97 protein-coding genes, 5 tRNA genes and 2 pseudogenes (2 of these 104 only partly in view) are annotated in these 114,546 nt (G+C 61.4%); 68 read left to right on the top strand and 36 right to left on the bottom strand.

Going from position 1 to position 114,546, the window contains the following annotated elements:
• The 3 genes from ACL0K2_RS20380 to ACL0K2_RS20390 form a co-directional block, all read right to left on the bottom strand.
• Nucleotides 1-53: the 5' end (the start) of a hypothetical protein gene (locus tag ACL0K2_RS20380; protein WP_045162842.1), read on the bottom strand. 895 nt of this gene lie to the left of the window's left edge; only the first 53 of its 948 coding nucleotides appear in the window; it begins with the start codon at nt 51-53; the stop codon falls past the left edge of the window.
• 8 nt (nt 54-61) lie between these two features.
• Nucleotides 62-1,777, bottom strand: a complete 1,716-nt coding sequence (locus ACL0K2_RS20385; RefSeq protein WP_239609812.1) for a proline--tRNA ligase — start codon at nt 1,775-1,777, stop codon at nt 62-64.
• Nucleotides 1,778-1,942: 165 nt separating this feature from the next.
• Nucleotides 1,943-3,223, bottom strand: coding sequence for an OprD family porin (locus ACL0K2_RS20390; RefSeq protein WP_239609869.1), 1,281 nt, complete (start codon nt 3,221-3,223; stop codon nt 1,943-1,945).
• 463 nt (nt 3,224-3,686) lie between these two features.
• On the opposite strand from ACL0K2_RS20390, the gene ACL0K2_RS20395 reads away from it, so the two are divergent.
• Together ACL0K2_RS20395 and ACL0K2_RS20400 are read left to right on the top strand one after the other, a co-directional pair.
• The gene (locus tag ACL0K2_RS20395) at nt 3,687-4,109 is read left to right on the top strand and encodes an HIT family protein (RefSeq protein WP_045162839.1); all 423 of its coding nucleotides are present in this window, start codon (nt 3,687-3,689) and stop codon (nt 4,107-4,109) included.
• A gap of 4 nt (nt 4,110-4,113) precedes the next feature.
• The gene (locus ACL0K2_RS20400; protein WP_045162838.1) at nt 4,114-4,320 is read left to right on the top strand and encodes a SlyX family protein; all 207 of its coding nucleotides are present in this window, start codon (nt 4,114-4,116) and stop codon (nt 4,318-4,320) included.
• A gap of 54 nt (nt 4,321-4,374) precedes the next feature.
• On the opposite strand, the pseudogene ACL0K2_RS20405 reads toward ACL0K2_RS20400, so the two are convergent.
• From ACL0K2_RS20405 to ACL0K2_RS20415, 3 genes and pseudogenes are all read right to left on the bottom strand, one after another.
• A pseudogene (locus tag ACL0K2_RS20405) lies at nt 4,375-4,587 on the bottom strand (cold-shock protein); the annotation flags it as partial.
• A gap of 156 nt (nt 4,588-4,743) precedes the next feature.
• Nucleotides 4,744-5,013 (bottom strand): annotated as a pseudogene (locus tag ACL0K2_RS20410) (cold shock domain-containing protein membrane protein); the annotation flags it as partial.
• Between the two features lie 269 nt (nt 5,014-5,282).
• Nucleotides 5,283-5,753 (bottom strand): Dps family protein, encoded by a 471-nt coding sequence (locus ACL0K2_RS20415; protein WP_045162836.1) that lies wholly within the window; start codon nt 5,751-5,753, stop codon nt 5,283-5,285.
• 375 nt (nt 5,754-6,128) lie between these two features.
• Here ACL0K2_RS20415 and aspS point away from each other — a divergent pair, with 375 nt between their 5' ends.
• The 17 genes from aspS (at nt 6,129) to nadA (ending at nt 21,152) form a co-directional block, all read left to right on the top strand.
• Nucleotides 6,129-7,904 (top strand): aspartate--tRNA ligase, encoded by a 1,776-nt coding sequence (aspS, locus tag ACL0K2_RS20420; protein ID WP_045162932.1) that lies wholly within the window; start codon nt 6,129-6,131, stop codon nt 7,902-7,904.
• Nucleotides 7,905-7,982: 78 nt separating this feature from the next.
• Complete coding sequence (locus tag ACL0K2_RS20425) at nt 7,983-8,729, top strand: YebC/PmpR family DNA-binding transcriptional regulator (protein ID WP_045162835.1); 747 nt, start codon at nt 7,983-7,985, stop codon at nt 8,727-8,729.
• Nucleotides 8,730-8,886: 157 nt separating this feature from the next.
• Nucleotides 8,887-9,411: a crossover junction endodeoxyribonuclease RuvC gene (ruvC, locus tag ACL0K2_RS20430; protein ID WP_045162834.1), complete on the top strand. Its 525-nt coding sequence runs from the start codon at nt 8,887-8,889 to the stop codon at nt 9,409-9,411.
• 84 nt (nt 9,412-9,495) lie between these two features.
• On the top strand, nt 9,496-10,101 hold the full coding sequence (ruvA, locus tag ACL0K2_RS20435; protein WP_025241065.1) for a Holliday junction branch migration protein RuvA: 606 nt from the start codon (nt 9,496-9,498) through the stop codon (nt 10,099-10,101).
• A complete protein-coding gene (gene ruvB / locus ACL0K2_RS20440) occupies nt 10,101-11,153 on the top strand; it encodes a Holliday junction branch migration DNA helicase RuvB (RefSeq protein WP_045162833.1) in 1,053 nt (350 codons plus the stop codon). Before ruvA ends, ruvB begins: the two co-directional genes overlap by 1 nt.
• Before the next feature lie 51 nt (nt 11,154-11,204).
• Nucleotides 11,205-11,648 carry a tol-pal system-associated acyl-CoA thioesterase gene (ybgC, locus tag ACL0K2_RS20445; RefSeq protein WP_239609804.1) on the top strand — a complete coding sequence of 148 codons (444 nt, stop codon included), beginning with the start codon at nt 11,205-11,207 and terminating at the stop codon, nt 11,646-11,648.
• A gap of 2 nt (nt 11,649-11,650) precedes the next feature.
• A complete protein-coding gene (gene tolQ / locus ACL0K2_RS20450; RefSeq protein WP_025241068.1) occupies nt 11,651-12,343 on the top strand; it encodes a protein TolQ in 693 nt (230 codons plus the stop codon).
• Between the two features lie 12 nt (nt 12,344-12,355).
• A complete protein-coding gene (gene tolR, locus ACL0K2_RS20455; protein WP_413043304.1) occupies nt 12,356-12,808 on the top strand; it encodes a protein TolR in 453 nt (150 codons plus the stop codon).
• Nucleotides 12,808-13,833, top strand: a complete 1,026-nt coding sequence (gene tolA / locus ACL0K2_RS20460; protein WP_045162830.1) for a cell envelope integrity protein TolA — start codon at nt 12,808-12,810, stop codon at nt 13,831-13,833. Before tolR (ACL0K2_RS20455) ends, tolA begins: the two co-directional genes overlap by 1 nt.
• Before the next feature lie 38 nt (nt 13,834-13,871).
• On the top strand, nt 13,872-15,131 hold the full coding sequence (gene tolB / locus ACL0K2_RS20465) for a Tol-Pal system beta propeller repeat protein TolB (RefSeq protein ID WP_413044498.1): 1,260 nt from the start codon (nt 13,872-13,874) through the stop codon (nt 15,129-15,131).
• Nucleotides 15,132-15,183: 52 nt separating this feature from the next.
• On the top strand, nt 15,184-15,690 hold the full coding sequence (gene pal / locus ACL0K2_RS20470) for a peptidoglycan-associated lipoprotein Pal (RefSeq protein WP_045162828.1): 507 nt from the start codon (nt 15,184-15,186) through the stop codon (nt 15,688-15,690).
• Between the two features lie 6 nt (nt 15,691-15,696).
• Entirely contained in the window at nt 15,697-16,524 is an 828-nt protein-coding gene (gene ybgF / locus ACL0K2_RS20475; RefSeq protein WP_045162827.1) for a tol-pal system protein YbgF, read from the top strand.
• A 124-nt stretch (nt 16,525-16,648) separates the two neighbouring features.
• The gene (gene queE / locus ACL0K2_RS20480; RefSeq protein ID WP_045162826.1) at nt 16,649-17,296 is read left to right on the top strand and encodes a 7-carboxy-7-deazaguanine synthase QueE; all 648 of its coding nucleotides are present in this window, start codon (nt 16,649-16,651) and stop codon (nt 17,294-17,296) included.
• A gap of 60 nt (nt 17,297-17,356) precedes the next feature.
• Nucleotides 17,357-18,031 carry a 7-cyano-7-deazaguanine synthase QueC gene (gene queC, locus ACL0K2_RS20485; protein WP_413043305.1) on the top strand — a complete coding sequence of 225 codons (675 nt, stop codon included), beginning with the start codon at nt 17,357-17,359 and terminating at the stop codon, nt 18,029-18,031.
• Between the two features lie 58 nt (nt 18,032-18,089).
• Nucleotides 18,090-18,165 (top strand) — tRNA-Lys (locus ACL0K2_RS20490).
• Between the two features lie 188 nt (nt 18,166-18,353).
• A complete protein-coding gene (locus tag ACL0K2_RS20495; RefSeq protein WP_413043306.1) occupies nt 18,354-19,853 on the top strand; it encodes an acetyl-CoA hydrolase/transferase family protein in 1,500 nt (499 codons plus the stop codon).
• Between the two features lie 240 nt (nt 19,854-20,093).
• Nucleotides 20,094-21,152 carry a quinolinate synthase NadA gene (gene nadA / locus ACL0K2_RS20500; protein WP_413043307.1) on the top strand — a complete coding sequence of 353 codons (1,059 nt, stop codon included), beginning with the start codon at nt 20,094-20,096 and terminating at the stop codon, nt 21,150-21,152.
• Nucleotides 21,153-21,202: 50 nt separating this feature from the next.
• Here the strand turns inward: nadA and ACL0K2_RS20505 are convergent, their stop codons facing one another.
• Complete coding sequence (locus tag ACL0K2_RS20505; protein WP_045162820.1) at nt 21,203-22,633, bottom strand: M48 family metalloprotease; 1,431 nt, start codon at nt 22,631-22,633, stop codon at nt 21,203-21,205.
• A 106-nt stretch (nt 22,634-22,739) separates the two neighbouring features.
• On the opposite strand from ACL0K2_RS20505, the gene ACL0K2_RS20510 reads away from it, so the two are divergent.
• A complete protein-coding gene (locus ACL0K2_RS20510) occupies nt 22,740-22,991 on the top strand; it encodes a sulfurtransferase TusA family protein (protein ID WP_413043309.1) in 252 nt (83 codons plus the stop codon).
• Between the two features lie 17 nt (nt 22,992-23,008).
• Complete coding sequence (locus ACL0K2_RS20515; RefSeq protein WP_045162818.1) at nt 23,009-24,088, top strand: AI-2E family transporter; 1,080 nt, start codon at nt 23,009-23,011, stop codon at nt 24,086-24,088.
• 31 nt (nt 24,089-24,119) lie between these two features.
• Here ACL0K2_RS20515 and ACL0K2_RS20520 read toward each other — a convergent pair whose 3' ends face one another.
• Together ACL0K2_RS20520 and ACL0K2_RS20525 are read right to left on the bottom strand one after the other, a co-directional pair.
• Nucleotides 24,120-24,593, bottom strand: a complete 474-nt coding sequence (locus ACL0K2_RS20520) for a peroxiredoxin (RefSeq protein WP_239609787.1) — start codon at nt 24,591-24,593, stop codon at nt 24,120-24,122.
• Between the two features lie 15 nt (nt 24,594-24,608).
• Nucleotides 24,609-25,169 (bottom strand): glycine cleavage system protein R, encoded by a 561-nt coding sequence (locus tag ACL0K2_RS20525; RefSeq protein ID WP_025241081.1) that lies wholly within the window; start codon nt 25,167-25,169, stop codon nt 24,609-24,611.
• A 219-nt stretch (nt 25,170-25,388) separates the two neighbouring features.
• On the opposite strand from ACL0K2_RS20525, the gene dapA reads away from it, so the two are divergent.
• From dapA to ACL0K2_RS20545, 4 genes are all read left to right on the top strand, one after another.
• On the top strand, nt 25,389-26,267 hold the full coding sequence (gene dapA, locus ACL0K2_RS20530) for a 4-hydroxy-tetrahydrodipicolinate synthase (RefSeq protein ID WP_045162816.1): 879 nt from the start codon (nt 25,389-25,391) through the stop codon (nt 26,265-26,267).
• 40 nt (nt 26,268-26,307) lie between these two features.
• A complete protein-coding gene (bamC, locus tag ACL0K2_RS20535) occupies nt 26,308-27,408 on the top strand; it encodes an outer membrane protein assembly factor BamC (protein WP_413043310.1) in 1,101 nt (366 codons plus the stop codon).
• Between the two features lie 134 nt (nt 27,409-27,542).
• Entirely contained in the window at nt 27,543-28,412 is an 870-nt protein-coding gene (locus ACL0K2_RS20540) for a phosphoribosylaminoimidazolesuccinocarboxamide synthase (RefSeq protein WP_045162814.1), read from the top strand.
• A gap of 122 nt (nt 28,413-28,534) precedes the next feature.
• Nucleotides 28,535-28,624: transfer RNA gene (locus ACL0K2_RS20545), tRNA-Ser, on the top strand.
• A gap of 266 nt (nt 28,625-28,890) precedes the next feature.
• Here ACL0K2_RS20545 and ACL0K2_RS20550 read toward each other — a convergent pair.
• A complete protein-coding gene (locus tag ACL0K2_RS20550; RefSeq protein WP_413043311.1) occupies nt 28,891-29,730 on the bottom strand; it encodes a helix-turn-helix domain-containing protein in 840 nt (279 codons plus the stop codon).
• 597 nt (nt 29,731-30,327) lie between these two features.
• Here ACL0K2_RS20550 and ACL0K2_RS20555 point away from each other — a divergent pair.
• The 6 genes from ACL0K2_RS20555 to ACL0K2_RS20580 all read left to right on the top strand — a co-directional run bounded on the left by ACL0K2_RS20555 (nt 30,328) and on the right by ACL0K2_RS20580 (nt 37,148).
• The gene (locus tag ACL0K2_RS20555) at nt 30,328-31,224 is read left to right on the top strand and encodes an alpha/beta hydrolase family protein (protein WP_413043312.1); all 897 of its coding nucleotides are present in this window, start codon (nt 30,328-30,330) and stop codon (nt 31,222-31,224) included.
• Between the two features lie 241 nt (nt 31,225-31,465).
• Nucleotides 31,466-33,133 (top strand): gamma-glutamyltransferase, encoded by a 1,668-nt coding sequence (gene ggt / locus ACL0K2_RS20560; protein ID WP_413043313.1) that lies wholly within the window; start codon nt 31,466-31,468, stop codon nt 33,131-33,133.
• A 195-nt stretch (nt 33,134-33,328) separates the two neighbouring features.
• Nucleotides 33,329-33,976, top strand: a complete 648-nt coding sequence (locus tag ACL0K2_RS20565; protein ID WP_045162801.1) for a hypothetical protein — start codon at nt 33,329-33,331, stop codon at nt 33,974-33,976.
• A 223-nt stretch (nt 33,977-34,199) separates the two neighbouring features.
• Nucleotides 34,200-35,651 (top strand): GMC oxidoreductase, encoded by a 1,452-nt coding sequence (locus ACL0K2_RS20570; protein WP_413043314.1) that lies wholly within the window; start codon nt 34,200-34,202, stop codon nt 35,649-35,651.
• Nucleotides 35,652-35,659: 8 nt separating this feature from the next.
• A complete protein-coding gene (locus ACL0K2_RS20575; RefSeq protein WP_045162799.1) occupies nt 35,660-36,079 on the top strand; it encodes a hypothetical protein in 420 nt (139 codons plus the stop codon).
• Nucleotides 36,080-36,146: 67 nt separating this feature from the next.
• Nucleotides 36,147-37,148 carry a 2-hydroxyacid dehydrogenase gene (locus ACL0K2_RS20580; protein WP_413043315.1) on the top strand — a complete coding sequence of 334 codons (1,002 nt, stop codon included), beginning with the start codon at nt 36,147-36,149 and terminating at the stop codon, nt 37,146-37,148.
• 15 nt (nt 37,149-37,163) lie between these two features.
• On the opposite strand, the gene ACL0K2_RS20585 is transcribed toward ACL0K2_RS20580, so the two are convergent.
• Nucleotides 37,164-38,186: an AraC family transcriptional regulator gene (locus tag ACL0K2_RS20585; RefSeq protein WP_045162797.1), complete on the bottom strand. Its 1,023-nt coding sequence runs from the start codon at nt 38,184-38,186 to the stop codon at nt 37,164-37,166.
• A 10-nt stretch (nt 38,187-38,196) separates the two neighbouring features.
• Entirely contained in the window at nt 38,197-39,111 is a 915-nt protein-coding gene (locus tag ACL0K2_RS20590; RefSeq protein WP_413043316.1) for a GGDEF domain-containing protein, read from the bottom strand.
• A 965-nt stretch (nt 39,112-40,076) separates the two neighbouring features.
• Between ACL0K2_RS20590 and ACL0K2_RS20595 the strand changes: the two genes are divergently transcribed.
• The 7 genes from ACL0K2_RS20595 to ACL0K2_RS20625 all read left to right on the top strand — a co-directional run bounded on the left by ACL0K2_RS20595 (nt 40,077) and on the right by ACL0K2_RS20625 (nt 49,812).
• Nucleotides 40,077-42,557, top strand: a complete 2,481-nt coding sequence (locus ACL0K2_RS20595) for a TonB-dependent receptor (RefSeq protein ID WP_413043317.1) — start codon at nt 40,077-40,079, stop codon at nt 42,555-42,557.
• Between the two features lie 84 nt (nt 42,558-42,641).
• Nucleotides 42,642-44,573, top strand: a complete 1,932-nt coding sequence (locus ACL0K2_RS20600; protein WP_413043318.1) for a phytase — start codon at nt 42,642-42,644, stop codon at nt 44,571-44,573.
• A 93-nt stretch (nt 44,574-44,666) separates the two neighbouring features.
• Nucleotides 44,667-45,374: a protein TolQ gene (gene tolQ, locus ACL0K2_RS20605; protein WP_413043319.1), complete on the top strand. Its 708-nt coding sequence runs from the start codon at nt 44,667-44,669 to the stop codon at nt 45,372-45,374.
• Between the two features lie 12 nt (nt 45,375-45,386).
• Nucleotides 45,387-45,848: a protein TolR gene (tolR, locus tag ACL0K2_RS20610; RefSeq protein ID WP_413043320.1), complete on the top strand. Its 462-nt coding sequence runs from the start codon at nt 45,387-45,389 to the stop codon at nt 45,846-45,848.
• Nucleotides 45,845-46,681 carry a TonB family protein gene (locus ACL0K2_RS20615; protein WP_413043321.1) on the top strand — a complete coding sequence of 279 codons (837 nt, stop codon included), beginning with the start codon at nt 45,845-45,847 and terminating at the stop codon, nt 46,679-46,681. Before tolR (ACL0K2_RS20610) ends, ACL0K2_RS20615 begins: the two co-directional genes overlap by 4 nt.
• A 34-nt stretch (nt 46,682-46,715) precedes the next feature.
• Entirely contained in the window at nt 46,716-48,677 is a 1,962-nt protein-coding gene (locus ACL0K2_RS20620; protein WP_413043322.1) for a PhoX family protein, read from the top strand.
• 148 nt (nt 48,678-48,825) lie between these two features.
• The gene (locus ACL0K2_RS20625; protein ID WP_413043323.1) at nt 48,826-49,812 is read left to right on the top strand and encodes a lipid A deacylase LpxR family protein; all 987 of its coding nucleotides are present in this window, start codon (nt 48,826-48,828) and stop codon (nt 49,810-49,812) included.
• A gap of 118 nt (nt 49,813-49,930) precedes the next feature.
• Here ACL0K2_RS20625 and ACL0K2_RS20630 read toward each other — a convergent pair whose 3' ends face one another.
• The 3 genes from ACL0K2_RS20630 to ACL0K2_RS20640 are packed head-to-tail and all read right to left on the bottom strand — an operon-like array spanning nt 49,931 to nt 53,074.
• Nucleotides 49,931-50,275 (bottom strand): YdbL family protein, encoded by a 345-nt coding sequence (locus ACL0K2_RS20630; protein WP_239609751.1) that lies wholly within the window; start codon nt 50,273-50,275, stop codon nt 49,931-49,933.
• A gap of 8 nt (nt 50,276-50,283) precedes the next feature.
• On the bottom strand, nt 50,284-50,475 hold the full coding sequence (locus ACL0K2_RS20635; RefSeq protein WP_045163692.1) for a YnbE family lipoprotein: 192 nt from the start codon (nt 50,473-50,475) through the stop codon (nt 50,284-50,286).
• Nucleotides 50,476-50,512: 37 nt separating this feature from the next.
• Nucleotides 50,513-53,074, bottom strand: coding sequence for a YdbH domain-containing protein (locus tag ACL0K2_RS20640; protein ID WP_413043324.1), 2,562 nt, complete (start codon nt 53,072-53,074; stop codon nt 50,513-50,515).
• 547 nt (nt 53,075-53,621) lie between these two features.
• Here ACL0K2_RS20640 and ACL0K2_RS20645 point away from each other — a divergent pair.
• Both ACL0K2_RS20645 and rmuC read left to right on the top strand, forming a co-directional pair.
• On the top strand, nt 53,622-53,975 hold the full coding sequence (locus ACL0K2_RS20645; RefSeq protein ID WP_045163690.1) for a tetratricopeptide repeat protein: 354 nt from the start codon (nt 53,622-53,624) through the stop codon (nt 53,973-53,975).
• Between the two features lie 79 nt (nt 53,976-54,054).
• Entirely contained in the window at nt 54,055-55,527 is a 1,473-nt protein-coding gene (gene rmuC / locus ACL0K2_RS20650) for a DNA recombination protein RmuC (protein ID WP_413043325.1), read from the top strand.
• A 15-nt stretch (nt 55,528-55,542) separates the two neighbouring features.
• On the opposite strand, the gene ACL0K2_RS20655 is transcribed toward rmuC, so the two are convergent.
• Together ACL0K2_RS20655 and ACL0K2_RS20660 are read right to left on the bottom strand one after the other, a co-directional pair.
• On the bottom strand, nt 55,543-56,793 hold the full coding sequence (locus ACL0K2_RS20655) for an MgtC/SapB family protein (RefSeq protein ID WP_413043326.1): 1,251 nt from the start codon (nt 56,791-56,793) through the stop codon (nt 55,543-55,545).
• 82 nt (nt 56,794-56,875) lie between these two features.
• On the bottom strand, nt 56,876-60,352 hold the full coding sequence (locus tag ACL0K2_RS20660; protein ID WP_413043327.1) for a NahK/ErcS family hybrid sensor histidine kinase/response regulator: 3,477 nt from the start codon (nt 60,350-60,352) through the stop codon (nt 56,876-56,878).
• A gap of 515 nt (nt 60,353-60,867) precedes the next feature.
• On the opposite strand from ACL0K2_RS20660, the gene ACL0K2_RS20665 reads away from it, so the two are divergent.
• The 4 genes from ACL0K2_RS20665 (at nt 60,868) to ACL0K2_RS20680 (ending at nt 64,709) form a co-directional block, all read left to right on the top strand.
• Nucleotides 60,868-61,437: a GNAT family N-acetyltransferase gene (locus ACL0K2_RS20665; protein ID WP_413043328.1), complete on the top strand. Its 570-nt coding sequence runs from the start codon at nt 60,868-60,870 to the stop codon at nt 61,435-61,437.
• Between the two features lie 260 nt (nt 61,438-61,697).
• Nucleotides 61,698-62,426: an AzlC family ABC transporter permease gene (locus ACL0K2_RS20670; RefSeq protein WP_413043329.1), complete on the top strand. Its 729-nt coding sequence runs from the start codon at nt 61,698-61,700 to the stop codon at nt 62,424-62,426.
• A complete protein-coding gene (locus ACL0K2_RS20675; RefSeq protein WP_413043330.1) occupies nt 62,408-62,734 on the top strand; it encodes an AzlD domain-containing protein in 327 nt (108 codons plus the stop codon). Before ACL0K2_RS20670 ends, ACL0K2_RS20675 begins: the two co-directional genes overlap by 19 nt.
• A gap of 97 nt (nt 62,735-62,831) precedes the next feature.
• A complete protein-coding gene (locus tag ACL0K2_RS20680) occupies nt 62,832-64,709 on the top strand; it encodes an MFS transporter (protein WP_413043331.1) in 1,878 nt (625 codons plus the stop codon).
• A gap of 21 nt (nt 64,710-64,730) precedes the next feature.
• On the opposite strand, the gene ACL0K2_RS20685 is transcribed toward ACL0K2_RS20680, so the two are convergent.
• Nucleotides 64,731-65,654, bottom strand: coding sequence for a MalM family protein (locus ACL0K2_RS20685; protein ID WP_413043332.1), 924 nt, complete (start codon nt 65,652-65,654; stop codon nt 64,731-64,733).
• A 151-nt stretch (nt 65,655-65,805) separates the two neighbouring features.
• Nucleotides 65,806-67,095 (bottom strand): maltoporin, encoded by a 1,290-nt coding sequence (locus tag ACL0K2_RS20690; RefSeq protein WP_413043333.1) that lies wholly within the window; start codon nt 67,093-67,095, stop codon nt 65,806-65,808.
• 462 nt (nt 67,096-67,557) lie between these two features.
• Between ACL0K2_RS20690 and ACL0K2_RS20695 the strand changes: the two genes are divergently transcribed.
• The 8 genes from ACL0K2_RS20695 (at nt 67,558) to pcaC (ending at nt 75,749) form a co-directional block, all read left to right on the top strand.
• Nucleotides 67,558-69,201 carry a glucan 1,4-alpha-maltotetraohydrolase domain-containing protein gene (locus ACL0K2_RS20695; protein ID WP_413044499.1) on the top strand — a complete coding sequence of 548 codons (1,644 nt, stop codon included), beginning with the start codon at nt 67,558-67,560 and terminating at the stop codon, nt 69,199-69,201.
• Nucleotides 69,202-69,398: 197 nt separating this feature from the next.
• Complete coding sequence (gene pcaQ / locus ACL0K2_RS20700) at nt 69,399-70,316, top strand: pca operon transcription factor PcaQ (protein ID WP_413043334.1); 918 nt, start codon at nt 69,399-69,401, stop codon at nt 70,314-70,316.
• A gap of 112 nt (nt 70,317-70,428) precedes the next feature.
• Nucleotides 70,429-71,148: a protocatechuate 3,4-dioxygenase subunit beta gene (gene pcaH, locus ACL0K2_RS20705; RefSeq protein ID WP_045163678.1), complete on the top strand. Its 720-nt coding sequence runs from the start codon at nt 70,429-70,431 to the stop codon at nt 71,146-71,148.
• Between the two features lie 13 nt (nt 71,149-71,161).
• Nucleotides 71,162-71,767, top strand: a complete 606-nt coding sequence (gene pcaG / locus ACL0K2_RS20710) for a protocatechuate 3,4-dioxygenase subunit alpha (protein ID WP_413043335.1) — start codon at nt 71,162-71,164, stop codon at nt 71,765-71,767.
• Nucleotides 71,757-72,863: a cell division protein ZapE gene (zapE, locus tag ACL0K2_RS20715; protein WP_413043336.1), complete on the top strand. Its 1,107-nt coding sequence runs from the start codon at nt 71,757-71,759 to the stop codon at nt 72,861-72,863. Before pcaG ends, zapE begins: the two co-directional genes overlap by 11 nt.
• A complete protein-coding gene (locus ACL0K2_RS20720; protein ID WP_045163675.1) occupies nt 72,864-73,793 on the top strand; it encodes an AEC family transporter in 930 nt (309 codons plus the stop codon).
• A 144-nt stretch (nt 73,794-73,937) separates the two neighbouring features.
• Nucleotides 73,938-75,293: a 3-carboxy-cis,cis-muconate cycloisomerase gene (locus ACL0K2_RS20725; RefSeq protein WP_413043337.1), complete on the top strand. Its 1,356-nt coding sequence runs from the start codon at nt 73,938-73,940 to the stop codon at nt 75,291-75,293.
• A 57-nt stretch (nt 75,294-75,350) separates the two neighbouring features.
• Nucleotides 75,351-75,749, top strand: a complete 399-nt coding sequence (pcaC, locus tag ACL0K2_RS20730; RefSeq protein ID WP_239609734.1) for a 4-carboxymuconolactone decarboxylase — start codon at nt 75,351-75,353, stop codon at nt 75,747-75,749.
• 54 nt (nt 75,750-75,803) lie between these two features.
• Here the strand turns inward: pcaC and ACL0K2_RS20735 are convergent, their stop codons facing one another.
• The 4 genes from ACL0K2_RS20735 to ACL0K2_RS20750 form a co-directional block, all read right to left on the bottom strand.
• A complete protein-coding gene (locus ACL0K2_RS20735) occupies nt 75,804-77,516 on the bottom strand; it encodes an FAD-dependent oxidoreductase (protein WP_413043338.1) in 1,713 nt (570 codons plus the stop codon).
• 169 nt (nt 77,517-77,685) lie between these two features.
• Nucleotides 77,686-78,687, bottom strand: a complete 1,002-nt coding sequence (locus ACL0K2_RS20740) for a tripartite tricarboxylate transporter substrate binding protein (RefSeq protein ID WP_413043339.1) — start codon at nt 78,685-78,687, stop codon at nt 77,686-77,688.
• 37 nt (nt 78,688-78,724) lie between these two features.
• Entirely contained in the window at nt 78,725-80,233 is a 1,509-nt protein-coding gene (locus tag ACL0K2_RS20745; protein ID WP_413043340.1) for a tripartite tricarboxylate transporter permease, read from the bottom strand.
• Nucleotides 80,234-80,243: 10 nt separating this feature from the next.
• A complete protein-coding gene (locus ACL0K2_RS20750) occupies nt 80,244-80,711 on the bottom strand; it encodes a tripartite tricarboxylate transporter TctB family protein (RefSeq protein ID WP_413043341.1) in 468 nt (155 codons plus the stop codon).
• A gap of 716 nt (nt 80,712-81,427) precedes the next feature.
• On the opposite strand from ACL0K2_RS20750, the gene ACL0K2_RS20755 reads away from it, so the two are divergent.
• The 4 genes from ACL0K2_RS20755 (at nt 81,428) to ACL0K2_RS20770 (ending at nt 86,160) form a co-directional block, all read left to right on the top strand.
• Nucleotides 81,428-82,468: a Gfo/Idh/MocA family protein gene (locus ACL0K2_RS20755; RefSeq protein ID WP_413043342.1), complete on the top strand. Its 1,041-nt coding sequence runs from the start codon at nt 81,428-81,430 to the stop codon at nt 82,466-82,468.
• A 10-nt stretch (nt 82,469-82,478) separates the two neighbouring features.
• Nucleotides 82,479-83,297, top strand: a complete 819-nt coding sequence (locus tag ACL0K2_RS20760; protein ID WP_413043343.1) for a sugar phosphate isomerase/epimerase family protein — start codon at nt 82,479-82,481, stop codon at nt 83,295-83,297.
• Nucleotides 83,298-83,507: 210 nt separating this feature from the next.
• Nucleotides 83,508-85,418, top strand: a complete 1,911-nt coding sequence (gene quiC, locus ACL0K2_RS20765) for a 3-dehydroshikimate dehydratase QuiC (RefSeq protein ID WP_413043344.1) — start codon at nt 83,508-83,510, stop codon at nt 85,416-85,418.
• A 76-nt stretch (nt 85,419-85,494) separates the two neighbouring features.
• The gene (locus ACL0K2_RS20770; protein WP_413043345.1) at nt 85,495-86,160 is read left to right on the top strand and encodes a TetR/AcrR family transcriptional regulator; all 666 of its coding nucleotides are present in this window, start codon (nt 85,495-85,497) and stop codon (nt 86,158-86,160) included.
• Nucleotides 86,161-86,195: 35 nt separating this feature from the next.
• Here the strand turns inward: ACL0K2_RS20770 and ACL0K2_RS20775 are convergent, their stop codons facing one another.
• The 4 genes from ACL0K2_RS20775 to ACL0K2_RS20790 all read right to left on the bottom strand — a co-directional run bounded on the left by ACL0K2_RS20775 (nt 86,196) and on the right by ACL0K2_RS20790 (nt 90,764).
• Complete coding sequence (locus ACL0K2_RS20775; RefSeq protein WP_413043346.1) at nt 86,196-87,050, bottom strand: shikimate dehydrogenase; 855 nt, start codon at nt 87,048-87,050, stop codon at nt 86,196-86,198.
• Complete coding sequence (aroQ, locus tag ACL0K2_RS20780) at nt 87,047-87,493, bottom strand: type II 3-dehydroquinate dehydratase (RefSeq protein WP_413043347.1); 447 nt, start codon at nt 87,491-87,493, stop codon at nt 87,047-87,049. The genes ACL0K2_RS20775 and aroQ overlap by 4 nt, the downstream gene beginning before the upstream one ends.
• Nucleotides 87,494-87,604: 111 nt before the next feature.
• Complete coding sequence (locus tag ACL0K2_RS20785; protein ID WP_413043348.1) at nt 87,605-88,672, bottom strand: hypothetical protein; 1,068 nt, start codon at nt 88,670-88,672, stop codon at nt 87,605-87,607.
• 25 nt (nt 88,673-88,697) lie between these two features.
• Entirely contained in the window at nt 88,698-90,764 is a 2,067-nt protein-coding gene (locus tag ACL0K2_RS20790) for an alpha-amylase (protein ID WP_413043349.1), read from the bottom strand.
• A gap of 258 nt (nt 90,765-91,022) precedes the next feature.
• On the opposite strand from ACL0K2_RS20790, the gene malE reads away from it, so the two are divergent.
• The 5 genes from malE (at nt 91,023) to ACL0K2_RS20815 (ending at nt 98,153) form a co-directional block, all read left to right on the top strand.
• Nucleotides 91,023-92,210: a maltose/maltodextrin ABC transporter substrate-binding protein MalE gene (gene malE, locus ACL0K2_RS20795; protein ID WP_413043350.1), complete on the top strand. Its 1,188-nt coding sequence runs from the start codon at nt 91,023-91,025 to the stop codon at nt 92,208-92,210.
• A 67-nt stretch (nt 92,211-92,277) separates the two neighbouring features.
• Nucleotides 92,278-93,843 carry a maltose ABC transporter permease MalF gene (gene malF / locus ACL0K2_RS20800; protein WP_413043351.1) on the top strand — a complete coding sequence of 522 codons (1,566 nt, stop codon included), beginning with the start codon at nt 92,278-92,280 and terminating at the stop codon, nt 93,841-93,843.
• 11 nt (nt 93,844-93,854) lie between these two features.
• Complete coding sequence (gene malG, locus ACL0K2_RS20805) at nt 93,855-94,745, top strand: maltose ABC transporter permease MalG (protein WP_413043352.1); 891 nt, start codon at nt 93,855-93,857, stop codon at nt 94,743-94,745.
• Between the two features lie 36 nt (nt 94,746-94,781).
• Nucleotides 94,782-97,526, top strand: a complete 2,745-nt coding sequence (gene malT / locus ACL0K2_RS20810; RefSeq protein ID WP_413043353.1) for an HTH-type transcriptional regulator MalT — start codon at nt 94,782-94,784, stop codon at nt 97,524-97,526.
• A 78-nt stretch (nt 97,527-97,604) separates the two neighbouring features.
• Nucleotides 97,605-98,153: a sugar O-acetyltransferase gene (locus ACL0K2_RS20815; protein ID WP_413043354.1), complete on the top strand. Its 549-nt coding sequence runs from the start codon at nt 97,605-97,607 to the stop codon at nt 98,151-98,153.
• 46 nt (nt 98,154-98,199) lie between these two features.
• Here ACL0K2_RS20815 and ACL0K2_RS20820 read toward each other — a convergent pair whose 3' ends face one another.
• Nucleotides 98,200-99,480, bottom strand: a complete 1,281-nt coding sequence (locus ACL0K2_RS20820) for a hypothetical protein (RefSeq protein ID WP_413043355.1) — start codon at nt 99,478-99,480, stop codon at nt 98,200-98,202.
• A 362-nt stretch (nt 99,481-99,842) separates the two neighbouring features.
• Between ACL0K2_RS20820 and ACL0K2_RS20825 the strand changes: the two genes are divergently transcribed.
• Both ACL0K2_RS20825 and malK read left to right on the top strand, forming a co-directional pair.
• Nucleotides 99,843-101,462, top strand: coding sequence for an alpha-glucosidase (locus ACL0K2_RS20825; protein ID WP_413043356.1), 1,620 nt, complete (start codon nt 99,843-99,845; stop codon nt 101,460-101,462).
• Nucleotides 101,463-101,570: 108 nt separating this feature from the next.
• Nucleotides 101,571-102,686 (top strand): maltose/maltodextrin ABC transporter ATP-binding protein MalK, encoded by a 1,116-nt coding sequence (gene malK, locus ACL0K2_RS20830; RefSeq protein WP_413043357.1) that lies wholly within the window; start codon nt 101,571-101,573, stop codon nt 102,684-102,686.
• A 43-nt stretch (nt 102,687-102,729) separates the two neighbouring features.
• On the opposite strand, the gene sugE is transcribed toward malK, so the two are convergent.
• The 3 genes from sugE to rdgC all read right to left on the bottom strand — a co-directional run bounded on the left by sugE (nt 102,730) and on the right by rdgC (nt 105,103).
• Entirely contained in the window at nt 102,730-103,044 is a 315-nt protein-coding gene (gene sugE / locus ACL0K2_RS20835) for a quaternary ammonium compound efflux SMR transporter SugE (protein ID WP_045163653.1), read from the bottom strand.
• Between the two features lie 133 nt (nt 103,045-103,177).
• Nucleotides 103,178-104,122, bottom strand: a complete 945-nt coding sequence (locus ACL0K2_RS20840; RefSeq protein WP_045163652.1) for a bile acid:sodium symporter family protein — start codon at nt 104,120-104,122, stop codon at nt 103,178-103,180.
• A gap of 60 nt (nt 104,123-104,182) precedes the next feature.
• Nucleotides 104,183-105,103, bottom strand: a complete 921-nt coding sequence (gene rdgC, locus ACL0K2_RS20845) for a recombination-associated protein RdgC (protein ID WP_045163651.1) — start codon at nt 105,101-105,103, stop codon at nt 104,183-104,185.
• Nucleotides 105,104-105,318: 215 nt separating this feature from the next.
• Here rdgC and ACL0K2_RS20850 point away from each other — a divergent pair.
• From ACL0K2_RS20850 to ACL0K2_RS20860, 3 genes are all read left to right on the top strand, one after another.
• A tRNA-Val gene (locus ACL0K2_RS20850) sits at nt 105,319-105,394 on the top strand.
• Nucleotides 105,395-105,407: 13 nt separating this feature from the next.
• Nucleotides 105,408-105,484 (top strand) — tRNA-Asp (locus ACL0K2_RS20855).
• A gap of 238 nt (nt 105,485-105,722) precedes the next feature.
• Nucleotides 105,723-106,490 carry an FKBP-type peptidyl-prolyl cis-trans isomerase gene (locus ACL0K2_RS20860; protein ID WP_080890657.1) on the top strand — a complete coding sequence of 256 codons (768 nt, stop codon included), beginning with the start codon at nt 105,723-105,725 and terminating at the stop codon, nt 106,488-106,490.
• A 101-nt stretch (nt 106,491-106,591) separates the two neighbouring features.
• Here ACL0K2_RS20860 and ACL0K2_RS20865 read toward each other — a convergent pair whose 3' ends face one another.
• Entirely contained in the window at nt 106,592-107,209 is a 618-nt protein-coding gene (locus tag ACL0K2_RS20865) for a LysE family translocator (RefSeq protein WP_413043358.1), read from the bottom strand.
• Nucleotides 107,210-107,271: 62 nt separating this feature from the next.
• Between ACL0K2_RS20865 and ACL0K2_RS20870 the strand changes: the two genes are divergently transcribed.
• Nucleotides 107,272-108,195, top strand: coding sequence for a LysR substrate-binding domain-containing protein (locus ACL0K2_RS20870; RefSeq protein ID WP_239609709.1), 924 nt, complete (start codon nt 107,272-107,274; stop codon nt 108,193-108,195).
• 415 nt (nt 108,196-108,610) lie between these two features.
• Here the strand turns inward: ACL0K2_RS20870 and ACL0K2_RS20875 are convergent.
• Nucleotides 108,611-108,686, bottom strand: a tRNA-Asn gene (locus tag ACL0K2_RS20875).
• A 52-nt stretch (nt 108,687-108,738) separates the two neighbouring features.
• On the bottom strand, nt 108,739-109,935 hold the full coding sequence (locus tag ACL0K2_RS20880; RefSeq protein ID WP_045162961.1) for an amino acid aminotransferase: 1,197 nt from the start codon (nt 109,933-109,935) through the stop codon (nt 108,739-108,741).
• A 336-nt stretch (nt 109,936-110,271) separates the two neighbouring features.
• Between ACL0K2_RS20880 and uvrB the strand changes: the two genes are divergently transcribed.
• Nucleotides 110,272-112,287, top strand: a complete 2,016-nt coding sequence (gene uvrB / locus ACL0K2_RS20885; protein WP_045162960.1) for an excinuclease ABC subunit UvrB — start codon at nt 110,272-110,274, stop codon at nt 112,285-112,287.
• Nucleotides 112,288-112,308: 21 nt separating this feature from the next.
• Here the strand turns inward: uvrB and ACL0K2_RS20890 are convergent, their stop codons facing one another.
• Nucleotides 112,309-113,799 carry an MDR family MFS transporter gene (locus tag ACL0K2_RS20890; RefSeq protein ID WP_413044500.1) on the bottom strand — a complete coding sequence of 497 codons (1,491 nt, stop codon included), beginning with the start codon at nt 113,797-113,799 and terminating at the stop codon, nt 112,309-112,311.
• A gap of 49 nt (nt 113,800-113,848) precedes the next feature.
• Nucleotides 113,849-114,546 carry the 3' portion of an HlyD family secretion protein gene (locus ACL0K2_RS20895; RefSeq protein WP_413043359.1) on the bottom strand. It continues 337 nt past the right edge of the window, so 698 of the gene's 1,035 nt are visible here — the last part of the coding sequence; its start codon lies beyond the right edge, outside the window; it ends in the stop codon at nt 113,849-113,851.

Here is a 114,546-nt window from a genome sequence, read left to right on the forward strand (position 1 = left end):
ACAAAAAGCGCCATGCAAAGCATGGCGCAGGTTGAAGCACTTCGGTTGAGCATGATTTCCGTCAGCGACTGGCGCGCGAATTGATGAACTCGAGGATGTCAGCGGCCGGCACGGCCTGGCTTTCAGTATCACGACGATGCTTGTATTCCAGCGTGCCGTCAGCAAGTCCGCGATCGCCCACGACGATGCGATGCGGGATGCCCACCAACTCCATATCGGCGAATTTGACGCCGGGACTGGTCTTTTTGTCACGATCATCGAGCAGCACATCGTAGCCGGCAGCGGTGAGTTCCGCGTAGAGCTTATCGGTCGCTTCGCGAACGGCCTGGTTCTCGTACTTCATCGGTACCAGTGCGATCTGGAACGGTGCTAGCGCATCCGGCCAGAGAATGCCGCGGTCGTCGTAGTTCTGCTCGATTGCGGCGGCAACGACGCGCGAAACACCGATGCCGTAGCAGCCCATGGTCAGAACCACCGGCTTGCCGTTTTCGCCCATGACGCTGCAGTTCATCGCCTCGCTGTACTTGGTGCCGAGCTGGAAGATGTGGCCAACCTCGATGCCGCGCTTGATGACCAGCGTACCCTTGCCGTCGGGGCTCGGGTCTCCAGCGACCACGTTGCGCAGATCGGCCACTTCAGGCAATGGCAGGTCGCGCTCCCAGTTGACGCCGAAATAGTGCTTATCTTCCTGGTTCGCGCCAGCTGCGAAGTCGCTCATAAGCGCGACCGAACGATCGACGATGCAGGTGATAGGCAGATTCAACGGGCCCAGCGAGCCAGGGCCGGCGCCCATGGTGGCACGGATCTCCGCTTCCGTTGCGAACACCAGGGGGCTTTCTACCTCAGCCAGGTTCGCCGCCTTGATCTCGTTCAGCTCGTGGTCGCCGCGAACGATCAACGCGACCAGTTGGCCTTTCTCGGCACCCCGCACGACCAGTGTCTTGATGGTCTTTTCGATGGGCAGCTGGAACTGCTCGACCAGTGCGGCAATTGTCTTGCAGTTAGGCGTATCCACCAAGCGCAGCTCTTCGGTGGCGGCGCCGCGCCCGGCTTCGCGCGGGATGGCCTCGGCCTTTTCAATGTTGGCGGCATAATCTGAGCTGTCGCTGAACGCGATATCGTCTTCGCCGGACTCGGCCAGCACATGGAATTCATGCGAACCGGTGCCGCCGATCGAGCCGGTATCGGCCTGTACGGCGCGGAAATTCAGCCCCAGGCGGGTGAAAACGTTGCAGTACGCCTGGTGCATACGGTCATAGGTTTCCTGCAGCGACTGCTGATCCGCATGAAAGGAGTAGGCGTCCTTCATGAGGAATTCACGCCCGCGCATCAGGCCGAAGCGCGGACGGATCTCGTCGCGGAACTTGGTCTGAATCTGATAGAAATTCATTGGCAGCTGCTTGTAGCTGTTCAGCTCGTTGCGTGCCAGATCGGTGATCACCTCTTCATGCGTCGGACCGACGCAGAACTCACGATCATGGCGATCCTTCACGCGCAGCAGTTCAGGGCCGTACTGCACCCAGCGGCCCGACTCCTGCCAGAGCTCGGCAGGTTGGATCGCCGGCATCAGCACTTCCAGCGCGCCGGCCTTGTTCATTTCGTCCCGGACGATTGCCTCGGCCTTGCGCAGTGCACGCAGCCCCATCGGCATCCAGGTATAGAGACCGGAAGCCAGCTTGCGAATCATTCCGGCACGCAGCATCAGCTGGTGGCTGATGACCACAGCGTCGGAAGGGGTTTCTTTGAGGGTCGAGAGCAGGAACTGACTGGTGCGCATGTGGGCCGTTGTGTCCTTGCAGAGCGATGAATATGGCTCGGCATTGTACGGCGGCGCCACGGTGGCGTACAGAATCGATCGGCTGGCTGGGCTGCTATGACGAAGAAGCCCGGCGAGTGCCGGGCTTCCTGTGTTGCACGAGCTACAGCTGGTGGGCCTCCTGTATTACAGGATGCTCAGCGGGTACTCGACGATCAGACGGGTATCGCTCAGGTCGTTATCCAGGCCATTGGTGGCCTGATAGAACGCCTGGCGTACGCGCAGGGAAAGATCCTTGGCAGGGCCTTCTTGGAAGACATACTTGGCTTCCATATCCCATTCGCGTTCTTCAGCGTCGGAGTTGCCAGCACCCATGTTGATGTTGCTACCGCTCACGTAGCGGGTCATGAAGCTAAGACCAGAAACACCGTAGGCAGCCATGTCTAGGTCATAACGGACCTGCCAGGACTGCTCGTCTTCATAGTAGAAGTCGGAGTATTGGACTGAGTTGCCTAGCCAAACGGTGCCGCCACCGTCTACGCCATAGACATAGCCATTGGTATTGTAGCCGCCATGCGACTTTTGATACGCGACTGTGAACTTATGAGCGCCAATGCCGTAAGTAGAAGCAAGGCTCCAGATGGTGTTGTCTTCGTCGCTACCAGTACCGGTGAACTCCGAATCGTATTCGGTCTGGTAGATGTTGAAGTCAAAAGCCAGCGATTGGTCTGCGCCAAGGCCCATGTTGTAATTGGCGTTGCCGTAGAACTTCTCGAAAGCGTCCTTTACGTCCGAGTAGTACAGCGAGGTGCTGAGGCTGTCGCTGAACGCGTAGGTGCCGCCGACGAGGTTGATCTCTTTTAGTCCTACGGAGTCATGGTCTGCTTCAGATTTGGCGCTCAGTGCAGTAAAGCGACCGACGTTCAACTCGAGCCCATCGATCTCGCTGCTGGTGATGAGGCCACCGCGCGCGGTTTCCGGCAGCAGGCGGGCGTCATCGGTTGAAAAGACCGGCAGGGCCACGAACTGAGTGCCGTACTTCAGTACGGTGTCTGAAACGCGGAATTTGACTGCTGCGCCGGCTGAGGAATAGTCGTCCTGCGGCTTGCCTTCGCTGTCCCGTGGGAATATGTCCGGCCAAGCACGACCTTCGCCACTGTCAAGCTTGACGCCCAGCAGGCCAATTGCATCGACGCCGACGCCGACGGTGCCTTGAGTGAAGCCGGATTCGAAGGTGCCGATGAAGCCGTGGCCCCACGCTTCGCGATAGCTCTGGCCATTGGCGGCAGGGGTACCACCGAAGCCGTTGTCGCGAGCATCACGGTTCATATACAGGTTACGATTCAGGATTGTCAGACTGCTGCCTTCCACAAAGCCTTCCGACTCGGACTGGCTGGACGCCAATGCCATTTGCGACGTACCGGCCGCAACGGCCATTGCGATTACGCTCCACTTCATCACTTTCATCGTGATTGCTCCTTTGGTTTCAAATTGGTGCTTGCTTTCCTGCGTGCGCCGGAAAGAGGCATCTTTATTTTCGGTATACAAGCTCAATTTCAGTCCTTGTTTCCTAGCTGGTCGAAACCTGCAGCAAGCCCTGGAATTTTGTTTCCGAGAATTACTGTGTAGCTGGGGAAACTAGCGCCAGCAAGCTTAACCCAGCTATTTGTGTTTTTCTCCCCCCTCGTTTAGTGCTTTTTTTACTTCAAAGCAATAACCGTGCACAAAAATGCAAAGCTGATGTTCACCGCGATTCTTGCTGCCCATAGCGGCTGGCTCGCTCTAAATCTGGGCTTCGGTGTGTTGGCCGTGCTCAGGCTTGGTGCGCCTCGGCTTGCTGTTGCTAGCGGGGCGTTGGGGTATTCTTTAAACCGGTGTTATGCGCAGCATCGTGGTTGCGCTGATTTTCGATATGAGCAGGAGTGCCGTTATGTTCGTTCTCGATTCACGGCTGGAGCAGGACACGTTAAATCTAGGCGATTTTCCGTTATGCCGCTTGCTGTTGATGAATGACGCAAATTACCCCTGGTTCATTCTCGTACCGCGTCGCGAAGAGGTCAGTGAGCTGTTTCAGCTGGATCCGGCGGATCAGCAGGCGCTGTGGCGAGAGGTAACGGCCTTGGCCGAGACACTGAAAGACACCTTTGGCGCGGACAAGATGAACGTCGCGACGCTGGGTAATATGGTTAATCAGCTGCACATGCACGTGATCGCCAGGCGTCGGGGTGACGTTGCCTGGCCAGCGCCTGTCTGGGGACATCATCCGGCGAGCCCGTATAGTGACGCGCAGGTTGACGCTATCAGGCAGAAGCTGAAATTAGTGCTCACTGACAATTTCCGTTTTGCGGAGTGACTTTATGGAGCTGGAGCAACGCATCACCGATCTCGAGGCGCGCCTTGCGTTTCAGGACGATACGATTCAGACCTTGAACGATGTGCTGATTGCGCAGCAGCGTACGGTCGAGCGACTGCAGGCGCAGTTGGGCATGCTGGCCAGGCGGCAGGAAGAGATACAGAGCAGAATGGGTGGCGACGAGGATGAGGCGCCTCCGCCGCACTATTAGCAAGGTTGCGGCGGAAGCTAAAGCGCCAGATTGATAAGGATCTGACGCGGCGGGTCATTCGCCTGACTGGGTGGCGACCACGTCTTCGGCCTGGAGACCTTTGTCGCGCATCATGATGGCGAATTCGACGCGCTGGCCCTCAACCAGTACGCGATGGCCTTCGCCTCGAATCGCCCGGAAGTGGACGAAGACATCGTCGCCACTGTCTCTTGAAATAAAGCCAAAACCTTTCGAGGTGTTGAACCATTTGACCGTGCCTGTCTCGCGACCGGGGGCGGGCGACGCGGCGCGCTTGGGCTGACCTTTAGTGGCCTTTGGGGCTGGGATGTGGCCGGTTGCGCGCACGTCTGTAGCTTGCGCGGTGGCCAGTTGTAGCAGTACGGCAACAAAGGTCAGCATGAGGCTGACAAGCATGGCTGGCTGGCCTGCAATGGCAGCGACGGGAACCAGCAATATTGCAGCCTGAATCACGACCGCGGCGATCAGCAGTACCGCTGCGGCCAGAAGAACGGGGCGGCGACGCCCGCTTATGTTCAGCTGTGCAGATGAGGCGAACTGTACGTTCAGCAGACCCAGGAACAGCAGACACAATGCGTCGGGCTGCAGCAGGGGCGATATTGCGCCGGTGAGGCTGGGTATGAATGACAGCGCCAGAGCCGCAACGCCCACTAACACATGGATAATTTTAAGCATTCGAATAACTCACAGTTAAATGGCACGACAGAAAGCAGCAGGCGTTGGGCAAATAGAAACTGAGCGTGGGGCAGTGATCGCTCGTATTTGATGGTGCCCGCCTGCGGCGCGCGTATTTAACAGTAAAGGAGGGCGCCACTCAAATGGCTTGCGGTGAGGGGAATATGACGGGGGGCGCGGGTTGGGTTGCTGGAAGGGGCGCTTGGTTGGTTTGCCTCGGATAGCCGCCTTCGCGACTATCCGAGGTGCAGGTAGTTCGCCGTCTCGTATCAAGCAGCCAGTAAGCTGCGCAGCATCCAGGCGGTTTTCTCGTGGATCTGCATGCGTTGAGTCAGAAGATCTGCGGTGGGTTCATCGCTGACCTTTTCCAGCAGCGGAAAAATGCCGCGCGCAGTACGCACGACCGCCTCCTGTCCTTCAACCAGTAGTTTGATCATCTCTTCAGCAGTTGGAATACCGTCCTGCTCTTTGATCGACGACAGCTTTGCATAAGCCGCATAGGTGCCTGGAGCCGGGAAGCCCAAGGCGCGGATGCGTTCGGCAATGTCATCCACGGCGACGGCCAGTTCGGTGTATTGAGTCTCGAACATGGTATGCAGGGTGTTGAACATCGGTCCCGTCACATTCCAATGGAAGTTGTGCGTCTTCAGATAAAGCGTGTAGGTGTCGGCCAGCAGCCGGGACAAACCGTCCGCGATAGCTGCGCGGTCCTGCTCGGCAATACCAATATTGATTTCCATGGTTTTTCTCCCGTTTGATGAGTGGGTTGCAGTTATGCCAGAAAATGAATGCCTGCGGCGAGTGGCGCTACGTCGCGAGTAGCAGGCTGTTGGTTTGAAGCTATCGGGTGCGGTTGGTTTCAACTTCCGTCGATGATCGCTTCCATTGGGCAAGACTATCGCCGGCGGCTGCGTCGAAACGATTATGTAGATATAATCCCGCGCTTGTGTCGGGCGGCTTGTTTACCGCGGGGGTAGAGCCGCGCTCTGTGCCGGTTGCTCTGCCTTTCAATGCCGACGAGCAACATCCAGGCGCAGCGCCACGATGACGCCGTCTGTCCAGTCGCGAATCGAGCGATCCAACGAATTTCCAAGATACGAGAAGCGAACCTCACCATGATGCGCAGCCACTATTGCGGCCAGTTGAACGAAAGCCTGGACGGCCAGGAAATCACTCTTTGCGGCTGGGTTCACCGCCGTCGCGACCACGGCGGGGTCATCTTCCTCGATGTGCGAGATCGTGAGGGGCTGGCACAGGTGGTGTTCGATCCCGATCGTGCCGAGACCTTCGCTACAGCAGACAAGGTGCGCAGCGAGTACGTCATCAAGATCACCGGCAAGGTGCGCCTGCGTCCGGCCGGTGCGGTCAACCCGAACATGGCATCGGGAGCGATCGAAGTGTTGGGGTATGAGTTGGAAGTGCTCAACGAAGCGGAAACCCCACCGTTCCCCCTCAACGAATACAGCGACGTCGGCGAGGAAACCCGCCTGCGCTACCGTTTCATCGACCTGCGCCGCCCGGAAATGGCTGAAAAGCTCAAGCTGCGCTCGAGCATCACCACCAGTATCCGCCGCTACCTGGACGAGAACGGCTTTCTAGATGTCGAGACGCCTATCCTCGGCCGCCCGACGCCTGAGGGCGCGCGTGACTATCTTGTGCCCAGCCGCACTCATCCTGGGACCTTCTTCTCGTTGCCTCAATCGCCGCAGCTGTTCAAGCAGTTGCTGATGGTCGCCGGCTTCGATCGTTACTACCAGATCGCCAAGTGTTTCCGCGATGAAGACCTGCGTGCCGACCGCCAGCCGGAATTCACTCAGATCGATATCGAGACCAGCTTCCTCGAAGAGTCCGACATCATCGGCATCACCGAAGGCATGGTTCGCAAGCTGTTCAAGGAGGTGCTGGGCGTTGAGTTCGGCGAGTTCCCGCACATGCCGTTCGAAGAAGCCATGCGCCGTTACGGCTCCGACAAACCGGATCTGCGCATTCCGCTGGAGCTGGTCGACGTCGCCGATCAGTTGCAGCAGGTCGAGTTCAAGGTATTCAGCGGTCCGGCCAATGATCCCAAGTGCCGTGTTGCTGCGCTACGCGTACCGGGCGGTGCGAGCATGCCGCGCAAGCAGATCGACGACTATACCAAGTTCGTTGGCATCTACGGCGCCAAGGGTCTGGCCTATATCAAGGTCAACGAGCGCGCCAAAGGCGTCGAGGGACTGCAGTCTCCGATCGTCAAGAACATTCCGGAGGACAAGCTCAACGTCATCCTCGATCGCGTCGGTGCGGTCGATGGGGATATCGTCTTCTTTGGCGCTGATAAGGCCAAGATCGTCTCCGAAGCGTTGGGCGCATTGCGAATCAAGCTGGGTCACGACCTGAAGCTGTTGACCTGTGAGTGGGCGCCTATGTGGGTGGTCGATTTCCCGATGTTCGAGGAGAACGATGACGGGTCGCTTTCCGCGCTGCACCATCCGTTCACCGCGCCTAAGTGCACGCCGCAAGAGCTCGAGGCCAATCCCGCCGGCGCGCTGTCGAGGGCTTATGACATGGTGCTCAACGGTACTGAGCTGGGCGGCGGTTCGATTCGTATCCATCGCAAGGAAATGCAGCAGACCGTATTCCGCATCTTGGGGATCGACGAGGCCGAGCAGGACGAGAAATTCGGCTTCCTGCTCGACGCTCTCAAGTATGGAGCGCCGCCGCACGGCGGCCTGGCGTTCGGTCTCGATCGCCTGGTGATGTTGATGACCGGCGCGCAGTCGATTCGCGAAGTCATCGCTTTCCCGAAAACCCAGAGTGCTGCGGACGTGATGACCCAGGCCCCTGGGGCGGTTGATGCCAAGGCGTTGCGCGAGTTGCACATTCGCCTGCGTGAGCAGCCGAAAGCCGAGTGACGGCGGCGCCGAAGCCCAGGGAAACCTGGGCTCTTGGTTTCAGCAAGATGAAAAAGTTGATCAGAAAGGGAGGCAGTTATGGCTGGTCATTCCAAATGGGCCAACATCAAGCACCGCAAGGGGCGCCAGGACGCCAAGCGCGGCAAGATTTTCACCAAGCTCATTCGTGAGCTGACCGTTGCGGCGAAGAGTGGAGGGATTCCTGCGGACAACCCGCGCCTGCGCCTTGCGGTGGACAAGGCGTTGGTCGCCAATATGACCCGCGACACCATCGATCGCGCGATTGCCCGTGGTGCCGGTACCAACGAAGCCGACAACATGGCGGAGCTGACCTATGAAGGCTATGCGCCCAGCGGTGTCGCGATCATCGTCGAGGCCATGACCGACAATCGTAACCGTACCGCGGCGGAAGTCCGTCATGCATTCAGCAAGCACGGCGGCAATCTAGGTACCGACGGCTCGGTCGCCTACATGTTCGATCGAAAAGGTCAGATCAGCTTTGCCGCGGGCGTAGACGAAGATGCGCTGATGGAAGCCGCGCTGGAAGCCGGTGCCGACGATGTGGAAATGGGTGAGGACGGCTCCGCCCTAGTGTCGACCGGTTTCGCCGATTTCCATGCAGTCAACGAAGCGCTGAGCGCCGCAGGCTTCAAGGCTGAGGAGGCGGATATCGCCATGATTCCTTCGATCGCCGCACCGCTGAGCGACCTGGACACGGCCCAGAAGGTCTTGCGTCTGATCGATGCGTTGGAAGATCTGGACGACGTGCAGAACGTCTACCACAACGCTGAAATTCCAGATGAGATCATGGAACAGCTGGACTGATCCGCTGGCAGCAACGCAGCCGGAAGCGACTTCGGAGCTTCCGGCTTTTTGTTGGGCTTTTTGCCGGTTCGGCCATGGCTGTTCGTTATGTCGCTGGTCGCGGCACATGGAGCTCCTTATACTGGTGGCTGGATAAATAGACAGTAATGGCGATCGCATGACGCTTATCCTGGGGATCGACCCTGGCTCACGAATCACCGGCTACGGCGTCGTACGCGATACCGGTCGCAACTGCGAATATGTGGCATCAGGCTGTATCCGCACCGGTAGCGGTGAGTTATCGGCCCGGCTGCAGGCGGTATTTACCGGCGTCAGCGAGGTGATCCGCTTGCACGGCCCGGTCACCATGGGTATCGAACAGGTGTTCATGGCCCGCAACGCGGATTCCGCGCTCAAGCTGGGGCAGGCACGTGGCGCCGCAATCGTGGCTGCCGCGGAACAGGGACTGGAGATCGCCGAATACACTGCCACTCAGGTCAAACAGGCCATTGCCGGGACGGGTGGGGCCGACAAGCAGCAGGTACAGATGATGGTCATGCATCTACTGAAACTGGTGCAGAAGCCGCAGATCGATGCGTCCGACGCGCTGGCGATCGCCTTGTGTCACGCCCATCATCGGCAGAGCCTGATTCCACATGGCCTGAGCGGCGCCAAGCGTCGAAGCGGGCGCCTGCGGCTGTAATGCCCATGCCTGGCGCGCTAGGGGCTGACAAAAAAGAACAACCGGTCTGCTTGCGTACTATCGGCCGAAAGAGGATGTATCACAGTGATTGGACGTTTGCGCGGGACCCTGGCTGAAAAACAGCCGCCTCACTTGATATTGGACGTGAACGGCGTTGGCTACGAGGTCGAGGTGCCGATGACCACGCTTTATCGTCTGCCTGCAATAGGCGAGACGGTGACGTTGCACATCCATCTGGTAGTGCGTGAGGACGCGCACCTGTTATACGGATTCGCCGAGAAGCGCGATCGCGAGCTGTTCCGAGAATTGATTCGCCTCAACGGCGTGGGTCCCAAGTTGGCGTTGGCGCTGATGTCCGGGCTTGAGGTGGACGAGCTTGTGCGCTGTGTCCAGGCACAGGATACCTCCGTGCTGGTGAAGATTCCCGGCGTTGGCAAGAAGACAGCCGAACGTTTACTGGTTGAACTCAAGGATCGCTTCAAGGCGTGGGAAACCATGCCGTCCATCGCTACCTTGGTGGTGGAACCTCGTGGAGTTGTGGCAGTCTCAAGCGCCGAGAATGATGCTGTGAGTGCCTTGATTTCCCTGGGCTTCAAACCTCAGGAGGCCAGTCGTGCAGTATCCGCCGTACAGGAAGACGATTTGAGCAGTGAAGACCTGATCCGCCGTGCACTCAAGGGAATGGTCTAGTGATCGAAGCTGATCGTCTGATTACCGCTACCGGCCGTGACCGCGAAGAGCAGTTCGATCGCGCCATCCGCCCGCTGAGTCTGGCTGACTACATCGGGCAGCCGGTCGTGCGCGAACAGATGGATCTGTTCATCCGTGCCGCCAGGGCGCGCAAGGAGGCCTTGGATCACACGCTCATTTTCGGCCCGCCAGGGCTCGGCAAAACCACCCTGGCCAATATCATTGCCCAAGAGATGGGTGTATCGATAAAGAGCACATCAGGGCCGGTTCTCGAGCGTCCGGGCGATCTCGCTGCGTTGCTGACCAACCTGGAGGAAGGCGACGTCCTCTTCGTCGACGAGATTCATCGCCTGTCACCCATCGTGGAGGAAGTGCTCTATCCTGCGATGGAGGATTTTCAACTCGACATCATGATCGGAGAGGGGCCGGCGGCGCGTTCGATCAAGCTCGACCTGCCGCCGTTCACCTTGGTTGGTGCGACCACGCGTGCCGGTATGCTTACCAATCCGCTGCGCGACCGCTTCGGAATCGTACAGCGTCTCGAGTTCTACTCCACCGCCGATCTGGCAACGATCGTTACACGTTCCGCGGGCATCCTCGGCTTGCCTATCGAAGCCGCCGGCGCGCTAGAGATAGCCCGTCGCGCCCGCGGTACGCCGCGTATCGGCAACCGGCTTCTGCGCAGAGTTCGCGACTTCGCTGAAGTTCGCGGCAATGGCGAAATTACCCAGGGGACTGCAGATCTTGCCTTGAACATGCTCGATGTCGACGAGCGTGGCCTGGATCATCAGGATCGGCGACTGCTGCTGACCCTGATCGAGAAGTTCGATGGTGGCCCCGTCGGCATCGACAGCCTTGCGGCGGCGATTAGCGAAGAGCGTCATACCATCGAAGATGTTCTCGAGCCCTACCTGATTCAGCAGGGCTACATCATGCGCACACCGCGAGGGCGAGTGGTCACTCGTCACGCCTATCTGCATTTCGGTCTGAACCTGCCGAAACGCCTGGGCGATTCGCCAGTAGGCGACCTTTTCGACAATGACACAGCGTGACAAAAATATTGTTGTTTCACCCAATTGGCATTTGCAGGGCCTGGCACTAGTATGCGCGCGGAATCACATGCTCAACCGTTCTCTCACCGGTGTCGCGTCTACTACGAAGACACCGATGCGGGCGGCATCGTTTACTACGTCAATTACCTCAAGTTCATGGAGCGGGCCCGTACCGAGCGGTTGCGCAGCCTGGGTTTCGCCCAGTCGCAGCTGGTGGGTGAAGACCTGCTGTTCGTCGTGCATTCCAGCGAAGCGCGTTACCACGCGCCAGCGAGGCTTGACGATGAATTGCTGGTGTCCGCCGAAGTGGTAGAGACCAAGCGTGCAAGCCTGCGTTTCAAACAGCAGGTGCGGCGAGCGAAGGATGATCTGCTGCTCTGCGAAGGGCAGTTCGTGGTGGCCTGTGTGCGCACCGAGAGTTTGAAACCCCGCCCCATTCCCGAAGCGCTGCGTGCAGCTTTCGCCGGGTCGGGTCTACCCCCAGCAGGAGAGTAAGCGTGGAAGCCAACGTCGATCATATGTCCATGTGGAGCCTGATCAGCAACGCCAGCTTTGTGGTTCAGCTGGTCATGCTGATCCTGGTGGGCGCCTCGGTGACTTCATGGATCATCATCTTTCAGCGCGGCAACATGCTGCGGGCCGCCAAGCGTTCGCTGGATACCTTCGAGGAACGTTTCTGGTCGGGAATCGATCTTTCCAAGCTGTATCGCCAGGCGGGCAGCAACCCGGACCCGGATTCCGGCGTCGAGCAGATCTTTCGGGCCGGCTTCAAGGAATTTTCCCGTCTGCGCCAGCAGCAGGGCGTGGATCCAGATGCAGTGATGGATGGTGTGAACCGCGCGATGCGCGTCGCCATTTCCCGTGAGGAAGAGAAGCTGGATCAGAGTTTGCCGTTCCTCGCCACTGTCGGCTCCACCAGTCCCTATATCGGCCTGTTTGGTACCGTTTGGGGCATCATGAACTCTTTCCGCGGCCTGGCGCAGGTTCAGCAGGCGACCTTGGCCACCGTGGCGCCAGGTATCGCCGAGGCGCTGATCGCCACTGCCATCGGTCTGTTCGCAGCGATTCCAGCGGTCATCGCCTACAACCGCTTCTCGGCGCGTGGCGAAATGCTCATCGGCCGCTATTACACCTTCGCCGATGAGTTCCAGGCGATCCTTCATCGCAAAGTCCACACCACAGAAGATTGAGGCCCACAGGCCATGGCAAGAATTCGCAACAGACGCAAACCTGTCGCTGAGATGAACGTGGTGCCCTACATCGATGTGATGCTGGTGCTGCTGGTGATCTTCATGGTGACCGCGCCGATGCTCAATCAGGGCGTGAAGGTGGACCTGCCCAAGGTCAGCAGCGAAGTCCTGCCTCAGGATAACGATGCGCGCGTGTTGACCATTTCGATCAAGGCGGATAAGACCTACTACTGGAATATCGGTAGCGAGGTGGACACCGAAACCGCGCAGGACAAGGCCTTGACGCTCGACGAGATGACCAAGGCGGTCACTGCGATCATGAACCAGAACCGCAGCCAGGGTAAGCAGGTGCAAGTCTTCGTGCGCGGCGATAAGGCAGTGGATTACGGGTCGGTTATGTCGGCCATGGGTGGACTGCAGGAAGCCGGTGTGGGTAACGTCGGCCTGATCACCGAGGCGCCTTGATGCAACAGTCGGAACGTTCGCGCTCTGAGAGCCTCTACTGGCCCACCATTCTGGCGGTGGGCTTGCACGTCATCATCTTTGGCATGCTGTTCGTCAGCTTCGCCATGACGCCCGAGTTACCACCGTCCAAGCCGATCGTTCAGGCCACCCTGTATCAACTCAAATCCCAAAGCCAGGCGAAAACCCAGACCAACCAGAAGATTGCCGGCGAGGCGCAGAAAACCGCTGCCAAGCAGTACGAAACCGAGCAGATGGAGCAGCGCAAGGTCGAGCAGCAAAAGCAGGCTGCGGCTAAAGCTGCGGAACAAAAAAAGGCCGAGGAGGCTCGAAAGGCCGAGGTAGCGAAGGCCGATGCCGCCAAGAAGGCTGCTGAAGCTCAGAAGGCCGAAGAGGCTAAAAAGGCCGAGCAGAAGAAACAGGCGGATATTGCCAAGAAAAAGGCAGCCGACGAGGCGGAGAAGAAAAAAGCCGCTGAAGAATCGAAGAAGGCTGCGGAAGACGCGAAGAAGAAGGCAGCTGCCGAGGCCGCGAAAAAGAAAGCGGCGGAAGACGCGAAGAAAAAAGCGGCAGCCGAAGCTGCAAAGAAAAAAGCGGCGGAAGAGGCGAAGAAAAAAGCTGCCGCCGAGGCCGCCCGCAAGGCGGCTGAAGATAAGAAAGCGCAAGCGCTGGCCGAGCTGCTGTCCGAAGATACGGAGCGGCAACAGGCCATGGCGGATACGCAGGGCGATCAGGTGGCCGGCAACTTCGATGATCTGATTCGTATGCGTGCTGCAGAGGGTTGGACTCGGCCGCCATCGGCACGAAACAACATGTCGGTTACGCTACGGGTCAACATGCTGCCGGATGGCACCATTACCGGGGTGACGGTTTCGCGTTCGAGCGGTGATTCGCCCTTCGATAATTCCGCGGTCGCAGCAGTAAAGAATATTGGTCGGCTGACCGAGATGCAGGGGCTTTCTGCTCAGGAGTTTCAGCCGTATCGCTCGTTCATGATGACATTTACGCCTGAGGATCTAGCGTTGTGATCAATTACCTTCGAGGTTTTGTCGTTCTTCTTTTATTTGTGCTGGGCAGTGCCGTGGCGCAGGAAAAGAATATTGTGGTTACCAGTGGTACCGATCGCGCGATTCCGATCGCGGTCGTACCGTTTGGCTGGCAAGGCGGTACTGTACTGCCTGAAGACATGGCCGAAATCATCGGCAACGACATGCGCAATACCGGCGTCTTCCAGCCGATCCCGAAGCAGAACATGATCAGCTTGCCAACTCGCGGCAGTGAGATCATTTTTCGTGACTGGAAGGCGCTGGGTGCTCAGTACGTCGTGGTTGGCAATATCGAGCCCTCCGCCGGCAAGCTGCAGATACGCTACGAGGTGTTCAACGTCACCACTGAGCAGCAGGTCATGACGGGCACCGTGGGTGGCGCGCAGGACCAACTGCGCGACATGGCGCACTACGCTGCTGATCAGGCCTTTGAAAAGCTCACAGGCATCAAGGGTGCATTTTCGACACGGCTTCTTTACGTCACCGTTGAACGCCTTGGGGGGGCAAACACGCGCTACACGTTGCAGCGTTCCGACTACGATGGCGCGCGCGCGGTGACCTTGCTGCAATCTCGAGAGCCGATTCTGTCACCACGCTATTCGCCGGATGGCCGCCGTATTGCCTACGTTTCGTTCGAGCAGAAACGCCCCCGCATCTTCATGCAGCACATCGATACCGGTCGTCGTGAGCAGGTCACCAATTTCGAAGGGCTCAACGGTGCGCCGGCATTCTCACCGGATGGCAATCGTCTGGCATTCGTGCTATCGAAAGATGGCAACCCGGAGATTTATGTGATGGACCTCGGGTCGCGCCAGCTGCAGCGGCTCACCAATCACTATGCGATCGATACGGAGCCTTTCTGGGGCGCTGACGGTCGGACTATTTACTTCACCTCGGATCGTGCCGGCAAACCTCAGATCTACAAGCAAAGTCTGGGTAGCAACAATGCCGAACGGGTTACCTTCGTGGGCAACTACAATGCCAATCCGAAACTCTCCGCAGACGAGAAGACCTTGGTCATGATTCATCGTCAGGAGGGCTATACCAACTTCAAGGTAGCGGCGCAGGACCTGCAGCGCGGCAATTTGCGGCTGCTCTCTGACACGAGTTTAGATGAGTCGCCTACTGTTGCGCCTAATGGCACCATGCTAATCTACGCGACCCGCCAGCAGGGCCGGGGAGTCTTGATGCTCGCATCCATTAATGGTCGAGTTAGGCTCCCGCTTCCTACTGCTCAAGGCGAAGTCCGTGAGCCATCGTGGTCCCCTTACCTGAACTGATGCGGTATCAACGCTTTACCTAACCAAAAACACACACCTGGGGTTGTTACACATGGAAATGCTGAAATTCGGTAAGTTCGCTGCGCTGGCTCTGGCTATGGCCGTAGCTGTTGGTTGTTCGTCCAAGGGTGGCGATGACTCTGGCGAAGGTTCATCCGCCATTGATCCGAACGCTGGCTATGGCGCTGACAGCGGTGCCGTCGACGGCAGCATGAGTGGCGAAGAAGCCGCTCTGCGCGCCATCACTACCTTCTACTTCGAATACGACAGTTCTGACCTGAAGCCGGAGGCCATGCGCGCTCTGGACGTTCATGCCAAGGATCTGAAGTCCGCGGGCAACCGTGTAGTGCTGGAAGGCCACACCGACGAGCGTGGTACTCGCGAGTACAACATGGCTCTGGGTGAGCGTCGTTCCAAGGCTGTTCAGCGCTACCTGGTTCTGCAGGGCGTGTCTCCTGCTCAGCTGGAACTGGTCTCCTACGGCGAAGAGCGTCCGGTTGCCATGGGCAACGACGAGCAGTCCTGGGCCCAGAACCGTCGCGTTGAACTGCGTAAGTAATAAGCCATGCTCAAGCACCGTTACGCGCTGACGCTTATTGCACTTGGTCTGCCGCTGTTCGCGGCAGCCCAGGTCCCGGTGGTGGAATACGACTCGCAAACCCAAGGTGGTGCGCCTGAGTCGGGTTACTCCTCCGGGGCGGATACGGGCGGTGCCTATGTCGGGGGCGGAGCGTCTGCTCCGTCCTCGGCGCAGGGTATGCTCTTCGTTCAGCTGCAGCAGATGCAGGAAGAGATCGCGCAGCTGCGCGGTATGCTGGAAGTGCAGCAGAACGAGATCCAGCGCTTGAAGCAAGAAGGGCTGGAGCGTTATCAGGATTTGGACAGTCGCTTGTCGAGCGCCTCATCAGGTGGATCGGCTAGCCAGAATTCTTCAACCGCCGATGCAACGAATGTCGGCGAGTCTGTACGGGTGCCAGCAGGCGCTCCAATGCAAGGCGCGGCGAGTAGTCAGTCGGCTGATCCTGAAAAGGAGAAGCTGTACTACGACGCCGCATTTGATCTGATCAAGGCAAAGGATTTCGAGAAGGCCAGCCAGGCTTTTTCCGCCTTCCTGCGCAAGTATCCCAGCAGTCCATACGCCGGTAATGCGCAGTATTGGCTGGGCGAGGTGAACCTCGCCAAGGGCGATCTGCAGGCAGCCGGCCAGGCTTTTGCCAAGGTCAGTCAGGCGTATCCGCAGCACAATAAGGTGCCGGATTCGCTGTACAAGCTGGCTGACGTCGAGATACGTCTGGGCAACCGGGACAAGGCCAACGGCATTCTGCGTCAGGTCATTGCTGATTATCCGAATAGCTCGGCAGCGCAGTTGGCTCAGCGTCAGCTGAATCGATAAGCCCGATGCCGGTCGCGGCTGTTGAACAAAACCCGCCCCTTGGCGGGTTTTTTCGTTAGAATCGCCGCCCCTTTCCCGCAACGGAGGCGGATGGCCTGTTTAGCCGTCACGCCCGTGGCTGATAATGCAAGATACCCTGCGAATTACCGAGATCTTTTACTCGTTGCAGGGGGAAACGCGTACCAGTGGATTGCCCACTGTATTCGTCCGCCTGACCGGCTGCCCCCTGCGCTGTCAATACTGCGACACAGCCTACGCGTTCAGCGGCGGTCAGGTCATGCCGCTCGAGGCGATTCTTAAGCGGGTCGCTTCCTTTAAACCTCGCTACGTCTGCGTCACTGGCGGTGAGCCCCTGGCTCAACCCAATTGCCTTCCTCTGTTGCGCAGCCTCTGTGATGCCGGCTACGAGGTGTCCCTGGAGACCAGCGGCGCGCTGGATATTTCCGGTACAGACGAACGGGTGAGCCGAGTCGTTGACCTTAAAACGCCGGGCTCCGCCGAAATGGGGCGAAACCTGTACGAGAATATCGGTCAGCTAACAGGCAATGACCAAGTGAAGTTCGTGATCTGCTCGCGCGAGGATTACGACTGGGCTGTGTCCAAACTCATCGAATACAGGCTGGACGCCCGTGTGGGCGAAGTGCTGTTTTCGCCCAGTCACGGTCAAGTCGATGCTCGCTCGCTGGCCGACTGGATCGTCAGTGACAACCTCCCGGTGCGACTGCAGCTTCAGCTGCATAAGATCCTTTGGGCCGACGCACCCGGTCATTGATTCGTTGGGAGCGCCCTTCGTTTTTTCATGGTGCGCCGTTGTTTTCGATAGGTAGGTGTAATGACTGACAAGAAAGCCGTGATTCTTCTCTCTGGCGGGCTCGATTCTGCAACCGTAGTTGCGATGGCCAAGGCACAAGGACACACCTGCTACACCATGAGCTTCGATTATGGTCAACGCCATCGCGCCGAGTTGCAGGCTGCAGAGCGCGTCGCTCGACAGTTGGGCGTGATCGAGCATAAGGTCATCGGCATGAATCTCGATGGTATTGGCGGCTCGGCGCTTACCGATGCCAGCATCGCGGTGCCGGAAGAGACGGGCGAGGGAATCCCTGTCACCTATGTGCCTGCCCGCAATACCGTATTTCTTTCGCTGGCGCTGGGGTGGGCAGAGGTGCTGGGTGCTCGGGACATTTTTATTGGGGTCAATGCAGTCGACTACTCTGGTTACCCCGACTGCCGGCCTGAATTCGTGGAAGCGTTCGAACGCATGGCCAACCTCGCCACGAAGGCTGGGGTAGAAGGGCAAGGCTTTGCCATTCGCGCGCCTTTGCAGAACCTGAGCAAGGCGGAGATCGTTCGTGCCGGTGTCCGGCTGGGGGTCGATTACGCCATGACCGTTTCCTGCTATCAGGCCGACGACGAGGGGCGCGCCTGCGGCAAGTGTGACAGTTGCCGCTTGCGCGCGGCGGGCTTCGAAGAAGCTGGCGTCACGGATCCGACTCGCTATTTCTAAATTCTTTTCCTAAAAAAGTTGATTTAATCAATCAAATCAGTATCATGCGCCCCGCATTGGGTCGTTAGCTCAGTTGGTAGAGCAGTTGGCTTTTAACCAATTGGTCGTAGGTTCGAATCCTACACGACCCACCATATTCCCCAAGCGGGCAAAAGCCGGATACCGATTGGTCATCCGGCTTTTTTATGCCCGTCATCCGCGATGCGAAACGGTTTTATCCCTCGATTTTTATCGTTTTTCACTACGACCTTGGTCTGTGAATGGGTTTAGAACAAACGTAATAGACTGCGACCTCCCGATTGTCCGTTGGTTTGAGGCTCACATGTATTCCGATCGCATTCGCTTGTCCTCTCTGCAGAGCAAGGTCATGAGCGCCCATGAGGCCGCTACTCTTATCCAGGACGGGATGACCGTCGGCATGAGCGGCTTTACCCGCGCAGGTGAGGCCAAGGCAGTGCCTCTGGCACTAATCGATCGGGCAAAGGATGAGAAGCTGAAGATCAGCTTGATTACCGGTGCCAGTCTCGGCAACGACTTGGACGGCAAGATGGCGGCGGCAGGTCTGCTAGCTCGCCGTGGGCCATTCCAGGCGGATGCGACCCTGCGCAAGGCGATCAATCAGGGCGAGGTCATGTTCATCGACCAGCACCTTTCTCACACCGTCGAGCAAATGCGCAACAACCAGATCAAGCGCCCGGACGTCACCATTGTCGAGGCGGTGAGCATCACCGAACAGGGTCATATCGTTCCGACTACCTCTGTGGGCAACTCAGCTAACCTGGCGGTCTTCGCCGATAAGGTTATTGTCGAGCTGAACTACGCGCACAATCCGAACCTGGAAGGGCTGCACGACATCTACTTCCCAGGCGAGCGTCCAAACCGCGGTCCGATCCCGCTGACAAAGGTAGACGACCGCATCGGCACGACCGCTATTCCGATCGATCCGGCCAGGATCGCCGCTATCGTTATTACCGAACATCCAGATTCCTATTCCACCGTCACACCGCCGGATGAAGAAACCCAGGCCATCGCCAATCACCTGGTTGAGTTCTTCAAGAAGGAGGTGGCGGCTGGCCGTTTGCCGTACAACCTCGGTCCGATGCAGGTCGGTATTGGCAATATCGCCAACGCTGTGGTGTGTGGCCTGATCGATTCGCCGTTCGAAGATCTGGTGATGTATTCCGAAGTGCTGCAGGATTGCACTTTCGAGTTGATCGATGCCGGCAAGATGAAGTTTGCTTCGGGCTGCTCGATCACGCTGTCCGAGCGCTGCAACGATCGCGTGTTCGGTAATCTGGAGAAGTACAAGGACAAGTTGGTGCTGCGTCCGCAGGAGATCTCCAACCATCCGGAGCTGGTGCGTCGTCTCGGCATCGTCGGAATCAACACCGCGCTGGAGTTCGACATCTACGGCAACGTCAACTCGACGCATGTTGGCGGTACCAAGATGATGAACGGCATCGGTGGTTCGGGCGACTTCGCTCGTAACGCCAACATGGCCATCTTCGTGACCAAGTCGATTGCCAAGGGCGGCAACATTTCCAGCGTCGTGCCCATGGTTGCGCATGTCGATCACACCGAACACGACGTGGAAATCCTGGTCACCGAGCAGGGGCTGGCCGACCTGCGTGGGCTGGCACCGCGCGAGCGTGCACGCGTGATTATCGACAACTGCGTGCATCCGTCCTACCGCGAGGCGCTGAATCAGTATTTCGACGGCGCATGCGATCGGGGTGGCCAGACGCCCCACATGCTGCGTGAGGCCATGCAATGGCACATCAACCTGGAAGAACGTGGCCACATGCTCAAATACGAGCGGTGACATGAACAAAACCGCCGGCTGATGCCGGCGGTTTTCATTTGGGCAACCCAGAATGCATGGCCTGGCACCCCCTCGCTTTCCCTTTTGCAAAGGCTTCGGCTAGTATTCTTGCCCCTTGAGCGGGCACGAAGGTGAAGTCTGCATATCGCGCTACCTCTCCCTTTTGCCTCGTCCGAGCCATCCGGTTGACCGGGTATGCTCGGCGCTTCGTGCAATAACGAGCTTTGCAGGACCGCGAACATGACGCAGATACCCGAACGTATTCTTGTGCAGGCTCATCTGGCGGCCAAGCAGCCAAAGCCGCTGACGCCCGAACAGGAAGCGCAATTGCGCAATGATATTGCCGTCGAGTTGAAACGGCAGAACGCGGTACTCGTGGCGCATTACTACACCGATCCGGTAATCCAGTCGCTAGCCGAGGAGACCGGTGGCTGTGTTTCCGACTCGCTGGAAATGGCCAGGTTCGGCAATGAGCATTCTGCGCAGACGGTTGTGGTTGCTGGCGTCAAGTTCATGGGTGAGACGGCAAAAATTCTCAACCCTGAAAAGCGCGTGCTGATGCCCACCCTGGATGCCACCTGTTCGTTGGATCTCGGCTGCCCGGTCGAGGAGTTCTCCGCGTTCTGCGATCAGCATCCCGAGCGCACCGTGGTCGTCTATGCCAACACCTCCGCGGCGGTGAAGGCGCGGGCTGACTGGGTGGTGACCTCAAGCTGTGCGCTGGAAATCGTCGAGAGTCTGATGGACAACGGCGAAAAGGTCATCTGGGCACCCGACAAGCATCTTGGGAGCTATGTGCAGCGGGAGACCGGCGCCGATATGCTGTTGTGGGATGGCGCCTGCATCGTCCACGAAGAGTTCAAGGCGAAACAGCTGGAGGATATGAAAGCGCTGTATCCGGATGCTGCCGTTCTGGTTCATCCCGAGTCGCCTGAATCGGTCATTGCGCTGGCGGATGCCGTCGGCTCCACCAGTCAGTTGATCAAGGCGGCGCAGACGCTGGCCAATCCAACCTTCATCGTCGCCACCGACCGCGGCATTTTCTACAAGATGCAGCAGCTCTGCCCAGACAAGGAATTCATCGAGGCGCCAACGGCGGGCAGCGGCGCCGCTTGTCGCAGCTGCGCCCATTGCCCGTGGATGGCGATGAATACGCTTGAACGCACCCTGGCTTGTCTGCGCACCGGCAGCAACGAGATCTTTGTCGATCCAGCGCTGATTCCACGCGCGATCAAACCGCTCAAGCGCATGCTGGATTTCACCCAGGCCGCGCGTATCAAGCAGGCTGGCAACGCCTGAGGTAACGGCATCCGTAGCTTTGCAAACGGCGCCTTTCGGCGCCGCATGATTCAGCGCAGCATGTCCTCGACCATTCGCTTCTCTTCGATCAGCTGCTTCTGCCGAGCGTCGATACGTGCGGCTGTCTGGAAGTTGCTCGAGCGACGTTTGGCGAAGTCCAGCTGTTCGATGGCCTGGTCGTAGTCGCCGACCAGTGCGAAATATTCCGCACGCCCCTGATGCAAGCCGATGATGTTTCCGGTGAGCCCACGGATCTCCGAAACCTGATACCAGATGTCCGGATCCTTGGGGCGAGCTTCAACCAAGGCATCCAGTTCCCGCTCGGCCTCCTGCAGCTTGTTTTCCTTGATCAGCAGATCGATGTTTGTCTGGCGCACGGGGTAGCTGCCGGGATACAGGCGGAGCAGCGTTTGGGTGCGCGCGCGCGCGGCGGCAAGGCGGTTGGCGGTGATGTCCAATTCAACCTGAGCCAGGTTGTAGGTGGCGTCATCTGGCTCCTTCGCCAGCAATGGCTGGAGATTGTCGGCAGCTTCCTTGAGCTGGCCGCTCTTGATCTGGGCCAATGCCAGGCCGTAGCGGGCCGCGTCGAGGTTTTCATCTTCGCTGAGCATGGCCCGGAAGCGCTTGGCGCTGACGCCCGGCGTGGTCTCGAACTTCAGATCCACTCGCGCGCGCATCAGTTGGTAGCGCAGGCTGTCCTCAACGCCGCCCGTGGGGTACTGCTCGGCGCGGTTTTTGGTATCAGCGATACGTGACTCGGTAACCGGGTGGGTCAACAGGAATTCCGGCGGTTTCTGGTCATAACGATACTGGCGCATCAAGCGGCCGAACATCTGCGGCATGGCGCGCGGATCATAGCCGGCTCGTTCGAGATTGAGGATACCGATGCGGTCGGCTTCCTGTTCGTTCTGCCGGGAAAAGCGTCGTTGTGCCTGGATCGCAGCGGCCTGGGTGGAAACGATCGCGGCGATGCCGGCGTCACCCGCGCCAGCGGCAGCCGCTACCACCCCAGCGAGCATTGCCGCCATCAATGGGAGCTGCATGCGTTTTTGCTCTTCCAGGCCGCGGGCGAAATGGCGCTGGGACAAGTGCGCCAATTCGTGTGCCAGGACCGAGGCGTATTCTGCTTCAGTCTGGGCATGCAGAAACAAGCCGCCGTTGACGCCGATAATGCCGCCCGGTGCGGCGAAGGCGTTCAGTTGCGGGCTGTCGAGCAGCACGAATTCCAGCCGGCGATCCTGTAGCTGACTGCTCTCGGCCAGCCGGTAGACGCTGCGTTCCAGGTAGTCCTTCAGCAGCGGATCCGACAGCTGCGGGACCTGCCCGCGCAACAGGCTGAGCCAGGCACGGCCGAGTTGGTGTTCTTGTTCCGGCGAGACGATGCCCGAGCTGGAGTCGCCGAGGGAGGGTAGATCATTGGCCACGGCTGGCTGCCCGATCAGGCATGCCAGCGTCAGCAGAGTAGGGCGCAGCAATTTCATCCAGACTGGCTCTTGAAAGCAGGAACGTTACTGTAGCCTTGTGCCAGGGTAACTGGCCAGGGGCGGGGGCAGGTCGGTATCCTGCGCTTCTTTCAAGGAGACCAATATGATCCAACAGAGTGTGCCCGACACCGTCTGCGATGCCGAGCTGGACGCCGTCGGGTTGCAATGTCCGATGCCTCTGCTGAAGGCGAAGCTTGAACTCAATCGACTGGCCAGCGGCCAGATATTGAAGGTCACCGCAACCGATCCGGGCTCGCAGCGGGATTTTCGCAGTTTCGCCAAGTTGTCCGGTCACGCGCTGTTGCGTGAAGAAGCCGGCGATGGCCTCTATCGTTACTGGCTGCGCAAGGCCTGAAGTTTCTAAGGAAAGATATGCTCAACGTACTACGCAGCTGGATCCATCGCTATTTCTCGGACGAGGAGGCCGTGGTTCTGGCTGTATTGTTGGTGGTCGCCTTTGCTGTGGTGCTGACGCTGGGCGACATGCTCGCGCCAGTCCTCGCAGGGCTGGTGCTGGCGTTTCTGATGCAAGGGCTGGTCGGTGCGCTGGAGCGCGTCAGGATCCCGCATCTGGTGGCTGTCTGGTTGGTGTTCCTGATGTTCGTCGGGGCGCTCACGGTCTGCATGCTGTTCCTGGTGCCCTTGGTCTGGCAGCAGGTGCTGACCCTGTTCAACGAATTGCCCCGGATGCTAGTGGAGTGGCAGTCCCTGTTGCTGCTCCTGCCCGAGCGTTATCCGCAGCTGTTGACCGAAGAGCAGGTGCTGCGTGGCATCGATTTCATGCGGGGTGAGGTAGGCCGCTACGGTCAGACAGTGCTGACGTCGTCGCTGTCCAGTCTGCCGTTGCTGCTGACCCTGATGATCTATCTGATCCTGGTACCGATTCTGGTGTTCTTTTTCCTCAAGGATCGCCAGCAGATCGGTGACTGGCTGAGTGGCTACCTGCCACGTGAGCGGGCGCTGATCACGCAGGTATCCCAGGAAATGAACGTGCAGATCGCCAACTACATTCGGGGCAAGGCGATCGAGATTCTGATATGCGGTGCAGTGTCGTACGCAGTCTTCGCAGTGCTGGGGCTCAACTACGCTGCATTGTTGGCGCTGCTGGTGGGTGTGTCCGTGGTGGTGCCTTATATCGGTGCCACGGTGGTGACCATCCCCATCGCCTTGATCGGATTGTTTCAGTGGGGGCTGGGTGATCAGTTCATCTATCTGATGGTGGCCTACGCGATCATCCAGGCGCTGGACGGCAACGTTCTGGTGCCTCTGCTGTTCTCCGAAGCTGTCAATCTGCACCCGGTGGCCATCATTTGCTCGGTTCTGCTGTTCGGCGGGCTTTGGGGCTTCTGGGGGGTCTTCTTTGCGATACCCCTGGCGACCTTGTTCAAGGCGGTGCTATACGCCTGGCCGCGTAGACCGCCCACGGTCCCGGTCGTGGAAAGCGTGAGCTAGAACGAAAAAGGCCGGCTTGCCGGCCTTTCTCTTATTTTAGATGCAGCGTCTGAGCAGCCTGCAAAACGGCTTCGACATGCCCGGGTACTTTCACGCCTCGCCATGCCTGACGTAGCACGCCGTCGCGGTCGATCAGAAAGGTGCTGCGATCTACGCCCAAGTATTCCTTGCCGTAGAGCTTCTTAAGCTTGATCACGTCGAACAGTTGGCAGAGCTGTTCATCCTTGTCGGAGATGAGCTCGAAGGGAAATCCCTGCTTGGCCTTGAAGTTCTCATGCGTTCTCAGGCTGTCCCGTGAGACGCCGAAGACCTGCGTGTTGGCTTCGCCGAAGGCGCCGTGCAGATCGCGGAACCCCTGGCCTTCGGTGGTGCAACCTGGCGTGTTGTCCTTCGGGTAGAAGTAGAGCACGACCTGCTTGCCCTTCAGCATTTCGGAGCTGACCTGGATGCCACCAGTGGCCTGAGCCTGGAAGGGAGGAACGGGTTGATCGACTTCAACGGGCATTTGCGGGTTTCCTTATCAAGGGTTCTGCGGGCGCCAGGGCTCTATCAGGGCGTCCAGATTCAGCGCGTCGGCAAAGTCCAGAAACTGATCACGCAGCCAGCTGATCTGCGTGCCCGCCGGCAGCGTGACGGTCAATGTCGCGTTGAGCATCGTGCCGCCGGTCTGGGGCGCCTGATAGGTGTCGCAAGTCAGGCTCTCGAGCTCGACACGGTGGTCGATAAAGAACTGGCACAGCTCATTGAGGATGTCCGGGCGGTATACCGAGCTGACATAGGCCACATAGGGTAGCGCTTGCGGGCGAACTTCCAATGCTTCGCTGCGTACCACATTGGTGGTGAATTCGTGCTTCTTGGCCAGGGCAGGCAGCGCGGTCTCCATGCGGGCGAGGGCGTCCCAGGTTCCGGTGATTTCCAGAACCAGCGCGCAGCACTCACCATGGCGGGTCAAGCGCGTACTGACCACGGCACAGCGATTCTCGTTGCTGGCTCGGCAAAGCACATTGGTGAGCGCCATCGGGCTGCGGCCCATGGCGCTGATGACGAGAAACTGTTCTCGGGGTACTGGGGGGGTGGACATGCAAGTTCCTGGCGGTGATGAATCGGTCGGCCAGCCAAGCCGAAAACGGCTAAGGGTAGCGAAAAGCATCGCCAGAGGGAATGCGTGCGCAGGCAAGCATCGCTAAAGGGCCCGGTTAGCGTCTGATCGCTCCGACGGCAGGATGCATCTAGCGTACTCGCAAAGCGCTCAGGAGCCTTGTACCATTACGCCTCTCTTTTTCCGGCAGGAGTGGGTTGCATGATTGCGGGCAGTATGGTGGCGCTGGTCACTCCCATGGACGCGCAAGGCGCTATTGATTGGGATAGCCTGAGCAAGCTGGTGGACTTCCATCTGCAGGAAGGCACCAATGCAATCGTTGCGGTCGGTACCACTGGCGAATCGGCAACGCTCGAAGTTCCTGAGCACATCGAGGTGATCCGCCGCGTGGTGGATCAGGTCAACGGCCGTATTCCGGTTATTGCCGGCACCGGTGCCAACTCCACTCGCGAAGCCGTCGAACTGACTGAAAATGCCAAAGCGGCAGGTGCCGATGCGTGTCTGCTGGTCACGCCGTATTACAACAAGCCGACCCAGGAAGGCATGTATCTGCACTTCCGACATATCGCCGAAGCTGTGGCGATTCCGCAAATTCTCTACAACGTGCCTGGTCGCACCGCCTGCGACATGCTGCCGGAAACCGTCGAGCGCCTGTCCAAGGTGGCGAACATCGTCGGCATCAAGGAAGCGACCGGTGACCTCAAGCGCGGCCAGGAGGTGCTCGATCGCGTCAGCACGGATTTCCTCGTCTATTCCGGCGACGACGCCACGGCAGTCGAGCTGATGTTGATGGGCGGCAAGGGCAATATTTCCGTTACCGCCAACGTCGCACCTCGTGCGATGAGTGAGCTGTGCGCCGCCGCCATTGCCGGCGATGTGGAAAAGGCTCGCGCCATCAACGCGTTGCTGATGCCGCTGCATCAGAGCTTGTTCCTCGAGGCCAATCCGATCCCGGTGAAGTGGGCGTTGCACGAGATGGGCCTGATGCAGGACGGTATTCGCTTGCCCCTGACCTGGCTCAGCCAGCGTTGCCAGGAGCCGCTTCGCGATGCAATGCGTCAATCCGGTGTGCTGGCCTGAACAGTATCCGGTGTACTGGTTTAATAATGAAGGAACACGCATGAAGCGACTGGCCGGCCTCTCGACCCTAGCCCTGATCATCTCTGGAACCAGCGGCTGTGGCTGGTTGTGGGGCGAAGACGGATATTTCCGCGACCGTGGCAGCGATTATCTGCAGGCGCGTCAGATGCCACCGATGCAGGCCCCGGCGGGTGCTGCGCTGCGCCCGATCGAGCCGCTGCTGCCGATTCCCCAGCAGGTAGCCGATACCCGCGCAACAGGCGAGTACGAAGTTCCGCGTCCTCAACGTCTGCTGATCGCCGAAGAGACCAGCGAGTTCAGCCTGCAGACATCGGAAGATGCGCGCTGGCTTGTCGCAATGCGTGCACCCTCTCAGGTCTGGGCGGCGGCCAGGCAATTCTTCACCGATAACGGCTTCCAGATCGCTGAAGAGCGGCCTCAGACCGGCGAGTTCACCACCGCCTGGCAGACGCGCGATCAGTTGGCTCCAGCCCTGGTGCGCAACCTTGGCCTTGGTGAAGGTGAGACGCGTGTTCGAGTTCGCATCGAGCCGGGCGTGCAGCGTGATACCAGCGAAATTTTCCTGCTCAGCGTTCAACGCCCTGCAGGCAGCAGTGCCGACGTCGCATGGCCTGACGCACCGGCCAATGCCGAGCTCGATCGGGTGCTACTCGATGAGTTGCAGGCAGGCTTGAACAGTAGCGCCGCGCAAGGCGGTTCTGCCTCGCTACTTGCCGAGCGGGAATTCGATGCGCCTAGCCGCGTGACGCTCAGTGAAGCAGGCAGCGGCACCCCGGTGCTGCAGCTCGATACCGACTTCAATCGTGCCTGGTCGAGCGTCGGGCGAGCGCTAGCCGCCAGCGACATCCTCGTCGAAGACCTGGATCGGAGCTTGGGCGTTTACTACATCAACCTATCGGAAGGCGCCGCGAATCCAGACGAAAAGCCCGGATTCTTCTCCCGCTTGTTCGGCGGGGCGCCAGACCGCGAAGAGATTGAAGCTCGCGCCGAGCGTTACCAGGTTCGCGTGACCGATGTGGGTGGCAACATCCACGTAACGCTCGACAAGGACCTCGACACCGTCGCACCCGCGGATGTTTCGCGTCGCGTGCTGACTATGCTCAAGGACAACCTGGACTGATTCGACGAATCAGCCCGCCCCAACCAATCCAGGCGAAACCCATCGGTTTCGCCTGTTTCGTTTGATGACAGACCTTTCGTTACGGTTGCCCGATTCCGCAGCGTACCGAAGGGTTGGTAACCGCGAGAATCGCCATGGCCATTTCCAATGCTCTCAGCTTGAAGAAAATCTATTCCGGCAAGGTTCGTGATCTGTACGAAATCGACGACAAGCGCATGCTCATGGTCGCCACCGATCGGCTCTCGGCGTTCGACGTGATTCTCGCCGAGCCGATCCCTGAAAAGGGCAAAATTCTCACGGCGATTTCCAATTTCTGGTTCGACAAACTCGCCCATCTCGTCCCCAACCACTTCACCGGTGACAGTGTTGAAGATGTGGTCCCTGCAGAGGAGTTGCCTCTGGTGGAAGGGCGCGCAGTGGTTGCCAAGCGCCTGAAACCTGTTGCGGTAGAAGCCATCGTGCGGGGTTACATCGTCGGCTCCGGCTGGAAGGAGTACCAGAAGAACGGCACCGTTTGCGGCATCCAGCTGCCGGCCGGGTTGAAGGAAGCTGCCAAGTTACCGCAGCCGATTTTTACTCCATCGACAAAAGCTGCCGTGGGCGACCACGACGAGAACATCTCCTTCGAGCAGTGCGAGGCCGTCATCGGCAAGGAGTTGGCAGCTCAGGTACGTGACACCTCCATTGCGCTCTACACCGCAGCCGTCGAATACGCGGCGACTCGCGGCATCATCATTGCCGACACCAAGTTCGAATTCGGTCTGGATGAACAAGGCCGTCTGACGCTCATGGATGAAGTGTTGACGCCTGATTCCAGCCGCTTCTGGCCCGCCGATAGCTATCAGGAAGGCAGCAACCCACCGAGCTTCGACAAGCAGTTCGTTCGTGATTGGTTGGAGTCTACCGGCTGGAACAAGGAGCCGCCTGCGCCGCCAGTTCCGGCCGACGTCGCGCAAAAAACCGCTGACAAGTATCGCGAAGCCCTGACGCGCCTTACTGCCTGAATCAGGCACCTGGTTGGACGCTCGGCCAGCTAGGCGAAGCTGGCGCAAGATGCTGAATAACGAGAAAAAAGATCCCGGCGGGGTTCGACAATCGTTCGCGAACTGCTATGATGCGCGCCGCTGGAGAGATGCCGGAGTGGCCGAACGGGACGGATTCGAAATCCGTTGTACCCTCGCGGGTACCTAGGGTTCAAATCCCTATCTCTCCGCCATTACATATAGCCTAAGTCCCTGAAATTCCTAGAGTTTCGGTGGCTTTTGCGTTTTGGTCAACGTAGCGTCGGCAGAAGTGTCATGGCTCGATTTACGTGTCGCTCGTCAGGCAGCTGAACGATTCGCTACGGTTGATAGAAGTCTTTGCCATGACTATCGGGCGTTGCTTGCCCACCCTTACGGTCGGCTTCGTTAACGCTCATGCTGCCGCCTTTAGCCATAACCATCTCTTGCTCAATTCGGTTTTTTCGGAAGGGCAAGAAGGTTACTTCCATGTGGATAGATGACGCAGCCTCGCAAGGGGCTCTTCGACGATATACCTCGCATTGACAGCCTTCGAAAAGGCATAGGAGAGGTTGACCCCGAAGAAGCCGCTATAGCACCGTGACAAGTGCGACGCATCGCTGAAGCCCGCCAGCTTTATCGCCGAAGCAGTGGGCACGCCAGACAATGTCAACGTGACGAATTCGACCAATCTGTACCACAAGCGATGCCTGCGCAGCGGCGTCCCGACATGGACGCTGAACAGCCGTATCAGTCCGGATTCTGAGAGGCCGACTTCGCTTGCCAGCGCGCGGACCGAGATATTCAGTGAAGCGGTATGCCTGAGGCGCTCGATCACATAGATGATGCGTGGATCGGGGCTTGCGATATCGCTGGTTGTACAGCCATGAATAAGGGCCTCCACGCGCCTCTGTGCCTCTTGGAAATCCGGCGCTTCATCGCGCAGCTGAATCAGGCTGGCCGCCAACTGCCTCTCTTCTGCCAGGTTGTGGTAGACGCCAGCGGTGATCGACCTCATTCGGCGCTTCAATACCTGGAAATCCAGCTTCGCCGCGTCCAGATAACAGGCCGACATCACGCCTCCCTGGTTTTCGATGCTTATCCTGGTGCCGGCCGGAATGAGAATGCTCCTGGCGTCGATCCAGCCTCCGTCCCCGCGGACCTGAAATCTCACAGATCCTTCAAGACAGACCAGCAATGCCGAGGCAGCCGAGTGCAAATCTCGGATGCGCAATTGGGTGCGGCCCAGATAGATATAACGCCTGCTTGAGACGTAGATCAGTGCTGGCCTGGATTGTTGGCTGCAACCAGAATGGGTCATGGCCTATTTTTTTGTTGTTGTTTTTATACCGGATAGTTGCTTCTAGCCATCATTTGACGGCTTTTATTCCAACCACCTGGGCTGCAAAGCTGCGGCTAGTGTAGTTCCCGCTACAGACCTGTCAAAAAGCGCAAGGCACGAAGTGTCAGGCGGAAAATTTAGATCCTCGGCGGAGCGAAAGGAGCTCTGGTCGGAGTGCGACTTATTATTGTGTCGATGCGTTGGTTAATGCCTTCTCGTCTTATTTCAATACATTCACGTTAATTATTCGGTGTATGCATGGGCACTGGCCACAGCGCAGCCGGACGGCCTGACGCTTGGGATTTGGCATCATTGCCCGCGCTAGGCGGTTCGACACGAGACAGTGCGTGGCAATGCTGCCGAAATATCCAATGGAACTTTTCGCTTAATTAGTTACAAGTTACATGAGGTGGTCGAACGAGTGAGTCGCTTCCGTGAACGCCCGGTGACTTGTATGAATTGAGCGTGATCGGTGATTGTTTACGGCTTATCGCCCTTGTTAGTTTTTTGTTCAGGCGCCTTGCTGTATGCGGTGCCATCAGCAACTAGCGAGAACAATAACAAGAGGCGAACTGTATGAAGATCAAGATATCAATGGTGAGAAGTGCGCTGCTGATCACTTCACTACTGGCAAGTGCCTATGCGTTCTCCGCACCTGGTCCGTCCGCTCCTTGCACGGACTGTACGCGGGGGCCTAATCCAACGGTTGCCTCGCTCAAGAGCAGGTCCGGGCCGTTCAACGTCGACAGGTTTTCAGTATCCGGGTACTTGAAAGGTTTCGGGGACAGCACGGTGTATTACCCCACCAACGCCACCGGGAAGATGGGGGCGATCGCAGTCATCCCCGGCTATCTGTCCTATGAAAACAGCATTGATTGGTGGGGGCCGCGTCTGGCTTCGCATGGTTTCGTGGTCATGACGATGAATACCAACACCATCTACGACCAGCCCGATAGCCGCGCTACGCAGCTCAGCCGAGCGCTGGACTACCTCATCGAACAGAGCAACAGCCGCTACAGCCCGATCGCTGGCAAGGTCGACAGTACACGTCTGGGCGCCATCGGATGGTCGATGGGCGGGGGTGGCTCGCTCAAGCTTGCGACCGAACGGTCGCTCAATGCGATTATCCCGCAGGCGCCTTATTACGCCGGCCTCAACAGTTTCAGTACGATCAAGACGCCTGCGATGATCTTGGCGTGCGGTGCCGATGTGGTGGCGCCGGTGGCTGCGCATGCATCGCCGTTCTACAACAGAATCCCAAATACCACCTCGAAGGCCTTTCTGGAGATCTACGGCGGCTCGCACTTTTGCGCCAATTCCGGCTATCCCAACGAAGACCTGCTCGGGATGTATGGCATCTCGTGGATGAAACGCTTCATCGATTTTGATCGCCGCTATGATCAGTTCCTCTGTGGACCCAACCATGAGGCGGATCTCAGCATTTCCGAGTACCGCGAGAACTGCGATTACTGAGACCGGCGCGCTTGGGCAGAGGGATGGTCCAGCTCGCCTCTGAGTCATAGGGGCGAGCGCTTTGCGGCTCGATGCCGAGCGGCCCAACGATGCAACGCGATGGTTCATGGGGCGTTCTCGCCATCGGTCGACGGATATGGCCGGGCCTGGTTCGCGTCAATACTCGTCTATCTTGTTGATTGTTCACCGTGCGTCCGTCTCCCGTCGCCCGGCCAGAAACCAACAAAAAGGATAGAGCCACATGCGTCCACTACTCTGTGTCGCTTTGACCGTTTCGCTTTTCGCCAGTAGCCATGCCGCCCTTGGCGCCAAACTCGAAGGCGCGGCAGTTGCGGCGCCGGACGCCTACAGCGCGAAGGTCGCAGCAGGGGTGCTCAGTGCCGGTGGCAACGCGGTGGATGCGGCCGTGGCGACCGCTTTCACACTGGCCGTCACCTACCCGGAGGCCGGCAATATCGGCGGCGGCGGGTTCATGACTCTCTACATGGATGGCAAGCCCTACTTTCTCGATTACCGCGAAGTCGCACCCAAAGCGGCCAGCAAGCGCATGTATCTTGATGACAAGGGTGAAGTCATCGAAAACATCAGCCTGGTCGGCGCCAAGGCGGTCGGCGTTCCGGGAACGGTGTTGGGGCTGTGGGAGGCGCACCGGCGCTTTGGCACACTGCCCTGGAGCGAGCTGATCACGCCCGCCGTAGGCTACGCGCGCGAAGGCTTCAAAGTGGCTGATCAGCAATTCCAATACCGCGAGGATGCCGTCGGGCTGTTCAACGGTACGACCAACTTCGAAGCGTATTTCGGCGCCATGAGCCCAGGGATCAATTTCCGCCAGCCGGAGTTGGCCGAAACCCTCGAGCGCATCGCCGATCAGGGCGCTGATGATTTCTACAAGGGCAAGACGGCCGATCTGCTGGTCGCACAGATGCAACGTGACGGCGGGCTGATCACCAAGGAAGACTTGGCCGACTACCGCACCCTATGGCGCGAGCCGATGCGTATCGACTGGCGCGGCAAGAGCCTTTACACCGCTCCGTTACCCAGCTCAGGTGGCATCGCCCTGGCTCAGCTGATCGGTATCAAGGAGCAGCGTGCCGCCGATTTCAAGGACGTCACGTTGAATTCGGCGCGCTACATTCATCTGCTCGCTGAAATCGAGAAACGCGTATTCGCTGACCGTGCCGACTATCTCGGCGATCCGGATTTCTCCGATGTGCCGGTCGCGCAACTGATTGCCACGGATTATCTGGTGCGACGCGCCGCCGAGGTCAATCCAACGGCGATCTCGGCCACCGAACAGGTGCGGCCAGGGTTGGAACCCCGACAAACCACACACTTTTCCATCGTCGACGCCGACGGCAATGCGGTGAGTAATACCTATACGCTCAACTGGGATTTCGGCAGTGGGGTGGTAGTCCAGGGCGCGGGTTTCCTGCTCAACGACGAGATGGACGATTTCAGTGCCAAGCCGGGCGTTGCCAATGCATTCGGCGTGGTGGGCAGCGATGCCAACGCCATCGAGCCGGGCAAGCGCATGCTGTCTTCGATGAGCCCGAGCATCGTCGTCCAGGATGGGCAGGTCAGCCTGGTGCTCGGCACACCCGGTGGCTCACGCATTTTCACCTCCATTTTTCAGGTGCTGAACAACGTGTACGACTTCAACCTGCCGCTGGAAAAGGCTGTTTCGGCGCAACGCGTTCATCACCAACTGCTGCCCAAGGACACCATTTACTACGATGCCTACGCGCCACTCACCGGCGAAGTCGCGGATGAGTTGAAGGCGATGGGGTATGTCCTCGAGGATCAGGGCTGGTCGATGGGCGACATCCAGGCCATACGTGTGGAGGGCAAGACACTGCAAACCGCATCAGATCCGCGCGGCCGAGGCGTGGGTATGGTCATCAAGCCATGATGGTCTGCTGAATAACCCGTTGCGCGCGGCCGAAGAATTCCGCTAACACGATCGGTCGCGTCCTGCGGAACGGTTCGGCCCCGGCGCCCCTGTGATTGCTTACGCCTAACGTTTGCCTGCCGGCGCCTTTCGAGTGCGCCGGCACTGCGTGGTGATCGTGCTGTCTGAGCAGTTCACACCGCACCGAGGCTTCCGATGATCGAGTGGCTAAAAAATAACCATCAACTGATCTCGCTGATCATTTCCGCCAGTACGCTGCTGGTGTGGGTGTTCTACGCGCAGCTGTTACTGCTCAACTTCCGTCGGCAGCGCAAGCCGAGCCTAATCATCAATCGTGGTGCCGGCAGGGGGTTGAGTTCGCTCTGCCTGATTTCCAACATGAGCGCCGAGCCCATGTTCATTAACCAACTAGTGGTCTGCATCGAGACGTCCAAGGGCCCGCTGGAGCTCGATGTGACCGATATCCGGCAGAGCATCGATGACGAAGACGGCGCCTCGCCTGATCTGCCGATCCACCAGACTACCCATCAGGGGCCGTTGCGCAGCGGTGACTTCATCCACATCGGTACGTTTCAGGGCATGTTGCGTCGCGTCGCCGAGCGGCACGGCATTGAACTACAAGGTCACAAACCGGCCGGCGACTGGACGTTCCATACGCTGGAGATCCGTGCGGTGGCGTACTACGGCCCTGAACGTCATCCGATCGGTGTTCTACGGCGGTTTCGTCTGGGCGACGGTGAGCCGGAATGCATCCTGGTGCCGGAAAGCCCGTTTACCCATCAACTGCTGTCGCGTCGTGATCGCCGCAGGGTGCGCCAGTGGCTAAGGGAATCGCTTGGGTAAGAACGGCTGTTGATCGGGGTGGATGCGTCTGGCTCGACGCTTCACTACGAAAGGGTTCGGAACTTGAGCGGCTGATGGCGGTCTCGTTTAGCTGGCAATGCTGCCGGCGGGCGAGCCCCGTAACGGTAACGGATGCTTGCGATGTGCAGCGTGTAGCGTGGTTGCGCAATTGATTACGGCAGCTCGTCCGCGGACAAGCTTGCGATATGGAAGGGTAGTTCGCGTGGAAATCAACCGCATAAGCGCAAGGGATGTCGACAAATCACATTATGAGTTGGTGGTAATCGGGTCGGGTTTCGGGTCCAGTTTCTTTCTGACCGAAGCGTTGAAGCACCTTACCGGACGCGCCTTGATCATCGAGTGGGGCGATTTTCATCCCTGGGATTGGCAGATCCAGACCCAGAGCAGTTCGGCGATCACACCGGAATCCACCTACGACAACCGTGGCGAGAAGCCCTGGAACACCACTATTGCACTCGGCGGTGGCATGAATTGCTGGTACTCGCAGACGCCGCGATTGCACCCCAGCGATTTCGCCATCCGAAGTCGCTACGGCGTTGGCAACGATTGGCCGCTGAGCTACGACGACCTCGAGCCGTACTACTGTCAGGCCGAGCAGATCATGTCGATTGCCGGTGACCCGGACATGGGCAAGGTGCTGCCACGCAGCCAGCCATTTCCGCAGCCACCGCACAAGGGCTCCTCGATCGACATACTGATGAAGGAGGCGATGCCCGATCATCACTTCATCATGCCGACCGGGCGCGCTCGGGTCGCGACCGGCACCCGCGGCGTCTGCTGCGCCAATGCCACCTGCAATCTCTGCCCAATGAACGCCAAGTTCACTGCGCAGAATGGCCTGGCCGAGCTGTACAGCCATCCGAAAGTGGACGTCTGTCTGAAGACCGAGGTCCGCACGCTCGAATACGAAGGCAGCACCATCAAAGGCGTGACGCTGCGGGCCGAGGACGGTGAGTTCAAAGTGTTCGGTGATCTGTTCGTGCTCGGCGCCAATGCCATCCAGAGCCCGGCTATTTTGCTGCGCTCGGATATCGATTTCGGCGAAACCGGTATGGGCCTGCATGAACAGGTGGGGGCTAACGTCGAGGTCTATCTCAACGGCCTGGGCAATTTCGACGGCAGCACCATCACCACTGGCCTGAACTATTCGCTTTACGACGGTGACTTCCGCAAGGAGCACTCGGCGTGCCTGGTTTATTTCGAGAACCGCTGGCCCTACGGCCTGCGCCCCGAACGTGGACGCTGGAACGAGACATTACCCTTGATGCTGGTCAGCGAGGATTTGCCCAACGTGAAGAACCGGGTTGTGATCGATCCGCAAAGCGGGCAGCCGATCATCGACTATCAAGGCGAGTCCGAGTACGGCATGAAGGGTGTTCAGTACGGTCTGGACAGCCTGGAAAAACTGCTCGCACCGCTGCCGGTCGAATCGATCAATTTCCGTGAATGGCGCCTGACCGAGTCGCACGTGCAGGGCACGCTGCGCATGGGGCAGGTCGATGACGGGTCAGTGGTGGATGGTCAGATGCTGCATCACCGCATGAGGAATCTGGTGGTGGTGGGGACGGCAACCTACCCGAGCTGTTCGCCGGCCAATCCCAGCCTGACGGCTGCGGCCCTGTCCATTCGCGCCGCCGATCTGCTGTATAGCTAAGGATGCCCATGAAGCGTCGTACGTTGTTACTTTCATCCGCCGCCACGCTTGGCCTGGCGGCGGTCGGTTCGGCCGCCTGGGTATACGAAGACCGTCAGGTATTCATTCCTGAACTGCTGCGCCAGCTCGTCGGTGATTTCCAGATGGCCGCCGAGGATCAGCGAAAATTCGTCGATGCATTGGCCGGACACTATGGGTCGCAGAAGCTTGCGGCGCTGATGGGGCTGTACAAGATTCGTCAGGAAACCGGTGCCGGCAGTGCTTATACCGATCTTCGGGTGGATAACTTTGAACGCCGTTTGCTGACCGACTTCATGGTCTCGACCGATTATCTGCGCCATCAGCACGAGTCCCGTCCGACGGTGTCTTTCCTGGGGTACCGGTTGCCTTGTAGCAACCCCTACGCGCGGTTCGACGGGCTGGCCTGATCTGATCCCAAGGGGGCATTTCGCGGCGAGCCCGCGCCCCGGTGATCCGCTCTCAGGAGGCAAACCCATGCGTATCGCGGTATTCAGCACCAAACCCTACGACCGCCGGTTTCTCGATCAGGCCAATCAGGCGCACGGACATGAGCTGGTCTACTTCGACCCGCAACTGACGGTGGAAACAGCACCGCTGGCGGCGGGTTTCCGTGGAATCTGTGCCTTCGTCAATGACCGGCTCGATCGCGAAGTGTTGCAGGTGCTGCGGGCCAGCGGGACCGAGTTGATCGCCCTGCGCTCGGCCGGGTTCAACAATGTCGATCTGGCCGAGGCGGAGCGGCTCGGGATGACCGTGACGCGTGTACCGGCTTATTCGCCGCATGCCGTGGCGGAGCATGCGGTCGCGTTGCTGCTGAGCCTCAATCGGATGACCCATCGCGCCTACAACCGCGTGCGTGAGGGCAACTTCGCACTCGATGGGCTGCTGGGTTTCGATCTCTATGGCAAGACCGTGGGTGTGGTCGGCACCGGCAAGATCGGGCTGGTTTTTGCCGAGATCATGCATGGTTTCGGCTGCAAGGTACTGGCCAGCGATCCCTTTCCCGATGCCCAGGCCAAGGCATTCGTGCACTACGTGCCATTGGACACCCTGCTGGTCGAAGCCGATATCGTCTCGCTGCATTGTCCGCTGACGCCTGAAACTCATCACCTGATCGATGCTCGGGCTATTGCCCGGATGAAAGATGGCGTCGTACTGATCAACACCGGGCGCGGTCGGGTAGTGGATACCAAGGCCGTCATCGACGCGCTCAAGAGCGGAAAAATCGGTCGGTTGGGCCTGGATGTGTACGAAGAGGAAGAACAGCTGTTCTTTCAGGACCTGTCCCAGCGTGTCATCAGTGACGACCTCTTCATGCGCCTCACGACGTTTCCCAACGTGCTGATCACCGGCCACCAAGCGTTTTTCACCGCCGAGGCACTGGGCAACATTGCCGAAACCACCCTCAGCAATATCTGCGCATTCGAAAGCGGCACCGGCGAGCTTCGGAGAGTCACGGCCGACAAACGGGTTTGAACGGGCGAGTGGGGGCTATTCGAACAACTGACGCAGGCCGCTCGGCACCAGGCCGGTCCAGCGCTTGAACGAGCGGCGGAAATTGGTCGTGTCGTTGAAGCAGAGATAGCTCGCCACTTCCTCGTTGCTATAACCCTTCATCTGGTAGAGATAGAGCGCGACGTGTTTACGCACCAGGTCGAGTTGTTCCTGAAAGTGCGTCCCGTGCTTTTGCAGCTTGCGCTTGAGAGAGGCCGGGCTCATCTCGAAGGCCAGCGCGACCCGTTCGAGATTCAGTGGCGTGCGGATATTGGCGTGCAGATATTCGTACAACTGATCGACGAAGCTGCTTTGCCAGCCGAGGCTCGCCAGTTCGGCGTGGCTGGCATTTCGGGCAACCTGACCGGCAGTTGCCGAGGCATTCGGCCAAGGTTTGTGCAGGTATTCGCGCGGCACGCTCATCATCGTCAGCTGGCTGTCGAAGGCCAGATCCTCACCCATATGGACCCAGTACTGTTCGATGTGGCGCGGTTGCGAATAACTGAAATGAAAGCGCCACGGCAGCCGCTCGCCCGACAGTCGACGGCTCATCGCGACTACCGCCGTCAGGCTGGCTTCAGCGAGAAACCGGCGCAGTTCGTCCGTTCCCCAGCTTTCCACCCAATACAGATGAGCCTGCTTTTCATCGAGCAGCAACCGCGGTGTCAGCAGGGGACTGAGCATCGCGCGCAGGTATTGCAGATGCTCCAGTGCCTGGAGCAGCGTACTGGCGTGGTTCAGCGCATGGCTGGTTTCGCCGTAATGACCAGGGAGCAATCGTTGGCCAAGCAGGAAACTGCTGTCGTCGGCATCCAGCAAGCGCTGAGCGTTGGCGATCAGGGCAAGATACTGAGCGGGGCTGAGGCGCGCACGGCCGCTGGTGACGTCCTCGTAAAACAAACCCGTGCCGCGCAACAGCTGATGGCTATCGATTCCCCGTGATAATGCCAGATCGATCAGTACGGCCGGCTGATGATGGGCCGCGATGAAGCGTGTGTCGCACTCGTAGCCGATGGCCATGGTTCGCTCCTCAGGCGCAGCGCGGTAGCTGCTGCTTGGCCTTGGCCAGGCCTAGGTTGAGGCGCTTGAGAAGCTGCTCGGCATCTTCATCGAAGGCCATCACCGCCGCGCTGCTGGCGCGCAGGTGTACCCGTTCGCCATGCTGAGCGGTCTTGTGTGCCAGGCTGGCCACGGCCTGTTGCAACTCCCTGGCGATCAAACGGGCCTGGGTCTCGCCGGTGTTCGGCAACACCGCGACGAAACGATCCCCGGCCAAGCGGCAAAGCAGGTCCTGGCGGCGCAGGTTGAGCAGCAGCAGTTGCGCCATGGCCTGCAAAATGGCGTCGCCCTCGGTTTGACCATAGCGCTGGTTGATCGCGCTGAAATCATCCAGATCCACAACCACCAGGGACAGCGGTTGTTGCTCCGAGCGGGCTTGGGAAAGGGCCAGTTGCACTTGCTGGCGTAGGTACTCGGCGGCGCCCAGCGGCGTCAGCTTGTCGAACAGACGGTGCTCGCGGAAGCCTTTTTCGCGCTTGTTCATCTGCTGGCTGATGGCGCGCTGTTCCTGGTTCAGGTGGTAGATGCCCAGTGTCAGCAGTAGCAGACCGATGGGCATCGGTGCGGTTTCCAGCCAGTTGTCCCAAATCGCCAGTTCCGGCAAATGGATGAATTCGTCCAAGGTGTCCATCCACCAGGAAAAGAACACGCAGGCCAAGCCCAGCGCCAGCAGTCGTGTCACCCGACCGGCCGGGCGGCTGTGCAGCAGCATCATCAGCCAGGCGAGGGCCAGCACGGCCGAGCCGCCTTCGCCGGCGACGTCCATCCAGTTGATCTCGCCCCAGGTTTTGATTTCACCTGTGGCGAGGTAGATCTGCAGACCGGCGTTGGCCGCGAACGCGAGGCCGATCAAGGTGAAGGTGTGGAGTTTCAGCAGGGATTTCATCGGGTCTCCGTGGCGAGGACGCGCCGGTGCGTGAGGGCACGGAAACAGATGAATGTGACGGTTGGATGAATGGGGTGGGGGTTGAATTGGCTCAGGGCTTTTTAGGGATAGGTTTAAAGGCGGCGCTGCTTAGGTTCAGCGTTAGGCTTATTGGCGAGTTGGTTGAGAGCTTGGTTTCGCCCTGCTGGGCGAGTCACTTTTTCTTGTGTGGCCAAGAAAAAGTAACCAAAAAGAAGGCCACCCCTGCATCCGGACTGGGCGTCCCCGGTTTGCTTCGCAAAACTTCCCTCCCTCCGGCGCTGCTCCGGGGGTCGTCGCGAAGGGACATCCATGTCCCATCACTCCTCGCTCGGCATCCATGCCTCGCGTCCCCCTGCGCAGCACCTACGTTCGGCCTCCTGAAGGGGAATCGAGTCCGAGTTGTCTGAAAGTTTGGGCACAGCGAAACAAGAACGCTTTGCTTGTTTCATAACAAATGATCTACCTGACGACGCCGAACGCCCCTTTCAGGAGGCCGAATGGAGTCCGCGCGGAGGGGAGCGAGCGGCATGGATGCCGCGAGAGGCGTAAAGGGCCATGGATGGCCCTTGTACGCCGGCCCCCGGAGCGCGGGTGGAATGAGGGAAGTCGAGCGAAGCGAGACCCGGATGCAGGGCAAGACCTTTTGGTTCCTTTGGGCGGGGCCGGCCATCCGGCAACTGCCAAAAGGGACTCGCCCAGCAGGGCGAAACCAGCATTTCAGATCACGCTGTAACGGGCAGCGGCACGAACCGCTCCTCCACACATGCCTCCCCCCGCGCCCCACCAAAACAGGTCATATCAGCTCAATTTCCACCCAAAACCACCCCAATCAGCGCCCGCTGGCGCTCCAGCACCACCCTCTGTCACAGAACCGCCATATCCCGACCCTACCGTCCGCTGCAGTTCCGGGATGGACCCGGTAATCAGCGTTCGGGGGATTATTCATGAGCACATACCGCAGCGGCATCCGCCATGCAGGATTCCGCATCAGCCTGCTGGCCCTGGCCGTGAGTGCCGGTTCGGCCTGGGCCGAGGAGCCGCTTGTCATGGAGCACGTCGAGGTGATCGGCCAGGCCGTCAGCATCGACGAGGCATTGAGGGAACAGCGCAGCTCCGACAGCGTGAAAAGCGTGGTCCATGCCGATGGCATCGGCCAGCTGCCGGACGACAACGCCGCTGAAGCCTTGCAGCGCATCCCTGGCCTGTCTGTGGAGCGCGATCAGGGTGAAGGCCGCTTCGTCAGCGTGCGCGGCATCGCGCCGGACCTCAACAGCGTCACCATCAACGGCACCCTGGTGCCCTCACCGGAAAGTGGCCGGCGCGCGGTGGCGCTGGATGTGCTGCCGTCCGAACTGGTGCAGTCGCTTTCGGTGGTCAAGGCCCTCACACCAGACATGGACGCCAACTCCCTGGGCGGCACCATCGAGGTGGAGAGCCTGTCCGCCTTCGACCACGACGGCCTGTTTTACAGCCTCAGCACCGAAGCCAGCTACGACGAGAACGTCGGCAAGACCAGCCCGAAATTCTCCGGTGCCATCAGCAACCGCTTCAGCCTGGGCGATGGCGTAGATAACTTCGGCGTGGCCGCGGCACTGAGCTGGCAGGACCGCGACTTCGGTTCGGACAACGTGGAAACCGGTGGCGCCTGGGATTTCGAAGACGGCGCCCGGCTGGAAGAATTCGAGCAGCGTGACTACGAGATTACCCGCGAGCGCACCGGATTTGGCCTGAACTTCGATTACCAGCCGGACGACCTCAGCAGCTACTACCTGCGCACGTTGTACAGCCGCTTCAAGGACACCGAGACTCGCAACGCAGCCGGCGTCGAATTCGAAGATGCGCAACTGGCCGGTGAACTGGGCGATGCCGAGGGTTGGCGTGAGCTGAAGTCACGCGAGGAAACCCAGACCATTCAGTCCTACGTGTTCGGCGGCGAACGCATGATGGGCCTCTGGACCCTCAGCGGTCAGGTCGGCTACAGCGAGGCCCGCGAGCGCAACCCGGGCGGCATTTCCAGCGCGACCTTCGAAGGTGACTTCACCGACGTCGGTTTCTCGAGCACGGGCAAGCCACGGCTGACCGTCGATCCGTCCTTCTATGATCCAGCCAGCTTCGAACTCGACGAAGTGGAGTGGGAGAAGACCGACGCCCGCGACAAAGAGAAGAACGTCCGCCTGGATCTGGCCCGCGATTACGACATCCAGGGCTACGCCTCCCAGCTCAAGTTCGGTGGCAAGCTCAGCCGACGCGACAAGACCAATGACGCCGAGATCTGGGCTTACGACGATTTCGACGACCTGACCCTGGCCGACTTTCAGAGCGGTAAGGTCGACTATGCCCTAGGCCGCTTCGGCTCGGGAATCAGTGCCGGCGGGCTGGAAGGCTTGATCGGCGGGCTGGACGCGAGCGAGTTCTACGATGACGAGGAGTCGCGCATCGGCGACTTCGACATGAGCGAAGACATCAACGCTGCGTATTTTATGAACACCGTGGACTTGGACAAGTGGCGCATCATCGCCGGGCTGCGCTATGAGGGCACCGAGTTCAGCGCCAAGGGCACCGGCCTGCGCGACGGTGAGTTCGAAGCCGTATCCAGCGACAACCGTTACGACCACTGGCTGCCGGGTTTGCATGCGCGCTATGAGCTGACGCCCGATACCTTTGTCCGGGCGGCCTGGACCAATACCGTGGTGCGTCCGACGTTCGAGCAGCTGGCGCCTGGCTTCGTCATCGATGGCGAAGATGCGGAGTTCGGCAACCCGGACCTCAAGCCGCTGGAATCGATGAACTACGACCTGGGCATCGAGCACTACATGGGCCGCGCGGGCGCCGTGTCGGCTTACCTCTTCTACAAGGACATCGACAACTTCATCTACAACACCGATCTGGCCGGCACGGGCCAATGGACCGGATTCGACGAAGCGCTGAGCTTCGAGAACGGCAGCAGCGCCAAGCTCTACGGTGTCGAGTTGGCTTATTCGCAGAAGCTCGATTGGCTACCGGCACCCTGGAATGGCGTGCTGCTGGGCGCCAACGCCACCTTCAGCAAGTCCGACGCGGACATCGAAGGGCAGGGCAGTCGTCGCAGCATCGACCTGCCGAACCACTCCGATACCGTCGGCAATTTGATGGTCGGCTGGGAAAACGATGTGTTCAACATGCGTCTGGCCGCCAACTACAAATCCGAGTACCTGGCCGAAGTGGCCGGCATCGACGACGAAGCCCACGACCTCTACGCCGACGATCAGCTGTTCCTGGACTTCAAGGCCGGCTATTTCATCACGCCGAACCTGCAGGTGACGCTCGAAGCGTTGAACCTCACGGACGAGTCCTACTTCGTCTACACCGGGCGCAGCAACTTCAACGCCCAGTACGAGGAATACGGTCCGACCTACAAGCTCGGCCTGACCCTGACGCACTTCTGACCCTTTTCGACTTATTCGCCGCCCCGTCTCCGCTCTGTTCCCCTTTCAGAGCGGTGGCGGCCAGCGGCTGCTGATTGGAAAACCATGTACATGACTTTGCATAAACCCATGTTGCTGAGCCTCTGCATTGCGCTCGCGGCCTGTCTGTCCGGAGCGGGCGTCGAGTCTGGCAAGCAGACGGCGCCGAGCCTGAGCATCGCGGCTTCAACTCCGCTGGAAGCGCAGAGCGCGCAGCTGATTTCAGAAACAGGCTTCTGGCAGGACGCTTCTCGACTGGTGGTTCGGCCGGACTCGCGCGGCCTGCAGATACTCGACGCCAAGGGCGCGGTAATCAGCGATTTCAAAGGCCGCTTCGAAGGCCTGGATCATCGTGTCGGTGCGCAGGGCATGTTGATCGCAACCCTCGATCGCAAGCGGCAACAGGCCGTGTTGCTAGGGCTTGACCGTCAGCATCGCTGGAGCCTGCCGCTGTACATTCCGCGAACGGACTTCGCCATCGAGGGGCTGTGCTTGTTCCGCGACGCGGCGCGTAACAGCTTCCTCTTTCTGGTCGGTGAAGAAGGTATCGGCGAGCAATGGCTGGTCGCCGCCGACATGCGCCCACTCTCGACGCCGCAGCGCGTACGCGGCCTGAGCCTGCCGCCGGAAAGCGGCTACTGCCAGGTGGATGATCAAACCGGCGAGCTGATCGTCAACGAAGAAGGCGTGGGACTCTGGCGTTACGCGGCGGATGCTGAAGCACCGCTCGTACGCCAACCCGTGGATATGGTTCAGCCGTTCGGTGGGATCGCTGAGGCCGCTGCCGGCATGGCACTGGTGCCGGGCGGATTGCTTGCGCTGGATCCCGAAGCCAGCGCGCTGCACCTCTATGGGCGAGACGCCGACAGCTGGCGCAGCCATTCGGTACTGCCGCTCGAAGGCTTCGACGAGCCCGAGCAGATCAGCGCCCGATTGACCAAGCGTGGCATCGAGCTGCTGCTGAGCGATGAGCGTGGCGCCCATGTGGCTATGTTGGATTGGCAGCCTCCAGTGCCTACCGCGACGCCTGTCATTCCGATGTTGCCGGCTCAGGTCCAGACCGACCCGGTGCCGCACCTGGGGGATGCAGCCGATGACCCGGCGATCTGGGTCAACGCCAAGGACCGGACCAGAAGCCGTGTGCTGGGTACCGACAAGAAGGGCGGGCTCGGCGTGTACGACCTGAACGGCAAGCAGCTCCAGTACCTGCCCGTCGGGCGGTTGAACAACGTGGACGTGCGCACTGGCTTTGTTCTTGGCGGCAAGCAGGTTGACCTCGCAGTAGCCAGCAACCGCGATCAAAACAGCCTGCACCTGTTCGCCATCGATCCCATGAGCGGGCAGGTGAGCGACATCGGCCAGATCGCCACGCCGATCACCGATATCTACGGCCTGTGCATGTTCAAGGACCGCCAGAGCGCCATCCACGCGATCGCCAACGACAAGGACGGCACCTTTCTGCAGTACCGCCTGGATGGTTCCAGCGGCTCGCCGCGCGGGGAGCTGGTGCGGCAGTTCAAGGTTGCCAGTCAACCCGAGGGATGCGTGGCCGATGACCGCACCCAGCGGCTCTTCGTCGGTGAGGAGGACGAGGCAGTCTGGACACTGGATGCCCGTGGCGATGCCCCGGCGAAGCTGGAAAAGGTCATCGGAGTCGGCGGCCCGCTGCATGACGACGTAGAGGGGCTGGCGCTCTACCAGGGTGCGAAGGCCGATTACCTGGTGATCTCGAGCCAGGGTAACGACAGCTATCTGGTACTGGATGCCGCCGCGCCTTACGCCGTTCGTGGCGCGTTCCGCGTCGGTTTGAATGCCGAGCGCGGTATCGATGGCGCGTCGGAAACCGATGGGCTGGAAGTCACCTCCGCCAACCTTGGCGGTATCTGGAGCCGCGGCATGCTGGTGGTGCAGGACGGTCGCAAGCGCATGCCCGAAGGTGCACAGAACTACAAATACCTGCCATGGGCAGCGGTTGCCGACGCGCTAGGGCTGGACTGACCTCGGTCGCATGAATGCATCAGGCGACGCCCGCAACGTTGCCTGAAAGTAATAAACGAGTGCCGTCCCCCGGGGCGGCCGGAGGAAATATAGATGCAAAGTGAACACATGTCGGTCTGGGGTCTGGTCAGCGAGGCCAGCCTGGTGGTGCAACTGGTGATGGTGATTCTGGTGCTGGCCTCGATTGCCAGTTGGTACCTCATCATCCAGCGAGGCGCGGCCTTGCGCCGCAGCGAACGCCTTTTGAAAACCTTTCTGCAGCGCTTTCGTAGCGGCGCGGAACTGACGCAGTTGTATCGCGAGGGCAGTGATCAGCCGCTGCCCCGGGAGGCGGCCCTGCAGCACATCTTTCTCGCCGGCTATCAGGAATTCAGCCAGCTGCAACGCCAGCCGGGCATTGCGCCGGATGCGGTGATCGAGGGGGTCGAGCGCAGCCTGTATGTCGCGATTTCCGAGCAAGAAGAGCGTTTGGAAGGTGGCTTGCAGTTCCTCGCCACGGTCGGCTCGGTCAGCCCTTATATCGGCCTGTTCGGCACTGTGTGGGGGATCATGAACTCCTTCCTGGGCCTGTCCATGGTGCAGCAGGCGACGCTCTCCACGGTTGCTCCGGGCATTGCCGAAGCGCTGATCGCCACGGCCATCGGCCTGTTCGCGGCAATTCCGGCGGTGATGGCCTACAACCGTTTCTCTGCCCGCGGCCAGACCTTGAGCGCCCGCTATTACAGCTTTGCCAATGAGCTACAGGCACGCCTGCATCGTCGCTTGCATGCCGGTTCGCCCAGCGTCGCCGCTGCCGCCTGAAGGAGCTTCGCCATGCTGGTCAAACCGCAGCGTAAACACGGCCCCAAAGCCGAAATGAATGTGGTGCCTTACATCGACGTGATGCTGGTGCTGCTGGTGATCTTCATGGTGACCGCGCCGATGTTGGTGCAGGGCGTGAAGATCGAGCTGCCCAAGGTGGCGGCCGAGGCGATGCCCACCGAGAACGAGCGGCAGATCCTGACCCTCTCGGTTAAGGCCGACGGAGGCTTCTACTGGCACCTTGGCACCGAACTGAATGCTGAAGATCAGACCGACAGCGCTATCGACCTTGAGGATATGCGCGAGAAAGTCGCAGCAATCATCGCCGAGCGCGGCGACACCCAGGTCTACGTGCGTGCCGATGATGCTGCTGACTATGGCCGCGTAGTGGCCGGAATCGCCGAGCTGCAGCGCGGCGGGGTGATGAATCTCGGTCTGATTACCGAGGCGCCGTCCGAGCAGCTGGCGCCATGAGCAGTTTGAGCATGCCCCTGCCCAGCTTTCCGCTAGCCCGGCCGCAATGGCGCAGCCATGTCGGCGCCGCCGTGGCGACCGTCGCGCTACACGCAGCGGTGTTCGGTCTGTTGCTGCACGGCTGGACGCCGGATCTGAACGCGCCGAGTCAGACGCAGGTGCTCAAGACCCGGCTGATCAGCTTGCCAACCCCCACGCCGGTTACTGAAACCGTGGTCGAGCCCGAACCGACACCAGCCCCGGAACCGCTGGTGGAAAAATCCATCGAAGAACCGCAGATCGAACAGCAGCGCCTGGAACAGGCCGAGCTGGCGTACAAGCGCGCCGAACGGGAACGGCTGGCGGAAGAGGCGCGCATCACAGAGCAGCAACGCGTTAAAGAGCAGCAGCGCAAAGAGCAGCTGGCGCGCGAACGGCAGGAACGGATCGAGGTCGAGCGGCAGCAGCGCGAAGCCGAGCGTCGCGAGCAACTGGCCCGAGAGGAACAACAGCGCCAACAGGCGGCACGTGCCGAAGCGTCGGCCGCAGCCGAGCGGGCGCGACAGGAGGCCGCTGCAGCGGCGAGCCGCCAGTATTTGCCCATTGCCAAAGACGCACCTGACTACCCATCGCGAGCGTTGGACAAAGGCATCGAAGGCACCTGCACCGTCAGTTACTCGGTCAACCCGCAGGGACGGATCGAGAACCCAAAAGCGCTGGACGACTGTCACCCACTGTTTATCCGGGCGTCGATTACGGCTGCCAAAAGCTTTCGCTACCAACCTCGGATCGTCGACGGTCGCGCCGTGACCGTTCCCGAGGTCAAGAACACCTTTCACTACCGCATCCAGTGATGTGGCTGGACCCACTTTGCAGAATGAGCCATCAATGAACCAGGATTTCCAGAGTTTCCACGCCAATCTTTCTGCCCTGGACGACCAGACGATCAACCCGAGCGCCAACGTCTCGTTGGATCAGCTTGTCGATCGTAGCCGGCGTAACCTGCTCAAGGGCGGGATGGGCCTTGCCGCGTTGGGCTTTCTCGGCGGCAGCCTGGGCGCCTGTCGCAGCGCCGTGCAATCTGAGTCGCTGATCGGTTTCAAGGGCATCCCGACGCAGCTCGACCCGGCCTTCGACAGCGTGCAGGTAGCGCCGGGCTACAGTGCTCGGACGTTCTTTTCCTGGGGTGATGCCGTCATGGCCGACGCCCCGGAGTGGAACCCGGACGCCAACGACGATTGGCAGGCTCAGCTCAAGCAGGCCGGCGACAACCATGACGGCATGCATTTCTTTCCGTTCCCGGAGAACCCCGACAGCCACGGCCTGTTGGTAATGAACCACGAATACGTCAACCCGCCGCTGCACCCCAACGGCATGACATTCGTCGACGGCAAGCGCCCGCTGGATGAGGTGCGCAAGGAGCAGGCGGCCCACGGCGTCAGCGTTATCGAAGTGAAAAAAGACACGCAGGGTCAATGGCAGCGGGTCATGCCATCGCGCTACAACCGCCGCATCTCGGCAATGACGCCCATGGCCGTAAGCGGCCCCCTGGCCGGCAACGACGCGCTGAAAACCGCTTCCGACCCCAGCGGGCGCGAAATCATCGGCACACTGAATAACTGTTCCAGCGGCTTCACGCCTTGGGGCACCTATCTGGTGTGCGAGGAGAACTGGCACAACTACTTCGTCAACCATGACGCCGAGGACATGGCCAGGCGCGTATCACACAAGCGCTATGGCATCGAGGGCAAGGGCCTGAGCAAACTCTACGGCTGGGAAACCGCCGACCTGCGTTTCAATGCCACACCGGACCCGTCGCAACCCCACGGTGGCCATGTGAATGAGCCGAACCGCTTTGGTTGGGTGGTGGAGGTCGATCCGTTCGATCCGCAAAGCAAGCCGGTCAAGCGCACCGCGTTCGGCCGTTATTGCCGCGAGTGCTCGGTGCTTTCCCTGGGCGAGGACGGGCGTATGGCCTTCTATTCAGGCGACGACACCAAGGGCGAGTACGTCTACAAATTCGTCCCCGCCGGGCGTTATGTACACGGCGCCGATCAGGCCAACCGCAGGCTGCTCGACAGCGGCACGCTTTACGTGGCGCGGTTCAATGCTGACGGCAGCGGTGACTGGCTGGCGCTGGTTCACGGTCAGAACGGGCTCACGGCGGAGAATGGCTTCGCCGATCAGGCCGAGGTGCTGCTCAACGCGCGCGCCGCTGGCGACCAGGCGGGGGCGACGCCCATGGACCGCCCCGAATGGGTGGCGGTGCATCCTCGCAGTCGTGAGGTCTATGTAACTCTCACCAACAATGACGGGCGCGGCGTGACGCAGCCCACCGACAGGGCCAATCCACGACCGCACAACCTGCATGGTCAGATTCTGCGCTGGAGCGAGGAGGGCGCCAACCCCACCGCGACCACGTTCACCTGGGAAGTCTTTCTGCTGGCCGGCGAACAACCTGGAGCCAGGAGCTCAGATGGCCAGCCAGTGCCGGCCAACCTCACAGGGACCATAAATGGGGATATCTTTTCCTCGCCGGATGGGCTGGCGTTCGACGATGCCGGCCGGTTGTGGATCGAAACCGACTACGGTGATGAAGAAGCCGCGATGCAGGCCATGGGTACCAACCAGTTGCTCTGCGCCGACCCGAGGACGCGCGAGGTGCGGCGGTTTCTCGTTGGCCCGCGCGGGTGCGAGATCACCGGCATCACCTGGAGCCCGGACTACCGCGCCATGTGGATCAACGTGCAGCACCCCGAGCTGAGTTTCCCGGCCAGTGACGGCAAGACGCGCCCGCGCGCTTCCACGATCCTGATCACCAAGGACGATGGTGGTGTGATAGGCAGTTGACCGGCAGCGTTCGATTCGGTGGGCTAGGCTCTGTGCAAGGGCCAGCCTACTGATACTTGGTCTATGGCGCATCTGTGAACGTTTGGCGGCACGCTGTGCTCTAAAACATGCATACATTCCCTATTGCATGTAACCAAGGAGCTGGGCCATGGCAATCCCGCGCTTGCACGCTCGCGTTTCCCTCGCCGTACTCGTCGCTTGTGTTCCGGTAGTCAGTCAGGCTGACCTGTATTCCCTGAAAATCGAAAACGATGTGATTGCTACCGGCAGTGATGGGCACTACACCAACGGCTTCGAACTGATGCGCTCGTTCGAACCCGATGCCGATCACTGGTCGCGTCAGTTTGCCGATATGCTGCCGGGCTGGCGTGCCGCCGAGGTGGACAGCGTCGCTTACCGGCTGGGGCATCAGATCTACACACCGAACGATATCGAGCGGACTGAACTGATCGAGGACGACCGTCCCTATGCCGGGCTGCTGTTCGCCGGGATGTCGATCTTTTCTGGTCATCAGTATGAAGGCTGGCGCAGTGCCAGCGGTTTGCATCTGGACGTGGGAATCGTCGGGCCTGCCGCCGGCGGCAAGAAGATCCAGCGCCGGGTCCATGAAGTCACCGACAGCGACGAGCCCAAGGGCTGGGACAACCAGCTGCGTAACGAGCCCTTCGTCAATCTGGCCTACCAGCACCGTTGGTGGTTGCAGCAACGCTTTGCCGGACTGGAATTCGAGTACGGGCCGAGCGCGGGCTTCTCGTTGGGCAATTTGTATACCTACGGCTCTGCCGGGCTGGGGCTGCGCATCGGCCAGGGACTGGCGCGTAGTTTCAGCATCCCGGCAGTGGCGCCGGCGCAGAGCGGCAGCATGTTCTTCACGCGCGGTGGCGGGTTCGCCTGGAACATCTTCGCTAACGTCGAAGGCCGATACATGGCGCAGAACATGTTGCTCGAAGGCAACACCTTCAAGAGCAGCCATTCGGTGGACCCGAACGAATGGGTGGGCGATGCCAAGGCCGGCATCGCGCTGACCTGGAACACCTGGCAGTTGGCGTTTGCCAGCGTCTGGCGCACCCGTGAATTCCATGGCCAGGACGAACACGATCAGTTCGGTTCGTTGACGGTTTCGACCTGGTTCTGACTGTCGTTCAGAGGTGGATCACGCTTCGGCGGTCCACCGAGCCAAGGGCGGATGATGCAAGAAGCGACATCCACCCTTCGGCTGATATCTGCGTGCTGCTGAGCGCTTGAGCCGCGCTCTACTTCTTCACCCAGGTGCCGTTGAGCTGGATCACTTGCCCCGATGGGGTTTTTTCGATGGCTTTCTTGCCGGCGATGGCTTCGACGTCACTGACGCTGATGCCGTTCTTCTGCGCCAGGCGATGGTACTCGGCACGCCGGGCCTGGTTGATCTGGCTGGCGATCTCTTCGGCCTGACCGCCGCCCTGTACCACGCCCAGGTAACCGTCGGGCTTCTCGCCGAGCTGGCCGCTGGCCTTGGCCTGACCCAGGGCCGACATGGCTTCGTTGAGGGTCATGGCGGCGGCGGGCAGCGCCAGGCACAGCGCCATGAGCAGGGTTCCGAGTTTCAGATAGGTTTTCATAAGCGTCCTCAGAACAGACCACTGTCTTCGTTGATGATCGAGTCGAGTTGCTTGTCGACCTTGATGTAGATCTCGTGCTCGATTTTCACGTTGAGGTTGATATTGATCGGCTCGTTGGGCACGGCCAGCTCCACGCGCGGGGTACAGGCGCTAGTCAGCAGGGCCAGCACCAGAATGCTGAAGGGATGATGCAACCGCATGACGGTCTCTCCTGGTCGATATCGTCGCTACAGTGCCTCATCTAAGGCGTTCCTGCACGCGTCGTTGAATGGTTTCGCTGACTCGATCAGACAATTGCAGGCTGGTCAGCAAGGCCGGGATGTTTTCTTCGAGATTGATCGAGAAGTTGATCGGGCGACCGCCTTCCAGCGCCGGATTGCGTCCTTGTAGCCTGAGGCCCAGGTCGAGCTTGCCGTCGGCGGCGTAGTGCACATCACTGGCGAGCAGGTCGTAGTGAAAGTCATCCAACGCTTCGGTTACCAGGCGCATGGCTGGATTGGCCTGACCCAATGCCTGGATTTTCGCTGAACGGAACTGCAAGGCGCCGCCCGGCTCTCGCGCCTTCAGCGATCCCTGCTCGATGCTGATCCCGGCCGCGCTGCGTTGCACCTGCAGCTCGCCGTCGATCACCCCGGTACCCGATAACCCTTCGGTGGGGTAGGCCTCGAGCAACAACGGGAGCTGCAGTCCGCGCAGATGAGCGTTCAGTCGTTGGGTGCTGGCCGCCAGATCGGCGTCTCCAGGGTCTAGCCAGAGTCGACCACCCAGCAGGCGCACTTCTGCGGTTTCCCAGCTGAGGCGGCCCTGGTCGAGACGGTCGATGTCACCCGTGTAGTGGCCGTTGAACAGCAATGGGCCGAAGGTGAAACCGGGGTTGGCCTGTCGCAGCGTCAGTTCCGCTATCTCCAGGTGCAGCTGGTTTTTGCGCAGGGTGGCTGACAGGTTCGCGTCCAGCCCGCTTAGCTCGGTGCGGTCGTAGATGCCGCCGAGTCCCTTCGCGCTGAGCGTCGCGGTCACCTCGGGAGCGCCGTTCGCCGGTAGGGCGAGCTGCCCCTGGCCCTGCAGCCGTCCGGTGCTCAGCTCCAGCAATTTTGGCCAGTCGGCGAGGGTGGCGGACACGGGATTGCCCGCACGCAGAAACACTTCGGGGAGGCTCGCGCTCAGGCGGGTCGTGCCGCTGGACCAGTTGTGATCGAGCTTAAGGGGCAAGGTGAGCCCGGCGTCGTTTTGCAGTGGCCCATCGAGTACGATCCGTTCGCGACCGGTGTCGAGCTTTCCGCTCCAGCGCCAGCCCTGTGGTCGCAGGGCTGAGTGCCTGAGTTCGGCAATCGTCACCGCGGCTTGACCATTCACCTGAAGCCCCTGTAACTGGCGATCGGCGAAGTTCGCCTCGATACCCAGACCGGACAGGTCCACTCGCAGCGTATTGGCCAGCAGATCGGTACCGCTGCTCAAGCGGGCCAACGTGATCCACGAATCCTTGTCGAGCCGGATGGTGGCGGCTTCCGCGGAGGCGCGGCCATGCAGTCGAAGGTCAGCGGCGAGGCCTTTCAGATTAGTCCCTGGAAACGAGAGTTCAGGGCTTTGCAGGCGAAGACCGATCTGTTCCAACGACAACGCGTAGGGCGCGCTGGTCTCGAGGAGCAACCGACCGTCGAGCGTAAGCGGTGTGGGTCCGCTGGCAGCGAGGTGCACCTGCAACGGCAGCTGCGATACCGATTGTCCGTTGGCTGTCGGCGTGATTTTCAGCGTGGCGGCGTCGGGTCGTAGCTGCGCCGGGAGTTCGGAGAGCAGTGTCGCCGCCGGTCGCAGTTGCAGGTCGGTGATCAGTTCGGTAGGGATCCAGGCGCCGCGGTCAACTTTGGCGGTCACGTCCAGCTGCCCTTGCAACTGGCCAATGCCCACCACTGGCCAGGGCGCTGGCAGATTGGCCGAGAGACGGAACTCGCCGTCCAGCGTGTCCCATCCTCCAGCCAGATCGCTGCTATCCACATGCAGCGCCCAGCCGGCGCCGACGCGCATTTGCTCGGGTAACTCTGGAAGCGTCGGAGGCTCGTAATCCAGCCAGTCGCCGAGCCATTCCAGTAGCCAGGGTGCTTCCGGCAGTTCGCTCATCGCCAGGGCTCCGCGCCAAAACGTTGTGTGTTCGTCCGACGTCAGTTGGTTTTGCATGGAAAGGCGCTGTTCACCATCCAGCAGCAGCTGCAGATCTACGTGGGCTTCGTCGTTCTGATCGTAAGCATTCAGCGCCGCCGCCAAACGGTGGGAGTGGTGCGTGAATTGAAGATTTAGCGTGGCCGGCAACGGCTCCTGGCCGGCATGCTGCCAGCTTATTTCCCCCTGTTCTCGACAGATGCCGCTGGCGCAGGGCAAAGCCAGGACGAGCGAAGCAATATGTCCGTTACGGGGCACCCAGGCCGCCCATCGCTCCAGTTGCTGGCGATCGGGCAAGGCCAGCGGCTCCACGCTGTCGTCCGTGACGGTTGCCGGCTGCCATTGAACGTCGAGGCGATCGATGTCCAGCGATCGAAGGCGTAGCGGCCATCCGCTTTCTATACCGAGCCGCAAGGTGTCGGCTGTCACTGCGAGCCGTTCGTCGTCTGCCGGGTGCCGAACCAGGACAAGTTGTCGCACTTCAAGGTGGCCGGCAGTCAAGCGTACCCCGCTGACATCGAACGTAACGATGCCGAACTCGCGCTTGAGTTGCTGCCAGCGCAAGCCACCGTAGACGCCGATGCCCAGGACGAGCAGGGCCAGGCCTGCGAGCGCCAAGATCAGGACTTTCCGCCGCTTTGCCATACCTCTTCCCATTGCCATCGACGGCTAAGCATAAGCGCGTCGACCCGCGCTTGCGACTGGCGCGCCGACGACACGCCGTCGCGGATAAAGTTCCTGGTTTTGCAGGGTTGGCGTGCCCTGAGGCGCTTGAGATGGGGTTCTAGCACTAGCTGCGCCAAACTTGTGCACATTCGTCGGAGCGCCTTGTCAAGCGCTTATGACAAACTGTCGCAAACCGCGTCGCGTCATAGATCGATAATAACTACCTGAAAAATAAAGAAATTTTTCATTGGTGAAAAAAAAGCCAGTTTAACCGCAGCCCGCTAACCATAGGCGTTAGCGAAATTTGTTACCGGCTTGTCCACTGAGTTATCCACAGGTTCTGTGGATTAATTTTTTATGTGAGTCAGTTCGCTTTTTTTTGTTTTTTGCAAGACTTTAACTCTGTGAAAAAAGGAGTAGAGTGCGCGCCCTTGTTCCCCCGAAGCTCTCGGTGACCATGAGAACGCGTCCTCTTGCTTCGACTACGGTCGACAGCACTTCAACTTCTCCGCGCCTGCCATTGCGCATGGCGCTGTGGCTGCTGGACAGCCAGCGTCTAGGACAGACCAAGAGTGTCAAACGTATCGCCGGCCGGATGCTTAAGCAGCCAGCGCTCGAAGGCGTGGTCGAGGCACAGAGCCGCCTTGGACGGTTGCTTTGTACCGACTGCGACAGCCAGCGCGATCGGCGCATCGGGTTCGAGCTGCTGCGTCAGGCCGCCCGCGCGGGCGACTGCCAGGCGCAACTGGAACTGGGACAGCTGTATTGCCAGCCCCAGTACCGGGAGCTGGGCAAGGCCAGGCACTGGTTGGAGCAGGCCGCTGCGCAGGGCTCTGCCGAGGCCTCTCGTGTCCTGCAACGCTTGCCTGCCAAGCGCTAGAGCGGCCTGAATAGAGCGTTTGGCCTGACCGACATGCGTCAGCTGGCTATACTGCCCGGCAATTCAGCCGGAGCCCACCATGCCGCTCGACCCCATCTATCTGCTCGCCGGGCTTGGTTCCCTCTGTGTGCTGCTGACTGCCGTTGCGGTCATCCTTTCGCAGCGCCTTTCCAAGCGCCAAGCCGAACTGGCCTTGCTCGACGAGCGGCTCAGCCAGGCGACATTGGCGCAGGAGGGCTTGAACGTGCAGTTGGAAACCAGCCGTCTTGCCCATGCCGATCTCAGCGAGTCTCGCTCCGCGCTACAGGCCGAGCTGGCTGCGCTGCGCCGCGAGACCGAGTGGCTCCAGGCTCAGCGCCTGGAAAACCGCGACGCTCTCAGCGACCTCGAGGCCGAGCGCGACGCGCAGCAATCCGAGCTGCGCGCACTGAGCGCCGCTCACGCTGCGGTCACGGCCGAACTCAATGAACAGCAAAAGACCCACGAGCAGCGCCTGGAAGATCTTCAGGGCGCTCGGGACGAGCTGCGTGCGCAATTTGCCGAATTGGCCGGAAAGATTTTCGAGGAGCGCGAGCAGCGCTTTGCCGAGGCCAGTCATGAGCGACTCGGACAATTGCTCGACCCGCTGAAGGAGCGCATCCAGTCGTTCGAGAAGCGCGTCGAGGAAAGCTACCAACATGAGGCGCGCGAGCGTTTTTCGTTGGCCAAGGAGCTGGAGCGGCTGCAGCAGCTCAATCAACGTCTGGGCGACGAGGCCACCAACCTGACGCGCGCCTTGCAAGGGCAAAAGACCCAAGGCAACTGGGGCGAGCTGATCCTCGAGCGGGTACTGGAGCATGCCGGGCTCGAGAAGGGCCGCGAATACCATACCCAGGTCAGCCTCAGGAGCGCCGACGGCGAGCGCTTCCAGCCTGACGTGTTGATCCAGCTACCTGGCGACAAGCAGGTGGTGGTGGATGCCAAGGTCAGTCTTACCGCTTATCAAGCGCTAACCTGCGCGGAGGACGATGCAGGTCGCGCGCTGGCGCTCAAACAGCATGTTCTGTCGCTGCGCAATCATCTGAAAGGCTTGTCGCTAAAGGACTATCAGCGTCTCGGTGGGTTGCAGAGCCTGGATTTCGTGTTGCTGTTCGTCCCGATCGAAGCGGCTTTTGCCGCGGCGCTGCAGGCCGATCCGGAGCTGTTTCAAGAAGCGTACGGCAAGCACATCGTGATCGTCAGTCCGACCACCTTGCTCGCCACCTTGCGGGTGATCGACAGCCTCTGGCGGCAGGAGCGGCAAAGCCAGAACGCCCGGGAAATCGCCGAACGGGCCGGAGCGCTGTACGACAAGCTCGCTGCATTCATCCAGGATCTGGACGAGATCGGCAATCGCCTGCAGCAGCTGGACAAGGCTTATATCGGCGCGCGCAACAAGCTCACCGACGGCCGCGGCAATCTGGTCGGCCGCGCCGAACAGTTGAAACTCCTGGGTGCCCGCGCCAGCAAGCGCTTGCCAGCCGACTGGCTGGAGCGTGCCGGGGCCGAGACGCCGCTGGAGGCTGAAGAGTAGCGACCACGCTTCGCCTCATGCCAGCCACAGCACTGCGAGCCCGACGAGCAGGCCGCCGAACATGAACGGCCACGTCAGCCTTGCCATAGCGCGCCCGCCGATGAGAAGGATCAGGCCGGCCTTGACCAGACTATTGCTGAATGCGGCGAGAAAGATGCCGCGGACCGCGACAAGCTCGCTCAAATCGGTGCGCGCGCTGTTGGACAGCGACAGGGTGATGGCATCCACATCGGTCAGGCCGGACAGCAGCGAGACCAGGTAGATGCCGGTATCGCCCAGCAGCCGCCGCGCGCCCTCTACAAGAAACAGAATGATCACCAACAAGCCGGCGAAGCGCAGCGCCGGGCCCAACTCGAAAGGATTCTTCAGTGGGGGCTCGGCCGCGTTCTCCGGCTGTTGCGCCGCGCGCAGGTAGTAGAAAAGGGCTCCAGCGGCATAGATCAAACCGGTCGTCAGCATGGGGGCGAGCAGCGACGGCAGCAGCTCGCGGTTGATCAGTCCGACCTCCAGCAACACCCGCGGAAACATCAGCGCTGAGGTCGCCAGCAGGCCGGCGGCCAAGGCGGGACGCAGCTTTTCGGCGTCCAGGCGGGCAAGGGTGATGGTCATCGCTGTCGAAGAAACGATGCCGCCGAGCAGCGCGGTGACCAGCAGCCCGTGGCGGGTCCCCAACAGACGGATGGAGACATAGGCGGCGAAGCCTATGCCGGCGATCAGCACCACCATCCACCAAGTGGTATAGGGGTTGAAGGCTTGCCAGGGGCCGTAGCCCTCGTTGGGCAGTGCCGGCAGCAAAACCACCGAGATGAATAGCAGCTTCAGTGCGCCGCTCAATTCGGCTTCGTTGAGACTGCGCAACGCACCATGCAGGCGGGCTTTCAGGCTCAACAGCAGCGCCACGACGACGGCAAGGGACGCGGCCAGCAAGCGGCTTTCGACGACAGCCAGACTGCCAAGCAGGAACGTCAGCAGCAACGCGACTTCGGTGGTCATGCCGTAATCGGCGTTGGAACGGGATCCGACCAGATATCCGGTGATGGTCAGCAGGGCCAGCGCAGCGAACACGGCGACCCAGACGATTGCGCCGAAATGGCTTGCGCTCAGTGCCGCGAGCCCACCGAACAGCCCGCTGAGGCCGAAGGTGCGGATGCCAGCCAGTTCCACCATGTCCGCGTCATTGCCGCGACCGCTCCAGCTGCGCTCGGTACCGATCAGCAGGCCAGCGCCCAAAGCGGTCGCCAGGTTTAACAGCAATTCGAGGGCCATGAGGGCAATACGCCAGCAGCTTCGGACCACTTCAGTTTAGCTGTCGCACCGCAGCGCAGACTTGCTCTGGCGCAAGCCTGCTTCAATGCAGCGGTACGTGGCGGCTCATCAGCGCACGCAAGGCCGCCGGCTTGACCGGTTTGGCCAGAAAATCCAGCCCCGTCGCGTGGATGGCGGCAATCAGCTCGGGCCGCCCGTCGGCGCTGATCACCACACCTGGCACCGGCTCACCGAGACGCGTGCGCAGCCAGGCCATCAGCTGCGAACCGGTTTCGCCATGGTCCAGGTGGTAGTCGACCAGCACCAGCTGCGGCCGCACGTCTTCGTTCAGCAGCGCCTCGCATTCGGCCCGGTTGCTGGCGGTCCAGACCTGGCAGCCCCAGCGCGACAGCAGGCTGTGCATGCCGACCAGAATGCTGTCTTCGTTGTCGATGCATAGCACCTGGACGCCGGTTAGCGCGGTCTGTTGCGCTTCGCCGTTGCCGCTGCCACTGGCGTTGATCGGTCGGACCGCCTGACTGGCGATAGGCACCGTCACGCTGAACACGCTGCCCTTTCCTGGCCAGGAGCGAACCGACAGCGGATGGTTGAGTACCTGGCAGAAGCCGTCGGCGATCGCGAGACCCAGTCCAAGGCCTTTCTCGGCTCGGGTCTGATGGCTGTCCAGGCGTTTGAACTCCTCGAAGATCACCTGCAACTTGTCTTCGGCAATACCGGGGCCGCGGTCCCAGACCTCAAGGCGCAAGAAGGCACCCTGACGGCGCGCGCCCAGAACCACGCGGCCTTTGGCGTAGCGGAAGGCGTTGGTCAGGAAATTCTGCAGCACACGGCGCAGCAGGCGGATGTCGCTGTCGACGCGCAGCCGGCTGCTATGCACCTTGAAGTCGACGCCCTGTTCAGCGGCCAGCATGGTGAACTCGGTGCGCAGCGTGTCGAACAGGGTCTCCAACGGGAAGGGGCTGCGATCTGGGGTGATACGCCCGTTCTCCAAACGTGAAATGTCCAGCAGATCGGAGATCAGGTCCTCGGCCGAGCGCAGCGAACTGTCCAGATGACGGACCAGATCCCGCGCCTCGCTCGGCAGGGCGTCATGCTGGTGCGACAAGGCGGCGGAGAACAGCCTGGCGGCGTTCAACGGTTGCATCAGATCATGACTGACCGCCGCCAGAAAGCGCGTCTTCGACTGGTTGGCAGCCTCTGCGGTGCTCTTGGCTGCGGTCAATGCCTTGTTCAGCTTCGACAATTCCTGGGTCCGTTCGCTGACGCGCTGCTCCAGGCCTTCGTTGGCGTCCTTGAGGGCGCGTTCGGCCTCGCGGAAGGCGGTGATGTCGCTGAAGCTCATGACGAAGCCGCCACCAGGCATCGGATTGCCGATCAATTCGACCACGCGACCGTTGGGGAGCGTCCGTTCGGAGGTGTGTGCACGGCCCTGGCGCATCCAGTACAGCCGCTTGGCCACATGGGTGTCCGGATCACCAGGACCACAGAGGCCGCGCTCGGCGTTGTAGCGGATGATGTCGGCGATCGGCCGACCGATGTAGACCAACCCGTCCGGGTACTCGAACAGATCCAGATAGCGGTGGTTCCACGCCACCAGCTGCAGCGACTGATCGACCACGCTGATGCCCTGGGTGATGTTTTCGATCGCGCCCTGCAGCAATGCACGGTTGAACTGCAGCACTTCGGATGCTTCGCCGACGATGCGCACCACGTCGTCGACCTGCATGTCACGACCTTCCAGGGCGGCCTTGACCACCGCACGGGTCGAAGAGGCGCCCAGGACACCGGCGAGCAGGCGCTCGGTGTGGGCAATCCATTGGCCGTCGGCTTGCTGCTTAGGCGAATAATCATGCCCGTGACGCCGGGCGAAGCGCTGGAAGCTGAGCGCCGCGCGCTCGGCGCCGACGAAGCGCGAGGCCAGCGACAGCAGATCCTCGACCTGCACGGCGAGCAGCCGGCGGGCGTTGGGTGTGGCGTGTATCTCCTGGCCGATGAAACGACTGGCTTGCCAATGCTCGGCGACGCGGGTTTGCGACAGGATCGAGACCCAGAAGAACAGCGTCGCGTTACCCACCAACGACAGCGTTACACCGAGCGTCAGCGCGCTGGTGTTGAACGGCAGTTCGGTGGTGTACATCCACTGCAGGCCGGGGAACATCTCCAGCGGCCAGCCGAGCAGCGGCAGGATCAGCGTATAGACCCAGATCAGCGCGCCAGCGGCGAGGCCGGCAAACACACCACGCCGGTTGGCCTGCTTCCAGTACAGCGCGCCGACCATGGCCGGGGCCAACTGGGTCAGCGCGGCAAAGGCGATTTGGCCGATGGTCGCCAGGCTGGCGCTGGAGCCGAGCAGGCGGTAGCTCACATAAGCCAGCAGCAGGATGGCGACGATACTGATGCGGCGCACCGAGAGCATCCAGTGGCGGAACACCTCGAACGGTTGTTCGGCCTCCTTGCGGCGCAGCAGCCAGGGCAGCAGCATGTCGTTAGAGACCATGGTCGACAGGGCTACGCTGGCAACGATGACCATGCCAGTGGCCGCCGAGGCGCCGCCAATGAAGGCCAGCATCGCCAGGGCCGGATGGGCTTCGGCCAAGGGCAGGCTGATCACGAAAGAGTCGGGCGTGATACCGCTCGGCAGCAGCATCTGCCCGGCCAGTGCGATCGGGATGACGAATACGGCGGCCAGCACCAGATACAGTGGGAACACCCAGCGCGCCAGCCGGAAGTCGCGCGGCTCGATGTTCTCCACCACGGTCACGTGGAACTGCCGCGGCAGGCAGACAATAGCCATCAGCGCCACGGTGGTCTGCACCAGCATTGCGGGCCAGTTCACCGTTTCTTCCCAGTAGCCCTTCAGCTCCGTGGAAGCGTAGGCCTGGTTGAAAAGGTCGCCGAAGCCGTCATACAGGCCGAACGTGACGAAGACGCCCACCGCAATAAAGGCGAGCAGCTTGACCAGCGACTCGAATGCAATCGCCAGAACCATGCCGCGGTGATGCTCGGTGACATCCAGGTTGCGCGTGCCGAACAGCACGGTGAACAACGCAAGCACGATGGAGACGATCAGGGCAGTGTCCCGCGTGCCGGAGCCGGCGACCGCCTCGCCGTGATTGCCGATCAGCAGGTTCACGCCCAGCACGATGCCCTTGAGCTGCAGCGCGATGTAGGGCAACACGCCCACCAGACAGATCAAAGTGATGATCACCGCCAGCAACTGTGATTTGCCATAGCGGGCGGCAATGAAGTCAGCAATCGAGGTGATGTTCTCCTGCTTGCTGATCATGATGGTCTTCTGAATCACCTGGGGCGCCAGCATCATCAGCAGTATCGGCCCGAGGTAGATCGGCAGGAAGGACCAGAGCTGCTCGGCGGCCTGGCCGACGGAGCCGAAGAAGGTCCAGCTGGTGCAATAGACCGCCAGCGACAGGCTGTAGACCCAGGCGCGCGCACGCGGCGACATCGGCGCGCTGTTGCGATCGCCATAGAAGGCGATGGCAAACAGTACGGCCATATAAGCAAAGGCGACCAGCGCGATCAGCCCACCAGACAACGACATTAGAACTCCATGCGACAGATAAAATGCGGCTTCGGCTTTGGCCATTGCTGGGCAATGGCTGGGCGCGCCGGGCCAGGCAGCTCACATAGCCGGTACCGACTCATCGTGCCGTTGACGCCGACCGGAGTCAGCCGATGCGGTGCGACCGGGATACCGCACGGATGGCTGTTCAGGCTCGGTGGGTTTCCGATAATCCGATAACCGGCGGCTGGCTGCCGCCTATTGATAGATGAATCTGCAAAGTTTCGCAGTAAAAGAGCTGTGCGTGTTACGGCTGCGACCATGGTCGCATGAGGTGGCTCGTCGCGGCCGGTATCGGTGAAAATGCCGTGCTAGACAACCGGCTGGCGGAGCTGAGCGTTCATGCCGAATGGCGGATTCGCTGCCGATCGTATGAACGGTTGAGGTCAGGCTCGCTCGGATCGGCCATTAGCAGCAGGCGGGACAGGCGCCGGGCACTTCCCGCCTGTGCAACGATCACAACAGCGTCCGTGCCCCTATCAGGAGAGTATTCGATGTTCACGCCGCGTCCGGTGACTTTGCACAGAGGCGCCTTGCGTCTGGAGCCACTTGCAGAAGCCGACATCCCGGCTTTGGTGGAGCTGGCCGAGCGCAACCGCGACGAGCTGATCTACCTCAGCGGGCCTCTGCGCCCGGACTGGTATCGCTTTGCGCTCAACGAGCAACGCGATGGGCGCGCGGTGGTTTTTACCTTGCGCATGGCTGATCGCATCATCGGGACCACGCGCTTCGCCGATTTCAATCCCGCGCTACCGGCCGCTGAGCTCGGCTGGACCTGGTTGGACCAGGCCGAGCACGGCAGCGGCCTGAACACCTCGATCAAGTATCTGTTGCTCAAGCACGCCTTTGAGGAATGGCAACTGGTGCGCCTGCAGCTGAAGACCGCTGCCAGCAATCTGCGCTCGCAACGTGCCATCGAAAAACTCGGCGCCCAGCGCGAAGGACTGCTGCGCAATCATCGCCGCCTCGCGGACGGGCGGCTGGACGACACCGTCCTCTACAGCATCACCGACCGTGAGTGGCCGACGGTCAAAGACGCATTGGAGGCGCGAGCGAGCGCATGACTATCGGGCTGCACCGGGTGCGTGAGCGCGGCGCTGCGCGCAGCTGTAACGATTCGGGCGGCGGGGCGGTGCGGCTTCGACGAGCGCCGCCTCTGCACAGGCGGGCCCCGTCGCCGTCGGGGCCAACATAAGGTAATGTCTGTCGTTTTCACGGGCGGATCGTCCTCAGTCATCAGCTCGTCTTCATCTTCCCCTACGCTGCGACCGCAATGGCGGTGCGTAGCGTTTCATCGTTTGCGGTGCATAGCTAAGGAGCCCCGATGTCCCGCTTGCAGGAGTTCTTGCACGGTTGCCGCGATATCTTTCCACTGATCGTCGGCGCGATCCCGTTTGGCATCATCTTCGGCACGCTTTCGATCGGCGCTGGACTCTCGACCTGGCAGACCATCGGCATGTCGGCGCTGGTGTTCGCCGGTTCCGCGCAGTTCATTGCAGTCACCTTGATCACCGGTGGCGTTGGCGCAGCCGTGGTATTGATCACCACTTTCGTGGTCAACCTGCGCCATGCGCTCTACAGCGCGGCGTTACAGCCGTTCGTGCGGCATCTGTCGAGTCGTTGGCGAGTGCCGCTGGCGTTCTGGCTGACCGACGAGGCCTTCGCTGTCATCCAGCATCGCTACGCCCGCGACGATGCCTCGCCACACAAGCATTGGTTCTTCCTCGGGGCGGCACTGACCATGTACCTGAGCTGGCAACTGGCAACCTTGGCCGGCATCGCCTTTGGCCAGGCAGTACCGGACGTGGCCAGCTGGGGCCTGGATTTCGCCATGATCGCGACCTTCGTCGGCATCGCCGTACCGATGATGCGCACCCGTCCGCAGGTGGCTTCGGCGCTGGTCGCCGCGGCTGTGGCGTTGCTGACCTGGGAGCTGCCTTACAAGCTGGGCCTGATCGCCGCGGCGCTGGCCGGCATCATCGTTGGCGTCTGGCTCGAGCAACGGGCCGAGCGTCGTCAGGGGGAGGCGAGCCAATGCAAACCTGGCTGCTGATTTTCGGCATGCTGGCGATCACCTTCATGATTCGCTACAGCTTTTTTGCCTGGCCCAACCTGCGCTTTCCGCGGTTGGTGGAGCAGGGGTTGCACTACGTGCCGGTCGCCGTGCTGACCGCCATCGTTGTGCCAAGCATGCTGATGCCCGAAGGGCACTGGGCGCTGGATTGGCAGAACGCCTATCTGCTCGGTGGCCTGCTCGCAATCCTCATTGCAGCGGTTACCCGCAACCTGCTGGCGACCATCGCTGGCGGGTTGTTGTGTTTCTTTCTATTGCGCTGGGCGTTCGGGCAGCTGCCAGTGTGACGGACCGCCCAGCACGCCACTCGACAGCGACCATGATGTGTCCTTCCGCGGCCTGCCACGCTCCAACCGACAATGTCCTCTCCATGGAACCGGATCGATGACCAAGCCCCACTCGCAGTTCACCCTGTTCGGCAAACGGCGTTTCCTGCCATTCTTTCTGACCCAGCTGTCAGGCGCCTTCAACGACAACCTGTTCAAGCAGGCTTTGATACTGGCGATTCTCTACAAGATCGGCTCGAACGCCGATACCAGCCTGCTGATCAACCTGTGTGCGCTGCTGTTCATCTTGCCGTTCTTTCTGTTCTCCGCTCTTGGCGGGCAGCTGGGTGAGAAATTCGCCAAGGAGCGCCTGATCCGGGCGATCAAGGCGGGTGAGATCGTCATCATGCTTGCCGGTGCGGCCGGCATGTTGCTGGGAAATCTTCCGTTGTTGCTGGTCGTGCTGTTCTGCATGGGCACCCAGTCGGCGCTGTTCGGGCCGGTCAAATATTCCGTCTTGCCCAAATTGCTCGAGGATCACGAGCTGGTCGGCGGCAACGCACTGGTGGAAATGGGCACCTTCCTGGCGATTCTTGCCGGGACGATCACGGCCGGGGTGATGATGGCCAGCGAGGGTTACGCCCAGCTGATCGCTGGCAGCGTCGTGCTGATGGCTGTAGCCGGTTACCTCGCGAGTCGTGGAGTGCCGGCTACCGGCGCCTCGTTACCGTCCCTGCAGATGGACTGGAACCTGTTTCGGCAAACCGGCGCGATCCTGCGGATGGGGCTGGGGCAGCGCCTGTCGGTGTCGCGCTCGCTGATCGGTAACTCCTGGTTCTGGTTTCTCGGCGCGACCTACCTGACCCAGATTCCGGCCTATTCGAAAGATCTGCTGCACGGCGATGAAACCGTCGTCACGTTGATCTTGACGGTCTTTTCGGTGGGCATCGCCCTCGGCTCGCTGCTCTGCGAGCGCCTCTCCGGGCACAAGGTGGAAATCGGCCTGGTGCCGTTCGGCTCCTTCGGTCTGACGCTGTTCGGCCTGTTGCTGTGGTGGCATTCGGGTGGATTCCCGCAGGGGGCGGCGCCACACGATTGGCTGGGATTGCTGAGCGTTGGGCAGGCCTGGTGGATTCTCGGATCGGTGCTCGGGATCGGTGTGTTCGGAGGGTTCTACATCGTGCCGCTGTATGCGCTGATTCAGTCGCGCACCGCCGAGCAGGAGCGGGCGCGGGTGGTTGCGGCGAACAACATCCTCAATGCCCTGTTCATGGTCACCTCGGCCCTGGTGGCCATCGTGTTGCTGAGCGTCGCCGGACTGTCGATTCCGCAGCTGTTTCTAGTCGTGTCGCTGATGAACGTGGCGGTAAGCGCCTACATCTTTAGCATCGTGCCGGAATTCAGCATGCGCTTTCTGGTGTGGCTGCTCGGCCATTCGATGTACCGGGTGCGTCAGCAGGGCCTCGACGCGATCCCCGAGGAAGGCCCGGCAGTGCTGGTCTGCAACCATGTGTCCTTCGTCGACGCACTGCTGATCGCCGGCGCCGTACGCCGGCCCGTGCGCTTCGTCATGTACTACCAGATCTTCCGTATTCCGGTACTGAACTTCATCTTTCGGACCGCGGGCGCGGTGCCTATCGCTGCTCGACATGAAGACGAAACCATCTACAGCGAGGCGTTCGAGCGCATCAGTCGCTACCTGAGCAACGGCGAAGTGGTGTGCATCTTTCCTGAAGGCAAGCTCACCACCGATGGCGAGATGAACGAGTTCAAGGCGGGGGTAGAGCGCATTCTCGAGGCGAATCCGGTGCCCGTGGTGCCCATGGCGCTGCGCGGATTATGGGGAAGTTTCTTCAGTCGCGATCCGAAGAAGGGCTTCTTCCGCCGGATCTGGTCCAGGGTCGACCTGATCGCCAGCGCCCCCGTCGCCGCGAACCAGGCCAATCGTCAACAGCTGCAGGCGCAGGTCGGTTTGCTGCGTGGCGACCGCCGCTAAGCGAAGACCGCCGCGTCGCCTCTACTTGATCTCGATGCGTTCCAGCAAATACGCCTTGGCGCTGGCAACACCGACCCGTGCGGCTTCGTCGGCCAGGCGTAATGCACGTTCCAGGTCCTTGCTGGCCAAAGCCGCATCGATGCCCTGGCGGTAGTAGGCCTGGGTTTCCGGCAGCACAGCGGGCGCAGGTACGGACGGCAGATCATTGCCCATTTCGCGGCCGGTGCTATACGCGGGTACGTAGGTGTTGGCCTGCTGCCCGCCAGCCTTGTCTTCGATCAGCACCATCTTGATCACACCAGTGGGCGAATGGATTGCAACCGGGTTGGGCAGGCTCGGTGGCTCGTTGCCCAGCGCCTTGGCGTAGGCCTTGGCGGGGTGTTCCAGGGTGGTCTGGCCCGATAGCTGGTCTTCGCTGGTGTAAAGCACCAGGTAATACTCGTTGCCGGGGTTATCAAGGTAGGTGCGATCGACACGCAGGCGCGCATCTAGGCTGTCACCCTTCAGGCCGGCGGCGGGTGCATAGATGAAGTCGTCGGCATCGAGGATGCGGGTGGGCCGCAGGTTGCTGTCGAGCAGCATGGCGCTGGGCGCCAATACGGTTTTACCGGCCTGGCTATAGAGGCGAATCTCGAAAGACTTGCTGTCCTTGGGTAGTGCGAAGGCCCGGAAGAAGCTCTTGCCGCTGTCGAAGCGGTAAGCCGGGGCAGTGGCATTCAGCGTCACGTCACCGCTAAAGGTCACGGGAATTGGCTGGAACGGAAAGTCAGCGATCGCGTCGCAGCAGATCGATGCATCTGCTAATGCCTGACGCGCGCTGGTTATCGACTGCTCCAGCGGCGCGGGCGTATGCGCCAGGGCATCGACCCGGCGCAGGGGATCACTGCCGCAGCCGGCAGTCAGCAGCACGGCGAGGCCAAGCAGGGGAAATCTCAGATTGCTCATAGGAGCTACTCCAGTCGCCAATCGAAAAAGACCCCGACCAGCCACGGTCGAGGTAAAAACACCGCCGGAACGGTGGGAGCGGAAGTCGAGCAGTGCACAGCTCGGCGGGCAGCGGGAGGAGCACCGCTGCGCCGCGCCGGCCATCAGACGATTACCACCAGGCTTCAGCCTGGACGCCGAAGGTAATGCCATCGTCTTCGCCCGCGTCGATGGACTCGCTAGCGGCTTGGTAGCGGCCGCCATCCCACTGGGCGTAGGTAGCAAACACGCGGATCTGCGGACGGGCCCAGAAGCTGCGGCCGGCTGACCACTGCTGGGCGAGGGTGAGTTTCTTGAGATCACGGCTGCGCTCGCCGTCGGCCTGCGGGTCGATGCGGTCGTAACCGAACTCCAGCGCGGTACTCATGGTGTCGTTCCACTTGTAGACCGGGCGAACGCCAAAGGAGAGCCATTTCTGGCCGGACTCGTTATCGAAGTCGCGGTCCTCAAAGATCTGCACGTACATCATTTCGATGGTGTCGGTGATGCCGACCACGCCCTGGTTGACCAGGCGGAGCATGTCGCCATCGCTGTTGCCGGTGCTGTTGCGCCCGCTGCTGGCGATGATGCCGTCGGTGCCGTACTGAATCGCTAGCTTGTTGTAGCCGCCAAACCAGTTGGCCTGAGTGTGCTCGAGGGTGACCAGATGACCTTTCTGGTCCTGATAGCCATCGTCACGCTCCTGAAAATCCGTCAGGTTGGCCTTGCCATAGTCGTAGCCGATCTCTAGCTTGCCGTTGGGGTTGACGTCGATCTCGCCAATGCGGAAGTCCAGGGTGTCGTTGGCGATGTTGGTGCCGGTACCCGACCCCTGATAGGTCCATTCGCCATCGGTGTTACGGATCCACGCGATGCTGGCCTTGCCGAAGCCCAGGTCGATGTCTTCGATACCCGCGCCCGGACCCGATACGTCCCAGTAGTAGTAATCGTTGATGTGAACATCGTGGCGCTTGTAGTAGCGCTTTCCGGCCCAGATGTCGGCTCCCGGTAGGCTCGCGATCAGGTTGTGGCCGACCACGTTGAACTGACGGATCGCGACATCGCCGCCTTCATCGAAGGGGTTGTTGGCATCGCCATTGGTGTCGGTGCGGGTCGCTTCCCAGTCGTTAGCCTGGCGCGAGTTGTAGGCGATCATGCTGTCGACGTAGAAGCTCTGTTCGCCTTCCTTCCACACTTCCTGACCCAGGCCGATCTCGGCATAGGTTTCGCACTCGTTGCCGAGGCGATATTTGGCTGGCGCCCCCGCAGCCTGAAAGCAGGCCTGATCACCGCCGCCGGCGGTGGCACCGACGCCGGAGCGCATATAGCCATGAAAATCCACCGCATGGCTCGGCATGGCCGCCAGCAGGGCAGCGCAGAGCAGGGTGGGTTGCAGAAGACGTACGGATTGTTGCCGGTTCATCGCGAAAGTCCTTTGTTCTTTTTGTTGGTCGGGAGCGGCCGGCGCGGTACGGCCGGTCAGGCACGGCCGACGAGGTACTGCGAGCCGTGACGCCTGTATCGGCCCGGTGGTGTACCGGATCGAGCTGGCGCTGAACGAAAGCCTGCGGATCGGCGATGTTCGCAACATCCTCCCGGCAAGATTTTTTCGAGGCGGAGCGCCAGGGCGTAGCGAGGGAGGAGGGCTGGCGGCGAAGGGGGCGGTGCGCATTACGCCTGGCCACTAAGCCCGAGAAAAACCTCTCGGGGAGGTATGGCATGGCCGGATGGCGCGGCACTCTGGCCCGGGCGGTGGCGTTCGCGTCACTGTCTGCGCCCGGTCGACCGGGGAATCCGGTGGCCGCTGTCGGGTGCTCACAACAATTACAAAAGTGGAGCTACTTCGATGAAACATCCCTTGCTTCCTGCCCGCCTGGCGTTGGCGATGTCCTCCTTGCTGCTGACGCTGAGCGGCGCTCATGCAGCCGATCTCGCCGGTAAGAGTCCGGCCGGGGTTCGTTACCACGGCGGTGATGAAATCATCCTCCAGGGTTTCCATTGGAATGTGGTCCGCGAATCGCCTAACAACTGGTACAACACCCTGCGTGACATGGCGCCAACCATCGCTGCTGATGGCTTCAGTGCGATCTGGATGCCGGTGCCCTGGCGCGATTTCTCCAGTTGGAGCGACGGCGTCAACTCAGGCGGCGGGGAGGGCTACTTCTGGCACGACTTCAACAAGAATGGCCGCTATGGCAGCGACGCCCAGCTCAAGCAGGCCGCCGGAGCTCTCAACAATGCCCAGGTGAAGGTGCTCTACGACGCGGTGCCCAACCATATGAACCGGGGTTACCCGGACAAGCAAATCAATCTGCCGGCCGGCCAGGGCTTCTGGCGCAACGACTGCGCCGACCCGGGCAACTACCCCAACGATTGCGACGATGGTGATCGCTTCATTGGCGGCGATGCCGATCTAAACACCGCCAATCCGCAGGTCTACGGGATGTTTCGCGACGAGTTCGCCAACCTGCGCAGCCACTACGGTGCCGGCGGCTTTCGTTTCGATTTCGTCCGCGGTTACGCCGGTGAACGGGTTGATAGCTGGATGGGTGCCGCCCACGACAACGCCTTCTGCGTCGGTGAGTTGTGGAAGGCGCCGGCCGAGTATCCGAGTTGGGATTGGCGCAACACGGCCAGCTGGCAGCAGGTGATCAAGGACTGGTCCGATCGCGCCAAGTGCCCGGTGTTCGACTTCGCCCTCAAGGAGCGCATGCAGAACGGTTCGATCGTCGACTGGAAGAACGGCCTGAATGGCAACCCGGACCCGCGCTGGCGGGAGGTGGCGGTCACCTTCGTCGACAACCACGACACCGGCTATTCGCCTGGGCAGAACGGTGGGCAACACCACTGGGCACTGCGCGATAACCTGGTGCGGCAAGCCTACGCCTATATTCTTTCCAGCCCCGGCACGCCAGTGGTGTATTGGTCACATATGTACGACTGGGGCTACGGCGATCTGATTCGTCAGTTGATTCAAATCCGCCGCTCCGCAGGTGTGCGGGCTGATTCGGCGATCGAGTTCCACAGTGGTTATTCCGGCCTGGTGGCGACTGTTCACGGGACCGCGCAAACGCTGGTGATCGCGCTCGGATCTAACCTGAACAACCCCGCTCAGGTCAGCGCTGGTAGCTTCAACCAGGCGCTGAATCAGGACGACGGTCAGCTGCGTATCTGGACCACTGGCAATACCGGCGGCGACGATGGCGACACTGGAGGTGGCGAGGACGGCAACCTGGTCAGCGTCAATTTTCGCTGTGACAACGGTATCACCCAACCTGGCGACAGCGTGTATGCCGTCGGCAGCCTGACTCAGCTTGGTAGCTGGGCCCCGGCCAACGCGGTGCGACTGACCGATGTCAGCGATTATCCGACCTGGAAGGGCAGCATCGCTCTACCGGCCCAACAGGCACTGGAATGGAAGTGCATCGTGCGCAGCGAAACCAATGCGACCGAGGTGAAGCGCTGGCAGCCGGGCAGCAACAACACGACCACGACCGCGGCGGGGGGCATCACTAGCGGCAGCTTCTGATCGGCAGGTCGTTGAGAAACCACCAGCGTTGCCGACGCTGCATTGATAAAAAGCTCGGCTGCCTCGTCTAGATTTTCAACGGCCTGTTAGCTCACGCGTCAGGTTGCAGCCAACGGCCGGTTTTGCCCTGGCACCCGGCCGGGCTTTGTGGACAATGGCCTTCGGTAGTTTCCGTCGCGAACCAAAGGCCGATCACAGTGAACCTCGACAGCCGCATCAAGTTTCGTCATCTGTTGTGCTTCATCGAGGTATCCCGACAAGGCAGCCTGGCGCGTGCGGCCGAGGTCATGTCGGTCAGCCAGCCGGCAATCTCCAAGACGCTAAAAGAATTGGAAGAGCTGCTCGAGGCGAGCCTGTTCGACCGCAGCAAGCAGGGCGTGACCCTGACAGCGGCCGGGCAGGCTTTTTTGCGCTACGCGGGTCCGAGCGTGCAGGCGTTGCGCGAGGGCGTGCGCAGCCTGCGTGCCGGTGAGCATGAGGCCGGTGCGGTGCGTCTGGGCGCGTTATCGACCGTGGAAAGCTCGCTGCTGCCGGACGTGGTGCGGCGCCTTCACGATCAGCACGCGGCGCTGGTGGTGAGCGTGATCACCGGCCCCAGCGCGTATCTGCTAGGCCAGCTGCGCGGCGGTGAGCTGGATCTGGTGGTCGGGCGCATGACCGATGCCCCGCAAATCGAGGGACTCAGCTTCGAGCATCTCTATAGCGAATCCATGACCCTGGTGGTTCGCCCGGGACACGATTTGCTCGACGGTGATCGCAGTCGTCTGGGCGAGTTTCCGGTGGTCCTGCCGCAGAGCGGCACCACCATTCGACGACATGCCGATGGCCTGTTCATCCAGCTCGGCATCAGCCCGCCACCGCGGCGGCTCGAAACGCTATCCGTATCACTCAGCAGGCATTACGTGCGGGTCAGCGACGCGGTTTGGGTGGCGCCGCTCGATGCGGTGCGCGAAGACCTGTCGACGGGGCAGCTTCAGGAGCTGGATCTCGGCCTGAAGGAGCCGGGGGGCTCGGTCGGCATCTGCACCAACCCGACCTTGCCGGCCAGCTTGGCGATGCAATGGTGCCGTGAGGCACTGAGGGAGGCCGCGGCGGGTTTGCGCGCCCATCCATAACCGTACGGTTATGGATGAGGGCCAGCTTTTCAGTGTTCGGCTGCGGCAGCCTGCCGCACACTGAGGCTTGCCTGCTCGAAACGCCTTCCAATTCCAAGAAAAGGAGATAGCCATGTCCGATCTGGACACCAGCCTGTTCGTCGCGCGAGACCGCAACTGGCATCCCAAGGCGCTGACGCCCGACTACAAGACGTCGGTGGCGCGCTCCCCGCAACAGGCGCTGATCACCCTGGCTCCTTCGATTTCCGAGACCACCGGACCGGATTTCTCGCACCTGAAATTCGGCAAACACGACAACGACCTGCTGCTCAACTTCGATAACGGCGGGCTGCCGATCGGCGAGCGCATCATTGTCTCCGGGCGGATCATGGACCAATACGGCAAACCGATTCCGCACACCCTGGTGGAAATGTGGCAGGCCAACGCCGGTGGCCGCTACCGCCATAAGAACGACCGTTACATCGCCCCGCTGGATCCCAACTTCGGCGGCGTTGGTCGTGCGCTGAGCGACAGCGAAGGCAACTACGTCTTCCGCACCATCAAGCCGGGCCCTTATCCATGGCGCAATGGCCCGAACGAATGGCGCCCGGCGCATATCCATGTCTCCATCAGCGGCCCGTCGATCTCCACCCGGCTGATCACGCAGCTGTATTTCGAAGGCGACCCGCTGATTCCGCTGTGCCCGATCGTCAAGACCATCGGTGATCCGGAGGCAGTGCAGAGCCTGATCGCCAAGCTCGACATGGGCATGGCCAATCCGATGGACTGCCTGGCCTACCGCTTCGATATCGTGCTGCGTGGCCAGCGCAAAACCCATTTCGAAAACCGCTGAGAAGGAGACGATCATGCCCGTAGCACTTTTACCGGAAACCCCTTCCCAGACGGCCGGCCCCTACGTTCATATCGGGCTGGCGTTGGCTGCCGCCGGCAACCCGGTTCGCGAGCTGGAAATCTGGAACGAGATGGCTAAGCCGGACGCCTCCGGTGAGCACATTCTGCTGATCGGGCAGGTGTTCGACGGCATGGGCCAGCTGGTACGTGACTCGTTTCTGGAGTTCTGGCAGGCCGATCACGCTGGCGTGTATCACACTTGCTTCGACCCGGCGCAGCCGTTCAACAGCTTTGGCCGCACGGCCACGATGTTCGAGGACGGCGAGTGGTCGGTGCAAACGGTGAAACCCGGCCCGGTGATGAATCGAGACGGTGTGATGATGGCACCGCATGTGAACCTGTCCGTGTTCGCCCGTGGCATCAACATCCATTTGCACACGCGCATTTACTTCGACGACGAAGCCGAGGCCAATGCGCAGGACCCGGTGCTCAATTCCATCGAATGGGTCCAGCGGCGCGAAACGCTGGTCGCGCGGCGCTGCGAAGTCGATGGGAAGCTGGCCTACCGCTTCGACGTCCGTCTGCAGGGCGAGGGGGAAACCGTTTTCTTTGACTTCTGATTCGCTGCCCGTTCTCGGCGAGCCGCCTGCGCAGCCTGTTGCGGCGCAGGTTCGCCAAGGCTTTCAGGCGTCGCTTGCGACGCGCGGCTACCGCCCCGATGCGGCCCAGCAAGCGGCCATCGAGCGTCTCGCTCGCTGGCTGGATGCCTGGCTGGGCGGTCGTGGCTGGCTGCGCGCCCCAAAAGCCGGCGTCTATCTGTGGGGCGGAGTCGGCCGCGGCAAGAGTTTCGTCATGGATGCGTTCTTCGCTGCGGCACCGCTGGAGGCCAAGCGGCGGGTGCATTTCCATGCCTTTCTGCATGAAGTGCAATTGCGTCTGAAGCAGATCAGCGGCCAGCGCGATCCGCTGGAGATCGTTGCCCGAGAAATCGCCGAGCGCACGCGCTTGCTCTGTTTCGACGAATTTCACGTACACGACATCGGCGATGCGATGTTGCTGGGGCGCTTGCTCAAGCATCTGGTGGAGCAGGGGGTTGGGCTGGTCGCGACCTCCAATTACCCGCCTGGCGGCCTATGCCCGAACCCGCTCTATCGGGATCGCTTCAAACCCGCCATCGAATTGATCGAGCGGCGCTTCGATGTCTACAACCTGGAGGGCGGCGAAGATTATCGGCTGCGGGTCGAGAGCGATTATGTCTGGGGCGAATATGCGCCGATGCCGCATGGCGATCTGGCCGAATGGATTGCCACGCAGTTGCCGCTGTCCGTGGCAGCCGAGCGCGAGGTGATCGTCGAGGTCAATCACCGCCCGCTGCGCCTGCGTGCTCGCGAGGGGGCTCAGGCCTGGCTGGACTTCGACGAACTCTGCCGGCTGCCGCGTTCCTGTGCGGATTTCCTGTGGTTGACCCGTCAGTTCGAGCGGCTGGCCCTGACCGGCGTGACGGCGCTCGACGGCGAAGGCATCGACGTCCAGCAGCGCTTCCTCAATCTGATCGACATCCTGTATGACAGTGGCGTAGCGCTGTTGCTTGTCGCCGAGGCGAGCCCTGAGCACTTGCTCAGTGTCGGTGGGCATGTGGACTTCGCGCGTACTCGCAGCCGGTTGCGGCAGCTCAGATCCCTTGAGGGGGTTCTTTTCGACAGGATGAGCGACTGAATGCTCTCGATCCTTGGTATCACCGCGCCGATCTTCATCCTTATCGCGATCGGTTTTTTCTCCTGCCGCTCGGGCTTGGTCAGTCGCGACCAGACGGCTGGCATGGGGCGTTTCGTCATCACCTTCGCGCTGCCGGCGCTGGTGATCAAGGCGCTGTTGGCCCGGCCACTGGCCCAGGTGGTCGACTGGAATTACCTGATTGGCTACGGTCTTGGCTCGCTGTTGGTGTTTGGCCTGGGTTACGCCTTCGCCCGGTGGGTGCGCAAGGACAGCCTCAGCGCTAGCGCGCTGGTCGGCTTGGGCATGTCGGTATCCAACAGCGGCTTCGTCGGTTATCCCATCGTCGCCATGGCGATTGGTTCGCCGGCCGCCGTGGCGCTGGCGCTGGGGATGATGGTCGAGAATCTGCTGATGATTCCCCTGGCGCTCACCCTGGCCGAGCTGGGGCGGCAGAGCGCGAGCGGTCTGTGGCCCGCGTTGCGTGGCACGCTGGCAAGCCTGGTTCGCCATCCGATTCTGATAGCCATCACGCTGGCGCTGCTGCTGGCGGTGTTCGAGTTGCGTCCGCCCGCGGTGCTGATGCGGGTGATCGACATGCTGGCGCTGGCCTCCGCGCCCGTGGCGCTGTTCGTGATCGGTGCCAGTCTCTACGGTATGAAAGTCAGCGGCTTGGGAATGGACGTGGGGCAGATGGCGATTGGCAAGCTGATCGTCCATCCGCTGATTATCCTGCTGTGTTTCGCCGTGATCCCTGTGTCCGATCCGGTGCTGGCATCGGCCGGTGTGCTGATGGCTTCGGCGCCGATGATGAGCATCTACCCGATCCTCGGGGCGCGTTACGGATTGGAAGGGCGCTGTGCTGCGGCGCTGGTGGCGGCGACCATCGTTTCGTTCTTGAGCATCAGTTTTTTCGTGTGGGCGATGACCTGACGAGCGCAACGAAAACCGTTCGATAACCGCGCCGTGGCTCGTTTATCGATTCCGCCCTGTTGAGGGCGCGCGTTAACCTGATCGACCAGCAGTGGTGTGCGAAACGCCAATGTTGAAACCCTTACCAGAGCAGGAGCACAGGTTTTGAATCGGCCCAGCAATCAACTCTTCGATGCCTATTTCACCGGTGCCGAGATGCGCGCGGTGTTTTCCGACGACGGCCGGCTGCAGGGCATGCTCGATTTCGAGGCCGCGCTGGCCCGCGCCGAAGCGCGTTGCGGGGTTGTCCCGCAAACAGCGGTCGGCCCCATCGCAGCGGCTTGCAAGGCCGAACTCTACGATCCGGATGCCTTGGCGCAGGCGATCGCCATTGCTGGCAATTCGGCCATCCCGCTGGTCAAGGCGCTGGGCAAGCGCATCGCCCAGGACGACGCCGAGGCGGAGAAGCACCTGCACCTCGGCGCCACCAGCCAGGATGTGATGGACACCGGTCTGGTCTTGCAACTGCGTCAGGCCATCGGCTTGCTGGAGCGGGATCTCGCGAGTCTGGGCGCGACGCTGGCGCAGCAGGCTGAGCGCCACGCCGATACGCCCATAGCCGGTCGTACCTGGCTGCAGCATGCAACGCCGGTGACCCTGGGGATGAAGATCGCCGGTTGGCTGGGCGCCGTGACGCGCCATCGTCAACGGCTGCAACTGATCAAACCAAGGTTGCTCAGCCTGCAGTTCGGCGGTGCCTCCGGTTCGCTGGCGGCGCTGGGTGAGCAGGCCTGGCCGGTGTCTCAGGCCCTAGCGGACGAGCTGCAACTGACCCTGCCCGAACAGCCCTGGCATACCCAGCGCGATCGGTTGGTGGAGTTCGCCGCGCTGTTGGGCATGATCGCAGGCAGTCTCGGCAAGCTCGGGCGTGATCTGTCACTGCTGATGCAGACCGATGTCGGTGAGGTGTTCGAACCGTCCGCGCCAGGCAAAGGTGGTTCCTCGACCATGCCGCACAAGCGCAATCCGGTTGGCAGTGCGGTGATGATCAGCGCAGCCACGCGCGCGCCCGGCCTGGTCGCCACCCTGCTCAGCGCCATGCCGCAGGAGCACGAGCGCAGCCTGGGCCTCTGGCATGCCGAATGGGAAACCTTGCCCGAGTTGTGCTGCCTGGTGTCCGGCTCGCTGCAGCAGGCGTTGATCGCGTTGGCCGAACTGGAAGTCGACAGCGAGCGCATGCGCGGCAATCTCGAACAGACCCGCGGACTGCTGCTCGCCGAAGCCGTGAGCATTGCCTTGGCGCAGCGTATCGGCCGCGATGCCGCGCATCATCTGGTCGAACAGTGCTGCAAGCGCGCCGTGGCTGAAGGCCGTCACCTGCGCGGGATACTGGGTGAAACCGCGGCGGTGCGTAACGAACTGAACGACGCCGAGCTCGATCGTCTGCTCGATCCTGCTTTTTATCTGGGGCAGGCGCGGCGCTGGGTCGAGCGCGCCGTGGCCGAGCACCGGGCGATCTGAAGCTGCCACGGCTGCACGAATGCGGTCCTGATCAATCACCAATCCGGAATGAACACGATGGATGAGAAAGAACGTTACGAAGCCGGCATGCAGGTGCGCCGCGCGGTGCTGGGAGATGCGCATGTCGATCGCAGCCTGAAAAACATCACACCGTTCAACGAAGAGTTCCAGGAAATGATTACCCGTCATGCCTGGGGCGATATCTGGACGCGCCCCGGTTTGCCGCGGCATACCCGCAGCCTGGTGACCATTGCCATGCTGATCGGAATGAATCGCGAGGGGGAGCTGAAGTTGCACCTGCGGGCTGCGAAGAACAACGGCGTGACCCGCGATGAGATCAAGGAAGTGCTGCTGCAAAGCGCTATCTACTGCGGCATCCCCGCCGCCAACGCGACCTTCCATCTCGCCGAGGAAGTCTACGACGAGCTGGGCGTGGAGTCGTTGCAGGAAGGATAGTCGATCTGACGCAAGCCACGGCGCGCCGAGAGGCGACCGTGGTTGCGCCGTCGCCTATTCGAAGTCGGTGATGGCTGCGGCATGCCGAGCGGCGATGTAGCCGAAAGTCATCGCCGGCCCGAGGTTGATACCGCCGGAAGGGTAATGCCCACCCATGATGCTGGCCATGTCGGTGCCGGCGGCATATAGACCGGGGATCGCGTCACCGCTGGCGTTCAGCACCTGGGCGTGCGCGTTGGTACGCAGGCCAGCGAAGGTGCCAAAACAGCCCGGCTCGACCTTCACCGCATAGAACGGCCCACGTTCGATGGGGGCCACACAGGGGTTGGAGCCCTGGTGCAGCGGGTCGCCCATCTTGCGGTTGTAGGGCGTCGAGCCGCGGCCGAAGGCGGGATCCTTACCGTTGCGGGCGTGCCGGTTGTAATCGTCAACCGTGACGACCAGGCCTTGCGGGTCGATGCCACAGGTCAGCGCCAAGGTTTCGAGAGTCTGGCCGCGCTTCAGATAACCCGAACGCAGAATCGGCCCGAGTGGCACCGGAAAGGGCCGCGAGTAACCAAGGCCGTATCGACGCTGGGTCGGGTGGTCGCAGATCAGCCAGGAGGCTACGGGCTGGCCGTCGGGTATCGCTTGGTGCATGGCGTCGACGTAATCGTAATAGCCATCCGCTTCGTTGACGAAGCGTCTGCCGTTGGCCAGCACGCCGATGACGCCCGGTTTGGCGCGGTCGATGATGTGCGGAAAATGTCCGACGCTGCCGTCTCGGCGCGGTACGCGGGACACCGGTGCCCAGGCCACCGGCGCGGCGAGGTCGGTGACGAGTTGGCCGCCGACCGCTTCACCCAGACGAATACCGTCGCCGTTGCAGCTGGTCGGTGGCAGCGCCAAGTGCTCGTCTTCACCGGGGTGGCGCGGAAACAGCGCCTTTCGCCGCTCGATGTCGTTGGGAAAACCGCCGGCCGCCAGGATCACTGCCTTGGCGTGGATGCGCTGTTCGCCGTGCTCGGTCTTTATCTGAGCGCCACTGACGCGGCCGTGGTCGTAAAGCAGGTGCGTGGCGGCGGCGCTGGTCAGCAACCGCACACCCAGCTCGTCAGCGGAGCGGACCAGCCGCGCCACCAGGGCTACGCCGTTGACCAAATGCAGGGCGCGGCCATGGCGCGCCAGATCCAACAGATGCCGGCCGAAGCGCCGGGTCACGTACCAGGCGGAACGCGGTGAGCGGGTCAAGCTGAGAAAGGCTGCCAGATCCGCCCCGGCCATGATCGGCATGCCCAGAAACGAGGTCTCGCGCATCGTCGGCCGCAGCCGCTGAAGCAGCGGGCCGAGTTCGCCGCCGTCATAGGGCGCGGCGATGACCTGATGGCCCTGTATGGCGGCGCCGGGGACGTCGCCATGAATATCGGGAATGCCGTTGCCATCGACGAACTGCAACCGTGTGTGGCGTTCGAAGAAGGCCACCATCGGCCCGCAGCTATCGAGGAAGGCATCGATGCGCTCGGCGTCGTAGCGTTCGCCAAGCTCGTTGCGCAGGTAAGTGCGCGGCTGTTGTGGGTCTTCATGAATGCTGGCGCGGCGCGCCAGCGGGTTGCCCGGCACCCACATCCATCCGCCGGACCAGGCGGTGGCGCCGCCGAGCGTCGCTTCCTTTTCCACGACCACTACCTTGAGGCCATGCCAGGCGCCAGTTACCGCCGCCGAAAGGCCGGCAGCCCCGGAACCGATGACCAGCAGGTCGCAGTCGAGGGGTTCGTCGAACGGGGGCATGATGAGTCGCTCCTGGGTTGAATCCGAGACGCTGTTGCAATGGTGGAATCTGGCCGAGAGCGCCGTGGCTGGCACGACCAGACGTCCACAAAAAAGCGTCGGGATGGCTGGCAGCCGTCCCGTGCTGAGGAAATAAGGGAGAACCCGGCGCGTGGCGCCGGGGTACGACTCAGGGCTTGGGAATGTTCAGCGTTTGCGGAGACACCTTGCTTGCTCCGGCTTCGTAGAGCGACCAGGTGGTGACCGACTGCCAGCGATCGAGGAATTCTTTGGCCTTCTCACCACTCAGGTTCAGCGGCTGGGCGCCGAGGCCCTTGATGAATGTCTGGAATTCTTCGTTCCCGACGGCCTTGGCATAGGCATCGGTGAGCTTCTGCTTGATGTCCTCAGGCGTGTCCTTACGGACCCACACGCCCCAGAACGGACCCCACGGCAGGAAGCTCTCCATCTTCGGCAAGGCTTTGGTAATGGGTTCCACGCCCGGCAGCTGCGGCAGCTCTTCGGTGGACACGACGGCTAGGCCCTTGATCTTGCCGGAGGTGATCATCTCCCGCGCGGCGATCAGGCTCAGTGGCATGAAGTCGATGTGGTCGCCGAGCATCGCAGTGATGCCCGGGCCGTCACCAGCGAAGGTTACTTCGCGAACCTTCAGATCATCGACCGCCTCGATCATGGCGTGGACCGAACCCGGCAAGCCGCCAGCGCCGGTCACGCCCATTCGCAGGGTGCCCGGATTGGCTTTGGCTTCGGCCAGCAGGTCGGCCATCGAATTGAATTTGCTGTCGGCTGGAGCTGCGATGACGGCTATGTTTTGGCCGATGATGTTGATCGTCTCGAAGGCGCTGTAATCGAACTCGGCGAGCCCCAGCAACGGATAGAGCTGAGCGTTCTCCGCTGCCAGCAGCAGGGTGTAACCGTCCGGACGCGCCTGCAGGACATGATTGCTGCCGATCACACCGGTACCGCCGGTGCGGTTGTTGATGATGATCTTGCCGCCCAGCTCTTTCTCCACGTAGGGCGTAAGGCTGCGCATGACGATATCGGTTGCACCGCCTGCCCCCCAGGGCACCACACCCTGAATGTTGCGCTCGGGGTAGGCGGCCTGCGCCGGCACGGTCATGGTGACCGCCGCGGCGGTGAGGGTGACGCTTGCAATGAGTTTCCTGAGCATCGTTGTGACTCCGTTATTGTTGTTTTGCGTGGTTATCTCAGACCGACGTGGTCGCCTTGCGGCGCTTGAGCAGGCCTTTCAGAGGTGAGTTGCCGAGAAGAATCAGAATCAGCCCGGCGGTCAGCAGCAGCGACAGCGGGTTGACGAACAGATCGGTGATGAAGGCGGTGGGGTTGTCACCCACCGAGGACATCGCCTGGCGATACGAGGTATCCATCAGCGGCCCCAGGATCACGCCGAGAATCACCGGGCCCATCTGGAAGCCGAAGGTCTTGAGGAAATAGCCCACCAGACCGAAGCCGAGCATCCAGTACACCTCGGTCATGCTGCTGTTGATCGAATAGGTGCCAACTGCACAGAGCACCAGGATCAGCGGGACCAGGATCGCCTTGGGAATCTCCACCATCTTGGCGAAGAGCTTGATCCCGGCCAGACCGAAAATCAGCAGGAATACATTGGCCAACGCCAGGTTGCCCACCGTGAACCAGAAGATGTGCGGGTTCTCCACCATCAGCATGGGGCCGGGGTTCAGGCCATGGATGACCAGCGCGCCGATGATCACGGCGGTTACCGCATCACCGGGCATGCCGAGCGTCAGCATCGGGACGTAAGCGCCGCCCACCGCGGCGCTGTTGGCGGTTTCCGGGGCGACCAGACCCTCGTAAGCGCCTTCGCCAAAGGGGCGGGTGGGCTTCTTCACGCTGCGCTTGGCGTGGTCGTAAGCCATGAGCGCGGCGATGTCACCACCGACGCCTGGCAGCACACCGACGACGACGCCGATGATCGAGGTGCGGATCGACAGCGGCAGGAACTTCAGCACCATGGCGAACGAAGGGATGATCTTGTCGACCTTCTGCTTTACCGGCGCGGTGTCCAGGTTGTGCATCATCGAGAAGGCTTCGGCGACACCGAACAGGCCGATCATCACCACGACGTAATGAATGCCGCCCATCAGCTCGATCTGCCCGAGCGTGAAGCGGCCCTCGGCGGTGACCGGGTCCATGCCCACCATGCCGATGATGGCGCCCAGGGCCGCGGCGAATATGCCCTTGGCCAGTGAGCCCTTGGCCAGACTGCCCACCAGCAGAAGGCCGATGCCCGCGATCAGAAAGTAATCACGCGGGGCGAATTTCAGTGCCAGATCGCCGATGACGGGTGCCGCGGTGGCCAGCAATAGCGTACCGACCAGACCACCGATGACCGACATGACAGTACTCAGGCCAATCGCCTGGCCGGCTTCACCCAGCTTGGCCAGCGGGTAACCGTCGAACGCGGTGGCGACGGAGGAGGGCGCGCCGGGAATGTTCAGCAGAATGGCGCTGCGCGAGCCGCCGTAGACACCGCCGATATAGATGCCGACGATCAATGCGAGGGCCTGGTTGACGTCCCAGCCGAATGTGAAGGAGACCAGAATCGAGACCGCCATGGTCACGGATAGCCCCGGGATCGCACCGATATAAATGCCGGCGAAGGTGCCGAGGGCGGTGAGCATCAGCAGGTTCAGGTCGAACCAGGCCATGGTGAAGTAGGAAAGAGCTTCGCTCATGTCGTGGGCCTCAGGGCAGGTAAACGCTGAAGACCAGCGTGAACATCAAGTAGATGACGGTCAGTGCCAGTGCACTGACGCCCAGCGCCAGCAGGAGACCGCCGCGGCGCAGGTAGAAGATGCAGGCCGAAATGAAGATGAAGGTGCTGGCATAAAAACTGATCCAGTCCATCACGGCCAGATAGACCACCGCCATCGCCAGGAACACCACCAGGCGGACCGGAAAATGTTCGCGGCAGAATTGGCGCAGGGCGGCCATTCCATGGACGGCTGCGGGTTTCTTCATCAAGGCCTCGAACAGGCACCAGAGCGCCGAGACGACCATGATGAAGCTGATGCCGATCGGGAAGGCGCCAGCGGAGTTGAGCGAGGAGAAGCCGGAAATGCTGTAAGCCAGGTAGGCGATGCCCAGGCTCAGCAACACCAGCACTGCACCGAAAGCGAGCTCGCCGACCAGTCGGGTTTGGGGTTCTTTCATGTCTTGCTCCTGCGTGGACGGGCGGGCTGCCGCAGCGCGGGTGGAGCCGGAAGCGTAGCGAGTCGGGGTCGACGGCGTGGAAGAAATGCTGTGCATGGGGCCCGTAAGCAGGTCGGGCTGCAGAGGCTGGCTCGTCGCACGAATCAACGATGCGGGGTGATTCATAGCTGGGCACTCTTGTTATTGGTTGATCAAGAAGGGCGCCGGCCCGTCTTCATATGGGATGAATAGTGCGAGCAGCACGGCCGGGAAATCAATTTGGTCTGGCCGATTACCGCACAGAAACTAACCGGTTAGAACATATTGAACAAGTCGCTTCATATCGCCTTCATCGAGCGGGAGGTCGCATGCTGCCGATTGCCTCTCTCCGGCAGGCGTAGCGTAGGTTTCGTTTAGCGCGCAGGCGTTGCGGCCACCGGCGCTGCTCGCGCGCCGCATGATCGAGGCGAGCCAAGAGCCGAAGAGCCGCGCTACTTGTGGGACGGAATTCCAGGCCGGAAAAAACTCTGGAATTGAGCTGGCGGGCGGATCCGTTACCAACGGAACAATCGTTCGAAGCTCGGGAAGACTGGCCGATAACCGCACGGAATCGCTCGATTGGACGGCTGAAAAAGGCCGAACACATTGCGAAGTCCGAGGCTCATCCTCCAAATTAACCAGACGGTTCAAAACGTATCGACGTTTCGTGAATTGAAATCGTCTAGAGGAAGAGCGGAGTGAAACAGCCTTTGCAGATAGCACTGGTAGGCGCCGGCATCATGGGCCGGCAGCACACCGAGATCATTGCCCGCTCGGCTGAGGCACAGCTGTGTGCCATCGCCGATCCCGATCCACAGGCGCAGGCACTGGCCGGTGTTCGCTGGTTTTCGGACCCGGCCGCCATGCTCGAAGGGGCCAGGCCTGATGCGGTGATCATTGCCAATCCCAACCCACTGCATGTCGATACCGCCGTGCAGTGCCTGCAGCGCGGCGTTCCGGTGCTGGTGGAAAAACCGGTCGGCACGAGCCTTGCCCAGGCGCGCCAATTGGTCGAGGCCGGCGAGCGAACCGGCGTGCCGGTGCTGGTCGGCCACCATCGGCGACACAATCCGCTGATTGTGCGGACACGTCAGTTACTCGACGAAGGCGCGCTTGGTCGCCTGACGACCGTGACCGCATTGTGGCAACTGCAGAAGCCGGACAGCTATTTCGATATCCCGTGGCGGCGTGAGCCGGGCGCGGGGATGCTTCTGACCAATCTCATCCACGATCTCGATCTGCTGCGTCATCTGTGCGGCGAGGTGCGCCAGGTCCAGGCGTTTCTTGACAACGGCGTGCGCGGTTTCGGCAATGAAGACAGTGCGGCGGTGATCCTGCGTTTCGAAAGCGGTGCGGTCGGCAGCCTGACCGCCTCCGATGCAGTGGCGGCGCCGTGGAGCTGGGAGCTGGATTCCGGCGAGAACCCCGTCTATCCGCGCCAATTCGATCAACCCTGTTACCTGCTGGCCGGTACGCGCGGCGCGATCAGCCTGCCGCAATTGCAGCGCTGGCAGTACGCACAACCGGGTGCGGGTTGGCATCAGCCTTTGCTGCGTCACATTGAACCGGTGGCGGCGGGCGACGCCTTGACTCGCCAGTTCGACCACTTCCTGGCCGTGGTCCGCGGCGAAGCAGCCCCGCTGATCGATGCGGCCGACGCGGGACGAACGCTGGCGCTGGTGGAAGCCATCGAGCGCGCGGCGAAGACAGGAACCACCTGCGAACCTGAAGACTTTTGAGAGAGCCCCAATGACCCAACGCATTCTTTCCCTGGCAACGCTGACCGTCCTGGAGCTCTCTCCACCCGACATGGTGGAAGTGGCCGCCCGAGCCGGCTATAGCCATGTCGGGCTGCGGCTGATCCCGGCGACGGCCGACGAGCAGCATTTCCCGTTGGTTGCCGACCGGGCACTGCTAAACCAGACCCTGGCGTGTATGCGGGACACGGGCGTGCGGGTGCTCGACGCCGAGATTCTCCGCCTCAAGCCCGAAATCCGCATCAGCGACTTCGCGCCCGTGCTGGCCGTGAGCGCGGAGCTGGGTGCCAGCGAGTTGCTGGTGGCAGGCAACGATCCTGACGAGGCCCGACTGACCGAGCATTTCGCCGAACTGTGCGAGCTGGCCGAGCCGTTCGGTCTGCACCCGCACCTGGAATTCATGCCCTGGACCGATGCGCATGATCTGAATCAGGCGGCGCGCATCGTCGAGGCGGCGGGCCGCGACAATGGTGGCGTGCTGGTCGATGCCTTCCACTTCGATCGTTCGGGATCGAGTCTTGAAGACCTCGCCAAGGTCGCGCCGAAACGCCTGCGCTATATGCAACTGTGCGACGTGGCAGGCCCACGCCCGGACGATATGGACGAGATTCTCCGCCAGGCGCGCAACGAACGACGCTTCCCGGGCGAGGGCGATTGCGATCTGGTCGCGCTGCTGCGCGCCTTGCCGGCGAACATCCCGCTGAGCCTGGAAATCCCTACGCGCAACCTGATGGAGCAGGGCGTGAGCGCGCTCGACAGGGCGCGCATGGCGCTCGAGGCGACCCGTCGAGTGCTGGCATTGGCGCCATGAAATGCCGGAAAAAGCATTCCGGATGCGGCGGTTTACGAAGCGATTATCGAGCGTTCGATTATCGAACAGTAAAACTCACTGGTTAGTACATTCTGTTTGCGCGCCTGACGCTCACACGCCAAGATCGGTCAAAGCCGAGTGATCCTTGGCGCCCATCCAACGTAACGACGCCAATCCGGCGTGTCGCCATCGTCGACCAGGAGCCTTCGCATGCATCGCTCGATCGCAACTGTCTCCCTGAGCGGGACCCTTCCAGAAAAGCTTGAAGCCATCGCCTCGGCCGGTTTCGACGGCGTCGAAATCTTCGAAAACGATCTGCTGTATTACTCCGGCAGCCCGCGCGACATCCAGCGCATGTGCCAGGATCTGGGCATTGCGATTACCTTGTTCCAACCGTTTCGCGATTTCGAAGGCTGCCGCCGCGAGCGGCTTCAGCGCAACATCGACCGCGCCGAGCGCAAGTTCGACCTGATGCAGGAGCTGGGTACCGATCTGGTCTTGGTATGCAGCAACGTGCAGCCCGATTCCATCGGCGACGAGCAGATTCTGATCGACGATCTGGCGCTGCTGGCCGACCGGGCAGGCGCTCGGAAGTTGCGGATCGGCTATGAGGCATTGGCCTGGGGTCGCCACGTCAATACCTATCAGCAGGTCTGGAAGCTGGTCAAACAGGTCGATCACCCGGCGCTGGGCGTGATTCTCGACAGCTTCCATACCCTCTCGCTCAAGGGCGATCCGGCGGCAATCAGTGAGATTCCCGCCGAGAAGATCTTCTTCGTGCAGATGGCCGATGCGCCGGTGCTGGCCATGGACGTGCTGGAATGGAGCCGCCACTTCCGCTGTTTCCCCGGCCAGGGCGAGTTCGATCTACCGGCATTCCTTGCGCCTATTCTGCGGACCGGCTACAGCGGCCCGCTGTCGCTGGAGATATTCAACGATGGTTTCCGCGCCGCGCCGCCGCGCAGCAATGCCGCCGATGGACTGCGTTCGCTGCTGTACCTCGAAGAGAAAACCCGCAAGCTGCTGGAGCAGGACCCGGCGCCGGCTGCGCAGCTCGACACGCTGTTCGCACCGCCCGAGGCGAGCCGTTATGAGGGCGTCGAATTTCTCGAATTCGCTGTGGACGAGCCTTGTGCCGCCAAGCTGAGCGACTGGCTCGAACGGCTGGGATTCGCCCGTGCCGGCAAGCACCGCTCGAAGGCGGTCAGCCTGATGCGCCAGGGTGACATCAACATCGTGCTCAACGCCGAACCCTATTCGTTTGGCCACAACTTCTTCGAAGCCCACGGCCCATCGTTATGCGCGACGGCGCTGCGGGTGCGTGACGGGGCCGCTGCGCTGGAGCGGGCGAGGGCGTTCAAGGGACAACCCTATCGCGGCCTGGTCGGGCCGAACGAGACGGAGATTCCGGCGGTGCGCGCGCCGGACGGCAGCCTGATCTATCTGGTGGAGCACGGCGAGCCCGGACGCACGATCTATGACAGCGATTTCATCCTGGATCCGGATGCCAGGCAGGTCGGCCAGTTGGGGCGCATCGACCACATGGCCATGGCGCTACCGGCCGACGGGCTGGATACCTGGGTACTGTTCTACAAGACCCTGTTCGATTTCCAGGCCGATGACGAAGTCGTGCTGCCCGACCCCTATGGACTGGTGAAAAGCCGTGCCATCCGCAGCCGCTGTAGCAGCATTCGGCTGCCGCTGAACATCTCGGATAACCGCAACACGGCGATTTCCCATGCGGTATCGAGCTATCGCGGCTCCGGCGTGCATCACATTGCCTTCGACTGCCAGGACATCTTCACCGAGGTGAATCGGGCCAAGGATGCTGGAGTGCCGCTGCTGGACATTCCGCTGAATTACTACGATGACCTGGCCGCGCGCTTCGATTTCGACGATGAGTTCCTCAGCGAACTGGCGTACTACAACGTGCTTTACGATCGCGATGTCGAAGGTGGCGAACTCTTCCACGTCTACACCGAGGCGTTCGAAGGGCGATTCTTCTTCGAAGTGTTACAGCGCAAGAATGGTTACGCAGGCTATGGTGCGGCGAACGTCGCGGTACGGCTGGCGGCCATGGCCAAGGCCCGTAGTGGCGCGACCACCACGCCAAAGCTGTAAGCGCGGATCGCCAGCACTTTATTTCAGCGTCAGGCGGTCCATAATCGCCTCTCGCCAAAGCCTGACAGATATCACGATGACGCAAGCAGTCGATGCCTTAGTAGCCGAGAAAGCGCCTCGCACGGGACGCAAGAACAACCCGGAGAAAACTCGCCAGGACATTCTCGAGGCAGCCATTGCGGAGTTCGTCCAGCAGGGGCTGTCCGGCGCGCGGGTCGATGCGATCGCCGAGCGCACCCGTACCTCGAAGCGGATGATCTACTACTACTTCGGCAGCAAGGAGCAGCTCTACCTGCACGTGCTCGAGCGGTTGTACGGCGATATCCGCAACACCGAAAGCTCGCTGCATCTGGCCGAGCTGGAACCGCGCGAGGCGATTCGTCGGCTGGTCGAATTCACCTTCGACCACCACGACCGCAATCCGGGTTTCATCCGCATTGTCAGTGTCGAGAACATCCATCACGGCCAGTTCGTGAAGCGCTCCGAGGCGATTCGCTCACTGAGTAACAACGTGCTGGTACTGCTGGACGAGATCCTGCGGCGCGGCGAGGCAGCCGGGTTGTTCCGCAAGGGCTTGATCGCGTTGGACGTACATCTGCTGATCAGCTCGTTCTGCTTTTATCGCAACTCCAATCGGCACACCTTCGGCGAAATCTTTCAGATCGATCTGCATGACCCGCAGGTGCAGGCGCGGCACCGCGAAATGATCTGCGATTCGGTGCTGCGCTACCTGCAGGCCTGACTGAAACTGCCCGGCCTGCAGGCCACGTCGCGACGTCACATGGAAAGAAAATGCGCCTGCATCCGCTCGGCGTCGGCGTGCACACCGGCGAACAGCTCGAATGCTTTGACCGCCTGGAAGACCGCCATGGTGCCTCCATCGAGCGTCGCGCAGCCGATGGCACGTGCGTGGCGGAGCAGCTCCGTTTCCAGCGGGAAATAAATGATCTCGGCGACCCAAAGATCGGCGCGCAGCAGCTCGATTGGCAGTGGCGTGCCCGGCAGCTTGGCCATGCCTACCGGCGTTGTGTTGACCAGACCGTCAGCCTGGCTCATTGCCGCGGGCAGATCGTGACCGAGTTCGACGCGCGCCTTGCCGAAGGTGGCGCTGAGGTTGTCCACCAGGCCCTGAGCGCGCGCTGGGTCCACCTCGAAAATGCTCAGCCGTTCGACACCTTCGGTCAGCAACGCATGGGCCACCGCGGCACCGGCACCGCCGGCGCCCATTTGCACGACATGACGACGCGCGACGCCAGGCAGGCCGCGGCGGAACCCTTCGGCGAAACCCAGTGCATCGGTATTATGGCCGACGCGTTTACCATCCTCGAGCACCACCGTATTGACCGCGCCGATGCCCCGGGCTTCCTCAGACAGCGCGTCTAGCAAGGGAATGACGGCCTGTTTCGCCGGGAAGGTGATGTTTAGCCCGGTAAAGCCCATGCGCTCCGCCGCGCTGAGCAAGTCCGGCAGGGCAGCCAGGTCGAGGCCGAGCGTGTCGAGATCGATCAACCGGTACAGGTAGCGGATGCCTTGGGCATCGCCTTCGTGTTCATGTAACGCAGGCGTACGTGAGGCCTGGATGCCGGCACCGATCAGGCCGGCGAGTACCGAACGCTTCGTCGAATCGGTCATGGTCGGGACTTGAGTAGGTGAGCGAAATGTTCCAGGCCGAGGCGGTAGCCGTGGCTTCCCAATCCGCAAATCACCCCAACCGCGATCGGCGCGACATAGGAGTAATGGCGGAAGGCTTCGCGCTTGTGCACGTTGGACAAATGCACCTCGATCACCGGCAGCTCGACTGCCGCCAGTGCATCACGTACGGCTACCGAGGTGTGTGTCCAGGCCGCCGGGTTGATCAGGATGCCGGCGCAGCGGCCGCGCGCGGAATGGATGCGATCCAGCAGCTCACCTTCATGGTTGGTCTGGAAAAACTCGATTTCCAGCCCATTGGCCTCACCGGTGCAGCGACACAGCTCGGTGATGTCGGCGAGGGTCTCAGACCCGTAAGTGGCGGGTTCGCGGGTGCCCAACAGGTTCAGATTGGGGCCGTTCAAAACAAGAATGGTCTGGGTCATTGCGGCTCTTCGATAAATGTACCATCTGGTTAATACACGATATCAAAGACGAACCGGGCTTCCTCCTTTGTATGTCTGAAGCTGGGCGATAATCGAACGATTTGAGCGGCGTCACGCGACCTGCCACTGCGTCGCCAGGCGCCGAGCTTCGTGCAGCTCAGTCAGCAGAGGCTCGGCGGGCCCCGCCGCCGTCAGGCGTTGCAGGTCTCGGTGGCGCTCGCGGACGGCCTGTTCCAGCCAGCCGATGCGCGCCAGGGTGGAGGGCGTGCAGGTCTGGCCGCCGAGGTCGTCGTGCAGGTCGAGCCAGTGGGAACGCCAGGCTTCCTGCAGATACAGCGCTTCTGTATCGCCTGATATCGCTTGCCGCCAGCCGGTGATAATGCCGTCCAGCCAGTCGAGCACCGTCGATGTGGCGCCACGGGTCGCGAGCTCCGAACGAAGGCGTTGATAGGCGTCGATAGCGATGCGCTTTTCCAGCGAGAAAGCGTTGAGCGCGTGCTGCTCGCCTTGTTGCTCCAACCCCAGCAGGTGGGCGAAGTACTGACGCGTCTCGAATCGCTCGGCGGCGTGGAACTGTGGCATAGCGGTGCCGTTGCTATTGAACTGGCGCAGCGGGTCGAAGCGGTACATGTAGCCGAAGTCGAACAGCCGCACCTGGCCATCGTCCAGGGTATTGCCGGGGCACAGGTCCCACTCGAAGAGCCCACCAAGCAGCAACGCCACCAGCGTGTCGAAAAGCTGCGTGAGCTGGCGCTCGTCCCAGGCCTGGACCGGGACGCCGTCGATCCAGGGCGACAGCAGCACGCCCTGGCGAAAACTGGCGTAGCGGGTCTCGACGATCGCGCTCAGGCGCTCGCCGAGCAGCGGGTCGCGCTGGAGCTGACGCAGGTCGGCGCGCCGCTGTATCTCGTTGAGAAAGCTGGTCTGACCGTCGGTGTTCTGTACTTTGCATCGGCGGCGGGCGCGTTTGAGCGTCCAGTCTTGGCCGCTGGCATGGATGCGATAGACGTGGGCGGTGAGGCCGGCGCTGAAGCGTTCTCGAACATAGGGCTCGTCGCCCCGCGTGGCGGCCAGCTGCTCGAGTGGCAGCGGGCAATCGGCGGGCGTGCCGATTTCTATCTCGGCCCCGCTGGCGACGAAATCGAGCTGGGCAGCATGGCGGTGTTGTTCAGGTGTCATGAGAATTCCTCTGCGGCTATACGGCTCAACGAGCCTGCACCACGATGATCTTGTCCTCGCCGTGCTGGCGGACAAATGCATAAGGCGACTCGGACAGTTGCCGATGACTGCCGGCGCCGACCGCGGGGTGGCGCGCACGGAACTGGCCGAGACGCTGCCAGTGCTCGATCAACGCGGCGATCTCCGGTCTGGCGTGATCGCCCCAGTTCATGTCCGAACGCGTGCCCTGAAAAGGGTCGGAGCCGGTAGGGCCGAAGGCGCGTGCGCTCTCGTCGCCGTAGTAGATCTGCACCGCGCCGGGGCTCAGCAGAAGCGCGCTGGCGAGACCGCGTTGGCGCGGCAAATCGCCGTCGTGTTGTGCGCTGAACAGCGAGGTGTCATGGGATGAGGCGTAGCTCATGAAGTTGTGCCCGGGGTGGTTGGCCAGCAACTCGGCGTAATGGCTGTAGCCCTTGTCGGCACGACGCAGGCAATCGCTGGCCGCGCCGGCGATTTCCTGTTGAAAGGCGAAATTGATCAGTGCGTCGAATCCGTTGGCTTGATAGTCGCTCGTCTCCGGGCCGTGGCCGAAGACTTCGCCGACCATCCAGAACGGCTCGCCGGCCAGCGGATCGTTCGGGTTGGCCGCTGACCAGTCGCGGCGGGCTTGATCGGCCTGTTGACGCAGCTGTGCCCAGGCCGCCGGTTCGACATGCATGACGGTGTCGGCACGAAAGCCATCGACGCCGAACTCGCGCACCCAGTTGGTCAGCCATTCATTGAGGTAGTCACGTACGCGGTAGCCGTCACGCTCGACGGCGCGGGTTGACTGCTTGTGGCGAAGAAATTCCGGCAGGCCGACCGGGGTGTCGCGCTCGGTGCGAAAGTCCGGCAGGAATGCCAGCGAGCCCTTGAGTGGATCCACCAGCACGCTCGGCGGTGCGGGGTAGTCGGCGATACCGGCGCGTACCCAGTCCTTGCCCCACCAGCGGGACCAGGCGGGGTGATCGTAGTCGATCAGGTTGTGGTAGGCGTGCAGGTTTTCGTACGGCTCCGGCTGCCAGTCGCTCCAGCGTTCAGGCAGGTATTGCGTCATGCCTTGGCGCAAGGCGCCGAACCCGTAGTCTTGCATATCGGCCAGGGTCGAATAGCCGGCGTGGTTGAGCACCACATCGAACAACACGCGAATCCCTCGCGCATGGGCGCCGGCGATGAGCTCGCGCAGGTCGTCCTCGCTGCCCATGTTGGCGTCCAGCTGGGTGTAGTCCAGCGCGTAATAGCCGTGGTAGGCGTAGTGACGGAAGTCGCCTTTCTCGCCGCCACCGACCCAGCCGTGAATCTGCTCGTACGGCGCGCTGATCCACAGGGCGTCGATGCCCAGTTCGGCGAGGTAGTCGAGCTTACCCGTCAGGCCTTTGAGATCGCCGCCGTGAAAGGTGCCGATTTCCTCTGCGCCGTCCGGCTCGCGGCCATAGCTGCGGTCATTGTGCGGGTCGCCATTGGCGAAACGGTCGGTCAGCGCGAAATAGACGGTCGCGTTGCGCCAATCGCGCTGCTGCTCTGAACGCGACTCGGCGGCTTCGATGAGCAGCAAGCCGTCGCTGCCGGGCGCCGGTGTCAGCTCGACCTTGCCGTTCTGCACGGTGGCGGTGCTGCCGCTATAGGCATCGCGCAAGCGCTGGCCGTTGTCGAATACACCGGCAACCGGAACCTGTACGGCTTCGCCCGCCCAAGGCCGGCAGGCCTGCTCGACGGGCTCGCCCGTCTGACGGATCGGCAGCAGCCGCAGGCTGGCATCCTCGCCGGTCTTTATCAGCAGGCGATAGCGCCCCGGTTCCGTCACCTCAAAATCGAAGCGGCTGCCGGCGTTCAGGTCATGGCGCTGGAACGGTTTGAGCGATTGGGTCAGGGCCTCGTCGGGGCCTAGCTGAAGGCTGCCTTTCGACAGGTCCAGCTCCGTCGCGAAACGATCCTCGGCGAGTGATTCCCAGGTCGGCTGCAACGGCTGACCATTGAGTCGGATGGCGACTTGCGGTTCTGCTCGCACGGCAGGCGAGAGCAGACTGCAACAAAGGGCTAGGATGAATGGACTAAGGGGCGGAAGAGGGCGCATGTCCGGCTCCGGCTAGGCGAGAATGTTTCCGTATTCAAGCGGGTTTCGGTGGCCTTGTGCAGGCTGAGAAAGGTCGTTTGATGCGGCGGGTAGCCGTCGTTCGGAGGCGAAACTACGCCCCGCTTCTACGCCCCTCATCCTCCCCCGGAGGAGGATGTTTTAGCGCTCCTGCAGGGCGAGTATGGAGGCACTGCGAGACCGCCAGGCGGCACGCAGAACGTGTGGATAAAAAATAAGAAGCCACGAGGGAATACCCAAATGAATAAAAAGCTGTTTGCAGCGGCCGCCATCGGTCTCTCCGCAACCCTGAGTCTGCCGCTGTCCGTCCAGGCCGCTATCGAAGAAGGCAAGCTGGTCGTCTGGATAAACGGTGACAAGGGCTATAAAGGCCTGGCTGAGGTTGGCAACAAATTTACCGAGGAAACCGGCATCACCGTCGAAGTCGCTCATCCGGATGCGGCGACCGACAAGTTCCAGCAGGCGGCGGCCACCGGCAACGGTCCGGACATTTTCATCTGGGCGCACGACCGGCTTGGCGAGTGGGCGCAGAGCGGGCTGCTGTCTCCCATCACGCCGAGCGCCAAGACCAAGGGCGAGATCGCCGACTTTGCCTGGGACGCGGTGAGCTACCAGGGCAAGCTGTGGGGATACCCCATGGCGGTGGAAGCGCCCGCGCTGATCTACAACAAGGCCCTCGTTTCGACCCCGCCAAAGACCTTCGATGAGGTCTTCGCCCTCAATAAAACGCTCGCCGCCGATGGCAAACGCGCGATTCTCTGGGATTACAACAACACCTACTTCACCTGGGCCCTGCTGGCGGCCAATGGTGGTTACGTCTTTGCCGACGGTGACTCGGGTTATGACGTCAGCAAAACCGGCGTCAACAACGATGGTGCCAAGCAGGGCGCAACCGTACTCAAGCGGCTGATCGATGAAGGCGTCATGCCCAAGGGTGCCGACTACAGCGCCGCCGAAGCTGCATTCAACAAGGGCGAATCGGCGATGTTCATCAGCGGGCCCTGGGCCTGGTCGAACATCAAGAAGAGCGGCATCGACTTCGGCGTGGCGCCGATCCCGGCGGTGGGCGACGGTCCGAGCAAGCCGTTCTCGGGCGTGATGGCGGCGACCCTCAACGCCGCCAGTCCGAACCAGGCGCTGGCAATTGAGTTCCTGGAAAACTACCTGCTCAAGGTCGAAGGGCTGAAGACGGTGAATGCCGACGTGCCGCTGGGGGCGGTGGTGAACAAGGAATTCATGGCCGAACTGTCCGACGATCCGATGATCAAGGCGACCTTCGAGAGTGCGCAGCAAGGCCGTCCGATGCCGAACATTCCGCAGATGGGTGTGTTCTGGTCGGCCATGGAGCCCGCCCTGACCAATATCACCTCCGGTCGCCAAACCGTGGATGCCGCCCTGGATGACGCCGCCAAACGCATCGTCAAGTAACGACAACCCGCAGCCGCCGCTGGAGACGCCTGCGTCTTCGGCTGCGCGCCCTGAGGCTCAGATTCCGATGTCCGCTGTGAATGTTCCCGCCGAGATGCCCGGCCGTGCCGTACCGAAACTGCCGATTCCCAAGCTGCCGGCCGCGATGCGTTGGGGCCTGTGGCTGTTGTGCAACGCCTTCGCCCTGTACCTGATCGTCGCCTTGTACGCCCAGGGGCAGACCGTGTTCGCCCTGCTCGGGTTGGTACTCGCGGGTATCGCCAGTTTCGTCTTCATCAGTCGCCGCGCCTATGCCCATCGCTACATCTTTCCGGCGGTTGCCGGGATGCTGGTGTTCGTCATTTTCCCGCTGCTGTACACGGTGGGGATCGGCTTCACCAACTACAGCGGCACCAACCTGTTGAGTTTCGAGCAGGCGCAGCGTTATCACCTCAACCAGACTTACCTGGCAGGTGAGCGCTTCGGCTTCAGCCTGCATCAGAACGATGAGGGCCAGAGGCGCTTGCGCGTCGATCGTGGCGAGCAAGGCGTTTGGATTTCCGCTCCGCTGGAGGGTGAGCCGATCGAGGGCGAGCCGCTGGGCATGATCCGCGACGCGGACGTCGACGACCTGGGCGAGGCCCTGCCGCTGCGTGACGTGATTCGCCAGCGCAAGCAATTGGAACAATGGGTCATGCGTGGCCATGAGGGGCAGCTGCTGCGTCTCTACGGGCTGCGCGAGGTAGCCGCGGTGGAGCCGCTGTATCGGCTTCAGGACGACGGCTCGTTGGTCAACAACCAGACGGGCGACCGCCTGACCGCCAACGATGAGATCGGCTTCTACGTCGATGCCGACGGGCGGGCGGTGGCACCCGGTTACACCGTTTACGCTGGCTGGAGCAACTTCGCCAAGGTGTTGACCGATCCGAAGATTCGCGGCCCATTCCTGCAGATCTTCGTTTGGACGGTGTGCTTCGCCGCGCTGACGGTGATCTTCACGCTCGCCGTCGGGCTCGTGCTGGCGAGCCTGCTGCAGTGGGATATGGTGCGCGGCAAAGCCTTCTACCGGCTGATGCTGATCCTGCCGTACGCGGTGCCGGCGTTCATCTCGATCCTGGTGTTCAAAGGTCTGTTCAACCAGAGCTTCGGCGAGATCAACCTGATGCTCGACAGCCTGTTCGGAATGCGCCCGGACTGGTTCAGCGACCCGACCCTGGCGCGCAGCATGATCCTGATGGTCAACACCTGGCTCGGTTATCCCTACATGCTGCTGTTGTGCATGGGGCTGCTGCAGGCGATTCCGCGTGACCTCTATGAGGCTTCGGCAATGGATGGCGCGACGCCGCTGGATAATCTGCTGAAAATTACTCTGCCGTTGCTGATCAAGCCGCTGGCACCACTGCTGATCGCAAGCTTTGCGTTCAACTTCAACAATTTCGTGTTGATTACCCTGTTGACCCGCGGCGGCCCGGACATTCTCGGCACCACCACGCCGGCGGGAACCACCGACCTGCTGGTCAGTTACACCTATCGCATCGCGTTCCAGGATTCGGGGCAGAACTTCGCCCTGGCCGCCGCCATCGCCACGTTGATCTTCATCGTCGTCGGCGCCATGGCCTGGCTGAATCTGAAACTCTCTAAAGTGAAGGTCTGAGGGGCACGCACATGGCCATGGTTCAACCGAAATCCGTCAAATACCGCGTCTGGCTCACTCATGCCGGGCTGCTCGCCTTCGTTGCACTGATCGTGTTCCCACTGCTGATGGTGGTGTCGATTTCCTTCCGAGAGGGCAACTTCGCCACCGGCAGCTTGCTGCCGGATAACCCGACGCTGGAGCACTGGTCGCTGGCGCTGGGCATTCCCTACGTCCACGAAAACGGCGAAATCAGCAACCCGCCATTCCCGGTGCTGACCTGGCTGTGGAACTCGATGAAGATTGCGCTGATCAGCTCGCTGTTGATCCTCATGCTATCGACCACCAGCGCCTACGCCTTCGCCCGTCTTCGCTTCGGTGGCAAAGGACCGATCCTCAAGGGCATGCTGATCTTCCAGATGTTCCCCCCGGTGCTGACGCTGGTCGCGATCTATGCGCTGTTCGACCAGCTCGGCAAGCACGTCGGCTGGCTCGGGGTGAACACCCATGGGGCGGTGATCATCGCCTCGCTGGGCGGCATGGCGCTGCATATCTGGACCATCAAGGGTTATTTCGAGAGCATCGACGGCTCGCTGGAAGAGGCGGCAATCGTCGATGGCGCCACCACCTGGCAGGCCTTCGTGCATATCCTGCTGCCGATGAGCGTGCCGATCCTGGCGGTGGTGTTCATCCTCGCCTTCATCACCAGCATCACCGAGTATCCGATTGCCTCGGTGCTGCTGATGGACGTCGACAAGCTCACGCTGTCGGTCGGGGCGCAGCAGTACCTGTATGACCAGAACTACCTCTGGGGCGATTTCGCCGCGGCGGCGGTGCTGTCCGGACTGCCGATCACTGCGGTGTTCCTCTATTGCCAGAAGTGGATCGTCGGCGGGCTGACCGCCGGGGGCGTTAAAGGTTAAGGACGGCCCGAACGGGTGCGCCATGGAGAGCCAGACATGAATGCTGCAATGCCTGCACCGCTGCCACTGATACCCGCGAAGATGAGCATGCCGCCGTTGCCGCGCGGTCTACTGGCGCGGCCGCGTCTGGACGAATGGTTGCAGCGCCTTGGCGAGGTGCGGCTGGCAGTGCTGCATGCGCCCAGTGGTTTCGGCAAGACGACCCTGGCCTGTCAGTGGGCACGGGCCTTCGACGGTCAGGTCGCCTGGCTGCAGCTGCACCCAAGCGACAACGATCCGCTGCAGCTCGGCCGCTACTTGTTGCATGTGCTCGATGCGCGGTTGGAACACGGCTGTCCGCGCAGTCTGTTGCTGGCCGGGCAGGGCCGGGAGGCCTTCGATACCCTGCTCACGCACCTGCTGGCCGAGTTGCCCGGTGAACATGAGCCGGTGCTGTTGGTGCTGGATGACTTCGAGACCCTGTACAACGCGGAAGTGATCGCCGCACTGCGATTTTTTCTGCGCAACATGCCGAGCTGGATGACGCTGCTGGTGTGCAGCCGAGGCCTGCCGGAGCTGGGCGTCGCCGATTTGCGGGTCAAACATCAGTTGCTCACTGTCGATACCCAGCATCTGGCCTTCGAGACTGATGAGGTGCAGGCGCTGCTGGATCTGGGACTGCCGGTGTCGATCAACCGCGAGCAGGTCGAGCGCCTCAATCGGCGTATCGGCGGCTGGCCCTGCGCATTGCAGCTGGTATTGCAGGAAGTGCAGACCGGACGCGGCATGGACCTGTTTCTGGAGAACCTGCAGCTCGGCCATCCCTATGTTCGGGATTACATGCGCGAGCAGGTGATCGCCAATCTGGGCGCAACCACGCTGGATTTTCTCCAGGCGACCTGCCTGCTCGAACGGTTCAATGCCCCCCTGGCCGATCACCTGACCCAGGGCAGCAATGCCCGTGACATGCTGGAGCAGTTGGAGCGCGGCGGGCTCTTTTTGCAGCCCTTGGACAGCCTGCGCCAGTGGTATGCCTACCATCCGCTGTTCGCCACCTTCATGCAGGGCGAGTTGCGCACCCGTCAGCCGCAGCGGCTCTCCGAACTGCATCTGCGCGCCTCCGAAGCGCTGGTGGCCGAAAGCCTGCCGGAAGAGGCGGCGCGCCACGCGGTGCTGGCCGGCTGTCCGACGCGGGTCGGCGAGGTGCTGGAGCGTCATGGCCGGCAGTTTTACCGTCAGGGCCGCCTCGGCTTACTGCAGCAATGTCTGGAAACCCTGCCGGAAGCGGTTATCGCCGGCTCGCCGCTGCTGACCCTGTTGCAGGCCTGGGTGTCGCAGAACTCCTATCAGTTCGATCAGGTCGAGCGCTGGTTCAAGGCCGGCGAGCTGGCCCTGCAACACAGCTGTTCTGACGAAGACTGGGCGCGCATCGTCGGCGAATTCAACGCCGTGCGCGCTCAGGTGGCGATGAATCGCGGCGACGAGCAGCAGGCGATCGTCCTGGCCCGCGAAGCCCTGGTGCGTGAGCCGCTGATCATGCGTACCTCCAAGGTGGCGGCGCTGTCCGGCCTGGCCGAGGCGCATTTCGTCCAAGGCCTGCTGCCTCAGGCGCAGAAGCAGTACGAGGAGGCCGAGCGTCGTGCGCGCGAAATTCGCGCCTCGCACTTGGTGGTCTGGAACCTAGGGCAGCTGTCGGAAATCGCCATTGCCCAAGGCTACCTGCAGAAGGCCTATTCGCTGCAGGAGCGGGCTATTCAGTACGTCGAGCAGGCCGATCTCCAGGCCACGCCCATCATGGAGTTCATCTATCGGGTGCGCGGCCAAGTGTTGCTCGAGTGGCATCATCTGGATGCCGCCGAGCAGTGCGCGCTGCAGGGCATTCAGATTCTGGAGGATGTCGGCGATCGTTGGCTGCTGCAATGCTATGCGCTACTCGCTGGCATCGCCCACGCACGGGGCCAGCAGAGCGCCTGCGCCGATTACATCGGCAAGATGCAGAGCATGCTGGCTGACGATAACTACCACGTCGACTGGCTCGCCAATGCCCATGCGGTAATGCTCAGCTACTGGGATTCGACCCAGGACAAGACCGCAATCCAGCAATGGCTGCTCACCGCGCCGGCTCTCGAGCGCGGCCTCAATCACTTCGCCCAGTACAACGCTCGCAACCACGCGCGTGCCTACCTGTCGCTGAAACAGACGGAAAAGGCGCTGCCGATTCTTCGGCAGTTGCAGGTCGATGCCGAGCAGCACGGTTTGGTCATGGATCTGAACCGTAACCACATCCTGCTCGCACAGCTGCACTGGCTGCGCGAAGAACGCCAACAGGCGCTGGATCATCTACAGCTGGCGTTGACCCTGGCCAGCAGTACGGGCGCCATTGGCAGCTTCCTGCGCACCGGCAAGTTGCTGATCGCCATGCTCAAGGCCCTGCAACACGAGCGCCGGCTCGACGAGCTGGAAGCGCAGCGCGCCGATCGGCTCATTCAGCTGGCGCAGCAGCAGCGCGATTTCAGCCGGGCCATCCGCATCACCCTGGACGAGGCGGTTATTCAGGACATCATCAACCGTCCGGACGTACCGGAGCTGATCCGCCATTCCCCGCTGACCCGGCGCGAGTGGCAGGTGCTCAGCCTGATCCACGCCGGGCAATCCAACGAGCAGATCGCCGAACATCTGAACGTCGCGCCGACCACCATCAAGACGCACATTCGCAGCCTGTACCAGAAGCTCAACATCACTCATCGCAACGAGGCCGTGCAATTGGCGCGCAGCCTTTTGAGCAAGATCCAGGGCGAATAGCGGGCGCGATTGCATGAGCGATTACGCCTCCGACCAGTCCAAGGACGGAGGCGTTTTTTCATCCCAGTGGAGCCCGACATGTCGATGACCGAAAAACAGAAGATGCTCGCCGGCGAACTTTACCGACCAGGCGACCCCGAGCTGCAGGCCGATCACGCCTTGGCCAAGGCCTGGATGGTGCGCTACAACGCAGCGCTCGCCGAGACGCCGGCGGTGCGTCGAGCCTTGCTGAGGGAGTTGTTGGGGAGCGTGGGCGAAGGCGCCGTGGTGCGGCCGCCGTTTCATTGCGATTACGGCTACAACATCCATCTCGGCGACGACGTGTTCTTAAACTTCAACTGCGTGATTCTGGATGTCGTCGAGGTACGCATCGGCAGCGGCACGCAGATCGGTCCGGCCGTGCAGATCTATGCAGCGGACCATCCACGCGGCGCGGAAGAACGCCGCAGCGGTCTGGAATTCGGTCGCCCGGTGGTGATCGGCAAGAATGTATGGATCGGCGGTGGCGCGATCATCCTGCCGGGCGTGACCATCGGCGATGATGCGGTTATCGGTGCGGGCAGTGTTGTGACACGAGATGTGGCGGCGGGGGCGACGGCATTGGGGAACCCGGCCCGTATACGCTGAAGGATGTTGGGATGGCAGCCGGCGCTGGACCGGCTGCCGGTACCGCTTACTGCTGAGTTACGGTGGCCACGTTGCCCGAGCCCATCTGCGACACCATTGCCGAGTCGCCCATGCCGCTCTGCATCAGCATTGCCTGGTTACCTACGCCGCCTTGAATGACGGTCGCCAGATTGTCCTGGCCATCTTGCGTCAGGCTGACTTCGTTGTCCGATCCGTAGATTTGCTGAATGTCAGCCACGTTGAGGTCGCCGCCCTGCATCACGTCCACACGGTTGTTGTCGCCGTAGCTGGAACCGGTCAGCTCGTTGCCATTTCCGGTTTGGGTCACGGTGAGCAGGTTGTCGGTGCCGTCCTGGGCGTAGTCGACCTGGTGATCCGTGCCTTGCTGAGTGACATAGGCTTCGTTGTGCTCGCCGTTCTGCTGTAACGAGGCGGTCTGGAAACTGCCGTCCAGTTGATCGACGGTGATGAAGTTGCTGTCGCCAGTCTGCTCGGTGCTGGCAGTGTTGCTCTCTCCAGCCTGAAAGATGTCGGCGCTGTTGGATGTACCGTCCTGGTAGATCGATGCGGTCTGCAGGCTGCCGCTCTGGTCGATGTACGCCTCGTTCATCAGGCCCATCGATTGGATGCTGGCGTTGTGATCTGCGCCTTCCTGCGTAACGGATGCGACCTGCGAATCACCCTGCTGGTCGATCTCGGCGCTGGAATCGGAGGCGTCCATTTGATAAATGGTCGCGTCGTTGCCATTGCCGTTCTGACTGACCAGGCCGTCGTTGCGTGCGCCGCCTTCCTGCCACACCAGCGAGACGTTGTCGTTGCCCTCCTGACGCTGCTCGGCAAGGCTCGATTCGGTGTTGCTTTGAATAGCCTCGGCGAAGTTGTCGGTGCCCTCCTGCTCGGTGATGGCGGTGCTCAGGTCGGCCGCGGTCTGCTCAGTGATCGCGGTGTTGTAGCTACCGTCCTGATACTGACGGGCGCTGGCACCAAAGGAGTCGCTCTGGACGATGCTGGCATCGTGGTTGTCGCCTTGCTGCAACTGGATCGCTTCGCTCTGCTCGGTCGAATTCTGCACGACGTCCGCGCGGTTCAGATCGCCGGTCTGGGTCTGCACGGCATCCGATGAGATGGCCTGGTTCTGAGTGACCATGGCATCGTTGCTGGTGCCTATCTGTGATTGATAGGACAGGTTGTCCTGGCCACCCGTCTGAGTGACTTCAACAATGTTGTCGGCACCGGACTGGCTCTGTTCTGCACTGTTGTCGTCGGCGTAGGCCTGGGTGGCGAGGATCGCGATGATGGCGGCTGCGAGGGGCTTGCACTTGAACATTGTCATCTCTCCATGGATGTGTGGATGCGTGTCGCTCCTGGCTGGCGCGGCGGCGCGGGGAGTTGCTGGCGCGGCTGCTACTGCAGGGTCAGTCCCGGAACTGCATCGATCCTAGAAGTTGCTCGTGACAAATAAGTGTCGACTCGCTTGCTGGTTGACGGTTTTATGGCGATCCGCATGAGTGTGCCAATCGCGACGCTGCGGCGTCGGGCCCAGCCTTGGGTAGATGCACTACGCCCCCTGATCGGTCCGTCTCTACGCCCGCGCCATACGCCTCGCTAATGCAGGGGCGGGAGGATGTTGCGACGGGTTGCCGCACCTAAAGTGACGGCGTGTTCCCCCAAACATCGAAGGTTGGTTGTATGAATCGCAACGACTGGTGGCGCGGCGGCGTCATTTATCAGGTTTACCCGCGCAGCTTCTATGACAGCAACGGCGATGGGGTTGGCGATCTGCTCGGTGTAGTCGAGAAGATCGACTACATCGCCAGCCTCAATGTCGACGCCATCTGGCTATCGCCGTTCTTCACCTCGCCGATGAAGGACTTCGGTTATGACGTGTCCGACTATCGCGGTGTGGATCCGCTGTTCGGCACGCTGGAGGATTTCAAACGGGTCATCGAGGTCGCCCATGCGCGTGGCATTCGCATCCTCATCGATCAGGTCCTCAATCATTCATCCGATCAGCACGCCTGGTTCATGGAAAGCCGCTCCAGCCGCGACAACGCCAAGGCCGACTGGTACGTCTGGGCTGACCCGAAGGATGACGGCACCGTGCCCAACAACTGGCTCTCGGTGTTCGGTGGTCCGGCCTGGACCTGGGATAGTCGCCGCAAGCAGTACTACCTGCACAACTTTCTTTCCAGCCAGCCGGACCTCAACTTTCATTGCGAAGCGGTGCAGCAGCAGCTGCTCGACGACATGGAGTTCTGGCTGAAACTGGGCGTCGACGGCTTTCGCCTGGACGCGGCGAACTTCTATTTTCACGACCGCGAGCTGCGCGACAATCCGCCAAACCACGACATTCGCGAAGGCAGCATCGGCGTGCGCGCCGACAACCCCTACGCGTTCCAGAAGCACATCTACGACAAAACCCAGCCGGAAAACCTCGACTTCCTGCGGCGTATTCGCCAGCTGCTCGAGCGCTATCCGGGCAGCGCCACGGTGGCCGAGATCGGCTGCGATCACTCGCTGCGGACCATGGCCGCCTACACCGGCGGCAGCGACACGCTGCATATGGCCTATTCTTTCGACCTGCTCACCGAGCAGTGCAGCCCAGGCTTCCTGCGGCACACCATCGATTGTGTGGAGCGCGAGCTGGTCGATGGCTGGCCCTGCTGGTCGATCGGTAACCACGATGTGGTGCGCGTGATGAGTCGCTGGGCGCTGGCCAACCAGCCGGATCATGCGCGCGGGCGGATGTTCATGGCGATGCTGTTGAGCATGCGCGGTAGCGTGTGCCTTTATCAGGGCGAGGAGTTGGGCCTGGACGAAGCCGAGCTGCAGTTCGAGCAACTGGTGGACCCTTACGGCATCCGCTTCTGGCCGGAGTTCAAAGGCCGCGACGGCTGCCGTACGCCGATGCCTTGGCATGATCAGGACCCGCACGGTGGTTTCAGCCGCGAGCAGCCCTGGTTGCCGCTGGCCGACAAGCACCTGCCGCTGTCGGTCGCTGCGCAGGAGCCGGACCCGAATTCGATGCTCAACATCTATCGCCGCTTCCTCGCCTGGCGCCAGGATCAGCGCCTGTTGATCGAGGGCAGTGTGCGCACCGTCTACCATGACGACGCCTTGCTGGTGTACGAGCGCCGCCTGGATGATGAAGTCTGGGTGTGCCTGTTCAATATGGCCAACAGCGCACGGCACTTTGACCTGTCGGCTCCGGTCGAAGGCCTCGATGTGCCCTCGGCATCGGCTGTCTTCGAGGGCCATGGCGTACACTTGCCGGCGCATGGATTCGGATTTGCGCGCCGGCTCGGTTGAGTTGCCCGGGTCGAGACGAGACTGGTGCTTCGTTTCGACCGGCAGCCGCCCGCCTGCTTCGCTCGCCGCGATGCGTCGCCGCGACTGTTTTGAAGGAGAACAACAATAATGGCCAGCGTAACCCTGCGGAATATCTGCAAGAGCTACGACGAGGTGCCTATCACCTGCGGTATCGATCTGGATATCGCCGATGGTGAGTTCGTGGTGTTCGTCGGTCCGTCCGGCTGCGGCAAGTCCACGTTGCTGCGGCTGATTGCCGGACTCGAGGACATCACTGACGGCGAGCTGCAGATCGATGGCGAGCGGGTCAACGAACTGCCGCCGATGGATCGCTCGGTGGGCATGGTGTTTCAGTCCTACGCGCTCTATCCGCATATGAATGTCGCGGAAAACATGGCGTTCGGCCTGAAACTGGCGAAGATCGACAAAGGCGAGATTCATCGCCGGGTGGACTCGGTGGCGAAGATCCTGCAGCTCGACCAAATGCTCGACCGCAAGCCCAAGGATCTCTCCGGTGGGCAGCGCCAGCGCGTGGCGATCGGCCGGACCATGGTGCGCGAACCCAAGGTGTTTCTCTTCGACGAGCCATTGTCGAACCTCGATGCCTTTCTCCGCGTGCAGATGCGCATCGAAATCTCGCGCCTGCATCAGCGCCTCAAGGCGACCATGATCTACGTGACCCATGATCAGGTCGAGGCCATGACTCTGGCCGACAAGATCGTCGTGCTCAATGCTGGGCGCATCGCCCAGGTCGGGCCGCCGCTGGAGCTGTATCACTACCCGAGCAACCAGTTCGTGGCCGGCTTCATCGGCTCGCCACAAATGAATTTTCTGCCGGTGAGCGTGCTGCGAGCGGACGCCGATTCGGTGGAGGTGACGATGCCGGGTGGCAGCGCGTTGCGATTGCCGGTGGATGGCAGCCAGGTCAGCCCTGGCGATGCCGTGACCCTGGGCATTCGTCCTGAGCATTTCGTCGATGCCGATAGGGCTGACTTCGTCTTCAATGGCGAGATTGCGGTCGCCGAGCGACTCGGTGACCACAACCTCCTGCATCTGAACTTCGAAGGCGTGGACGAAATGGTCGCGGTCGCCAGCGATGGCAATCGTCGTGTTGCGGTGGGCCAGGTCTACGCGACAGGCCTGTTGGCCGATAAGTGCCACCTGTTCCGCGCAGATGGTCAGGCCTGTGCTCGGCGTTATCGAGAGCCGGCCCTGTTTGGCTGACGGCACCACGGCAGCTGGCGCTCGACCGGCTGCCGCGGCGACTTCAGTGGCTGAGCTTCAGACCAAGCAAACCGATGCAGATCAGCAGCACACTGCCCAGACGAAACAGGCTCATCGATTCGCCGAACAATATGATTCCGGCGATCACGGTCCCCACGGCACCTACCCCGGTCCAGACGGCGTAGGCGGTGCCCAGCGGCAACTCCTTCATGGCCAGCCCTAGCAGGCCAAGGCTGGCAGCCATCGCAGCAACGGTAAGCAGGGTGGGAAGCGGGCGACTGAAGCCATCGGTGAACTTCAGTCCGACGGCCCAGCCGATTTCGAACAGGCCGGCAAAAAACAGGATGATCCAGGACATGCGCACCTCGATAGGACGGTAAATTGGGTGGGGCCGTCCCCGGTGAGTTGATGCCGCCTGAGGTCGTCCTCAGCAGGCGCTATTTTGCACAACGAGACAGTCCGGGCAAGAGGCCCGGACCGGTAGACGCGTATCAGGACGCGTCGGAGCCTTTATCCTTCATCCGCCGATAGACCGTCGCCAGCAGCGCACCGGACAGATTGTGCCAGACGCTGAACAACGCGCTTGGCACGGCCGCCAACGGCGAGAAATGCGCACTGGCCAGGGCTGCGCCGAGCCCCGAGTTCTGCATGCCGACTTCGATCGACAGTGTCTTGCGCTGCGCCAGCGGTAGGCCGAACAGGCGCCCGACGAGGTAGCCGATGCCGAGCCCCAGGCTGTTATGCAATATCACCACGGCCATGATCAGCAAGCCGGATTCGGCGATCTTTGCCTGGCTGGCCGCGACCACGGCGGCCACGATGATCACGATGCTCACCACCGAAACCAGCGGCAGGATATCGACCACCTGATGCACCCGATTGCCCAGCAGGCGGCGGGCGATCAGGCCGAGGGCGATCGGCACCAGCACGATCTGTACGATGGACATGAACAGGGCGCCGAAATTGACCGGTAGCCAGGCCGAAGCCAGCAGCCAGATCAATGCGGGCGTGACCAGCGGGGCGAGCAGGGTGGTGACGGCGGTGATCGCCACCGAGAGCGCGACGTCACCCCGCGAGAACCAGGCGATCACGTTGGACGCGGTACCGCCCGGGCAACAGCCCACCAGGATCACGCCAACCGCAATTTCCGCCGGCAACCCCAGCAGTTGGCAGAGTAGCCAGGCGAGGGCGGGCATGATCAGAAATTGCGCCCCGACACCCAATGCCACCCACAGCGGCCGACGCGCAACCTCGGCGAAATCAGCCGTTTTAAGCGTCAGACCCATGCCGAACATGATCAGCCCCAGCAGCGGGACGATCCAGGCGGTGGCGGGAAGGAACCAGCTGGGCTGGAAGAAGGCGAGAATGGCGAACAGCAGGACCCAGAGGGCGAAGGTGTTGCCGACAAAGCGGCTGAGGGCGGCGAGGGCACGCATCGGGCTTACCTTGTAGTTATGGAGGGGGTGCCGTCAGCCGGGGCTGACGGCCAGGGCAGTTTAGATGCCCTGTGGGATCTCCTCACCACCCAGGGCTTCGAATAGCGCGGGCAGGAACTCCTTGAAGGTCAGCATCATCAGCAGGAAGCTGGCGTCCTGCTGGCCGAGGTCGTCGTCGCCGCCGTCCTGCTCGGCCTGGTCCTGCAGCAGCTCTTCGAAACGCAGGCGCTTGATCACCAGCTTGTCGTCGAGCACGAAGGACAGCTTGTCCTGCCAGCCCAGCGACAGCTGAGTGACCTGCTTGCCGACTTCCAGATGCTGCTGGATCTCGTCGCTGGTCAGGTCCTGGCGCTTGCAGCGCACCACACCGCCATCTTCATGGGTATCGCGCAGCTCGCACTCGTCGAGGACGAAGAAGTCATCTGCCGCTTTCTGCGTCTTGACCCAGTCGGTCATCGTGGCCGATGGAGCGATTTTCACCGTCAGCGGACGCACTGGCAGCGAGCCGATGGCTTCACGCAGCGTCGACAGCAAGTCTTCGGCGCGCTTGGGACTGGACGAGTCGACCAGGATCAGCCCCTGTTCGGGCGCGATGGCGGCGAAGGTGCCGGACTTACGGATGAAGGCGCGGGGCAGGAAGGCCTGAATGATGTCGTCCTTGAGCTGGTCACGTTCTTTCTTGTAGACCTTACGCATCTGCTCGTTTTCGATCTCGTCGACCTTTTCCTTCAGAGCGTCCTTGACCACGCTGCCGGGCAGAATGCGCTCTTCCTTGCGCGTGGAAATCAGCAGAAAGCCCTGGCTGGCATGCACCAGCGGGGCATCTTCGCCCTTGCCGAAAGGCGCAACGAATCCGTAGGTGCTCAGTTCCTGACTGGCGCAGGGGCGGGCGGGCTTGGCGGCCAATGCGGCTTCAAGTGTCTCGACATCGAAAGGCACGTTCTGGGTGAGACGGTAGACGAGCAGATTGCGAAACCACATGGCGATTTGAAACTCCGGTAAAAGCAAAGGGCGCATTATTCCCGTCCCGGCAAGCCAGGCCAACCCTGCCGAGCCGCAATGCCGATGGAAACCGCAAAAACGGCCAATAAACAGAGGGGTTCCTAAGTCTTTGTAAGTTCTTCAATTTTTTTTTCAAAAGGGGCTTGCCAAGGTCAGGAACCCTCTCTAGAATGCGCCCCACTTCGAGAGCAAACGGGTGATTAGCTCAGCTGGGAGAGCATCTGCCTTACAAGCAGAGGGTCGGCGGTTCGATCCCGTCATCACCCACCACTCGAGGTTTAGCGCAGCGGTAGTTCAGTCGGTTAGAATACCGGCCTGTCACGCCGGGGGTCGCGGGTTCGAGTCCCGTCCGCTGCGCCATATTCGCCATCAAGGACCACTGAACGCCTTGATAGCTCGAAAAAAGCGACCTTAAGGTCGCTTTTTTTTCGCCTTCAATTTGAGTTTTCTTCCTGTTTGCACGTTTCGTGCGGCACTTCCGTACTTTGCATTGTCTTTACCTATTACCTCGGTCCGCTCGGTAGCCACTGCTGGGGGTGACTGTTAAGCTCCGGCAATCGATTTGCTTCACCCCTTCAAGCGTATTTAAGGAAACAGAATGAGACATCAACGTTTGGCGTCTGCGATAGCCCTGATTGGCCTGGTCCTGGCGGGCTGTGATTCAGAAACCAGCGTCAAGCTGGATACTCCGGCACAGAAAGCGTCCTACGGTATCGGACTGAACATGGGCAAGAGCCTGGCTCAGGAAGGCATGGCTGATCTCGATTCGAATGCGGTTGCGCAGGGTATCGACGATGCCATTGGCAAGAAAGAGCAGAAGCTGACCGACGAGCAGCTGATGGAGGCCTTCTCCGCTCTGCAGGCGCGCGCCGAAGAGCGCTTGGTCGAGATGAATAAGGAAGCCGCGGCGAAGGGCAAGAAATTCCTCGAAGACAACGCCAAGCGTGACGGCGTGAAGACCACCGAGTCTGGTCTGCAGTATGAGGTGGTCAAGTCGGCTGACGGCCCGCAACCGGGTCCGGACGATGTCGTTACCGTCCACTATGAAGGCAGCCTGACCGATGGCACCGTCTTCGATAGCTCGATCAAGCGCGGCACCCCGATCGATCTGCCGGTCGGCGGTGTGATTCCGGGTTGGGTCGAAGGCCTGCAGCTGATGCACGTCGGCGAGAAATACAAGCTGTACATCCCGAGTGAGCTGGCCTATGGCGAGCAGAGCCCAAGCCCGCTGATCCCCGCCAACTCGGTTCTGGTCTTTGACCTGGAGCTGTTGGGCATCAAGGGCGAAGAAAACGAAGCGGCTCCGGCTGCTGAAGCCGAGCCTGAGGCTGCTGAAGAAGCTGCCGAAGAGCCTGCCAAGCAGTAATCGCTCTGTAGTATCGAAACGCCCTGCTCATGCGGGGCGTTTTTGTTTCTGGCCGACAACCTTGGTCTCGCACACACCGTCGACGTGGGCGGCGTGCGCGGTCAGTACGTCCCGCGAGCGGCTGCCAGCAGCACCCCGAAAGCGACCAGCAGCCCGCCGAACAAACGGTCTATCCAATGGCGGACGGCCAGAAGACGCTCACGCACGACGCCGGCTGAAAAGCACAGCGCGACCAATCCGAACCAAGCCATGTGCGCCATCGAGATGAAAGCGCCATAGCCGATCTGCACCGCCAGTGGCGTATCGGGACGCACCACCTGAATGAACAGGCTGACGATGAACACGGTGGTCTTCGGGTTCAGCGCATTGGTCAGAAAACCGGTGCGCAATGCACCCCAGTCTGACGGTGGTGGTGCGGCGCCGTCGGCCGGTGCGCCACTCGGCTTCGCGCGCAGCATCGTCACGCCGAGATAGATCAGGTAGGCGGCGCCGACCAGCTTGATGGCATTGAATAGCCAAAGCGACTGCTCAATCAGCAGGCCGACACCCAGAAGGGTGTAGGTGAGGTGGACCAGCACGCCCAGGCCGATACCCAGGGCCGTCAGCACGCCGGCGCGGCGCGACAGCGTCAGGCTGTTGCGTGTGACCATTGCGAAGTCCGGTCCCGGGCTGATCACCGCGAACACCGTGATTGTGACTACGGCTATCAATTCAGTCATCGCGTATCCTGTCGGTAGGCAGAAAAATGGATGCTAACCAGGCGCTTTCCGGATGAATAACGATGTTTTCTGACAGTCATAGTGAGTCAGGCTCACTAGCCGTCGATCGGCGCTTGCCGTCGTTGCTGGCGCTGCGTTGCTTCGAAGCCGCGGCTCGTCTGGAGAATTTCAGTCGCGCGGCCGATGAGTTGCATCTGACCCATGGGGCGGTCAGTCGCGCTGTGCGTCTGCTCGAAGATGAACTGGGCGTGGCGCTGTTCGAGCGGCGTGGCCGTCGCGTGTTTCTGACCGAGGCTGGGCGTACCCTGGCGCGGGCGGTGAGCGGGGGCTTTGACCTGATGCGGCAGGCTGTCGGCGAACTGCGCGCCAGTGGTCGCCAGGCGCGGCGCTGGGTGGTGTCGTGCGAACCCACGTTGTTAATGCGATGGCTGATTCCTCGTTGGCCCGATTTCCAGGCCAGACACCCGGCGATGGAGGTGCATCTGGTTGCTGGCGGCGGGCCGTTCTCCTTCGCGGACGGGATCGACCTGGCGATCCGTCGTGACGATTTCCGCTGGCCTGGCAGTTACCATGCCGAGCCATTGTTCGTAGAGCGGGTTGGCCCGGTCTGTCGCCCGGACAAGGCGGCGATCTGGCTTCGCCTGGAGCATGATGGCGCTGCGTTGCCGGCCGGTGTGCCTTGCCTCCACTCTCGCACACGGCCGTCCGCCTGGCAGGACTGGGCCTTGGCGGCAGGTCGGGGCGTCCCCGAGGCGCCGGGGCAAATCTTCGATCATTTTTACTTCAGTCTGCAGGCGGCAGTAGCCGGCCTGGGCGTGGCTATCGGCCCCTGGCACTTGGTGCGTGACGATCTGGACAGCGGCGTGTTGGTCGCGCCGCTGGGGTTCGTCGAAGACGGCTCGCGCTACTGCCTGCTGTCGCCGCAACCCTTGCTGCCCGGCAGCCCGCAGGCCGATCTGTTGGTCTGGTTGCGCGAGATAGCCTGAGGCGCTGTCGACGCGGCCCCGAAGGGGTGAGGCTTGCCGAATAACCTGGGACGCAGTCCCTGGTGAGAGTCTGGCAGCCATAAAAAAGCCCCGGTATGAACCGAGGCTTTCTGATTTGGCTCCGCGACCTGGACTCGACTGCGTAGCAGAACGCGCTTCAGCGCGGCCCCGAAGGGGTGAGGCTTGCCGAATAACCTGGGACGCAGCCCTGGTGAGAGTCTGGCAGCCATAAAAAAGCCCCGGTATGAACCGAGGCTTTCTGATTTGGCTCCGCGACCTGGACTCGACTGCGTAGCAGAACGCGCTTCAGCGCGGCCCCGAAGGGGTGAGGCTTGCCGAATAACCTGGGACGCAGTCCCTGGTGAGAGTCTGGCAGCCATAAAAAAGCCCCGGTATGAACCGAGGCTTTCTGATTTGGCTCCGCGACCTGGACTCGAACCAGGGACCCAATGATTAACAGTCATTTGCTCTACCGACTGAGCTATCGCGGAACAGCGGTGCGTATCCTACTGTTTACAAAGGGGAAGTCAACCCCCTCTCGGATCAGAGGACCTGGACGATCGCGTCCGTGACGTGGTCCAGATTGTTGTGGTTCAGCGCCGCTGCGCAGATGCGTCCTGTGCCGATCGCGTAGACACCGAACTCGGTGCGCAGGCGTTCCACCTGAGCCGCGGTGAGGCCCGAATAAGAGAACATGCCGCGCTGTTTGGCAACGAAGCTGAAGTCCTGCTTGGCGCCTTTTTCGGCCAGTTGGCGAACCATGCTCAGGCGCATGTCCTGGATGCGAGTGCGCATCTCGGCCAGCTCGGTTTCCCACATGGCTCGCAGTTCCGGGCTGTTGAGTACGGCTGAGACCACGGTGGCGCCATGAGTCGGCGGGTTGGAGTAGTTGGTGCGGATCACGCGCTTGATCTGCGAGAGCACGCGTGCCGATTCGTCACGGCCCTGCGTGACCATCGACAGCGCGCCGACACGCTCGCCGTACAGCGAGAAAGACTTGGAGAACGAGCTGGAGACGAAGAAGCTCATGCCTGACTCGGCGAACAGGCGCACGGCGGCGGCGTCTTCTTCGATACTGTCACCGAAGCCCTGGTAGGCGATGTCGATGAAGGGCACGTGGTCGTTGGCGCGCAGCACCTCGAGAATTTGCTTCCAATCTTGCGGCTGCAGATCGACACCGGTCGGGTTGTGGCAGCACGCGTGCAGCACGACGATCGAGCGGGGCGGCAGGTTTTTCAGATCCTCGAGCATGCCGGCGCGGTCGATGCCGTGGCTGGCCGCGTCGTAGTAGCTATAGTTCTGTACCGGGAAACCGGCGGACTCGAACAGCGCGCGGTGGTTCTCCCAGCTGGGGTTGGTGATGGCCACCACCGCATCGGGTAGCAAGCGCTTGAGGAAGTCGGCACCGATCTTCAATGCGCCGGTGCCACCCAGTGCCTGGGTGGTCACCACGCGGCCATCGGCGACAAGCGACGAATCGCCACCGAACAAAAGGCCTTGTACGGCCATGTCGTAGCTGGCGATACCTTCGATGGGCAGGTAACCGCGTGGCGCGTTGAGTTCCAGACGGGCCATCTCGGCGGCTGCGACGGCGCGCAACAGAGGAATTCGGCCTTCTTCGTTGTAGTAGACGCCCACCCCCAGATTGACCTTGTTCTGCCGCGTGTCGGCATTGAAGGCTTCATTGAGGCCGAGGATCGGATCGCGCGGCGCCATTTCGACAGCGGAGAACAAACTCATGATGGGGAGGCTCGAAGAGAGGAGGTGACTGATGCAACACCCTCGCTTCGCGCTGAGGGCGGTGCGCAAACGGGGCAAGAGTATAGCGGGCCTGCCCCTCCGTCGCGATATGCTAGGGCGGTTTTTTCTAACCGATTCATGCCCGCCTGGTCGCCATTTTGCCTCGCTTCGTCTGCCTGTTCGGTCGGGCACTTGATATTGTCGGGAGCGACCGCATTGAAAGGGCCGTGTCAGCTGTTCGCCCTGCCCGCAGCGGTTCGATGCATCTGAGAAGGTACCGCCTGGAAGGCTCCACCGTTCGGCTTTCGGGTCGTCACGCTATCTGAAGAGGTCGATATGTCGAAGTTCGAATTGGTCACGCGCTTCAAACCCGCCGGGGACCAGCCGGAAGCCATCCGGCAAATGATCGAAGGCATCGAGGCTGGCCTCTCACACCAGACCCTGCTGGGTGTGACAGGCTCCGGCAAGACCTTCAGCATTGCCAATGTCATCGCACACGTGCAGCGGCCAACGCTGGTACTGGCACCGAACAAGACGCTGGCCGCCCAGCTTTATGGCGAGTTCAAGGCGTTCTTTCCGAACAATGCAGTCGAGTATTTCGTTTCCTATTACGACTATTACCAGCCGGAAGCCTACGTGCCCTCTTCGGACACCTTCATCGAGAAGGACGCGTCGATAAACGACCACATCGAGCAGATGCGACTGTCGGCGACCAAGGCGCTGTTGGAGCGGCCGGACGCGATCATCGTTACCACGGTGTCCTGCATCTATGGTCTGGGTGATCCTCAGTCATATTTGAAGATGGTGCTGCACGTGGATCGCGGCGACCGTCTTGATCAGCGCGAGTTGCTGCGACGGCTCACCGGTCTGCAGTACACACGCAACGACATGGACTTTGCACGGGCGACCTTCCGCGTGCGCGGCGATGTCATCGACGTCTTTCCGGCCGAGTCCGATCTGGAGGCGGTGCGCATCGAGCTGTTCGATGACGAAGTGGAAAGCCTGTCCGCCTTCGATCCGCTGACCGGCGAGGTGATTCGCAAGCTGCCGCGCTTCACCTTCTATCCTAAGAGCCACTACGTAACACCGCGCGAGACCCTGCTCGACGCCATCGAGAACATCAAGGTCGAGCTGAAGGACCGTCTCGATTACCTGCGCAGCAACAACAAGCTCGTAGAAGCGCAACGGCTCGAGCAGCGCACCCGTTTCGATTTGGAAATGATCATGGAACTGGGTTACTGCAACGGCATCGAGAACTACTCGCGCTATCTCTCTGGTCGTGCTTCCGGCGAGGCACCACCGACGCTCTACGATTACCTGCCAGCCAACGCGCTGCTGGTGATCGACGAATCTCACGTCAGCGTGCCGCAGGTCGGCGCCATGTACAAAGGCGACCGGTCACGCAAGGAAACCTTGGTCGAGTACGGCTTCCGCTTGCCATCGGCGCTGGACAACCGGCCGATGCGTTTCGACGAGTGGGAAGCGGTCAGCCCGCAGACCATCTTCGTCTCGGCGACGCCCGGACCCTACGAGGCCGAGCATGCCGGCCGGGTGATCGAGCAGGTAGTGCGGCCCACCGGGCTCGTGGACCCGCAGATCGAGGTACGGCCGGCGCTGACCCAGGTCGATGATCTGCTGTCGGAAATCACCAAATGCGTGGCGAAGGAAGAGCGGGTGCTGGTCACGACGCTCACCAAGCGCATGGCCGAAGACCTCACCGATTACCTGGGCGATCACGGCGTGCGGGTACGCTATCTGCACTCGGATATCGACACCGTCGAGCGGGTGGAGATCATCCGCGACTTGCGTCTGGGCGTGTTCGACGTGCTAGTGGGCATCAACCTGCTGCGCGAGGGTCTGGACATGCCCGAGGTGTCGCTGGTAGCCATTCTCGATGCGGACAAGGAAGGTTTCCTGCGTTCCGAGCGTTCGCTGATTCAGACCATTGGCCGCGCGGCCCGTAACCTCAACGGCCGGGCGATTCTCTACGCCGACAATATGACCGGCTCCATGGAGCGGGCGATCGGCGAGACCGAGCGCCGCCGCAACAAGCAGATCGCCTTCAACGAAGCCAACGGCATCGTCCCGCAGGGCGTGTTCAAGGACGTTCAGGACATTCTGGAAGGGGCCACGGTGCCCGGCTCGCGCAGCAAGAAACGTCGCGGCGAAGCCAAAGCGGCGGAAGAGGCGGCGCGCTACGAAAACGAACTGCGGTCGCCGAGCGAGATCACCAAGCGGATTCGCCAGCTGGAAGAAAAGATGCTTGCCTATGCGCGGGACCTGGAGTTTGAGGCCGCCGCGCAGACCCGTGACGAGATCCACAAGTTGCGCGAGCGCTTGTTGCAGGTCTGACCGTTGAGCCGCGGTGCGGGCCTAGTGCGCCGCGCCGCCTTTGATGTCCTCGGGGAGTTTGCGGGTAAGCAGTACGGCTACCATGCTGATCGCCAGTGAGATGCCAACGAAATGGAACGCATCGTTGTAGGCCATGATCATCGCCTGCTGATGCGTGATCTCGCTGAGCCGGCCCAACGCGGCCTGCTCGCTGCCCAGCTGCTGGATCAGTGCGGTGAGACGTTCGGCCACCGCCGGATTGCTCGGCACCACCGACTCGCGCAGATAGTCGAAATAGATCTTCGTGCGGCTGTCGAGCAGCGTCGCGAGCAAGGCGATGCCTATCGCGCCGCCGAGGTTGCGCAGGATGTTGAACAGGCTCGACGCCGAACCAGCATCCTTCGGCTGGATATAGGCCGTGGCGATCAGCGAGACGGTGACCATGATCAACGGCTGGCCCAGCGCGCGGATGATCTGGATCGGGTGGAACTGGTCGCCGGCGAAGTCCGGATTGAGCGCGCCGGAGGCGAAACTGGACAGGCCGAACAGAGCGAAGCCGGCAGCACAGAGCAGCTTGGGCGTGATGATTTTCATCAGTTTGGGCACCAGCGGGATCAGGAACAGCTGCGGAATCCCCATCCACATGATCACCTGACCGATTTGCAGTGCGTTGTAATCCTGGATCTGTGCCAGATACAACGGCAACAGGTAGATGGATCCATAGAGGCCGAGCCCCATGCCCAGGCTGGCGATACTGGTGAGGCCGAAGTTGCGCTCGCGGAGAATCCCCAGGTTGATCAAAGGGTTGGGTCGCGACAGCTGCAAGATGACGAACAAGAGCAGGCTGATCAGCGCCACCGAGCCCAGCTGGACCATCAGGGTCGACTCCAGCCAGTCCTTGCGATGGCCTTCCTCGAGAAACACCTGCAGGCAGCCGAGCCCCATTGCCAGGGTGACGATGCCGGCGTAGTCGGTGCTTTTCAGCAGTTCCCAATGGGGCGGCTTCTTTTCCAGCCCGTACAGCAGGCCGGCGATCATCAGCAGGCCGGGCGGTATGTTGATATAGAAAATGTACTCCCAGCCCCAGTTTTCGGTCAGCCAGCCGCCCAGCGTGGGCCCGATCGAGGGGGCGAAGGTGGCGGTGATGGCGAACAGCGCCATACCTTTGGCCCGGTGGTGTTCGGGCAGCTTGATCAGCGTCAGGGTGAAGGCCAGCGGGATCAGCGCACCACCGGTGAAGCCCTGCATCGCACGGAACACGATGATGCTTTCCAGATTCCAGGCGAAGGAGCAGAGCAGCGAAGAAATCAGAAAGCCGATCGATACCCACACCGCCAGGCGCCGCGCCGAGAGCAGCTGTACCAGCCAGGCGGTGAGCGGAATCATGATGATTTCCGCCACCAGGTAGGAGGTGGAGATCCAAGAACCTTCCTCCAGCGTGGCGGATAGCGCGCCCTGGATGTCCTTCAGCGAGGAGTTGGTGATCTGAATATCGAGAACCGCCATGAAGGCGCCGAGCATGGCGCTCATCACGGCGATCCAGTCGCGCCGGCTGGGTTCACCAACCGGACGAATCAGCGCATCAGCGGCCACGGAGGTCGACCTTCACGTCTACCGACATGCCGGGACGGATGCGACCCTTGAGTGGATTGTCACTGGCAAAGGTCAGTTTGACCGGAATGCGCTGCACCACCTTGGTGAAGTTGCCGGTGGCATTGTCCGGCGGCAGCAGACTGAATTGCGCGCCCGAGGCCGGAGAGAGGCTTTCGACGCGACCTTCGATCGGTGTGTCGGGGTAGGTGTCGAAGGTCAGTTCAGCATTCTGACCGACCTGCATGCGACCGATCTGGGTTTCCTTGAAGTTGGCCTGCACCCAGATGTCCTCATCCGGGACGATCGACATCAGATAGGCGCCCACCGGGACGTACTGACCGCTGCGTGCCGAGCGCTGGCCGACGATGCCGCTGATGGGCGAGCGGATTTCGGTGCGATCGACGTTCAATTCGGCTCGCTCTATTTCCGCGCGAGCTCCGTCGATCTGTGCCTGCAGGCGCTTGATATCGGCTTGCAAGGTATTCACTTGCTGTCGCTGGGCCGCCAGATCGGCCTCGGCTTTCTGCCGTTGCGAACTCGCCACGCGGGCGTCCGCGGTGAGCGTAGTCACCCGTTCCTCGGAGATGAAGCCGGGTTTGCGCAGGGCTTCGACGCGCGACAAGTCGATCTGGCTGCGCTCGAGGGTCGCCTGCGCCGCGCTGACCGATGCCTGGCTGGCAGCGATCA

Source organism: Pseudomonas sp. YJ42 (assembly GCF_047225135.1).
Lineage (GTDB): Bacteria > Pseudomonadota > Gammaproteobacteria > Pseudomonadales > Pseudomonadaceae > Stutzerimonas > Stutzerimonas stutzeri_E.

Bases quoted from the DNA above. Each gene is read 5' to 3' on its own strand.
- ACL0K2_RS20385 (WP_239609812.1), bottom strand. From the start codon at position 1,777: ATGCGCACCAGTCAGTTCCTGCTCTCGACCCTCAAAGAAACCCCTTCC.
- ACL0K2_RS20390 (WP_239609869.1), bottom strand. From the start codon at position 3,223: ATGAAAGTGATGAAGTGGAGCGTAATCGCAATGGCCGTTGCGGCCGGT.
- ACL0K2_RS20395 (WP_045162839.1), top strand. From the start codon at position 3,687: ATGTTCGTTCTCGATTCACGGCTGGAGCAGGACACGTTAAATCTAGGC.
- ACL0K2_RS20400 (WP_045162838.1), top strand. From the start codon at position 4,114: ATGGAGCTGGAGCAACGCATCACCGATCTCGAGGCGCGCCTTGCGTTT.
- ACL0K2_RS20415 (WP_045162836.1), bottom strand. From the start codon at position 5,753: ATGGAAATCAATATTGGTATTGCCGAGCAGGACCGCGCAGCTATCGCG.
- aspS (WP_045162932.1), top strand. From the start codon at position 6,129: ATGATGCGCAGCCACTATTGCGGCCAGTTGAACGAAAGCCTGGACGGC.
- ACL0K2_RS20425 (WP_045162835.1), top strand. From the start codon at position 7,983: ATGGCTGGTCATTCCAAATGGGCCAACATCAAGCACCGCAAGGGGCGC.
- ruvC (WP_045162834.1), top strand. From the start codon at position 8,887: ATGACGCTTATCCTGGGGATCGACCCTGGCTCACGAATCACCGGCTAC.
- ybgC (WP_239609804.1), top strand. From the start codon at position 11,205: ATGCGCGCGGAATCACATGCTCAACCGTTCTCTCACCGGTGTCGCGTC.
- tolR (WP_413043304.1), top strand. From the start codon at position 12,356: ATGGCAAGAATTCGCAACAGACGCAAACCTGTCGCTGAGATGAACGTG.
- tolA (WP_045162830.1), top strand. From the start codon at position 12,808: ATGCAACAGTCGGAACGTTCGCGCTCTGAGAGCCTCTACTGGCCCACC.
- pal (WP_045162828.1), top strand. From the start codon at position 15,184: ATGGAAATGCTGAAATTCGGTAAGTTCGCTGCGCTGGCTCTGGCTATG.
- ybgF (WP_045162827.1), top strand. From the start codon at position 15,697: ATGCTCAAGCACCGTTACGCGCTGACGCTTATTGCACTTGGTCTGCCG.
- queE (WP_045162826.1), top strand. From the start codon at position 16,649: ATGCAAGATACCCTGCGAATTACCGAGATCTTTTACTCGTTGCAGGGG.
- queC (WP_413043305.1), top strand. From the start codon at position 17,357: ATGACTGACAAGAAAGCCGTGATTCTTCTCTCTGGCGGGCTCGATTCT.
- ACL0K2_RS20495 (WP_413043306.1), top strand. From the start codon at position 18,354: ATGTATTCCGATCGCATTCGCTTGTCCTCTCTGCAGAGCAAGGTCATG.
- nadA (WP_413043307.1), top strand. From the start codon at position 20,094: ATGACGCAGATACCCGAACGTATTCTTGTGCAGGCTCATCTGGCGGCC.
- ACL0K2_RS20505 (WP_045162820.1), bottom strand. From the start codon at position 22,633: ATGAAATTGCTGCGCCCTACTCTGCTGACGCTGGCATGCCTGATCGGG.
- ACL0K2_RS20510 (WP_413043309.1), top strand. From the start codon at position 22,740: ATGATCCAACAGAGTGTGCCCGACACCGTCTGCGATGCCGAGCTGGAC.
- ACL0K2_RS20515 (WP_045162818.1), top strand. From the start codon at position 23,009: ATGCTCAACGTACTACGCAGCTGGATCCATCGCTATTTCTCGGACGAG.
- ACL0K2_RS20520 (WP_239609787.1), bottom strand. From the start codon at position 24,593: ATGCCCGTTGAAGTCGATCAACCCGTTCCTCCCTTCCAGGCTCAGGCC.
- ACL0K2_RS20525 (WP_025241081.1), bottom strand. From the start codon at position 25,169: ATGTCCACCCCCCCAGTACCCCGAGAACAGTTTCTCGTCATCAGCGCC.
- dapA (WP_045162816.1), top strand. From the start codon at position 25,389: ATGATTGCGGGCAGTATGGTGGCGCTGGTCACTCCCATGGACGCGCAA.
- bamC (WP_413043310.1), top strand. From the start codon at position 26,308: ATGAAGCGACTGGCCGGCCTCTCGACCCTAGCCCTGATCATCTCTGGA.
- ACL0K2_RS20540 (WP_045162814.1), top strand. From the start codon at position 27,543: ATGGCCATTTCCAATGCTCTCAGCTTGAAGAAAATCTATTCCGGCAAG.
- ACL0K2_RS20550 (WP_413043311.1), bottom strand. From the start codon at position 29,730: ATGACCCATTCTGGTTGCAGCCAACAATCCAGGCCAGCACTGATCTAC.
- ACL0K2_RS20555 (WP_413043312.1), top strand. From the start codon at position 30,328: ATGAAGATCAAGATATCAATGGTGAGAAGTGCGCTGCTGATCACTTCA.
- ggt (WP_413043313.1), top strand. From the start codon at position 31,466: ATGCGTCCACTACTCTGTGTCGCTTTGACCGTTTCGCTTTTCGCCAGT.
- ACL0K2_RS20565 (WP_045162801.1), top strand. From the start codon at position 33,329: ATGATCGAGTGGCTAAAAAATAACCATCAACTGATCTCGCTGATCATT.
- ACL0K2_RS20575 (WP_045162799.1), top strand. From the start codon at position 35,660: ATGAAGCGTCGTACGTTGTTACTTTCATCCGCCGCCACGCTTGGCCTG.
- ACL0K2_RS20580 (WP_413043315.1), top strand. From the start codon at position 36,147: ATGCGTATCGCGGTATTCAGCACCAAACCCTACGACCGCCGGTTTCTC.
- ACL0K2_RS20585 (WP_045162797.1), bottom strand. From the start codon at position 38,186: ATGGCCATCGGCTACGAGTGCGACACACGCTTCATCGCGGCCCATCAT.
- ACL0K2_RS20590 (WP_413043316.1), bottom strand. From the start codon at position 39,111: ATGAAATCCCTGCTGAAACTCCACACCTTCACCTTGATCGGCCTCGCG.
- ACL0K2_RS20595 (WP_413043317.1), top strand. From the start codon at position 40,077: ATGAGCACATACCGCAGCGGCATCCGCCATGCAGGATTCCGCATCAGC.
- ACL0K2_RS20600 (WP_413043318.1), top strand. From the start codon at position 42,642: ATGTACATGACTTTGCATAAACCCATGTTGCTGAGCCTCTGCATTGCG.
- tolQ (WP_413043319.1), top strand. From the start codon at position 44,667: ATGCAAAGTGAACACATGTCGGTCTGGGGTCTGGTCAGCGAGGCCAGC.
- tolR (WP_413043320.1), top strand. From the start codon at position 45,387: ATGCTGGTCAAACCGCAGCGTAAACACGGCCCCAAAGCCGAAATGAAT.
- ACL0K2_RS20615 (WP_413043321.1), top strand. From the start codon at position 45,845: ATGAGCAGTTTGAGCATGCCCCTGCCCAGCTTTCCGCTAGCCCGGCCG.
- ACL0K2_RS20620 (WP_413043322.1), top strand. From the start codon at position 46,716: ATGAACCAGGATTTCCAGAGTTTCCACGCCAATCTTTCTGCCCTGGAC.
- ACL0K2_RS20625 (WP_413043323.1), top strand. From the start codon at position 48,826: ATGGCAATCCCGCGCTTGCACGCTCGCGTTTCCCTCGCCGTACTCGTC.
- ACL0K2_RS20630 (WP_239609751.1), bottom strand. From the start codon at position 50,275: ATGAAAACCTATCTGAAACTCGGAACCCTGCTCATGGCGCTGTGCCTG.
- ACL0K2_RS20635 (WP_045163692.1), bottom strand. From the start codon at position 50,475: ATGCGGTTGCATCATCCCTTCAGCATTCTGGTGCTGGCCCTGCTGACT.
- ACL0K2_RS20640 (WP_413043324.1), bottom strand. From the start codon at position 53,074: ATGGCAAAGCGGCGGAAAGTCCTGATCTTGGCGCTCGCAGGCCTGGCC.
- ACL0K2_RS20645 (WP_045163690.1), top strand. From the start codon at position 53,622: ATGGCGCTGTGGCTGCTGGACAGCCAGCGTCTAGGACAGACCAAGAGT.
- rmuC (WP_413043325.1), top strand. From the start codon at position 54,055: ATGCCGCTCGACCCCATCTATCTGCTCGCCGGGCTTGGTTCCCTCTGT.
- ACL0K2_RS20655 (WP_413043326.1), bottom strand. From the start codon at position 56,793: ATGGCCCTCGAATTGCTGTTAAACCTGGCGACCGCTTTGGGCGCTGGC.
- ACL0K2_RS20660 (WP_413043327.1), bottom strand. From the start codon at position 60,352: ATGTCGTTGTCTGGTGGGCTGATCGCGCTGGTCGCCTTTGCTTATATG.
- ACL0K2_RS20665 (WP_413043328.1), top strand. From the start codon at position 60,868: ATGTTCACGCCGCGTCCGGTGACTTTGCACAGAGGCGCCTTGCGTCTG.
- ACL0K2_RS20670 (WP_413043329.1), top strand. From the start codon at position 61,698: ATGTCCCGCTTGCAGGAGTTCTTGCACGGTTGCCGCGATATCTTTCCA.
- ACL0K2_RS20675 (WP_413043330.1), top strand. From the start codon at position 62,408: ATGCAAACCTGGCTGCTGATTTTCGGCATGCTGGCGATCACCTTCATG.
- ACL0K2_RS20680 (WP_413043331.1), top strand. From the start codon at position 62,832: ATGACCAAGCCCCACTCGCAGTTCACCCTGTTCGGCAAACGGCGTTTC.
- ACL0K2_RS20685 (WP_413043332.1), bottom strand. From the start codon at position 65,654: ATGAGCAATCTGAGATTTCCCCTGCTTGGCCTCGCCGTGCTGCTGACT.
- ACL0K2_RS20690 (WP_413043333.1), bottom strand. From the start codon at position 67,095: ATGAACCGGCAACAATCCGTACGTCTTCTGCAACCCACCCTGCTCTGC.
- ACL0K2_RS20695 (WP_413044499.1), top strand. From the start codon at position 67,558: ATGTCCTCCTTGCTGCTGACGCTGAGCGGCGCTCATGCAGCCGATCTC.
- pcaH (WP_045163678.1), top strand. From the start codon at position 70,429: ATGTCCGATCTGGACACCAGCCTGTTCGTCGCGCGAGACCGCAACTGG.
- pcaG (WP_413043335.1), top strand. From the start codon at position 71,162: ATGCCCGTAGCACTTTTACCGGAAACCCCTTCCCAGACGGCCGGCCCC.
- ACL0K2_RS20720 (WP_045163675.1), top strand. From the start codon at position 72,864: ATGCTCTCGATCCTTGGTATCACCGCGCCGATCTTCATCCTTATCGCG.
- pcaC (WP_239609734.1), top strand. From the start codon at position 75,351: ATGGATGAGAAAGAACGTTACGAAGCCGGCATGCAGGTGCGCCGCGCG.
- ACL0K2_RS20735 (WP_413043338.1), bottom strand. From the start codon at position 77,516: ATGCCCCCGTTCGACGAACCCCTCGACTGCGACCTGCTGGTCATCGGT.
- ACL0K2_RS20740 (WP_413043339.1), bottom strand. From the start codon at position 78,687: ATGCTCAGGAAACTCATTGCAAGCGTCACCCTCACCGCCGCGGCGGTC.
- ACL0K2_RS20745 (WP_413043340.1), bottom strand. From the start codon at position 80,233: ATGAGCGAAGCTCTTTCCTACTTCACCATGGCCTGGTTCGACCTGAAC.
- ACL0K2_RS20750 (WP_413043341.1), bottom strand. From the start codon at position 80,711: ATGAAAGAACCCCAAACCCGACTGGTCGGCGAGCTCGCTTTCGGTGCA.
- ACL0K2_RS20760 (WP_413043343.1), top strand. From the start codon at position 82,479: ATGACCCAACGCATTCTTTCCCTGGCAACGCTGACCGTCCTGGAGCTC.
- quiC (WP_413043344.1), top strand. From the start codon at position 83,508: ATGCATCGCTCGATCGCAACTGTCTCCCTGAGCGGGACCCTTCCAGAA.
- ACL0K2_RS20770 (WP_413043345.1), top strand. From the start codon at position 85,495: ATGACGCAAGCAGTCGATGCCTTAGTAGCCGAGAAAGCGCCTCGCACG.
- ACL0K2_RS20775 (WP_413043346.1), bottom strand. From the start codon at position 87,050: ATGACCGATTCGACGAAGCGTTCGGTACTCGCCGGCCTGATCGGTGCC.
- aroQ (WP_413043347.1), bottom strand. From the start codon at position 87,493: ATGACCCAGACCATTCTTGTTTTGAACGGCCCCAATCTGAACCTGTTG.
- ACL0K2_RS20785 (WP_413043348.1), bottom strand. From the start codon at position 88,672: ATGACACCTGAACAACACCGCCATGCTGCCCAGCTCGATTTCGTCGCC.
- ACL0K2_RS20790 (WP_413043349.1), bottom strand. From the start codon at position 90,764: ATGCGCCCTCTTCCGCCCCTTAGTCCATTCATCCTAGCCCTTTGTTGC.
- malE (WP_413043350.1), top strand. From the start codon at position 91,023: ATGAATAAAAAGCTGTTTGCAGCGGCCGCCATCGGTCTCTCCGCAACC.
- malF (WP_413043351.1), top strand. From the start codon at position 92,278: ATGTCCGCTGTGAATGTTCCCGCCGAGATGCCCGGCCGTGCCGTACCG.
- malG (WP_413043352.1), top strand. From the start codon at position 93,855: ATGGCCATGGTTCAACCGAAATCCGTCAAATACCGCGTCTGGCTCACT.
- malT (WP_413043353.1), top strand. From the start codon at position 94,782: ATGAATGCTGCAATGCCTGCACCGCTGCCACTGATACCCGCGAAGATG.
- ACL0K2_RS20815 (WP_413043354.1), top strand. From the start codon at position 97,605: ATGTCGATGACCGAAAAACAGAAGATGCTCGCCGGCGAACTTTACCGA.
- ACL0K2_RS20820 (WP_413043355.1), bottom strand. From the start codon at position 99,480: ATGTTCAAGTGCAAGCCCCTCGCAGCCGCCATCATCGCGATCCTCGCC.
- ACL0K2_RS20825 (WP_413043356.1), top strand. From the start codon at position 99,843: ATGAATCGCAACGACTGGTGGCGCGGCGGCGTCATTTATCAGGTTTAC.
- malK (WP_413043357.1), top strand. From the start codon at position 101,571: ATGGCCAGCGTAACCCTGCGGAATATCTGCAAGAGCTACGACGAGGTG.
- sugE (WP_045163653.1), bottom strand. From the start codon at position 103,044: ATGTCCTGGATCATCCTGTTTTTTGCCGGCCTGTTCGAAATCGGCTGG.
- ACL0K2_RS20840 (WP_045163652.1), bottom strand. From the start codon at position 104,122: ATGCGTGCCCTCGCCGCCCTCAGCCGCTTTGTCGGCAACACCTTCGCC.
- rdgC (WP_045163651.1), bottom strand. From the start codon at position 105,103: ATGTGGTTTCGCAATCTGCTCGTCTACCGTCTCACCCAGAACGTGCCT.
- ACL0K2_RS20860 (WP_080890657.1), top strand. From the start codon at position 105,723: ATGAGACATCAACGTTTGGCGTCTGCGATAGCCCTGATTGGCCTGGTC.
- ACL0K2_RS20865 (WP_413043358.1), bottom strand. From the start codon at position 107,209: ATGACTGAATTGATAGCCGTAGTCACAATCACGGTGTTCGCGGTGATC.
- ACL0K2_RS20870 (WP_239609709.1), top strand. From the start codon at position 107,272: ATGTTTTCTGACAGTCATAGTGAGTCAGGCTCACTAGCCGTCGATCGG.
- ACL0K2_RS20880 (WP_045162961.1), bottom strand. From the start codon at position 109,935: ATGAGTTTGTTCTCCGCTGTCGAAATGGCGCCGCGCGATCCGATCCTC.
- uvrB (WP_045162960.1), top strand. From the start codon at position 110,272: ATGTCGAAGTTCGAATTGGTCACGCGCTTCAAACCCGCCGGGGACCAG.